This window comes from Pseudonocardia sp. UM4_GMWB1 (genome assembly GCF_017312155.1).
Classification (GTDB): Bacteria; Actinomycetota; Actinomycetes; order Mycobacteriales; family Pseudonocardiaceae; genus Pseudonocardia; species Pseudonocardia alni.
On the sequence record NZ_QJPN01000001.1, the window covers coordinates 4,783,204 to 4,896,273 of the forward strand.

The 113,070-nt window shown below is 74.5% G+C and carries 116 protein-coding genes (2 of these 116 cut by a window edge); 31 read left to right on the forward strand and 85 right to left on the reverse strand.

Annotation, left to right across the window (positions count from 1 at the left end):
- Window positions 1-161, forward strand: partial view of a DEAD/DEAH box helicase gene (locus DMP15_RS22340; RefSeq protein WP_435827784.1) — the final stretch only. The gene continues 1,633 nt to the left of window position 1, outside the view; 161 of the gene's 1,794 nt are visible here — the last part of the coding sequence; the start codon falls outside the window, past its left edge; the stop codon is at window positions 159-161.
- Between the two features lie 45 nt (window positions 162-206).
- Here the strand turns inward: DMP15_RS22340 and DMP15_RS22345 are convergent, their stop codons facing one another.
- Window positions 207-635, reverse strand: a complete 429-nt coding sequence (locus DMP15_RS22345; RefSeq protein ID WP_073578144.1) for a LapA family protein — start codon at window positions 633-635, stop codon at window positions 207-209.
- A gap of 344 nt (window positions 636-979) precedes the next feature.
- Window positions 980-1,444 carry a GNAT family N-acetyltransferase gene (locus tag DMP15_RS22350; protein WP_073578145.1) on the reverse strand — a complete coding sequence of 155 codons (465 nt, stop codon included), beginning with the start codon at window positions 1,442-1,444 and terminating at the stop codon, window positions 980-982.
- Window positions 1,445-1,498: 54 nt separating this feature from the next.
- Between DMP15_RS22350 and DMP15_RS22355 the strand changes: the two genes are divergently transcribed.
- Window positions 1,499-2,890, forward strand: a complete 1,392-nt coding sequence (locus DMP15_RS22355) for a mycothione reductase (RefSeq protein ID WP_337826404.1) — start codon at window positions 1,499-1,501, stop codon at window positions 2,888-2,890.
- A 3-nt stretch (window positions 2,891-2,893) separates the two neighbouring features.
- Here DMP15_RS22355 and DMP15_RS22360 read toward each other — a convergent pair whose 3' ends face one another.
- Entirely contained in the window at window positions 2,894-3,703 is an 810-nt protein-coding gene (locus DMP15_RS22360) for a lysophospholipid acyltransferase family protein (RefSeq protein WP_167379122.1), read from the reverse strand.
- A gap of 352 nt (window positions 3,704-4,055) precedes the next feature.
- Between DMP15_RS22360 and DMP15_RS22365 the strand changes: the two genes are divergently transcribed.
- Genes DMP15_RS22365 through DMP15_RS22395 form a run of 7 tightly spaced genes read left to right on the forward strand, consistent with a single transcriptional unit; the run spans window position 4,056 to window position 10,856 of the window.
- Entirely contained in the window at window positions 4,056-4,784 is a 729-nt protein-coding gene (locus DMP15_RS22365; RefSeq protein WP_073578147.1) for an alpha/beta hydrolase, read from the forward strand.
- Window positions 4,781-6,100, forward strand: coding sequence for an NAD(P)/FAD-dependent oxidoreductase (locus tag DMP15_RS22370; protein WP_073578148.1), 1,320 nt, complete (start codon window positions 4,781-4,783; stop codon window positions 6,098-6,100). Before DMP15_RS22365 ends, DMP15_RS22370 begins: the two co-directional genes overlap by 4 nt.
- A complete protein-coding gene (locus DMP15_RS22375; protein ID WP_100880004.1) occupies window positions 6,097-6,873 on the forward strand; it encodes a DUF1365 domain-containing protein in 777 nt (258 codons plus the stop codon). Before DMP15_RS22370 ends, DMP15_RS22375 begins: the two co-directional genes overlap by 4 nt.
- Complete coding sequence (locus DMP15_RS22380; protein ID WP_083659087.1) at window positions 6,870-8,177, forward strand: SAM-dependent methyltransferase; 1,308 nt, start codon at window positions 6,870-6,872, stop codon at window positions 8,175-8,177. The genes DMP15_RS22375 and DMP15_RS22380 overlap by 4 nt, the downstream gene beginning before the upstream one ends.
- 11 nt (window positions 8,178-8,188) lie before the next feature.
- The gene (locus DMP15_RS22385) at window positions 8,189-9,553 is read left to right on the forward strand and encodes an SAM-dependent methyltransferase (protein WP_073578150.1); all 1,365 of its coding nucleotides are present in this window, start codon (window positions 8,189-8,191) and stop codon (window positions 9,551-9,553) included.
- Window positions 9,550-10,359 carry a DUF1295 domain-containing protein gene (locus DMP15_RS22390; RefSeq protein ID WP_073578151.1) on the forward strand — a complete coding sequence of 270 codons (810 nt, stop codon included), beginning with the start codon at window positions 9,550-9,552 and terminating at the stop codon, window positions 10,357-10,359. Before DMP15_RS22385 ends, DMP15_RS22390 begins: the two co-directional genes overlap by 4 nt.
- 32 nt (window positions 10,360-10,391) lie before the next feature.
- Window positions 10,392-10,856, forward strand: coding sequence for a peroxiredoxin (locus DMP15_RS22395; RefSeq protein WP_073578152.1), 465 nt, complete (start codon window positions 10,392-10,394; stop codon window positions 10,854-10,856).
- A 24-nt stretch (window positions 10,857-10,880) separates the two neighbouring features.
- Here the strand turns inward: DMP15_RS22395 and map are convergent, their stop codons facing one another.
- The 10 genes from map to dxr all read right to left on the reverse strand — a co-directional run bounded on the left by map (window position 10,881) and on the right by dxr (window position 20,429).
- Window positions 10,881-11,738, reverse strand: coding sequence for a type I methionyl aminopeptidase (gene map / locus DMP15_RS22400; RefSeq protein ID WP_073578284.1), 858 nt, complete (start codon window positions 11,736-11,738; stop codon window positions 10,881-10,883).
- Between the two features lie 25 nt (window positions 11,739-11,763).
- On the reverse strand, window positions 11,764-12,147 hold the full coding sequence (locus DMP15_RS22405; RefSeq protein ID WP_083659088.1) for a DUF3054 domain-containing protein: 384 nt from the start codon (window positions 12,145-12,147) through the stop codon (window positions 11,764-11,766).
- A 57-nt stretch (window positions 12,148-12,204) separates the two neighbouring features.
- Window positions 12,205-14,037, reverse strand: a complete 1,833-nt coding sequence (locus tag DMP15_RS22410) for a penicillin-binding transpeptidase domain-containing protein (protein WP_337826405.1) — start codon at window positions 14,035-14,037, stop codon at window positions 12,205-12,207.
- A gap of 52 nt (window positions 14,038-14,089) precedes the next feature.
- Entirely contained in the window at window positions 14,090-14,536 is a 447-nt protein-coding gene (locus DMP15_RS22415) for a MarR family winged helix-turn-helix transcriptional regulator (protein ID WP_073578154.1), read from the reverse strand.
- 39 nt (window positions 14,537-14,575) lie between these two features.
- Entirely contained in the window at window positions 14,576-15,286 is a 711-nt protein-coding gene (locus DMP15_RS22420; RefSeq protein ID WP_073578286.1) for a CPBP family intramembrane glutamic endopeptidase, read from the reverse strand.
- A gap of 101 nt (window positions 15,287-15,387) precedes the next feature.
- Complete coding sequence (locus tag DMP15_RS22425) at window positions 15,388-16,221, reverse strand: GNAT family N-acetyltransferase (protein WP_073578155.1); 834 nt, start codon at window positions 16,219-16,221, stop codon at window positions 15,388-15,390.
- 45 nt (window positions 16,222-16,266) lie between these two features.
- The gene (gene ispG, locus DMP15_RS22430) at window positions 16,267-17,424 is read right to left on the reverse strand and encodes a flavodoxin-dependent (E)-4-hydroxy-3-methylbut-2-enyl-diphosphate synthase (protein WP_174565920.1); all 1,158 of its coding nucleotides are present in this window, start codon (window positions 17,422-17,424) and stop codon (window positions 16,267-16,269) included.
- Between the two features lie 55 nt (window positions 17,425-17,479).
- Complete coding sequence (locus DMP15_RS22435; RefSeq protein ID WP_073578157.1) at window positions 17,480-17,971, reverse strand: phosphatase domain-containing protein; 492 nt, start codon at window positions 17,969-17,971, stop codon at window positions 17,480-17,482.
- Entirely contained in the window at window positions 17,968-19,287 is a 1,320-nt protein-coding gene (locus DMP15_RS22440) for a M50 family metallopeptidase (RefSeq protein WP_073578158.1), read from the reverse strand. The genes DMP15_RS22435 and DMP15_RS22440 overlap by 4 nt, the downstream gene beginning before the upstream one ends.
- Window positions 19,284-20,429 (reverse strand): 1-deoxy-D-xylulose-5-phosphate reductoisomerase, encoded by a 1,146-nt coding sequence (gene dxr, locus DMP15_RS22445; RefSeq protein ID WP_073578159.1) that lies wholly within the window; start codon window positions 20,427-20,429, stop codon window positions 19,284-19,286. The genes DMP15_RS22440 and dxr overlap by 4 nt, the downstream gene beginning before the upstream one ends.
- Before the next feature lie 73 nt (window positions 20,430-20,502).
- On the opposite strand from dxr, the gene DMP15_RS22450 reads away from it, so the two are divergent.
- From DMP15_RS22450 to DMP15_RS22460, 3 genes are read left to right on the forward strand one after another with little or no spacing between them, the layout of a single operon-like run.
- Window positions 20,503-20,790, forward strand: a complete 288-nt coding sequence (locus DMP15_RS22450) for a DUF2631 domain-containing protein (protein ID WP_157818502.1) — start codon at window positions 20,503-20,505, stop codon at window positions 20,788-20,790.
- Between the two features lie 9 nt (window positions 20,791-20,799).
- Window positions 20,800-21,780 (forward strand): non-homologous end-joining DNA ligase, encoded by a 981-nt coding sequence (gene ligD / locus DMP15_RS22455; RefSeq protein WP_073578161.1) that lies wholly within the window; start codon window positions 20,800-20,802, stop codon window positions 21,778-21,780.
- An 11-nt stretch (window positions 21,781-21,791) separates the two neighbouring features.
- Entirely contained in the window at window positions 21,792-21,968 is a 177-nt protein-coding gene (locus DMP15_RS22460) for a hypothetical protein (protein ID WP_161152324.1), read from the forward strand.
- On the opposite strand, the gene mug is transcribed toward DMP15_RS22460, so the two are convergent.
- Window positions 21,965-22,549, reverse strand: a complete 585-nt coding sequence (gene mug, locus DMP15_RS22465; protein WP_161152323.1) for a G/U mismatch-specific DNA glycosylase — start codon at window positions 22,547-22,549, stop codon at window positions 21,965-21,967. The two genes, DMP15_RS22460 and mug, sit on opposite strands and share 4 nt — an antisense overlap.
- Before the next feature lie 89 nt (window positions 22,550-22,638).
- Between mug and DMP15_RS22470 the strand changes: the two genes are divergently transcribed.
- Both DMP15_RS22470 and DMP15_RS22475 read left to right on the forward strand, forming a co-directional pair.
- Window positions 22,639-23,703, forward strand: a complete 1,065-nt coding sequence (locus tag DMP15_RS22470; protein ID WP_073578163.1) for an ATP-dependent DNA ligase — start codon at window positions 22,639-22,641, stop codon at window positions 23,701-23,703.
- Between the two features lie 125 nt (window positions 23,704-23,828).
- On the forward strand, window positions 23,829-24,695 hold the full coding sequence (locus DMP15_RS22475; protein ID WP_337826406.1) for a type IV toxin-antitoxin system AbiEi family antitoxin domain-containing protein: 867 nt from the start codon (window positions 23,829-23,831) through the stop codon (window positions 24,693-24,695).
- Window positions 24,696-24,753: 58 nt separating this feature from the next.
- On the opposite strand, the gene DMP15_RS22480 is transcribed toward DMP15_RS22475, so the two are convergent.
- Window positions 24,754-25,746 carry a LacI family DNA-binding transcriptional regulator gene (locus DMP15_RS22480; RefSeq protein WP_308292808.1) on the reverse strand — a complete coding sequence of 331 codons (993 nt, stop codon included), beginning with the start codon at window positions 25,744-25,746 and terminating at the stop codon, window positions 24,754-24,756.
- Window positions 25,747-25,905: 159 nt separating this feature from the next.
- Between DMP15_RS22480 and DMP15_RS22485 the strand changes: the two genes are divergently transcribed.
- From DMP15_RS22485 to DMP15_RS22500, 4 genes are read left to right on the forward strand one after another with little or no spacing between them, the layout of a single operon-like run.
- Entirely contained in the window at window positions 25,906-27,303 is a 1,398-nt protein-coding gene (locus DMP15_RS22485; protein WP_337826407.1) for an ABC transporter substrate-binding protein, read from the forward strand.
- Window positions 27,300-28,238, forward strand: a complete 939-nt coding sequence (locus DMP15_RS22490) for a carbohydrate ABC transporter permease (protein WP_379673832.1) — start codon at window positions 27,300-27,302, stop codon at window positions 28,236-28,238. Before DMP15_RS22485 ends, DMP15_RS22490 begins: the two co-directional genes overlap by 4 nt.
- On the forward strand, window positions 28,238-29,104 hold the full coding sequence (locus DMP15_RS22495; RefSeq protein WP_073578166.1) for a carbohydrate ABC transporter permease: 867 nt from the start codon (window positions 28,238-28,240) through the stop codon (window positions 29,102-29,104). The genes DMP15_RS22490 and DMP15_RS22495 overlap by 1 nt, the downstream gene beginning before the upstream one ends.
- A gap of 30 nt (window positions 29,105-29,134) precedes the next feature.
- Entirely contained in the window at window positions 29,135-30,259 is a 1,125-nt protein-coding gene (locus DMP15_RS22500; RefSeq protein WP_073578167.1) for an ABC transporter ATP-binding protein, read from the forward strand.
- 87 nt (window positions 30,260-30,346) lie between these two features.
- Here the strand turns inward: DMP15_RS22500 and rlmN are convergent, their stop codons facing one another.
- A complete protein-coding gene (rlmN, locus tag DMP15_RS22505) occupies window positions 30,347-31,456 on the reverse strand; it encodes a 23S rRNA (adenine(2503)-C(2))-methyltransferase RlmN (protein ID WP_161152318.1) in 1,110 nt (369 codons plus the stop codon).
- A gap of 31 nt (window positions 31,457-31,487) precedes the next feature.
- Window positions 31,488-32,066, reverse strand: a complete 579-nt coding sequence (locus DMP15_RS22510) for a hypothetical protein (RefSeq protein ID WP_161152317.1) — start codon at window positions 32,064-32,066, stop codon at window positions 31,488-31,490.
- Window positions 32,067-32,238: 172 nt separating this feature from the next.
- Here DMP15_RS22510 and DMP15_RS22515 point away from each other — a divergent pair, with 172 nt between their 5' ends.
- Complete coding sequence (locus DMP15_RS22515) at window positions 32,239-32,718, forward strand: Rieske (2Fe-2S) protein (protein ID WP_161152316.1); 480 nt, start codon at window positions 32,239-32,241, stop codon at window positions 32,716-32,718.
- Between the two features lie 22 nt (window positions 32,719-32,740).
- Here the strand turns inward: DMP15_RS22515 and DMP15_RS22520 are convergent, their stop codons facing one another.
- The 5 genes from DMP15_RS22520 to rpsB all read right to left on the reverse strand — a co-directional run bounded on the left by DMP15_RS22520 (window position 32,741) and on the right by rpsB (window position 36,854).
- Window positions 32,741-33,493 (reverse strand): class I SAM-dependent methyltransferase, encoded by a 753-nt coding sequence (locus DMP15_RS22520; protein ID WP_073578169.1) that lies wholly within the window; start codon window positions 33,491-33,493, stop codon window positions 32,741-32,743.
- A complete protein-coding gene (locus DMP15_RS22525) occupies window positions 33,490-34,416 on the reverse strand; it encodes a phosphatidate cytidylyltransferase (protein WP_379673834.1) in 927 nt (308 codons plus the stop codon). The genes DMP15_RS22520 and DMP15_RS22525 overlap by 4 nt, the downstream gene beginning before the upstream one ends.
- A gap of 5 nt (window positions 34,417-34,421) precedes the next feature.
- Window positions 34,422-34,979: a ribosome recycling factor gene (gene frr / locus DMP15_RS22530; protein ID WP_020622047.1), complete on the reverse strand. Its 558-nt coding sequence runs from the start codon at window positions 34,977-34,979 to the stop codon at window positions 34,422-34,424.
- Between the two features lie 101 nt (window positions 34,980-35,080).
- Window positions 35,081-35,896 (reverse strand): translation elongation factor Ts, encoded by an 816-nt coding sequence (gene tsf / locus DMP15_RS22535; protein ID WP_073578170.1) that lies wholly within the window; start codon window positions 35,894-35,896, stop codon window positions 35,081-35,083.
- Between the two features lie 94 nt (window positions 35,897-35,990).
- On the reverse strand, window positions 35,991-36,854 hold the full coding sequence (rpsB, locus tag DMP15_RS22540) for a 30S ribosomal protein S2 (RefSeq protein WP_161152314.1): 864 nt from the start codon (window positions 36,852-36,854) through the stop codon (window positions 35,991-35,993).
- Between the two features lie 771 nt (window positions 36,855-37,625).
- Here rpsB and DMP15_RS22545 point away from each other — a divergent pair.
- Complete coding sequence (locus DMP15_RS22545; protein WP_337826408.1) at window positions 37,626-38,072, forward strand: M23 family metallopeptidase; 447 nt, start codon at window positions 37,626-37,628, stop codon at window positions 38,070-38,072.
- Here DMP15_RS22545 and DMP15_RS22550 read toward each other — a convergent pair.
- The 10 genes from DMP15_RS22550 to trmD form a co-directional block, all read right to left on the reverse strand.
- Entirely contained in the window at window positions 38,029-39,072 is a 1,044-nt protein-coding gene (locus DMP15_RS22550; RefSeq protein WP_073578172.1) for a FliA/WhiG family RNA polymerase sigma factor, read from the reverse strand. The genes DMP15_RS22545 and DMP15_RS22550 overlap by 44 nt on opposite strands.
- Entirely contained in the window at window positions 39,047-40,120 is a 1,074-nt protein-coding gene (locus tag DMP15_RS22555; RefSeq protein WP_337826409.1) for a tyrosine-type recombinase/integrase, read from the reverse strand. Before DMP15_RS22555 ends, DMP15_RS22550 begins: the two co-directional genes overlap by 26 nt.
- Window positions 40,121-40,151: 31 nt before the next feature.
- Complete coding sequence (locus DMP15_RS22560; protein ID WP_337826410.1) at window positions 40,152-41,333, reverse strand: DNA-processing protein DprA; 1,182 nt, start codon at window positions 41,331-41,333, stop codon at window positions 40,152-40,154.
- A complete protein-coding gene (locus DMP15_RS22565; protein ID WP_337826411.1) occupies window positions 41,330-42,844 on the reverse strand; it encodes a YifB family Mg chelatase-like AAA ATPase in 1,515 nt (504 codons plus the stop codon). Before DMP15_RS22565 ends, DMP15_RS22560 begins: the two co-directional genes overlap by 4 nt.
- Window positions 42,844-43,206 carry a YraN family protein gene (locus DMP15_RS22570; RefSeq protein ID WP_337826412.1) on the reverse strand — a complete coding sequence of 121 codons (363 nt, stop codon included), beginning with the start codon at window positions 43,204-43,206 and terminating at the stop codon, window positions 42,844-42,846. The genes DMP15_RS22565 and DMP15_RS22570 overlap by 1 nt, the downstream gene beginning before the upstream one ends.
- Window positions 43,207-43,340: 134 nt before the next feature.
- Complete coding sequence (locus tag DMP15_RS22575; RefSeq protein ID WP_020627284.1) at window positions 43,341-43,664, reverse strand: DUF2469 domain-containing protein; 324 nt, start codon at window positions 43,662-43,664, stop codon at window positions 43,341-43,343.
- The gene (locus DMP15_RS22580; protein WP_083659125.1) at window positions 43,661-44,431 is read right to left on the reverse strand and encodes a ribonuclease HII; all 771 of its coding nucleotides are present in this window, start codon (window positions 44,429-44,431) and stop codon (window positions 43,661-43,663) included. The genes DMP15_RS22575 and DMP15_RS22580 overlap by 4 nt, the downstream gene beginning before the upstream one ends.
- A 92-nt stretch (window positions 44,432-44,523) precedes the next feature.
- On the reverse strand, window positions 44,524-46,815 hold the full coding sequence (gene lepB, locus DMP15_RS22585; protein WP_337826413.1) for a signal peptidase I: 2,292 nt from the start codon (window positions 46,813-46,815) through the stop codon (window positions 44,524-44,526).
- Between the two features lie 42 nt (window positions 46,816-46,857).
- A complete protein-coding gene (gene rplS / locus DMP15_RS22590; protein WP_060714490.1) occupies window positions 46,858-47,214 on the reverse strand; it encodes a 50S ribosomal protein L19 in 357 nt (118 codons plus the stop codon).
- A gap of 395 nt (window positions 47,215-47,609) precedes the next feature.
- Complete coding sequence (trmD, locus tag DMP15_RS22595; RefSeq protein ID WP_337826414.1) at window positions 47,610-48,386, reverse strand: tRNA (guanosine(37)-N1)-methyltransferase TrmD; 777 nt, start codon at window positions 48,384-48,386, stop codon at window positions 47,610-47,612.
- Window positions 48,387-48,437: 51 nt separating this feature from the next.
- Between trmD and DMP15_RS22600 the strand changes: the two genes are divergently transcribed.
- Window positions 48,438-49,196, forward strand: coding sequence for an MgtC/SapB family protein (locus tag DMP15_RS22600; protein WP_337826415.1), 759 nt, complete (start codon window positions 48,438-48,440; stop codon window positions 49,194-49,196).
- 19 nt (window positions 49,197-49,215) lie between these two features.
- Here the strand turns inward: DMP15_RS22600 and DMP15_RS22605 are convergent, their stop codons facing one another.
- The 18 genes from DMP15_RS22605 to DMP15_RS22690 form a co-directional block, all read right to left on the reverse strand.
- Window positions 49,216-49,761 (reverse strand): Clp protease N-terminal domain-containing protein, encoded by a 546-nt coding sequence (locus tag DMP15_RS22605; RefSeq protein ID WP_073578176.1) that lies wholly within the window; start codon window positions 49,759-49,761, stop codon window positions 49,216-49,218.
- A 13-nt stretch (window positions 49,762-49,774) separates the two neighbouring features.
- Window positions 49,775-49,990 (reverse strand): helix-turn-helix domain-containing protein, encoded by a 216-nt coding sequence (locus DMP15_RS22610; RefSeq protein WP_073578177.1) that lies wholly within the window; start codon window positions 49,988-49,990, stop codon window positions 49,775-49,777.
- A 94-nt stretch (window positions 49,991-50,084) separates the two neighbouring features.
- Entirely contained in the window at window positions 50,085-50,636 is a 552-nt protein-coding gene (gene rimM, locus DMP15_RS22615; protein ID WP_073578178.1) for a ribosome maturation factor RimM, read from the reverse strand.
- Window positions 50,633-50,863 carry an RNA-binding protein gene (locus tag DMP15_RS22620; RefSeq protein WP_149663515.1) on the reverse strand — a complete coding sequence of 77 codons (231 nt, stop codon included), beginning with the start codon at window positions 50,861-50,863 and terminating at the stop codon, window positions 50,633-50,635. Before DMP15_RS22620 ends, rimM begins: the two co-directional genes overlap by 4 nt.
- A 5-nt stretch (window positions 50,864-50,868) precedes the next feature.
- Window positions 50,869-51,372 carry a 30S ribosomal protein S16 gene (rpsP, locus tag DMP15_RS22625; protein WP_073578179.1) on the reverse strand — a complete coding sequence of 168 codons (504 nt, stop codon included), beginning with the start codon at window positions 51,370-51,372 and terminating at the stop codon, window positions 50,869-50,871.
- A 147-nt stretch (window positions 51,373-51,519) separates the two neighbouring features.
- The gene (locus DMP15_RS22630) at window positions 51,520-52,536 is read right to left on the reverse strand and encodes a CPBP family intramembrane glutamic endopeptidase (protein WP_337826416.1); all 1,017 of its coding nucleotides are present in this window, start codon (window positions 52,534-52,536) and stop codon (window positions 51,520-51,522) included.
- Window positions 52,533-53,651, reverse strand: coding sequence for an amidohydrolase family protein (locus DMP15_RS22635; protein ID WP_073578180.1), 1,119 nt, complete (start codon window positions 53,649-53,651; stop codon window positions 52,533-52,535). The genes DMP15_RS22630 and DMP15_RS22635 overlap by 4 nt, the downstream gene beginning before the upstream one ends.
- 15 nt (window positions 53,652-53,666) lie before the next feature.
- On the reverse strand, window positions 53,667-55,235 hold the full coding sequence (ffh, locus tag DMP15_RS22640) for a signal recognition particle protein (RefSeq protein WP_073578181.1): 1,569 nt from the start codon (window positions 55,233-55,235) through the stop codon (window positions 53,667-53,669).
- Between the two features lie 10 nt (window positions 55,236-55,245).
- Window positions 55,246-55,929, reverse strand: a complete 684-nt coding sequence (locus tag DMP15_RS22645; RefSeq protein ID WP_161152516.1) for an AAA family ATPase — start codon at window positions 55,927-55,929, stop codon at window positions 55,246-55,248.
- Between the two features lie 217 nt (window positions 55,930-56,146).
- Window positions 56,147-56,485, reverse strand: a complete 339-nt coding sequence (locus DMP15_RS22650) for a P-II family nitrogen regulator (RefSeq protein ID WP_062401005.1) — start codon at window positions 56,483-56,485, stop codon at window positions 56,147-56,149.
- Entirely contained in the window at window positions 56,482-57,774 is a 1,293-nt protein-coding gene (locus DMP15_RS22655) for an ammonium transporter (protein ID WP_217266943.1), read from the reverse strand. The genes DMP15_RS22650 and DMP15_RS22655 overlap by 4 nt, the downstream gene beginning before the upstream one ends.
- Window positions 57,775-57,873: 99 nt before the next feature.
- Window positions 57,874-60,273, reverse strand: a complete 2,400-nt coding sequence (locus DMP15_RS22660) for a [protein-PII] uridylyltransferase (protein WP_337826417.1) — start codon at window positions 60,271-60,273, stop codon at window positions 57,874-57,876.
- A gap of 138 nt (window positions 60,274-60,411) precedes the next feature.
- The gene (locus tag DMP15_RS22665) at window positions 60,412-60,750 is read right to left on the reverse strand and encodes a P-II family nitrogen regulator (RefSeq protein WP_062401001.1); all 339 of its coding nucleotides are present in this window, start codon (window positions 60,748-60,750) and stop codon (window positions 60,412-60,414) included.
- 3 nt (window positions 60,751-60,753) lie between these two features.
- Entirely contained in the window at window positions 60,754-62,013 is a 1,260-nt protein-coding gene (locus DMP15_RS22670; RefSeq protein WP_237454072.1) for an ammonium transporter, read from the reverse strand.
- A gap of 289 nt (window positions 62,014-62,302) precedes the next feature.
- On the reverse strand, window positions 62,303-64,039 hold the full coding sequence (gene ftsY, locus DMP15_RS22675; RefSeq protein WP_337826418.1) for a signal recognition particle-docking protein FtsY: 1,737 nt from the start codon (window positions 64,037-64,039) through the stop codon (window positions 62,303-62,305).
- Window positions 64,040-64,095: 56 nt separating this feature from the next.
- Window positions 64,096-67,701, reverse strand: a complete 3,606-nt coding sequence (gene smc / locus DMP15_RS22680) for a chromosome segregation protein SMC (RefSeq protein ID WP_337826419.1) — start codon at window positions 67,699-67,701, stop codon at window positions 64,096-64,098.
- Window positions 67,702-67,780: 79 nt separating this feature from the next.
- Window positions 67,781-68,197, reverse strand: coding sequence for a VOC family protein (locus tag DMP15_RS22685; RefSeq protein ID WP_161151592.1), 417 nt, complete (start codon window positions 68,195-68,197; stop codon window positions 67,781-67,783).
- Between the two features lie 61 nt (window positions 68,198-68,258).
- Complete coding sequence (locus DMP15_RS22690; RefSeq protein WP_100879977.1) at window positions 68,259-68,549, reverse strand: acylphosphatase; 291 nt, start codon at window positions 68,547-68,549, stop codon at window positions 68,259-68,261.
- Between the two features lie 22 nt (window positions 68,550-68,571).
- Between DMP15_RS22690 and DMP15_RS22695 the strand changes: the two genes are divergently transcribed.
- Window positions 68,572-69,363: a CAP domain-containing protein gene (locus tag DMP15_RS22695; RefSeq protein WP_337826420.1), complete on the forward strand. Its 792-nt coding sequence runs from the start codon at window positions 68,572-68,574 to the stop codon at window positions 69,361-69,363.
- 7 nt (window positions 69,364-69,370) lie between these two features.
- Here the strand turns inward: DMP15_RS22695 and DMP15_RS22700 are convergent, their stop codons facing one another.
- The 6 genes from DMP15_RS22700 to kdpF all read right to left on the reverse strand — a co-directional run bounded on the left by DMP15_RS22700 (window position 69,371) and on the right by kdpF (window position 77,225).
- Window positions 69,371-70,084: a response regulator gene (locus tag DMP15_RS22700; RefSeq protein ID WP_301549160.1), complete on the reverse strand. Its 714-nt coding sequence runs from the start codon at window positions 70,082-70,084 to the stop codon at window positions 69,371-69,373.
- A complete protein-coding gene (locus tag DMP15_RS22705; protein ID WP_073578188.1) occupies window positions 70,081-72,585 on the reverse strand; it encodes a sensor histidine kinase in 2,505 nt (834 codons plus the stop codon). The genes DMP15_RS22700 and DMP15_RS22705 overlap by 4 nt, the downstream gene beginning before the upstream one ends.
- 20 nt (window positions 72,586-72,605) lie before the next feature.
- Window positions 72,606-73,217: a potassium-transporting ATPase subunit C gene (locus tag DMP15_RS22710; protein WP_073578189.1), complete on the reverse strand. Its 612-nt coding sequence runs from the start codon at window positions 73,215-73,217 to the stop codon at window positions 72,606-72,608.
- A complete protein-coding gene (gene kdpB / locus DMP15_RS22715) occupies window positions 73,217-75,319 on the reverse strand; it encodes a potassium-transporting ATPase subunit KdpB (protein ID WP_073578190.1) in 2,103 nt (700 codons plus the stop codon). The genes DMP15_RS22710 and kdpB overlap by 1 nt, the downstream gene beginning before the upstream one ends.
- Window positions 75,320-75,468: 149 nt before the next feature.
- A complete protein-coding gene (kdpA, locus tag DMP15_RS22720) occupies window positions 75,469-77,139 on the reverse strand; it encodes a potassium-transporting ATPase subunit KdpA (protein ID WP_337826421.1) in 1,671 nt (556 codons plus the stop codon).
- Window positions 77,139-77,225: a K(+)-transporting ATPase subunit F gene (kdpF, locus tag DMP15_RS22725; RefSeq protein ID WP_062400985.1), complete on the reverse strand. Its 87-nt coding sequence runs from the start codon at window positions 77,223-77,225 to the stop codon at window positions 77,139-77,141. Before kdpF ends, kdpA begins: the two co-directional genes overlap by 1 nt.
- A gap of 512 nt (window positions 77,226-77,737) precedes the next feature.
- Between kdpF and DMP15_RS22730 the strand changes: the two genes are divergently transcribed.
- Window positions 77,738-78,784 carry a magnesium and cobalt transport protein CorA gene (locus DMP15_RS22730; protein WP_073578192.1) on the forward strand — a complete coding sequence of 349 codons (1,047 nt, stop codon included), beginning with the start codon at window positions 77,738-77,740 and terminating at the stop codon, window positions 78,782-78,784.
- Between the two features lie 40 nt (window positions 78,785-78,824).
- Here the strand turns inward: DMP15_RS22730 and DMP15_RS22735 are convergent, their stop codons facing one another.
- Window positions 78,825-80,012, reverse strand: a complete 1,188-nt coding sequence (locus DMP15_RS22735; RefSeq protein ID WP_073578193.1) for an HAAS signaling domain-containing protein — start codon at window positions 80,010-80,012, stop codon at window positions 78,825-78,827.
- Window positions 80,009-80,326, reverse strand: coding sequence for a PadR family transcriptional regulator (locus tag DMP15_RS22740; RefSeq protein WP_073578194.1), 318 nt, complete (start codon window positions 80,324-80,326; stop codon window positions 80,009-80,011). The genes DMP15_RS22735 and DMP15_RS22740 overlap by 4 nt, the downstream gene beginning before the upstream one ends.
- Before the next feature lie 203 nt (window positions 80,327-80,529).
- Here DMP15_RS22740 and lysA point away from each other — a divergent pair, with 203 nt between their 5' ends.
- Window positions 80,530-81,864, forward strand: coding sequence for a diaminopimelate decarboxylase (lysA, locus tag DMP15_RS22745; protein ID WP_073578195.1), 1,335 nt, complete (start codon window positions 80,530-80,532; stop codon window positions 81,862-81,864).
- 12 nt (window positions 81,865-81,876) lie between these two features.
- On the opposite strand, the gene mutM is transcribed toward lysA, so the two are convergent.
- The 6 genes from mutM to DMP15_RS22775 all read right to left on the reverse strand — a co-directional run bounded on the left by mutM (window position 81,877) and on the right by DMP15_RS22775 (window position 86,327).
- The gene (mutM, locus tag DMP15_RS22750) at window positions 81,877-82,755 is read right to left on the reverse strand and encodes a bifunctional DNA-formamidopyrimidine glycosylase/DNA-(apurinic or apyrimidinic site) lyase (RefSeq protein WP_073578196.1); all 879 of its coding nucleotides are present in this window, start codon (window positions 82,753-82,755) and stop codon (window positions 81,877-81,879) included.
- Window positions 82,756-82,761: 6 nt separating this feature from the next.
- Window positions 82,762-83,511, reverse strand: a complete 750-nt coding sequence (rnc, locus tag DMP15_RS22755) for a ribonuclease III (RefSeq protein WP_073578197.1) — start codon at window positions 83,509-83,511, stop codon at window positions 82,762-82,764.
- 8 nt (window positions 83,512-83,519) lie between these two features.
- The gene (gene rpmF / locus DMP15_RS22760; protein WP_020626225.1) at window positions 83,520-83,702 is read right to left on the reverse strand and encodes a 50S ribosomal protein L32; all 183 of its coding nucleotides are present in this window, start codon (window positions 83,700-83,702) and stop codon (window positions 83,520-83,522) included.
- A 70-nt stretch (window positions 83,703-83,772) separates the two neighbouring features.
- Window positions 83,773-84,348, reverse strand: a complete 576-nt coding sequence (locus tag DMP15_RS22765) for a YceD family protein (RefSeq protein ID WP_062400972.1) — start codon at window positions 84,346-84,348, stop codon at window positions 83,773-83,775.
- Between the two features lie 26 nt (window positions 84,349-84,374).
- A complete protein-coding gene (locus tag DMP15_RS22770) occupies window positions 84,375-85,454 on the reverse strand; it encodes a MinD/ParA family ATP-binding protein (RefSeq protein ID WP_337826422.1) in 1,080 nt (359 codons plus the stop codon).
- A 105-nt stretch (window positions 85,455-85,559) separates the two neighbouring features.
- Entirely contained in the window at window positions 85,560-86,327 is a 768-nt protein-coding gene (locus DMP15_RS22775; protein WP_337826423.1) for an AraC family transcriptional regulator, read from the reverse strand.
- Between the two features lie 61 nt (window positions 86,328-86,388).
- Between DMP15_RS22775 and DMP15_RS22780 the strand changes: the two genes are divergently transcribed.
- Window positions 86,389-86,886: a VOC family protein gene (locus DMP15_RS22780; protein WP_253068164.1), complete on the forward strand. Its 498-nt coding sequence runs from the start codon at window positions 86,389-86,391 to the stop codon at window positions 86,884-86,886.
- A gap of 191 nt (window positions 86,887-87,077) precedes the next feature.
- Window positions 87,078-88,277, forward strand: coding sequence for an MFS transporter (locus DMP15_RS22785; RefSeq protein ID WP_337826424.1), 1,200 nt, complete (start codon window positions 87,078-87,080; stop codon window positions 88,275-88,277).
- A 45-nt stretch (window positions 88,278-88,322) separates the two neighbouring features.
- Here the strand turns inward: DMP15_RS22785 and DMP15_RS22790 are convergent, their stop codons facing one another.
- The 7 genes from DMP15_RS22790 to DMP15_RS22820 are packed head-to-tail and all read right to left on the reverse strand — an operon-like array spanning window position 88,323 to window position 93,894.
- The gene (locus tag DMP15_RS22790) at window positions 88,323-89,075 is read right to left on the reverse strand and encodes a DivIVA domain-containing protein (protein ID WP_073578200.1); all 753 of its coding nucleotides are present in this window, start codon (window positions 89,073-89,075) and stop codon (window positions 88,323-88,325) included.
- A gap of 59 nt (window positions 89,076-89,134) precedes the next feature.
- Complete coding sequence (gene coaD, locus DMP15_RS22795; protein ID WP_073578201.1) at window positions 89,135-89,617, reverse strand: pantetheine-phosphate adenylyltransferase; 483 nt, start codon at window positions 89,615-89,617, stop codon at window positions 89,135-89,137.
- 30 nt (window positions 89,618-89,647) lie between these two features.
- Entirely contained in the window at window positions 89,648-90,382 is a 735-nt protein-coding gene (locus DMP15_RS22800; RefSeq protein WP_337826425.1) for a GntR family transcriptional regulator, read from the reverse strand.
- A 20-nt stretch (window positions 90,383-90,402) separates the two neighbouring features.
- Window positions 90,403-91,182, reverse strand: coding sequence for a glucosamine-6-phosphate deaminase (locus DMP15_RS22805; protein ID WP_337826426.1), 780 nt, complete (start codon window positions 91,180-91,182; stop codon window positions 90,403-90,405).
- Window positions 91,182-92,342, reverse strand: a complete 1,161-nt coding sequence (locus tag DMP15_RS22810; protein WP_100879964.1) for an N-acetylglucosamine-6-phosphate deacetylase — start codon at window positions 92,340-92,342, stop codon at window positions 91,182-91,184. The genes DMP15_RS22805 and DMP15_RS22810 overlap by 1 nt, the downstream gene beginning before the upstream one ends.
- The gene (locus tag DMP15_RS22815; RefSeq protein WP_062404348.1) at window positions 92,342-92,608 is read right to left on the reverse strand and encodes an HPr family phosphocarrier protein; all 267 of its coding nucleotides are present in this window, start codon (window positions 92,606-92,608) and stop codon (window positions 92,342-92,344) included. The genes DMP15_RS22810 and DMP15_RS22815 overlap by 1 nt, the downstream gene beginning before the upstream one ends.
- 26 nt (window positions 92,609-92,634) lie before the next feature.
- Window positions 92,635-93,894, reverse strand: a complete 1,260-nt coding sequence (locus tag DMP15_RS22820) for a PTS transporter subunit EIIC (RefSeq protein WP_073578204.1) — start codon at window positions 93,892-93,894, stop codon at window positions 92,635-92,637.
- Window positions 93,895-94,061: 167 nt separating this feature from the next.
- Between DMP15_RS22820 and DMP15_RS22825 the strand changes: the two genes are divergently transcribed.
- The 3 genes from DMP15_RS22825 to DMP15_RS22835 are packed head-to-tail and all read left to right on the forward strand — an operon-like array spanning window position 94,062 to window position 95,403.
- On the forward strand, window positions 94,062-94,292 hold the full coding sequence (locus DMP15_RS22825) for a glucose PTS transporter subunit EIIB (protein ID WP_073578205.1): 231 nt from the start codon (window positions 94,062-94,064) through the stop codon (window positions 94,290-94,292).
- Entirely contained in the window at window positions 94,289-94,738 is a 450-nt protein-coding gene (locus DMP15_RS22830) for a PTS sugar transporter subunit IIA (RefSeq protein ID WP_073578206.1), read from the forward strand. The genes DMP15_RS22825 and DMP15_RS22830 overlap by 4 nt, the downstream gene beginning before the upstream one ends.
- Window positions 94,735-95,403, forward strand: coding sequence for an HAD family hydrolase (locus DMP15_RS22835; protein ID WP_073578207.1), 669 nt, complete (start codon window positions 94,735-94,737; stop codon window positions 95,401-95,403). Before DMP15_RS22830 ends, DMP15_RS22835 begins: the two co-directional genes overlap by 4 nt.
- Before the next feature lie 7 nt (window positions 95,404-95,410).
- Here DMP15_RS22835 and rsmD read toward each other — a convergent pair whose 3' ends face one another.
- Together rsmD and DMP15_RS22845 are read right to left on the reverse strand one after the other, a co-directional pair.
- Entirely contained in the window at window positions 95,411-95,965 is a 555-nt protein-coding gene (gene rsmD, locus DMP15_RS22840) for a 16S rRNA (guanine(966)-N(2))-methyltransferase RsmD (RefSeq protein WP_073578208.1), read from the reverse strand.
- A gap of 21 nt (window positions 95,966-95,986) precedes the next feature.
- Window positions 95,987-99,367: a pyruvate carboxylase gene (locus tag DMP15_RS22845; protein WP_073578209.1), complete on the reverse strand. Its 3,381-nt coding sequence runs from the start codon at window positions 99,365-99,367 to the stop codon at window positions 95,987-95,989.
- A gap of 273 nt (window positions 99,368-99,640) precedes the next feature.
- Between DMP15_RS22845 and DMP15_RS22850 the strand changes: the two genes are divergently transcribed.
- Window positions 99,641-100,288, forward strand: coding sequence for a hypothetical protein (locus tag DMP15_RS22850; RefSeq protein ID WP_100879963.1), 648 nt, complete (start codon window positions 99,641-99,643; stop codon window positions 100,286-100,288).
- Between the two features lie 4 nt (window positions 100,289-100,292).
- Here DMP15_RS22850 and recG read toward each other — a convergent pair whose 3' ends face one another.
- Together recG and DMP15_RS22860 are read right to left on the reverse strand one after the other, a co-directional pair.
- Window positions 100,293-102,458 carry an ATP-dependent DNA helicase RecG gene (gene recG, locus DMP15_RS22855; protein ID WP_073578211.1) on the reverse strand — a complete coding sequence of 722 codons (2,166 nt, stop codon included), beginning with the start codon at window positions 102,456-102,458 and terminating at the stop codon, window positions 100,293-100,295.
- On the reverse strand, window positions 102,459-104,231 hold the full coding sequence (locus tag DMP15_RS22860) for a DAK2 domain-containing protein (protein WP_073578212.1): 1,773 nt from the start codon (window positions 104,229-104,231) through the stop codon (window positions 102,459-102,461).
- Between the two features lie 157 nt (window positions 104,232-104,388).
- On the opposite strand from DMP15_RS22860, the gene rpmB reads away from it, so the two are divergent.
- Window positions 104,389-104,580, forward strand: a complete 192-nt coding sequence (gene rpmB / locus DMP15_RS22865) for a 50S ribosomal protein L28 (RefSeq protein ID WP_020627372.1) — start codon at window positions 104,389-104,391, stop codon at window positions 104,578-104,580.
- A 72-nt stretch (window positions 104,581-104,652) separates the two neighbouring features.
- On the opposite strand, the gene DMP15_RS22870 is transcribed toward rpmB, so the two are convergent.
- From DMP15_RS22870 to mbhE, 10 genes are all read right to left on the reverse strand, one after another.
- A complete protein-coding gene (locus tag DMP15_RS22870) occupies window positions 104,653-105,258 on the reverse strand; it encodes a DUF1707 SHOCT-like domain-containing protein (protein ID WP_253067690.1) in 606 nt (201 codons plus the stop codon).
- Window positions 105,259-105,268: 10 nt separating this feature from the next.
- Window positions 105,269-105,949 carry a uracil-DNA glycosylase gene (locus DMP15_RS22875; protein WP_073578213.1) on the reverse strand — a complete coding sequence of 227 codons (681 nt, stop codon included), beginning with the start codon at window positions 105,947-105,949 and terminating at the stop codon, window positions 105,269-105,271.
- Complete coding sequence (locus DMP15_RS22880) at window positions 105,946-106,470, reverse strand: gamma carbonic anhydrase family protein (protein WP_073578214.1); 525 nt, start codon at window positions 106,468-106,470, stop codon at window positions 105,946-105,948. The genes DMP15_RS22875 and DMP15_RS22880 overlap by 4 nt, the downstream gene beginning before the upstream one ends.
- Before the next feature lie 79 nt (window positions 106,471-106,549).
- Window positions 106,550-107,008: a monovalent cation/H(+) antiporter subunit G gene (gene mnhG / locus DMP15_RS22885; protein ID WP_308292828.1), complete on the reverse strand. Its 459-nt coding sequence runs from the start codon at window positions 107,006-107,008 to the stop codon at window positions 106,550-106,552.
- Window positions 106,990-107,256: a monovalent cation/H+ antiporter complex subunit F gene (locus tag DMP15_RS22890; protein WP_073578216.1), complete on the reverse strand. Its 267-nt coding sequence runs from the start codon at window positions 107,254-107,256 to the stop codon at window positions 106,990-106,992. Before DMP15_RS22890 ends, mnhG begins: the two co-directional genes overlap by 19 nt.
- A complete protein-coding gene (locus DMP15_RS22895; RefSeq protein WP_337826427.1) occupies window positions 107,253-108,047 on the reverse strand; it encodes a Na+/H+ antiporter subunit E in 795 nt (264 codons plus the stop codon). Before DMP15_RS22895 ends, DMP15_RS22890 begins: the two co-directional genes overlap by 4 nt.
- Window positions 108,044-109,639, reverse strand: coding sequence for a Na+/H+ antiporter subunit D (locus DMP15_RS22900; protein WP_202417703.1), 1,596 nt, complete (start codon window positions 109,637-109,639; stop codon window positions 108,044-108,046). The genes DMP15_RS22895 and DMP15_RS22900 overlap by 4 nt, the downstream gene beginning before the upstream one ends.
- Window positions 109,640-109,680: 41 nt before the next feature.
- Window positions 109,681-110,139, reverse strand: a complete 459-nt coding sequence (locus tag DMP15_RS22905; protein ID WP_062400925.1) for a Na(+)/H(+) antiporter subunit C — start codon at window positions 110,137-110,139, stop codon at window positions 109,681-109,683.
- Complete coding sequence (locus DMP15_RS22910; protein ID WP_073578217.1) at window positions 110,136-110,720, reverse strand: MnhB domain-containing protein; 585 nt, start codon at window positions 110,718-110,720, stop codon at window positions 110,136-110,138. The genes DMP15_RS22905 and DMP15_RS22910 overlap by 4 nt, the downstream gene beginning before the upstream one ends.
- On the reverse strand, window positions 110,717-113,070 hold the 3' portion of the coding sequence (gene mbhE, locus DMP15_RS22915; RefSeq protein ID WP_443217665.1) for a hydrogen gas-evolving membrane-bound hydrogenase subunit E. 25 nt of this gene lie beyond the right edge of the window; 2,354 of the gene's 2,379 nt are visible here — the last part of the coding sequence; its start codon lies off the right edge, out of view; it ends in the stop codon at window positions 110,717-110,719. Before mbhE ends, DMP15_RS22910 begins: the two co-directional genes overlap by 4 nt.

The following is a 113,070-nucleotide window of genomic DNA, read 5'->3' on the forward strand; positions in this document are numbered from 1 at the left end:
CGACGGTCCGCCCGGGGCACCCGGACCTGGTCCGCGTGACCGGCTCGCGGGAGCCGTCCGGCGAGCCGATCGTCGTCGCCAAGCCGCCGAAGCCGACACCCCGCCGCCGCCCGGCCGCGGGCGGGACCGCGCGCACCGACCGGCCGCGCCGACGGCGCTGACCTCCCCCGGGTCGCGGCCGGCGCCCCGGCCGCGACCCGTGTGGGTCAGCCTCGCCGCGCCTGCCGCCGCAGCTGCAGGATCCGGCCCGTCCCGGGCACGGCGACCAGCAGGATCCCGGCGATCGCGGCGAACAGCAGCGCCACCCCGGTGGGCAGCGTCCCGGTCAGCCACAGGAAGTTGATCGCGACCGGCTCGGTGTTCTGCAGGATGAACACCAGCAGGAAGATCAGCACGACCGCCGAGAGGATCAGCGCGGCCCACAGCCCGCCGGTGCGGGTGTGCGGGATCGCGCGCTTCTCGGTAGTGGCCTCGGAGTCCGGGCCGCCGCCCTCCACCGGCACCGCCACGGTCGGCTGATCGGCCGTGGGGTCGGGTGTGCGCAGCGCCGGATGGGTCGCCGGGTCCGCCGTCGGGTCCTCCGGTCCGACCCGCCCCCAGGCCGGGGAGTCGCCGCCCCGTCGGTCGTCGCTCATCCGTTCCGCCTTCCTCTCCCAGCGTGTCCGCTCGTGCACCCTCTGGGTCCGGGCACGCGCGGGAGTATCGCGCACTCGGCGTCCCGGCGACGACGACGCGCGGGGCACGCCCGTCGTCCGGTCGTGCCCCACCGGCCGAGGACCTGCCGTCGGGCCGGCAGCGACGCCGAACCCCGCGAGGACCGCACGTGGACCACGCCGAAGCCGTCCGGATCTTCTTCGCCGCCGCACCGGACGGGGTCGGGCCGGCCGGCGCGGTGACCGGCGGCGCGCCGGCCCGCCGGCTGCGCGACGCGCTCGAACCGGTCGCGGTGCACGCAGGCGGGCCGCGGGCCGAGCCCCGCTCAGGAGCGGCGGCGCTCCATCGGGACGTGCGGGATGCCGTCCTCGACGAACCGCTCCCCCGCCGGCACGAATCCGTGCCGCGCGTAGAACGGCTCCTGGACCTCCTGGGCGTCGAGCACGCAGGGGCGGTCCCCGACCTCGGCGAGCACCGAGTCCATCAGCCGGTGCCCCAGCCCACGTCCGCGCGCGTCGGCGCGGGTGCAGACCCGGCCGATCCGCAGCACCCCGCCGGGATCGGCCAGCAGCCGCAGGGTCGCGACGACCGTGCCGCCGTCGGCCAGCCAGTGGTGCCGGGTGCGCGGTTCGAGGTCGCGCCCGTCGAGCTCCTGGTAGGGGCACCCCTGCTCGACGACGAAGATCGCGGTGCGCAGCGCGAGCAGCGCGTACAGGGTGGCCGGGTCGAGGTCGGCGGCCCAGGCGCGGTGCAGGGTCGGGGTCGCCGCGGCCGGTGTGGGAACGGTCATCCGCAGAGGGGTACCAGAGCGTCGCGGGCCCGCGGAAGCGGTTAGCCTCGCGACGTGGCCCACCATGATCTGGTCGTCATCGGCACCGGTTCCGGAAACACCTTCATCGACGAACGCTTCGCCGATCTCGACGTCGCGATCGTCGAGCACGGGGTGTTCGGCGGGACCTGTCTGAACGTCGGCTGCATCCCGACCAAGATGTACGTCTACGCCGCGGACGTCGCCGAGACCATCCGGCACGCGCACACCTACGGCGTCGACGGCACCGTCGACAAGATCCGCTGGGCCGACATCCGGGACCGGGTGTTCGGCCGGATCGACCCGATCTCCGACGGTGGGCGCTCCTACCGGGTCGACCGCAGCCCCAACGTCACCGTGTACTTCGGGCACGCCCGCTTCACCGGCGAGCGCGAACTGGGCGTCGAGCGCACCGACGGCTCCGGCACCGACACCGTCACCGGCGACCGGATCGTCATCGCCGCCGGGTCGCGGCCGAGCATCCCGCCGCTGGTCCGCGACGCCGGTGTGCCGTTCGAGACCTCCGACACCGTGATGCGGATCGACGACGTCCCGCGCCGGCTCGCGATCCTCGGCGGCGGCTACATCGCGTCCGAGTTCGCGCACGTGTTCTCCGCGCTCGGCGCCGAGGTCACCGTGATCGCCCGCGGACCGAAGCTGCTGCGCCACCTCGACGACACGCTGTCCGACCGGTTCACCGAGGTCGCCACCGCCCGCTGGGACTGCCGGCTGGGCCGTCAGGTCACCGCGCTGTCCGGCGACGGCAGCGGCGGCCCCGGCGAGGTGGAGATCACCCTCGACGACGGCTCCACCGTCGTCGCCGACACGCTGCTCGTCGCCACCGGCCGGATGCCCAACGGCGACCGGATGGACCTGGACCGGGGCGGCGTGACCGTGCACGCCGACGGCCGGGTCGCCGTCGACGAGTACCAGCGCAGCGTCTCCGCCGCGGGCGTGTGGGCTCTGGGCGACGTGAGTTCGCCCCACCAGCTCAAGCACGTGGCCAACCACGAGGCCAAGATCGTCGGGCACAACCTGGCGCACCCGGACGACCTGAGCGCCACCAACCACGACGTCGTCCCGGCCGCGGTGTTCACCGAGCCGCAGATCGCCTCGGTCGGCATGACCGAGACCGAGGCCCGCGACGCCGGGTTCGACATCGCGGTCAAGGTGCAGAACGTCGGCGACGTCGCCTACGGCTGGGCGATGGAGGACCGCACCGGCATCTGCAAGCTGGTCGCGGAGAAGGGCACCGGACGGCTGCTGGGCGCGCACCTGCTCGGGCCGCAGGCGTCGACGCTGGTCCAGCAGCTGATCCAGGCGATGGTGTTCGGCCAGACGGTCTCCGAGATCGCGACCGGGCAGCACTGGATCCACCCGGCGCTGCCCGAGGTCATCGAGAACGCCCTGCTGGGGCTGGAGATCTGAGGCTCAGCCGGCGGCGCGCTCGGCCGGGTCGAGCGGGTCGCCGGGCGCCTCCGGGCGCGGCCGCGCCTCCGGGTCGTACGGCGTCGCCGGGCGGGTCTCCTCGCGCAGCTCCTCGAGCAGCCCGGTCACCGCGTCCATGATCTTCGCGGTGGCCGCGTCGAGGGTGGTCTTCGTGAGCGGCTTCCCGGCGAACTCCGAGAGGTCCACCGGCGGGCCGAGCGCGACCGTGACCCGCTTGCGCGGGAACGGCGTCGGCTTCCCGTCGGCGGGCAGGAAGTCCTGGGTGCCCCAGTTCGCCATCGGGATCACCGGGGCGCCGGAGCGCAGCGCGATCCGGGCGACGCCGTTCTTCGGCTTCATCGGCCAGTGCCCGGGGTCGCGGGTGTAGGTGCCCTCCGGGTAGATCGCGACGATCTCCCCGCGCTCCAGGGCGTCGATCGAGCCGGTGAACGACTCCGCCGCCCGCTTCGACGACCGGTACACCGGGATGTGCCCGCCGTGCCCGAGTACCCACTTCACCACCGGCACCGACCACAGCTCACCCTTGGCCAGGAACCGCGGGATCCGGCCGTGCGCCGTGCCGAAGGCGATGTCGAAGATCGGGTCGGAGAACGAGACGTGGTTGCCGACCAGCAGGGCGCCGCCGGCGCGCGGCAGGTGCTCCGCGCCGCGCCAGCCCAGCCGGGTCCCGAAGACGACGAACGGCCAGATCACCGCGATCGCGAGCCCGAACCAGAAGCCCGACCCGCGACGCCGGCGTCGCACCGTCGCCACGACCTTCTGCCACACCGTCAGCTCCGGTGGCACGCCCATCGTCGTCGTCCTCTCCCCGCCCGTCCGTCCGCAGCGCCCGGTCCCGGGCGCACGACCATCTTCGCCCCTCACGACGACCGGGTGTGCCCGTGGTCCTACCCACCCCGGCCGTGACCACCGGGGGTGACACAGACCTCACCCGTTCGAGCGATCCCCGCGCGCCGAGATGTCTCGACGAGCAAGGTACTGCGGACCCGATCTAGGGTCGACGGGTACGCACCGGTCGCGGACCGTGTCCGGGCCGACCCGATGTGAGGACGGTCCCACCGACCGGCCACCACCGGGCCGCCGGACGAACACGCGCCGAGACCGTCCCGGTGCCCCGTGCACCCCGTCCCCTGCGAGGCGCCCCGTGCCCGATCCGAGTCCGTGGCTGGAGAAGGCCGGCGACCGACACCCCGAACCGGCCGGTGTCGTGCTGGTCGCCCACGGCGGGAAGTCGCACTCCACGGCGCCCGCCCGGCGCGGGCTGGCACTGCTGCGCATGCTGCCGTTCGCGCACTCCCTGGAGCGCGGCGGGCGCGCCCATCGGACCGAGGTGGGCTCGGGCGTCGCGGTGCACCTGCTGCGCTACCGGCTGAAGGGCTGGAACGGCCCGGCCATGGACGCCTACCGCGACGCCGAGTGGGCCGTCCACGAGCTCGCGCGCCGCTACCCGGGACGCCCGGTCGTGCTCGTCGGGCACTCGATGGGTGCCCGCGCGGTGCTGCGGGCGGCGGGCGCCCCCGGCGTCGTCGCGGTGTGCGGGCTCGCCCCCTGGCTGGAGGGCTCCGACCCGGTCGACCAGCTCGCCGGGCGGTCGGTGCTGATCGCCCACGGTGACCGGGAGCGGATGACCGACCCCGCGGCGTCCTACGCCTACGCCCTGCGCGCCCGGTCGGTGACCGACCGGGTCGCCCGCTTCGACGTGCTCGGCGACGGCCACGCCATGCTCCGCCGCGCCGGTGACTGGACCTCCCTGGTGCGACGTTTCGCACTCGGCGAGCTCGGGGCCGAACCCCGTGACCCGGTCATCGCGAACGCCATGGCGGAACCCGCCCCGGCCGGGCTGCGGGTCGCCCTCGAAGGAGTTGACAGGTGAGTGCACCGCAGGCGCGTCCGACCGTCGCCGTGGTCGGCAGCGGGGTGTCCGGTCTGACGGCCGCCTACCTGCTGTCCCGCAGCCACGACGTGACGCTGTACGAGGCCGACGCCCGCCCCGGCGGGCACGCCCACACCCACGAGCTGGCGTCGTCGGACGGCGGGACCACCCACGTCGACTCCGGGTTCATCGTCCACAACGACCGCACCTACCCGAACCTGCTGCGCCTGTTCGGCGAGCTGGGGGTGTCCACCCAGGACTCCGACATGTCGATGTCGGTGCGCTGCGACGGCTGCGGGCTGGAGTACGCCGGTGCCCGCAAGCTGGGTGGTCTGTTCCCGCAGGCCTCCAACGTGGCCCGGCCGGCCTACCTGCGGATGCTCGGCGAGGTCGTGCGGTTCCACCGGCACGCACGCCGGGTTCTCGCGTACGAGGAGCGGGCGGCGGCGCCGGATCTCACCACGCTCGGGGCGTTCCTCGCGATCGGCGGCTACTCCCGCTACTTCGTGCAGCACTTCATGATCCCGGTGGTGTCCTGCGTGTGGTCGGCGGGCGCGGCGCTCTCGCTGGACTACCCGGCGCGCTACCTGTTCACCTTCCTCGACCACCACGGCATGCTCGGGATCGGCGGCTCTCCGCAGTGGCGGACCGTCACCGGCGGGTCCCGCTCCTATGTGGACCGTGTCGTCAAGCAGCTCCCGGCGGTGCGCACCGCGACGCCGGTCCGCTCGGTCCTGCGCTCGACCGCGGGCGTCGAGGTCCGGGACGACGCCGACGCCGTCGCCGCGTTCGACCACGTCGTGCTCGCGACCCATCCCGACCAGGCGCTGGCGGTCCTCGGCGACGGCGCCACCGCCGACGAGCGGGCCGTGCTGGGGGCGTTCACCTACTCCCGCAACGAGACCTGGCTGCACCACGACACCTCGCTGCTGCCGCGCCGACCCGGCGCCCGGGCGTCCTGGAACTATCTCAAGCCCGCCTGCGCGGACGCCACGGGCGGGCCGGGCGGATCCGAGGGCACCGCGGCCCCGGTCCTGGTCAGCTACGACATGAACCGGCTGATGCGCCTCACCGACCCCGACGACTGGGTGGTCACGCTGAACGGCGCCGGGCGGATCGACCCGGACGCCGTCGTCGCGCGGATGACCTACGAGCACCCGGTGTACACGCCGGACTCGGTGGCCGCCCAGCGCCGCCTGCCGGAGCTGAACACCCCGGTCACCGCCTACGCCGGTGCCTACCACGGCTGGGGCTTCCACGAGGACGGCTGCGCCTCGGGCGTGCGCGCCGCCCGCGCGCTCGGGGTGAGCTGGTGAGCACCCCGGCGCTCTACGACGCCGAGGTCCGTCACGCCCGCCGGCGCGACCTGGAGACGGCGTTCTCGCACCCGATCTACTACTGGCTCGTCGACCTGGACGCGCTGCCGCGGCTGCCGTTCTGGCTGCGCCCGTTCGCGCGCTTCGACGCCCGCGACCACCTCGGGGACCCGGAGCGCGGGATCCGGGAGAACGTCGACACCTACCTGGCCGCGCACGGCATCGACCTGGCCGGGGGCCGGGTCCTGATGCTCGCCCACGCCCGGGTGCTCGGCTACGTGTTCAACCCGATCTCGGTGTTCTGGTGCCACCGCGCCGACGGCACCCTCGCCTGCGTGGTCGCGGAGGTGCACAACACCTACGGCGAGCGGCACTGCTACCTGCTGCACCCCGACCCGTCGGGCCGGGCGGGCGTGGACAAGGAGTTCTACGTCTCGCCGTTCCTCACGGTCGACGGCCACTACACGATGCGCCTGCCCGAGCCCGACGACCGGCTCGGCATCGCGATCACGCTGCACCAGGACGGTGCGCCCGCGTTCGTCGCCACCCTGGCGGGGATCCGCAGGCCCGCGACCACCCGGCAGGTGGCGCGCACGGTGCTGCGCCGCCCGCTCGTCACCCAGCGGACCGCGGCGCTGATCCGGCGGCACGGCATCGCGCTGTGGACGAAGCTGCCGGTCGTGCCGAAACCGGCCCGGCCACCACAGAACCGCGCAGGCCTCCCCGACGAACACTCCACACAGGATCAGCACCAGGAAGGGGTCACGCGATGACCATGCAGCACGACGGGATCGCCGTGCCCACCTCCGGTGGCGCGCGCGGCACCCGGCCCCGCACGCACGCCGTGCCCCGCCCCAACGAGGGTGTGTGGCCCGGTCTGGCGACACCGCCCGTGGCTCCGGCCAAGGCCCGGATCGCGGAGTCGCTGTTCCGCAACGCGGTCCGGTCGCTGCCGGTGCGTGTGGTGTTCCCCGGCGGGGAGCGGCTCGGTGCGGGCGGCCCGACCTCGCCGGTCATGCGCATCGAGCGCCCGTCGGCGTTCTTCCACCGGCTCGGCGCGAACTCCAAGATCGGTTTCGGCGAGTCGTACATGGTCGGCGACTGGACGACCACCGACCTGCCCGGGCTGCTCACCCCGTTCGCCGCCCGGCTGTCGACGCTGGTGCCGCCCGCCCTGCAGCGGCTGGGCCGCCGGTTCGCCGAGGCCCGCCGGCCCACCGCCGAGGTCAACTCGGTCGAGGGGTCGCGGGAGAACATCCACCGCCACTACGACCTGTCCAACGAGCTGTTCTCGCTGTTCCTCGACGACACCATGTCCTACTCCGCCGGCTGGTTCGCCGACGGTTCCGACGACCTCGTCCTCGCCCAGGAACGCAAGATCGACGGCATCCTGGACATGGCGGGCGTCGAGGCCGGGATGCACGTGCTGGAGATCGGCACCGGCTGGGGCGGGCTCGCGACGCGGGCCGCGCAGCGCGGCGCCCGGGTCACCACGCTGACGATCTCGCAGGAGCAGAAGACCCTCGCCGAGGCGCGGCTCGCCGAGGCGGGCGTGGCCGACCGGGTGCAGGTGCTGCTGCGCGACTACCGCGAGGCCCAGGGCTCCTACGACGCCGTCGTGTCGGTCGAGATGATCGAGGCCGTCGGCGTCGAGTACTGGCCGACGTACTTCGCCGCACTGGACCGGCTGCTCAAGCCGGGCGGGCGGGTCGGCCTGCAATCGATCACGATGCCGCACGACCGGATGATGGTCGCCCGCAACGACTACACCTGGATCCACAAGTACGTCTTCCCCGGCGGGATCATCCCGTCGGTCGAGGCCATCGAGGACAACCTCGCCCGGCACACCGGCGGGCTGCACGTCGCCGAGCGCCGGAGCCTGGGCTACGACTACGCCCGCACCCTGGGCCACTGGCGCACCCGCTTCCTCGCTCGGTGGGACGAGGTCGAGGCGCTCGGCTTCGACGAGACGTTCCGGCGGATGTGGGAGTTCTACCTCGGCTACTGCGAGGCCGGGTTCCGCGTCGGCTACCTCGACGTCGTCCAGTTCTCGCTGCAGCGCCGCCCGTCCTTCTGAGAGGTGCCCCCATGACCACCACCCCCGCGGAGCGCCTCACCTCGCTCCTGGAGGACGTCCTCGGCGCCCCGCTCCCGGTGCGGCTCCGCGCCTGGGACGGCAGCGAGGCCGGTCGGACCGGCACCCCCGCCGACCCGAACCCACCGACGGTGATCGTGAACCGCCGCCGGGCCCTGCGCCGGCTGCTGTGGGCGCCGGGTGAGCTCGGCCTGGCCCGCGCGTTCGTCTCCGGTGACCTGTCCGTCGACGGTGACGTCGCCGACGGGCTGTCCCGGTTCTGGGCGCTCGCGAAGCCGGGGACCGGTTCGGCGACGCTCGACCTGCGTCAGAAGCTGGGTGCGCTGGGCACCGCGGCCCGGCTCGGTGCCGTCGGCACCCCGCCGCGGCCGCCGGCGTCGGAGGCCCGGCTGGGCGGGCGGCGGCACAGCCGCCGCCGCGACCGCGACGCGATCAGCCACCACTACGACCTGTCGAACGAGTTCTACGCCTTCCTGCTCGACCCGCAGATGGCGTACTCGTGCGGCTACTGGACCCGCGACGAGGGCCCCGACTACACCCTGGTCGACGCCCAGCGCGACAAGCTGGACCTGATCTGCCGCAAGCTCGGCCTGGCGCCGGGGATGCGGCTGCTCGACGTCGGCTGCGGGTGGGCCTCGCTGCTCGTGCACGCGGCCGAGCACTACGGCGTGCACGCCACCGGCGTCACGCTCTCGGCCCAGCAGCGCGACTACGGCGTCGAGCGGGTCCGCCGTGCCGGGCTGTCCGAGCGGGTGGAGATCCGGTTGCAGGACTACCGCGAGATCTCCGAGCAGCCCTTCGACGCCGTGTCCTCCATCGAGATGGGCGAGCACGTCGGGCAGGAGAACTACGGCGTCTACGCCGCACAGCTGCACCGCATGCTGCGCCCGCACGGACGCCTGCTGCTGCAGCAGATGTCGCGCGGGTCGGTCGGGTCGAACACCGCACCCGGCGGCGGCGCGTTCATGGAGGCCTACGTCGCGCCGGACATGTACATGCGCCCGCTCGGTGAGACCCTCGGGTTCCTGGAGCAGGCCGGGCACGAGATCGTCGACGTGCACTCGCTGCGCGAGCACTACGTGTGGACGGTCCGGCCCTGGTTGGAGACGCTGCAGGCGCACCGCGACACCGCGGTCCGGATGATCGGCGAGGAGCAGTGGCGGATCTGGCTGCTGTACCTGGCCGGTGCCGCGCTGGCGTTCGAGGAGAACCGGATGGGCGTGCACCAGATCCTCACCGTCCGCCCCGGCGTCGACGGCACCTCCGGGCTCCCGCGCAGCCGCACCGGGATCCTGGGGCTCGACCCGGCCGTCGGGTCCGCCCCGGCGGGCGCGCCGTCGCCGGCCGCGACAGCATGACCGGAGTGAACCCGTTCCCCTGGGCGGCGTGGGCCGTCAACCTCGGCGTCACCGCCGTCGCCGTCGCCGTGCTCATGGCCCTCGCGTACGCGATCGGGGTGCGGCGCGGCCGGCACGACGGCGTCGACGTCGTCTGGGGGCTCGGGTTCGTGTGGGTCGCACTCGTCACCGCGGTGACCGCGACGGCCCTCGACCCGACCGGCGACGGCTGGCGGCGCGCCCTGGTGGTCGTGCTCGTCGCGGTGTGGGGCGGGCGACTGGCCCGCCACATCGCGCGGCGCAACCACGGCAAGCCCGAGGACCGGCGCTACGTCGACCTGCGCGAGCGCGGCTCGATCGGCCGGCGCGTCTACCTCACCCAGGGCGCGGTGATGTGGGTCGTCTCGCTCCCCGTGCAGGTCGCCCAGTACGGCACCGCGACCACCGGATGGCTGGTCGCCGTCACCGTGGTCGGCGTGCTCGTCTGGGCGGTCGGGTTCACCTTCGAGTCCGTCGGCGACGCCCAGCTGGCCCGGTTCACCGCCGACCCCGCGAACCGCGGCGAGGTGATGGACCGCGGCCTGTGGCGGTTCACCCGCCACCCCAACTACTTCGGCGACGCGTGTGTCTGGTGGGGCCTGGGCATCCTCGCCCTGCACCACCCGGCCGGGCTGATCGGCCTCGTCGGGGTCGCCGTGATCACGGCGAACCTGATGAAGGGCACCGGCGCGGCGCTGCTGGAACGCGACATCGCCGACCGGCGCCCCGGCTACGCCGACTACGTCCGCCGCACCAGCGGGTTCCTCCCGCTGCCCCCACGTTCCTGACCCACCCCGCACCCGCGACCCGAGGAGACACCATGGCCGTCGGCGACACCGCCACCGACTTCGAGCTGCCCGACGAGGCCGGCGCACCGCGTCGGCTGTCCGACCTGCTGGCCGCGGGGCCCGTCGTCCTGTTCTTCTACCCGGCCGCGATGACCGGTGGCTGCACCGCCGAGGCCTGCCACTTCCGGGACCTCGCGGCCGAGTTCGCCGAGGTCGGGGCGCAGCCGGTCGGGATCTCCTCGGACCGGCCGGACAAGCAGAACATGTTCGCCGCCGCGAACGGCCTCGGGTTCCCGCTGCTGTCCGACGCCGACCACACCGTCGCGAAGTCCTTCGGTGCCTACCGCGCCTGGCTCCCGGGGAACTTCCACACCCGCCGCAGGACGTTCGTGATCGGCCCGGACCGCGCCGTCCTCGCCGAGATCGGGTCCGAGACCGACATGAACAAGCACGCCGACGAGGCGCTGGCCCTGCTGCGCGAACGCGCCGCCGCCTGACCTCCCACGCCGGGCGGACCCGCCTCAGGGCAGGGTCAGGATCTCCGCGCCGTCGTCGGTCACCACGATGGTGTGCTCGAACTGCGCGACCCACGACTTGTCCTTGGTGACGACCGTCCAGTCGTCGTCCCAGGTGTCGTAGTCGATACCGCCGAGGGTGATCATCGGCTCGATGGTGAAGGTCATCCCCGGCTCGAGGACGGTGTGCACGTCGGGCTGGTCGTAGTGCAGCACGACCAGCCCGGAGTGGAACTCGTGGGCGATGCCGTGGCCGGTGAAGTCGCGGACCACGCCGTAGCCGAAGCGCTTGGCGTAGGACTCGATGACCCGGCCGACGACGTTCAGCTCACGCCCGGGGCGGACGGCCTTGATGGCGCGCATCGTGGCCTCGCGGGTGCGTTCGACGAGCAGCCGCGCCTCCTCCGACACGTCACCGGCGAGGAAGGTCGCGTTGGTGTCGCCGTGCACCCCGCCGACGAACGCGGTGACGTCGACGTTGAGCACGTCGCCGTCGTCGATCACGGTCGTGTCCGGGATGCCGTGGCAGATGACCTCGTTGAGGCTGGTGCAGCAGGACTTGGGGAAGCCGCGGTAGCCCAGCGTCGAGGGGTACGCGTCGTGGTCGACGAGGAACTCGTGGACCACGCGGTCGATCTCGTCGGTGGTGATGCCGGGGCGGACGGTCTCCCCCGCGAGCTGCAGCGCCTGGGCCGCGATCTTCCCGGCGTGGCGCATCAGCTCGATCGTCTCGGGCGTCTGGATGTCGCCGCGGCGGCTGCGTGCCGGGGCCGGCTTGCCGACGTACTCCGGACGCGGGATGTGCGACGGCACCTCGCGGCTTGGGGTCGGCGTACCGGGGACGAGCAGCGTGCGGGTCGACATGACCCCCATCGTACGTCCGGGGCCCTCAGCGGGTCGGGGTGCGCGGGGCCCGCATCCGCGCGACGGCGGCGGAGATCCCCCGCCAGCCCAGCAGCAGCACCGCCAGCGAGATCGTCGCGACGACGGCGAACGACAGCGGCAGCCGCCCCAGGAACCCCAGCCGCAGCACGAGCCCGACGACCACGGCCCCGGCGAGCACGACCGCCCCGGCGCGCAGCGACGCCGGCGCCGACCGCACCCACGGCGTCGCCCGGGCCACCGCGACCCCCAGCGCGAACGGCAGCGCGGTGCCGAGCAGGCCGAGCACGCTGTCGGCCTCGGCGTGGCTCAGCCTCCCGAGGGCGGCGAACACCACGACGGCGACGAGGTCGGCCACGAACGCCAGGGCGGGGATCCGGCTGGGGTGCACGACGACCAGGGTAGGGCGCCCGGCGCCACGCCGTCCCGCCGCCGCCCGGCCGGTCGCTCAGCGCGGGACGCCCGCCAGGAAGCGCGCCGTCATCTGCACCGCGGGCCCGGACGACCCGCCGTCGACGATGAGGGTGGCGAAGGCCAGGTCACCGCGGTAGCCGGTGAACCAGCCGTGCGAGCGGTTGCCGCCGTCGGGGCCCGCGTACTCGGCGGTGCCGGTCTTGCCGTACACCTCGCCCTGCCCGGCGGCGGCCCGCGCCGTCCCGGAGGTGACGACGGCCCGCATCATCGGGCGCAGCTGGTCGAGCACCGCGCGGTCCGGGGTGCCCGGCGCGACGGCGGCCTCGGTCGTCGCCCCGCGGATCAGCGACGGCGTGACGGGCGCGCCGTGCTGGACCGTCGCCGACACCAGCGCCATGCCGAACGGGGAGGCGAGGACGTCGCCCTGGCCGAAGCCGTCGCTGGCCCGCTGCAGGTCGTCGGTGGCGGGTGAGACGGTGCCGGTGATCGTCGTCATCCCGGGGATCTTCCAGTCCGCGCCGAAGCCGAGCGCCTTCCCGGCGTCCGGGAGGCCGCCGGGGGGCAGGCCGAGGGCGAGCCGGGAGAACGTGGTGTTGCAGGACTGCGCGAACGCCTCGGTCAGCGGCACGGTGCCGAGTACGAAGGAGTCCTCGTTGGGGATGGTGCGCCCGTCGATGACGGTGGTGCCGGGGCACTCGACCGGGGACTGCGGGGTGAGGTTCTCCGCCGGCATCGCCCCGTACGCGGTGACGATCTTGAAGGTGGAGCCGGGCGGGTAGCGGCCGGTCAGGGCCAGCGCGCCGTCGCGGTCGGCGGCCGCGTTCTGCGCCACCGCGAGCACCGCCCCGGTGGACGGCCGGATCGCGACGATCATGGCCTGCCTGGAGTCGGCGTCGACGGCGGCCTGCGCCGCGTCCTGCACGGTGCGGTCCAGCTCCAGGGTGACCGGCTTCCCCGGCCCAGCGGGCTGCCCGGCCACCGAGCGGACGGTCTCGCCGCGGGCGCCGACGACGTCGACCGACCAGCCGGGCGTCCCGCCGGCGGCCTTCTCGATGTCGGCGCGGGCGCCCTGCATCAGCTGCCCCGCGAAGCCCTGGTCGGGCGGCAGCAGGCGCGTCGAGGACACGAACCGGACGCCGGGCAGGTCGTAGATCCGGTCGCGGACCCGCTGGTAGTCGGGCTCCCGCAGCACGACGACGGTGTAGGCCTGCCCGTCCGGCACGGCGTTCGCGCCCGCGGTGATGCTCGACGCCGTGATCGCGGGGTCGATCGTGCCCAGTGCGGAGCCGAGCCCACCCGCGGCCTGCCCGACCTGCGCCTTGTCCAGGGTGACGGTGACGACCGGGGTGGGCGCGAGCAGCGTGGCCCCGCCGGCGTCGAGGACGGGCGCCGGGGCGGCGGTCACGGTGCGGGTCACCGGGCGCTGGCCGTCGATGAGCCCCGGCGCGAACGCGGCGGGCGACCAGTCGACCGCCCAGCCGGTGTCGTTGCCCGCGGCGTCGTCGGCGGCGACGAGCGGCAGGTCCAGGGTGTAGTTCCAGGCCCGGCCCTGCCCCAGGTCCCAGGCGACCTCCACCGTCGACGTCGCGCGGTCGCCGTCGGTGCGGGTGCCGGTCACCCGGGCGGTCATGCCGGCCGGGGCGAGATCGTCGCGGGACTTCTGCAGGTAGGCGCCCGCCGTCTCCGCGTCCGTGGTGTAGACGGCCGCGCCCGGCGCGTCCCCCGCGGCCCAGGCCGTGACATACCGCTCGGCGGTCGTCCCGGCACCTCCCCAGGGGCGCAGCAGCGCCACCACGACACCCACCGCGACGAGCACGACGATCGCGGCGGCCAGGACCAGGGGGCGCTTCCGCAGGGTGGCGATCACGATCAGCGAGTATGCCGCGCCCGGTGTGAGGCCCGGGTGTCCGGGCGCCCCGTCAGTCCTCCGCCGCGGCCAGCGTCTCCCGCACGGTGCGCAGCATCGCGGTCAGCTCCGCGGTCCGGCCCGCGTCGAGGCCGATCGCCTCCGGTGCGGAGAAACCCTGCACCAGCGGCCGGGCCCGCTCCAGCGCGGCACGGCCGTCGTCGGTGAGCTCCAGACCGGCCCGCCGGCCACGGCCGCCAGGCCCGTCGCGGCGAACGAGGCCGCGGGCGACGAGGTCGGTGACCAGCTCCCCCACGCTCTGCGGGCGCAGCAGGACGATCCGGGCGAGCTCGGCCTGCGACGGCGGCGGCCCGCCCGTCCGTTCGCGGTCGGCGAGCTCGGCGAGCACGCCGAAGCCGGTCGCGGTCAGGCCGGCCCGGGCGAACACCCGGTGGAATCCCCGGGCGACGACGTGGGCCGTCCGGATGAGCTCCCAGAGCGGCACGTCCTCGTCGGGCACGGACCGGACGCTATCAGGCGCCTGGTATCTGCCCGTCGCTCACAGCACCCCGGCGAACGCCAGCGCGACGACCTGGGCCATGGCGTTGTGCACCAGGTGCGTGACCACCCCCGGCCACACCGAGCCGCTGCGTCGTCGCAGCTCACCCGCGACCAGCCCGACGACCAGCGCCGTCAGGAACACCACATTCAGCCCGTGCGCCAGCGCGAACACCACGGCGCTGCCCAGCACACCGACGACGGCGCCGTAGCGCAGCAGCGCCGAGGTGACCACCCCGCGGAACAGCAGCTCCTCCCCCAGCGGTGTCAGCACCGCGAGGAACAGCAGCGACAGCGCCACCGACCAGGCCCCGCCGCTGCCCGCGTCGGCGTAGGCGCCCTGGATGTTCTCCGGCTCGATCCCGAGCGCGACCATCCCGACCACCAGCAGCCGGCTGACGACGAACGCCAGCACCGCCCCGGCGGCGCCGAGCAGCAGCCAGCGCACGGTCGTCGCCCGCACGCCGAACTCCGGCAGCGGGCGACGCCGGACCGCGACGGCCGCGGCGAACCCGGCGATGCCCGCGATCCCCGACAGCGCCGCGAGGAACAGGCCCCCGGCGAGCGGACCGGGGTCGAGGGTCCGCAGCACCAGCGGTCCGCCCCCGTAGGCGACGGCGGCCAGCACGACCAGGCCGACGACGACCTCCACCCACCCCGGGCGCGGACCGGTCCCGGTGACGACCGGCGACGCGGAGCTGGAACGGGACACGACGACCTCCCTGCTCGTGGTGGCGCGGCGGATGTCCGCAGCCACGGCCGAGTCGACACCGTGCCGTTGCGGCACGGTCAAGCACCGCGACCCGATCGTGCTCAGAACAGGACGGTGGCGAACCGTGCGACCTGCACGAACCCGACCCGCTGGTACGCGGACCGGGCCGGTGCGTTGAAGGCGTTGACGTACAGGCTGGCGCGGCGGCCCATCCCGGCGAGCGCGACCGCGACCGCCGACGTCCCGGCCGTGCCGAGCCCGTGCCCGCGCCAGGCCGGGTCCACCCAGACCCCCTGGATCTGGCCGACGGTGCGCGACAGGGCGCCGATCTCGGCCTTGAACACGACCTCACCGTCGTGGAACCGGGCGAACGCCCGCCCGGACGTGATCAGCTCGGCGACCCGGGCCCGGTAGCCCGCCCCGCCGTCGCCCTCGCGGGGGTCGACGCCGACCTCCTCGGTGAACATCGCGACGGCGGCCGGCAGGTAGCGGTCGAGTTCGGAGATCCGGACCGGACGCACCCGGGCGTCGGGCGCGATCATCGGCGGCCGTTCGAGGGTCATCAGCGGCTGGTCGGGCCGGACCTCGCGGGCCGGGCCCCAGCCCGGTGCGAGGTCCTCCCACAGCGGCAGGACGAGTTCGGCCCGCCCCACCAGCGACGAGCACACCCGTCCGGCCCGGCGGGCCCGGTCGGCGAAGGCACGCAGCGCCGCCCGGTCACCGCGCAACGGCACCAGGTTCGCCCCGGAGAAGCACAGACCGTCCGCCGGGGCCCCGTGGGACCACAGCTCACCACCCAGCCGCCACGGGTCGAGGCCGACCGCCTCGATACGGGAGGCGACCATGCACGCGGCGACCGGGTCGGCGTCGAGCACGTCGTGCACCCCGGAGCGGTGACGATCGTCGAGAAGCCGTGCTCCGGCCACCCTCAGCACGGGTTCATGATGCCACGCCGACGCCCGTCCGGTACCGGCACTCGCTCAGCCGACGGTCACCTGCGGTTCACCCGTCACACCGTCCACGCTCTCGCCCATCTCCTCGGCGAGCCGCATGGCCTCCTCGATCAGCGTCTCCACGATCTTGTGCTCGGGGACGGTCTTGATGACCTCGCCCTTGACGAAGATCTGGCCCTTGCCGTTGCCGGAGGCGACGCCGAGGTCGGCCTCGCGGGCCTCGCCGGGACCGTTGACGACGCAGCCCATGACGGCCACGCGCAGCGGGACCTCCATGCCGGTCAGCCCGGCGGTGACCTCGTCGGCGAGGGTGTAGACGTCGACCTGGGCCCGACCGCAGGACGGGCAGGACACGATCTCCAGCTTGCGGGGGCGCAGGTTCAGCGACTCCAGGATCTGCTGGCCGACCTTGATCTCCTCGACCGGCGGCGCGGACAGCGAGACCCGGATGGTGTCGCCGATGCCCTGGCGCAGCAGCGCCCCGAACGCCACGGCCGACTTGATCGTGCCCTGGAACGCGGGCCCGGCCTCGGTGACGCCCAGGTGCAGCGGGTAGTCGCACTGCTCGGCGAGCAGCTCGTAGGCCCGCACCATGACGACCGGGTCGTTGTGTTTGACCGAGATCTTGATGTCGTGGAAGTCGTGCTCGGCGAACAGGCCCGCCTCCCACATGGCCGACTCGGCGAGCGCCTCGGGCGTCGCCTTGCCGTACTTCTCCATCAGGCGCTTGTCGAGCGAGCCCGCGTTGACGCCGATCCGGATCGGCGTGCCGTGGTCCTTCGCGGCCTGCGCGATCTCCTTGACCTGGTCGTCGAACTTGCGGATGTTGCCCGGGTTCACCCGCACCGCGGCACAGCCGGCCTCGATCGCGGCGAACACGTACTTGGGCTGGAAGTGGATGTCGGCGATCACCGGGATCTGCGACTTCTGCGCGATCGCGGGCAGTGCCTCGGCGTCGTCGGCGGACGGGCAGGCGACGCGCACGATGTCGCAGCCTGCCGCGGTCAGCTCGGCGATCTGCTGGAGGGTCGCGTTGACGTCGGAGGTCAGGGTGGTCGTCATGGACTGGACGGAGATCGGGTGGTCGGATCCGACACCGACCGGGCCGACCTGCAGCTGCCGCGTCCTGCGGCGCGGGGCCAGGGTCGGCGCGGGCGCGGACGGCATACCCAGGGAGACGCTCACGACCTCCACTATCCCACCGCGCCGCAGGACCCGCCGTACCCGGTGAGCAGGGGCACTACGTGCGGCCCTGGTTCTCCTGCGCGTCCTGCAGCGTCGAGCTGTGCGGCAGCCAGGTCGCCAGCTCCACCGGCCAGCCGTCCTCGGTCAGCACCCGCACGACGGCGGGGTCGTCGTCGAGGATCATCGCGATCTCCCGCTCGCGGGCGAGCAGCCGCAGGACCTCGCGCTTGACGTAGCGGGCGGGGCGGTGGTCGTCGTCGGGGCGCATGAACAGCGGCCCGGTCGGCAGGCCGAAGCCCCTCAGCCAGGTCTCGGTCAGCCTGCGGTTCCGCTCGGGGCGGCCGGTCAGGTAGACGACGTCGTGCTCGTCCTGGGCCGCGCGCAGCCGGTCCGCGCCCTCGTCGAGCAGCGGGTCGGCGTGCGCGGCGGCGAAGAACTTCTCCCACCGGTGCACGTCGAGGTAGTGCAGCCGGTGCGAGACGTCGGCGAGGACGCCGTCGATGTCGAAGACCGCCAGCGGGCGTGCGCCCTCGGGTGCTGCGCTCACCCGAACAGCCGCACCGGGTTGACGATGTCGGCGATCGCGACCATGACCGAGAACCCCAGGAAGACGATCACGAAGACGTAGGCGACGGGCAGGAGCTTGGCCGCGTCGACCGGCCCGGGGTCGGGGCGTCCGAGCAGCTTCGCTGTGTTGCGCTTGATCGCCTCCCAGATCGCCGGGACGATCTGGCCGCCGTCCAGCGGCGGGACCGGGAGCAGGTTGAGCAGGAACAGCGACAGGTTCACCGCGGCGAGCATGTTCAGGAACAACGCCACGTCCTGCTGCCAGGGCACGTCCTGCTGAGCGAGGATCTCGCCGCCGATCCGGGAGACGCCGACGACGCCCATCGGGCTGTCCTGCCCGCGCTCCTCGCCGAGGAACGCGGCGCCGAACAGCGCCGGGATACGCGCCGGGATCGCGACGACGGCCTCTGCGGTGCGGGCCACCCCGTCGCCGATCTGCGCGACGGTCTCCCCCGCTGTCAGCGGCTGGTAGCTGGTGTTGAGCAGGACCCCCAGGTAGCCCGCGGTCACGGTGGCCTGCGGGTCCGAGGAGTTCCGGTCCGGCAGGGTGTTGGGGATGACGTCCACGGTCAGCGGGATCCGCCGGTCGCCGCGCTCCACAACGATCGGGGTCGGCCCCGACGACGCGCGGATCGCGTCCTGCACCGCCATGCCGTCGTCCGGCCCGAACTGCTGCCCGCCGACCTCGACGATGCGGTCGTCGGGCTGGACACCCGCGGCCAGCGCGGGCGCCAGCGGCGCCCCGGTCGGGCACTTCTCCGGGGCCTGGCCCTGCACCGCCACTGCCGGGAGCACGCACTCCTCGAGCGCGGCGATCTGGGTGGTCGGCGCGACCATGCCGACGCCCATGAACGTCACGAAGAACAGCGCGATCGCCAGGATCAGGTTCATGAACGGCCCGGCGAACATGACGATGATCCGCTTCCACGGCGACCGGGTCCAGAACTGCCGGTCCGCGTCCTGCGGGAGCACGTCGGCCTGCGACTGGCGCCGCGCGTCGTCCATCAGCCCCTGGAAGGGACCGGTGCGACGGCTGCGGCCCAGCGTCCCGCCCTTCGCGGGGGGCAGCATCCCGATCATCCGGACATAGCCGCCCAGCGGGATCATCTTGATGCCGTACTCGGTCTCGCCGCGGCGGACCGACCACAGGGTGCGACCGAAGCCGACCATGAACTCCGGGACCTTGATCCCGAACCAGCGGGCCGTGGTGAAGTGCCCGAGCTCGTGCCAGGCGATCGACAGCAGCAGCCCGAGGAAGAAGATCGCGATACCGACGACCGTCCAGACGATGGTCACGTTCCCGCCTTCTCGCGCGCGTGGGCGCGGGCCCAGGTCTCGGCAGCCAGCACGTCGTCCACGGTAGCCGGGTCACCCGTCCAGGCGTCGGCCGCCTCCAGCACCCCGCCGAGGAGGTCGGTGACGTCGGTGTAGCCGATCGCCCCGGCGACGAACGCCTCGACGAGCTCCTCGTTGGCCGCGTTGAGCACCGCGGGCAGGCAGCCGCCCGTGGTCCCGGCGGCGCGGGCCAGCCGCACGCCGGGGAACGCGTCGTCGTCGAGGGGTTCGAAGGTCCAGCTCTGCGCGGTGTCCCAGCGGCACGGCGCCGAGGCGCCGGCGATGCGGTCCGGCCAGCCGAGCGCCAGCGCGATGGGCAGCCGCATGTCCGGCGGCGACGCCTGGGCGATCGTCGAGCCATCGGTGAAGGTGACCATCGAGTGCACGATCGACTGCGGGTGCACGGTGACGTCGATGCGGTCGTAGGGCACCCCGAACAGCAGGTGCGCCTCGATCACCTCGAGGCCCTTGTTCACCAGCGTCGCCGAGTTGATCGTGATGACCGGGCCCATGTCCCAGGTCGGGTGCTTCAGTGCCTGCTCGACGGTCACGTCCCGCAGCGACGCGCGCGACCGGCCGCGGAACGGGCCGCCCGAGGCGGTGAGGACCAGCCGGTCGACCTCGGACTCCCGTCCACCGCGCAGGCACTGCGCGAGCGCGGAGTGCTCGGAGTCCACGGGCACGATCTGCCCCGGCGCGGCCGCCGCGGACACCAGCGGGCCGCCCGCGACCAGCGACTCCTTGTTCGCCAGCGCGAGCCGGGCACCGGTGGCGAGCGCGGCCAGGGTCGGGCCGAGGCCGCGGGAGCCGGTGATGCCGTTCAGGACGATGTCGGCGCCGCAGGCGGTGACCAGCTCGGTCGCGGCGTCCGGGCCGTCGAGCACCTCGACGCCGGGCAGCTCCTCCCGCAGCCGCACCGCCGCCGCGGCGGACGCGACTGCGACCCGCCCGACGCGGTGCGTGCGGACCTGGGACACCAGCAGGTCCACGTCCGATCCGCCCGCGGCCAGCCCGGACACCGTGAACCCGCCGGCGCGGGTGATCACGTCCAGGGCCTGGGTGCCGATCGACCCGGTGCTGCCCAACACGACGAGTGACTTCATCACCGCACATCATCCTCGGCCCGCGAGCTGTGCGACGATGACCCCGCACGGAGCCGGAGCAGGAGGACACACGGTGGCCAGCAAGGCAGTGGCGCACAGCGCAACGACCAGCAAGACCCGCGAGATCGCGGTCGCGTCCGGGGTCGACCCGGCCGACGAGCCCTCGGTCGACTGGGGCTGGCACCAGAACTTCTCCAAGGGTCTGCCGATCGCGGCCGCCGTCGCCGGCATCGCGCTGCTGCTGTTCACGATCGGCCACCCGACCAGCTGGACCGAGTTCCTGTTCTCGGCCGTGCCCGCCGTCGTCTGCCTGATCGGTGCGGTCGCGCTCCCGGTCTACCAGCGGCGTCGCCGGCTCTGACCCCGTCGGGTGGCCGCGCGCGGTGCGGGTGAGCCGGTCGAGCTGACGATCGGCGACCGCGTCGTGCGGCTGTCCAGCCCCGACCGCGTCTACTTCCCGGAGCGGGGCGAGACCAAGCGGGACCTCGCCGCGTACTACACCGCCGTCGGCGACGGCGTCGTCCGCGCGCTGCGCGACCGGCCGTGCATGTTGCACCGCTTCCCCACCGGTGTCACCGGGGAGAAGGTGCACCAGAAACGGCTGCCGCGCGGCGCCCCCGGCTGGGTCCGCACCGTCCGCGTGACCTTCCCGCGGTACAACCGCACCGCCGACGAGCTGTGCGTCGCCCACCCGGCCGACGTCGTCTGGGCGGTGCAGATGTCCACCGTCGAGTTCCACCCCTGGAACTCCCGCGCCGCCGACGTCGAGTCCCCCGACGAGTGGCGCATCGACCTGGACCCGATGCCCGACGCGTCCTGGGCCGATGTCCGCCGCGTCGCCGGCGTGGTGCACGAGGTGCTCGACGAGCTGGGCGCGACCGGGTTCCCGAAGACCTCCGGCGGCTCCGGACTGCACGTCTACGTGCGCATCCCGCCGGACCACGGGTTCGCCGACGTCCGCCGCGCCGCGCACGCGTTCGCCCGCGAGGTGGAGCGTCGCTGCGACCGCGTCGACCTGTCCTGGTGGCGCAAGGACCGCGACCCGTCGACGGTCTTCGTCGACTACAACCAGAACGCCCGCGACCACACGATCGCCTGCGCCTACTCGGTGCGCGGCACCCCCGATGCGCGGGTGTCGGCCCCGGTGGCCTGGGACGAGATCGACGACTGCGAGCCCCGGGACTTCACGATCGCCACCGTCCCGGCCCGCTACGCCGAGCTGGGCGACCTGCACGCCGGCATCGACGAGACCGAGTTCGGCATCGAGCCGCTGCTGGAGTGGGCCGACCGCGACGAGCGCGACGGTGCGGAGACGCCCGATCTGCCCGATCTCGACGGAGACGGCCGCTAGGCTCGGCGCCCATGGACGACGGGCCACGCAAGGACAGGTTGAACCGCCTCGGGTACGGGATCGGCGGTGGTCTCGCCGTCGGCTCCGCCGTGTGGGTGCTGTCCGGCACGTGGTGGTGGCTGCTGGTCTTCCTCGCCGTCGGCCTTGCGCTCGGGCTGTTCCTGCGCGCGACGACCCCGGAGTCCTAGCAGTACACCTGGCCCGGCCCCTGCTCCCGGGCACGGGCCCGCAGCCGCGCGAACTCGGCGACCATCGCCGCGCGCGACCAGTGCGCGTTGAGCCCCGAGGGGTTCGGCAGCACCCAGATCCCGGCCGTCCCCAGCCGGTCGGGCTGCTCCCCCACCGCCGCGTCGCGCCGCCCGAACGCGGTCCGGTACGCCCCGATCCCGACGACGGCCAGCCAGCCCGGCTCCCGCGCCGCGACCAGCGCGCGCAGCCGCTCCCCACCGGCGACGACCTCGTCGTCGGACAGCTCGTCGGCCCGCGCGGTGGCCCGGGGCGCCATGTTCGTGATGCCGAGCCCGAGCCGCGCCAGCTCGCCCTGCTCGGCCGGTGCCAGCAGGCGCGGGGTGAACCCGGACCCGTGCAGCACCGGCCAGAACCGGTTGCCGGGGCGGGCGAAGTGGTGCCCGGTCGCCGCCGACACCAGACCCGGGTTGATGCCGCAGAACAGGACCCGCAGCGGCGGGTCGCCGGGCCCGGGCAGGACGTCGTCGATCGTCGCGTCCCGCGCCCGCTCCAGCGCCTCCCGGTCGGGCAGTCGTCCCACACCGATCAGTCTGGCGCACCCGGCCGGTCCCCCCTCGGACGGGCGAGCCGGGATGCTCGCGCCGACGATCGGGAGGAGACTCGTCCGCCGTGGACCTGCCCGTGATGCCCCCGGTGAAGCCGATGCTGGCCAAGCCCGCCCCGTCGATCCCCGAGGGCAGGCTCTACGAGCCCAAGTGGGACGGCTTCCGCTCGATCGTCTTCCGCGACGGCGACGAGGTGGAGATCGGCTCCCGCAACGAGAAGCCGATGACCCGCTACTTCCCCGAGGTCGTCGAGGCGGTGAAGGCGCACTTCCCCCCGCGCGCGGTCGTCGACGGGGAGCTCGTCGTCGCCTCCGGGAACGCACTGGACTTCGAGGCGCTCCAGCAGCGGATCCACCCCGCGGCCAGCCGGGTGACGCTGCTCTCGACCGAGACGCCGGCGTCGTTCGTGGCCTTCGACCTGCTGGCGCTCGGCGACGACGACCTCACCGCGCGCCCGTTCGCCGAGCGCCGCGCGCTGCTGGAGGAGGCGTTCGCCGGCGTCGCGCCGCCGGTACACCTCACCCCCGTCACCGACGACACCGCCACCGCACGCCGCTGGTTCGAGAAGTTCGAGGGCGCCGGGCTCGACGGGCTCATCGCGAAGGACCCGGCCGGGACCTACCAGCCCGACAAGCGCGTCATGACCAAGGTGAAGCACGAGCGGACCGCGGACTGCGTCGTCGCCGGTTACCGGGTGCACAAGTCCGGCCCGGACGCCGTCGGGTCGCTGCTGCTGGGCCTGCACGACGCCCGCGGGGTACTGGTGTCGGTCGGGGTCGTCGGGGCGTTCCCGATGGCGCGGCGCCGCGAGCTCATGACCGAGCTGCAGCCGCTGGTCACCGACTTCGACGACCACCCGTGGGCCTGGGCGAAGCAGCTGGAGGGCGAGCGGACACCGCGCAAGTCCGAGACGAGCCGGTGGAACGCCGGCAAGGACCTGTCCTTCGTCCCGCTGCGCCCGGAGCGGGTGGTCGAGGTCCGCTACGACTACATGGAGGGCGCACGGTTCCGCCACACCACCCAGTTCGTGCGGTGGCGCCCGGACCGCGATCCTGCCTCGTGCACCTACGAGCAGCTGGAGCGCCCGGTGAACTTCGACCTCGCGGAGGTGCTCGCCGGGCGCGGGTGATCCTTCTCCGTGGAACCCGCACCGCCCTGCGGGGGACCCCGGACTCCCCGGAGAAGGATCACGACTGCGAACGGCTCCCCCGCGTTCGCCCGTGGCGCGCGCGGCTCCCGGCCAGGGTGCGCCGCATGGACCTGGACACGGTGCTGCGCGGCCAGGACGGGGTGTTCTCCCGAGGGCAGGCGCTGGCGTGCGGGATCTCGGCGAGGGCACTGCACGCCCGGGTCATCCGCGGCGCCCTGGTGATCGTCGCACCGGGGGTGTATCGGGCGTCGTCGCACCGGCCCACCGCATGGGGACGGGTGGTGGCCGCCGCGTTGTGGGCCGGGCCGGGCGCCGTCGTCGACGGGCCCGCAGCGGCGTTCCTGCACCGGATGTCGGTGCCCACCACCGCGTTCCCGGTCGTGGGGGTGACCGTGCCCGCGCCCGCGCGGCGCACACCACCGGACGGGATCCGGGTCCGCCGGCGCACCCTGGACGCGGCGGACCGCACGGAACGGCGCGGTGTCGCCGTCACGGCACCGGCCCTGACCGCGCTGGAGACGGCCGTCGCCCTCACCGACGGCACCACCTTCCTCGACCGGGTGCTGCAGCGGGGGTTGCCCTTCCCCGAGCTGCTCGCCGCGTTCCAGCGCGGCGTCGGCGCCCACGGCTGGGCCCGGGCCCGCGAGCTCGTCGTCGAGGCCGCCGACCGGGCCGACTCGCGGGCCGAGCGGCGCCTCGTCGCGCACCTGCGACGGGCGGGGCTCACCGGGTTCGTCCTCGGGTGGCCCTTCGGTCCGTGGCGGGTGGACGTCGCGTTCGTGGCGGAACGGCTCGCGGTGGAGATCGACGGCTGGGCGTTCCACTCGGACCCGGCCCGCTTCCGGGCCGACCGGCGCAAGCAGAACGCACTGGTCGCCGCGGGATGGACGGTGCTGCGGTTCACCTGGCAGGACGTCCGGGACCGGCCGGGCGACACGGTGGGCCGGATCCGGTCGGCGGCGCTGCGGTGATCCTTCTCCGTGGAGCCCGGGGCACCTTGCGGGACATCGCACGCTCCGCAGTGAAGGATCATGGTCGGCAGCCGCAGGACTCCCGGTGCACGAAGGTCGTCGGCAGCCGCAGCGAGCGCCGTTCCGCGTCGGGCTCTGCCATGCGCCGCAGCAGCAGCCGGACCGCCTCCCGCCCGATCTCGGCGAAGGGCTGCGCGACGACGGTCAGGCGCGGGCTGAACGCGTCGGCCCACGGGAAGTCGTCGAACGCGGCCAGCGCCAGGTCCCCGGGGATGCTCAGCCCCAGGTCGTGGGCCGCCTGGACGGCGCCGATCGTCATCGCGTTGTTGCCCGTGACCAGTGCGGCAGGCCGTCCGGGCGAGGCCAGCAGTTCGCGCACCGCGACGCGGGCGGGCTCGCTGTCCGAACGCCCCTCCACCACCGGTCCTGGCGGGAGGCCGGCCCGGCGCATCCCGAGGCGGTAGCCCTCCAGGCGCTCGACGGTCGTCGACAAACCGGGGAGGCCCATCACGAAGCCGATCCGGTCGTGCCCCGCCCCGGCGAGGTGGGTCACCAGCCCCGCGACGGGCTCCACGTTCTCCGAGCCGACCTCGTCCAGCCGCCCGTCCAGCATCCGGTCGACCAGTACCGTCGGCACGTTCTGCGCGGCGAGCGCCTCCAGGGTCGCGGTGGACCCCCCCGAGGGGGCGAACAGCACTCCGTCCACCCGGCTACGGAGCTGCGCGACGGCCGTCGCCTCGTAGCCCGGGTCGTCGTGCGGGTCGGCGAGCAGCAGGGTGTGCCCGGCCGCGGCGGACTCGTCCTCGATCGCGTGCAGCAGCTCGCCCAGGTACGGGTTGGAGATCGCCGACAGCGCGAGCCCGACGGTCCGGGTGCGCGCGGTCGCGAGCGAGCGTGCGGCGGCGTTGGGCGTGTAGTGCACCTGCGCCATCGCGGCCAGCACCTGCTCGCGGGTGGTCTCCCGAACGGGCCGGGTGCCGTTCAGGACGTGGGACACGGTCGCGGTGGAGACCCCGGCGAGCCGGGCGACCTCGGCCATGGTCGCGATCACGCACCTCCGAGGCGGGTCACGGGTTGGCGACAGCGTACAGGCAACCGGTTGCGCAAGCGGTTGCTCCACGCATACCGTGCACCGGTCATACCGGACGGACGTGTCCCGGACCACACCGTTGCACACCCGTCGGAGCCCTCGACGACGAGGAGAGTGTCCGTGCGCCCGAGAACCAGGTCGCGTCCCGCCGTCCTCACCGCACTGCTGGCGGTCATCGGTCTCGCCCTCACCGGCTGCGCCGGTGCCGGCACGTTCGGCCTGCCCGAGGGTACGCGGATCGTGACGATCGCGATCGTGTCCAACCCGCAGATGGAGGACGCGATCGAGCTGAGCCCGCGGTTCGAGGCCGAGAACCCCGGCATCACCGTGCGCTTCGTGAGCCTGTCGGAGAACGAGGCCCGCGCCAAGATCACCGCATCGGTCGCCACCGGCGGCGACGAGTTCGACGCGGTGATGATCTCGAACTACGAGACCCCGCAGTGGGCCCGCAACGGCTGGCTGGTCGACCTCGACCCGCTGATGGACGCCACTCCCGGCTACGACCGGGACGACTTCACCCCGACCATCCGCGGCGCGCTCTCCGGCCCGGACGGACACATGTACTCGGTGCCGTTCTACGGCGAGTCGGCGTTCCTGATGTACCGCAAGGACCTGTTCGAGCAGGCAGGCCTGACCATGCCCGCGAAGCCGACCTGGGACCAGGTGGCGCAGTTCGCCGACCGTCTCACCGACCGCGAACAGGGCCGCGGCGGCATCTGCCTGCGCGGCAAGCCCGGCTGGGGCGAGGTCATGGCCCCGGTCGACGCGATGATCAACTCCTACGGCGGCCGCTGGTTCGACCAGGACTGGAACGCCCAGCTGACCTCACCCGAGGTGCGGAAGGCGGTCAACTTCTACGTCGACCTGGTCCGCCGCGACGGCCAGGCCGGTGCCGCGGGCTCCGGCTTCTCCGAGTGCGGCAACCAGTTCAGCCAGGGCAACACCGCGATGTGGTTCGACGCCACCGTCGCCGCGGGCCTGCTGGAGAACCCGGACGAGTCCAACGTCGTCGGGAAGGTCGGCTACGCCCCGGCACCCACCGGCGTCGACGGGCTGTCCTCGGGCTGGCTGTACTCGTGGGCGCTGGCCATCCCCCGCACCACCGCGGACAAGAGCCCGGAGCAGGTCGAGGCGACCTGGAAGTTCCTGTCCTGGATGACCTCGAAGCCGTACCAGAAGATGGTCGGCGAGGAACTCGGCTGGACCTCCGTCCCGCCCGGCGCACGCCAGTCGACCTACGAGATCCCCGAGTACGTCGCCGCCTCGCAGGCCTACGCGCCGCAGACCATCGCGGCGATCAACGCCGCGAACCAGGACCGGCCGACCCGCGACCCCGTCCCGTACACCGGGCTGCAGTTCGTCGGGATCCCCGAGTTCCAGGACCTGGGGACCCGGGTCAGCCAGCAGATCTCCGCGGCCATCGCCGGGCAGCAGACCGCTGACGAGGCCCTCGACCAAGCCCAGCAGTACGCCGAGACCGTCAGCGAGTCCTACCAGCATAGCGGGGGCGACCGGTGACGACCACAGAGGCACCACCGCAGGCGGCACCGGAACGGCAGACCTCACCGGCCGCGGAGCGTCGCGACGGCTGGATCCGCCGGGCACCGCTGCTGCCCGCGCTGATCTTCACGATCATCGTCACGCAGCTGCCGTTCCTGGTGACGATCTGGTACTCGCTGCAGTCCTGGAACCTGGTGCGCCCCGGCAGCCAGCGCTTCGTCGGGCTGGAGAACTACGCGACGGTGTTCACCGACTCGCAGTTCCGCGGCGTCGCGCTGAACTCGATCCTGCTCACCCTGGGCGCGGTCGCGATCGCGATGGTGCTCGGGCTGCTGATCGCGCTGCTGCTCAACCGCGCGTTCGTCGGCCGCGGCATCGTCCGGACGCTGATCATCACGCCGTTCCTGATCACCCCGGTCGCCGGTGCGCTGCTGTGGAAGTCGGTGCTGTTCGACCCCACCTACGGCTTGGTGAACTTCCTGCTCTCGCCGTTCGGCGCCGGGCAGACCGACTGGGTGTCCACCTTCCCGCGGGCCGCGGTGATCGTCGCGCTGGTGTGGCAGTGGACGCCGTTCATGATGCTGCTGATCCTCGCCGGGCTCGGCTCCCAGCCGCAGGAGGTCCTCGAGGCCGCCCGGATGGACGGGGCGACCGGGTTCGCGGTGTTCCGCGAGGTGACGCTGCCGCACCTGCAGCGGTTCATCGAGCTCGGTGTCGTGCTCGGCGCGATCTACCTGGTCAACACGTTCGACACGATCTACATGATGACCCAGGGCGGTCCGGGTACGGCGTCGGCGAACCTGCCGTTCTACATCTACCAGCGGGCGTTCCTGGGCTTCGACATCGGCGAGTCCGCCGCGATGGGCGTGGTCACCGTGGTGGCGACGATCATCGTCGCCACCCTGGCGCTGCGCCTGATCTTCCGCAGCTTCTCCGCCGCCGAGGAGGCGTGATGACCGCAGTCGCCGAACGGACCTCCACCCCCGCGACGACGACGCCGCGGAAGGCCCCGCGCGGGGCCGGGCCGCTGCTGAGCGTGCTGGCCTGGATCGTCGGGCTCGGGTTCTTCTTCCCCGTGCTGTGGATGGTGATGACCGCCTTCAAGACCGAGGCGCAGGCCGTCACGATCCCGCCGACGGTGTTCTTCGTCCCCACGTTCGACAACTTCGCCGAGGTGTTCGGCGGCGGGGTCGGGCCCTACCTGCTCAACTCGCTGTTCGCGACGGTCGCCTCGACGGTCCTGGTGCTCCTGCTGGGCACCCCGGCCGCGTTCGCGCTGTCGCTGCGGCCGGTGAAGAAGACCCAGGACGTGCTGTTCTTCTTCATCTCGACCAAGATGCTGCCGGTCGTCGCGGCGATCGTGCCGATCTACGTCGTCGTGAACTATCTGGGCGCCCTGGACAACATCTGGACGCTCGTCGTGCTCTACACGGCGATGAACCTGCCGATCGCGGTGTGGATGATGCGGTCGTTCTTCCTGGAGGTCCCCAAGGAACTCCTGGAGGCCGCGAGCATGGACGGGGCGTCGCTCTGGCGCTCGCTGCGCGAGGTCGTGCTGCCGATCATCTCGCCCGGCATGGCCGCCACCGCGCTGATCTGCATGATCTTCGCCTGGAACGAGTTCTTCTTCGCGGTGAACCTGACCGCCTCGCGGGCCGCGACCGTGCCCGTGTACCTCGTCGGGTTCATCACCTCCGAGGGCCTGTACTTCGCCAGTCTCTGCGCGGCGGCCACCGTGGCCGCGCTGCCCGTCGTCATCGCCGGCTGGATCGCCCAGAACAAGCTGGTCCAGGGCCTGTCCTTCGGGGCCGTCAAGTGATCGTGTTCGTGAACAGGATGGGAGCCCGCCGTGGCTGACGTGGTGTTCGACCAGGCATCTCGGATCTACACCCCCGGAGCCAAGCCGGCCGTCGACCGGCTGGACCTGACGATCGAGGACGGCGAGTTCGTCGTGCTCGTCGGGCCGTCCGGATCGGGCAAGTCGACGGCGCTGCGGATGCTCGCGGGCCTCGAGGAGATCGACAGCGGCTCGATCCGGATCGACGGCGAGAACATGGTCGGGGTCGCCTCCCGCGACCGGGACATCGCCATGGTGTTCCAGAACTACGCGCTCTACCCGAACAAGACCGTCGGGGAGAACATGGCGTTCCCGCTGAAGATGGCCGGGATCGACAAGGCCGAGCGGGCGGTCAAGGTCAAGGAGGCCGCCGAGATCCTCGGTCTGACCGACTACCTCGACCGCAAGCCGCGCGCCCTGTCCGGCGGCCAGCGTCAGCGCGTCGCGATGGGCCGGGCGATCGTGCGCGAGCCGCGGGTCTTCCTGATGGACGAGCCACTGTCGAACCTCGACGCGAAGATGCGGGTGCAGACCCGCACCGAGATCGCGGCACTGCAGCGACGTCTGGGCGTCACCACCGTCTACGTCACCCACGACCAGGTCGAGGCCATGACGATGGGCGACCGCGTCGCGCTGCTCGCCGACGGGAAGCTGCAGCAGTTCGCCAGCCCGGCCGACCTGTACGACCGGCCGCAGAACGCGTTCGTCGCCGGGTTCATCGGTTCGCCGGCGATGAACCTGTTCACCGCGAAGGTGACCGAGCGCGGGGTGACCCTCGCCGGGCGGGAGGTCGCGCTGCCCCAGGACGTCCGGTCGACGATCGGGGCGCACCAGCTCACCGAGGTGACCCTGGGCATCCGTCCCGAGCAGTGGACGGTCTCCCCCGACGGCGGCGAGGGCATCCCGGCCCGGGTCGACGTCGTCGAGGAGCTCGGGTCCGACGCCTACCTCTACGGCACCCTGGCCGAGTCCTCCGGCGACCTGTCGGCGACGGCGTCGCTCACCGGCTCGCGCGACGACGCCGTCGTCGTGCGGACCGCGGGGCGCACCGGGGCGCGGCGCGGGGACCGGGTCGCACTGACGCCGTCGGCCGAGGGGCTGCACCTGTTCCACCCGGAGAGCGGCGACCGGCTCTGAGCTGGTCCGCCCGGCGACGCGAGGGGGTCGCCGGGCGGGTCGGCCCGGACGCGACGCGGCGAGCTGCCGAGGGGATCGCCGGGCGGGTCAGCCCGGATGCGACGCGGCGAGCTGTCCGCAGGCCGCGTCGATCTCCTGGCCGCGGGTGTCGCGGACGGTGCAGGCGACGCCGGCCGCGCGCACCCGGCGCACGAACTCGTCCTCGACGGGCTTCGGCGAGGCGTCCCACTCGCTGCCCGGCGTCGGGTTCAGCGGGATGAGGTTGACGTGCACCCGGGACGTGCCGATGTGCTGCCGCAGGACCTTCGCCAGCATGTCGGCGCGCCACGGCTGGTCGTTCACGTCGCGGATCAGCGCGTACTCGATGGAGACGCGGCGGCCGGTCGTGGTGGCGTAGCGCCGGCCCGCGTCGAGGACCTCGGCCACCTTCCACCGGTTGTTGACCGGGACGAGGGTGTCGCGCAGCTCGTCGTCCGGGCAGTGCAGCGAGATGGCCAGGGTGACCGGGATCCCCTCCTCGCGGAGCCGGTCGATCGCCGGGACGAGCCCGACGGTGGACACGGTGACCCCGCGCGCGGAGATGCCCAGCCCGTCCGGGGCCGGCTCGGTGATCCGGCGGACGGCGGCGACGACCCGCTTGTAGTTGGCGAGCGGCTCGCCCATCCCCATGAACACGACGTTCGACAGCCGGGTCGGCTCGTCCAGCACGCCGTCGCGGGCCTGGGCGGCGGCGCGGCGGACCTGGTCGACGATCTCGGCGGTCGACAGGTTGCGCTGCAGGCCGCCCTGGCCGGTGGCGCAGAACGGGCACGCCATCCCGCAGCCGGCCTGGCTGGAGATGCAGACCGTGGCCCGGTCGGGGTAGCGCATCAGCACGCTCTCGGCGAGCACGCCGTCGTGGCCGCGCCACAGCGTCTTGCGGGTGGCGCCGCCGTCGCAGGCCTTCTCGGTCAGCGGCGTGACCAGCGGCGGGAGCAGCGGGCGCAGCTTCTCCCGGACGTCACCGCCGAGGTCGCTCATGGTGTCGAGGTCGTCGGTGAGACGACCGAACCAGTGGCGGGCCAACTGGTCGAGGCGGAACCGCGGTACGCCGAGTTCCTGCGCGACGGCGGCACGGTCGGCCGGGTCGACGTCGGCGAGGTGGCGGGGCGGAGTACCGCGGCGGGGTGCGTCGAAGACGAGCGGGAGGCTGGACATGGCACCTCCAGTGTGCCAGCCCGGCCGCGGGTCAGCGGATCCCGGGGATCCGCACGTTGTAGCGCCGGGACAGGTCCTCCAGGATCCCGAGCCTGCGCGCGGCCGCGAGCCACAGCACGATCCCGGCGCAGAGCCCGGTGACCGGCACCGCGGACCCGGTCCCCTGCCCCTGGTAGGTCAGGGCCAGGAAGGCGCCGAACGCGGCGAGGAGCAGCACCAGGCCGCCGGTCGCGACGAGGCTGCGCTCCTCCAGCACGGTGGAGGCCTGGATCAGCAGCACCCCGACGAGGGCGGCGGACAGGGCGGTGGCCAGCTCGCCGTAGTCGACCAGGGACAGCAGCGACGGCAGCAGCACGACCCCGGCGACGCCGATCACGATCAGCCGCTGCATCCGCCGCTTCCGCTCGGGGTGCAGGGTCACCGCCATCGCCGCGTTGCGCCGGCGCACGATCCACAGGTACGCGGTCAGGAAGATCCCGAGCGCGACGAGGACGGTGGCGAACCCGTTCCCGAGACCGCCCGCACCGACCACCCAGGCCAGCAGGCCCAGGACGATCTCCAGGCTCGGCACGGGAACGCCCAGCGACGGCTGGCGCATCGTGTACGGCATGCACCCACGGTAGCGAGAGCGGCCCGGGACACGGCGCAGGTGTGGCGGAACGACACACCCGCCCCACCTCGAACCGGACATCATGGGAGGCTCGTCACGTGCCCGGGTCCCCGAACCCCGGGCCGCCACCACCACACCGCCGGGCCCCCGCCCGGCCTCCCCCAGGAGAGCCATGACCCTCCCCACGACGTCCTCCACCGCGCCCGATCCCGCCCCGCGCGCCGGAGGGCCCGCACTCGGCCGCCGCGCGATGATCGCCGGTGCCGGCGTGGCCGCGATCGGCGCGGTCGCCGCCTGCGGTGGCGGCGGTTCCACCACCGCAGGCGGCGGGCAGGCCCAGACCGGGGACGCCCCGCAGGGCTCCCCCGGCACCGTCCTCGGCCCGGCGTCCGCGGTGCCGGTCGGCGGCGGCGCGATCTACGCCGACGCGCAGGTCGTCGTCACCCAGCCGCAGCAGGGGACGTTCACCGGGCTGTCCGCGATCTGCCCGCACCAGGGCTGCACCGTCAGCCAGGTCACCGACGGTCAGATCGTCTGCCCGTGTCACAACAGCCGCTTCTCCCTCGACGGCGCCGTCGTCGACGGGCCGGCCCAGCGGCCGCTCGACCCGCGGCAGGTCACCGTCGCGGACGGGTCGATCACCCTGGCCTGAGGCCGCTCCCGGCGCCGCGGACTCAGGGCGGCAGGACGAGGCCGTCGGCGCGGCGCCGGGTGTGGAGCCGGTAGCCCACGCGCACGGTGCGGTCGGCGACGTCGTCGATCGCCCGGCGCGCGGTGCGGGCGGAGAACTCGATGCGCAGAACCTCCTCCAGGTCCGCGCGGGTGTCGAACCGCCAGGTCGAGACGACCCGGCGCAGCGCGAAGCCGTGGGCGGCGAAGAACCGGTCGACCGCGGGCGGGTCGTAGCGGGGCAGGTCGGCACGCAGCCACGTCCCGTACGGCCGCACCGTGAAATCCAGGTCGACGACGGCGAGCACCCCGCCCGGGCGCAGTACCCGCTCGGCCTCGGCGAGCCCCGGTTCACAGCCCGGCCCGAAGAAGTACGCGGTGCGGGCATGGACCAGGTCCGCGCAGGCGTCGGGCAGCGGGAGCCGCTCGGCGCCCGCGGTGTGCAGGGTGATGCGGTCGTCTCCGGCGACCCGCCGTCGTGCCCGTTCGACCAGCGGCGGGTGCGGCTCGACACCGGTGACGGTGGCGGCCTGCTCGGCGAAACGCGGCAGGTGGAAGCCGTCCCCGCAGCCGACGTCGACGACGTCGGCCCCCGCCCAGCCGCCGGTCCCGTCCCACAGCGCGGCCCAGAGCTCGCCGTCGGCGTCCTGGGCACGGTTCTCGGTCTCGTAGACCTCGGGCCAGTTCCAGATGTTCGGGCTGGGGATGGCCGGGCCGGGCTTCGGCCGGCCGCCGAACCCCTGGTAGGTGCGCTTCACGCGATCGGGACGACGATCCCGAGGATCGCCCAGGCGACGAACGCGGTCGGCAGCAGCGAGTCCAGGCGGTCCATCAGACCGCCGTGCCCGGGCAGCAGGTGCCCCATGTCCTTGACGCCGATGTCGCGCTTCACCAGCGACTCGACGAGGTCGCCCAGCGTCGCGGTGGCGACCAGCAGCGCCCCGACGACCGAGCCCCAGTACCAGGCCGTGCCGAGCAGCAGCGCGGCGCAGAGCGAGCCGACGAGCATGCCGGCGACCATCGAGCCCGCGAAGCCCTCCCAGGACTTCTTCGGGCTGATCGTGGGGGCCATCGGGTGCCGGCCCGCGACGACGCCCGCCGCGTACCCGCCGACGTCGGAGGCGACCACGCAGAGCAGGAATGTGAGGACCCGGCCCACGCCGTCCGGGGCGACGGTCAACTGCACGGCGAAGGCCACGAGCAGCGGGACGTAGACGGCCACGAACAGCGACGCGCTGATGTCGCGCACGAAGTGGGCGGCGCCGCTGCGCATCCGCCACAGCAGGCAGCCCAGCACGGTCGCGGCGAGGGCGATCGCGGCGCCCCGCAGGCCGAACGGCCAGGACAGCCAGACGACGGCCTGGCCGCCGACCAGCAGGACGGGCAGCGACACCCGGATGTCGGCGCCGCGACGCAGCGCACCCGCGAGTTCCCAGGTGCCGACCGCGGTGACGCCGGCCAGGACCAGCACGAAGCCCTGCCGCTCGATCAGCAGGCTCACCAGAATGACGACGCCGAGCCCGACGCCGACGGCGATCGCGGCCACCAGGTTGCGCCCGATCCGGGAGCGCTTGTAGCCCCTCTGCCCACGGACCGGCTTCGGCTCGACCGGCACGCCGGCCGGACCGTCACCGGGGAGGTCGGAGGTCACGGGGACGGCGGCGTCGGAGGAGGAGGGCACCGGGCTCAGACCTCGAGGAGCTCGGATTCCTTGTTCTTGACCAGCTCGTCGATCTGCGCGACGTAGCGGTCCGTGACGCCCTGCAGCTCCTTCTCGGCGCGGGCGACCTCGTCCTCGCCGGCCTCACCGTCACGCTGGATGCGGTGCAGCTCGTCCATCGCCTTGCGGCGCAGGCCGCGGAGCACGACGCGCGCGTCCTCGCCCTTGCCGCGGGCGACCTTGACCATGTCCCGGCGCCGCTCCTCGGAGAGCTGCGGGATGATCACGCGGATGATCTGACCGTCGTTGGACGGGTTGACCCCGAGGTCCGAGTCGGCGATCGCCTTCTCGAGCTGCTTGAGCTGGCTGGCGTCGTAGGGCTTGATGACCGCCATCCGCGCCTCGGGGATCGACACCGAGGCGAGCTGGTTCAGCGGGGTCCACGCGCCGTAGTAGTCCACGACGATCCGGGAGAACATGTTCGGAGTGGCCCGGCCGGTTCGCACCGACGCCAGATCGTCACGGGCGACCGTGACGGCCTTCTCCATCTTCTCCTCGACGTCGAAGAGGGTTTCCTCGATCACGGTTGCATCCCCCGGCCTGGTCGTACTCGCTGGCGGTCACGATCCTCTCACCCTCCGCCCGGGCGGTGCGCGGAGCACCACCCGGGCGGGGGTGGGACGGATCAGTTCTGGCCGACCTCGAAGCGCACGAAGTCGTTGATGGTCAGACCCGCCTCGTCGGCGACGGCCTTGACCGACTTCTTCGGGTCGACGACGGAGGCCTGCTCCAGGAGCACGACGTCCTTGTAGTAGCCGTTGACCCGGCCCTCGACGATGCGGGGCAGGACCTGCTCGGGCTTGCCCTCCTCGCGGGCGGTCGCCTCCGCGATCTTCTTCTCGTTCTCGACGATCTCGGCGGGGACCTGCTCGCGGGTCAGGTACTCCGGCCGGGCCGCCGCGACCTGCATCGCGAGGCCGCGGGCGGCCTCGGCGTCGCCGCCCTCGTAGGCGAGCAGGACGCCGATCTGCGGGGGCAGGTCGGTGGCGCGCTTGTGCAGGTAGACGGCCGCCTGGCCGTCGACCCGGGCGTAGCGCTTCAGCTCGAACTTCTCGCCGATGCGGGCGGACAGGGCCTGCACGGCCTCACCCACGGTGCCGTCCTCGAGCTTGGTCTCGCGCAGCGCGTCGAGGTCGGCCGGCTTCTCGGCGACCGCGGCGGCCAGGATCTTCTCGGCCAGCGCGATGAAGTCGTCGGACTTGGCGACGAAGTCGGTCTCGCAGTCCAGCTCGACCAGGGTGCCGCCGTCGGCGACGACCAGGCCGTTGGCGGTGGCGCGCTCGGCGCGCTTGCCGACGTCCTTCGCGCCCTTGATGCGGAGCAGCTCGACGGCCTTGTCGAAGTCGCCGTCGGACTCCTCGAGCGCCTTCTTGCAGTCCATCATCCCGGAGCCGGTGAGCTCACGGAGCCGCTTGACGTCGGCGGCGGTGTAGTTCGCCATCGGGTGTCTCTCGTCCTCTGGGTCGTGACGGGAAGGGGGTCACCGGGTCGCACCCGGCGGGCCCGCGGTGTGCGGGCCCGCCGGGTGCGCGCACTCAGTTCTGGGTGCCGTTGCTGGTGGACGCGGGGGCGGTCGCGACCGCCGCACCGTCGCCACCCGCGGCGGAGAGGCTGGCACCGTCGGAGCCGACCTCGTTGCCCGCCAGGACGTCCTGCTCCCACTCCGGGAGCGGCTGCTCCGTGGCGGCCTCGCCACCCTCGCCCCGGCGCTGGCCACGAGAGACCAGTCCGTCGGCGGCGGCCTTGGCGATGACCTTGGTCAGCAGCGCGGCCGAGCGGATCGCGTCGTCGTTGCCCGGGATCGGGAAGTCGACCTCGTCCGGGTCGCAGTTGGTGTCCAGGATGGAGACGACCGGGATCTTGAGCTTCCGGGCCTCGCCGACGGCGATGTGCTCCTTCTTGGTGTCCACGATCCAGACGGCGGACGGGACCTTGGACATGTCGCGAATACCGCCGAGGGTCTTCTCGAGCTTGTCCTTCTCCCGGGTCAGCGTGAGGATCTCGCGCTTGGAGCGGCCCTCGAAGCCACCGTTCTGCTCCATCGCCTCGAGCTCCTTGAGGCGCTGCAGGCGACGGTGGACGGTCTGGAAGTTGGTGAGCATGCCACCCAGCCAGCGCTGGTTCACGTACGGCATGTTGACCCGGGCCGCCTCTTCGGCGATGGCCTCCTGGGCCTGCTTCTTGGTGCCGACGAACATGATCGTCCCACCGTGCGCGACGGTCTCGCGCACGAACTCGTAGGCGCGGTCGATGTACGACAGCGTCTGCTGGAGGTCGATGATGTAGATGCCGTTGCGCTCGGTGAGGATGTAGCGCTTCATCTTCGGGTTCCAGCGACGGGTCTGGTGCCCGAAGTGCACGCCGCTGTCGAGCAGCTGCTTCATGGTGACGACGGCCATGGCCTGCGTTCACCTCTCGGTCGGGCGCGGCGGATGCCGCGCAGGCGGTTCGTGGGCCCACCGGTCGGCGGACCACCCTGGCGCCCGCGGCGGAGCCGGACCCGCCCCCCGGGTCGCACGTGCGTGCGACGTCAGATGGCAGGACCGCCCGGCCTCCGCTCCCGACGCCGTACCCTGGGGGAACGGCGCGACGGGCGAGCGGGCGCGCGAAGTCACCACGACGGACGTGGTGCGGCCTCCAGTGTACGCCGGGGCCTTCGGGCCGATCGCGGCGGAGCCCGGTTCCGGCGGCGGTTGTCCACAACCGGCCGGTACGTCCACAGGACGACGGTCCACCCCGGCGACGAGCGGTCGTCGCCGCAGGCTGGACGGGTGCCTCTCCCCTCGCCGCCCGCTCCCCCGCCCCGGGGCCCGTGTCACGCGTCCCTGCCGGGATGGCGGGCCGGCCTACGGGCGGGGGCGGTGCTGCTCGCCGTGGTGGTGACCGGAGTGGCGCTCGTGCCGCCGGGGGCGGCGGTCGCCGCACCGGTGGTCCCTTCAGCGGTGGTCCCTTCAGCGGCGGTCGCGGCGTCGGAGACCGTCGTCCCGACCACGGAGCCACCTCCCGGGGCCGACGGCATCCCGCCTCCGCCCGGCCACGGGCCCGCTCCGGGCGGGCCCCCGGACGGAGCGGGCCCGGCGCCCACGCCGCCGCGGCCGCCCGGAGCGGGGATCCCGGCCCCGGGGGCGGACTACGCGTGGCCGCTGCTCCCGCCACCGGCGGTCACCGCGGTGTTCCGCAAGCCCGCGTTCCGCTACGGCCGCGGGCACCGCGGCGCCGACCTCGGCGGCTCCCCCGGGCAGGCGGTGCTCGTCGCACGGGAGGGGGTGGTGGTGTTCGCCGGGCGGATCGCCGGGCGCGGCGTCGTCTCCGTCGACCACCCCGACGGGTTGCGGAGCACCTACGAGCCGGTGACCGCCGCTGTCGTCGCCGGGACGCGGCTCGCCGGGGGCGACCCGGTGGGGACGCTGGAACCCGGGCACATCGGGTGCCCGATCGCGGCCTGCTTGCACTGGGGCGTGCGCCGGGAGCGGCTCGACCACCTGGACCCACTGGTCCTGCTGCGGCCTCCCCGGGTGCGGCTGCTCCCCTGGGAGGGGGCGCCGGAGACCGCGGAGGACGCTCCGGACCGGGTCAGCCCGCCAGCGCCGGCTGCATCGACGCCCGCAGCCGGGTGATCACCCGGGCGTGGAGCTGGCAGACCCGGGACTCGGTGACCCCGAGGACCCCGCCGATCTCGGCCAGCGTCCGGTTCTCGACGTAGTAGAGACGCACGACCAGCCGGTCCCGCTCCCCCAGCAGCCCGATCGCGGCACGCAGCTCCGCCCCGGTCTCCCTCCGGACCGCCGCGGTCACCGGGTCCACCGAGTCGTCGGCCGGGAGCGTCCACAGCGGCGAGCCCGCCGGGCCGCCCGCGCCGAGGTCCTCGGCGCTGACCAGGTACATCGGCCGCCGGGCCTGACGGAGGTCGCGCACCGCGACGCCCAGCTCCGCGGCGAGTTCGCCGTCGGTCGCGGGGCGCCCGGAGCGGAACTGCACCGCCTCACGGGCCCGTTCGACCTCGCGGCTGCGCGCCCGCACGGTGCGGGGCACCCAGTCCTGGGAACGCAGCTCGTCGAGCATGGCGCCCCGGACCCGCTGGGCCGCGTAGGCCTCGAACCGGATCCCGCGGCCGGGGTCGAACCGGTCGACGGCCTCCATCAGACCGAACGTCCCGGACTGCAGCAGGTCGGCGAGCTCGATCGACGACGGCAACCGCACCGCCAGCTTCGTCCCCACACCGCGTACGAGCGGGGCGTGGTGCTCGACCAGGCATCGTCGCGCGGCGGGGGCGCGGGTGGCGAGGAACTCGCGCCACAGCGGCACGACAGCCGGCTCGACGGTCTCGTTCAGGTGATCCGGTGCGCCGTCGGGCGTGTCGCGGGGCGCCCGGCCCGTCGCCGGGACGAGTGCGATGCACGCCGGGGCCACGCCCGCCGACGGTCGTCCGGTGGTGACGTCGCGGGGGCCGCGGCGCGGGTGCCCGGGTGGGTCGGGGACCGGTACGAGGACGGCCGCGCGGGGCATGTCGGCGCCTGCGGCCCTCCGGTCGAGGGCCGTGGCCAGGGCGGTGGGGAACGCGTCGGGACGGCGGGGCGTCGTGGGGGACGCCTCAGGCCCGAGGGTGCGCCTGGTCATGAACCACCTTCAACCGGTCGACGGTCACATGCGTGTAGAGCTGTGTCGTCGACAGCGTAGCGTGACCGAGCAACTCCTGTACGTAACGAAGGTCTGCTCCGCCCTCGAGCAGATGGGTCGCCGCGGCGTGCCGCAGACCGTGCGGTCCGACGTCGGGGACGCCCGGTACCGCCCGGATCGCGCGGTGCACGACGGTCCGTGCGACGCGCGGGTCCAGCCGCCCGCCCCGCACGCCCAGCAGCAGCGCCGGCGGCGACGACGGGGTCGCCAGCGCCGGTCGGCCGTGGTCGAGCCAGCGGCGCAGGGAGCGCGCGGCGGGGACCCCGAACACGACGGTCCGTTCCCGGTCGCCCTTGCCCCGGACCCGCAGCGTACGGGTGGACTCGTCGACCGCCCCGACGTCCAGCCCGCACAGCTCCGCGACCCGGATCCCGGTCGCGTAGAGCAGTTCGAGGACCAGCAGGTCGCGCAGCGCCTCCGGGGCGTCCTCCGCCGCGCCGGACGTCACGGCGGCCAGTACCGCCGCGGTCTCCGCCGCGGCAGGCACCTCCGGCAGGACGGTGCCCGCGCGCGGCGACCCGAGCCGGGCGGCCGGATCGTGGTCGAGCCGCCCGGTGCGCACCGCCCAGGCGCAGAACGTGCGGGCCGCGGCGGTGCGCCGGGCGACGGTGGCCTGCCCGGCGCCTGCGGCGTGCGTCGCGCCGAGCCGCCGGCGCAGGTGGTCCAGGTCGAGCGCACCGAGGCCGGGGAGCCCGCGGAGCAGGTCGGTGAGGTCCGAGCGGTAGCCGCGGACGGTGTGCGGCGAACGGTTCCGCTCGTGGCGCAGGTGCCCGGTGAACTCCTCGAGCGCGGTGGCGACGTCCGGCGCGAGCCCGTCACCCCCTGCTGCCCCGTCACCCCCTGCAGCCCCGCCACCCCCTGCGGACCCGGCGCTCCCTGCGGACCCGGCGCCCGCGGCAGGGGCGCCCGCCGGGCCCACGGCCGGTCCGTCGACCGCACCGGGGACCGGTCCGGTGGTCGCGGGACCGGAGGACTCTGTGCGCGCCATGTCCGGACGGTCCGCCGCCACGGGGCCCCGGTCAAGGACCCGCCCGGCGTGCCGGACGCTGCCACAGCCCCTGGTGGTACTCGGCGAGCCCACGGTCCTCCAGCTCGGTCAGCGCCGCGCGCAGCTCGTCGGGTCCGACGCCCGCGGCCTCCCCGATCCGTCCCGGCGGCCACGCGGCCCGGGCGGGCAGCGCGTCATGGACCGCCAGCACCCGCGGGTCGAGCCCGTCGGTCGGGCGGGACTCCCCCTGCGGCGGCAGGGCGAGGTCCACACCCAGCCGGCCGACGACCTCCAGGACATCCTCGGGCCGCCCGACGAGGCCCGCCTGGTGGGAGCGGACCAGCTCGTGGCAGCCGACCGACATCCCCGAGGTCACCGGGCCCGGCACCGCCATCAGCGGGCGCCCGAGCGCGGTCGCGTCGGCGGCGGTGCGCTTCGTCCCGCTGCGTGCCCCGGCCTCGACGACGAGGGTCCCGACACCGAGTGCGGCCAGCAGCCGGTTGCGGACGAGGAACCGCAGCCGCCCGGGGATCGTGCCGGGCGGGTACTCGGTGAGCACCAGACCGGTCGCGGCGATCCGTTCCAGGAGACCGGTGTGCGCGGCCGGATAGACGCGGTCCGGGCCGCAGGCCAGCACCGCGACCGTCGCGCCGTCGACGGCGAGCGCGCCGCGGTGCGCGGCCGCGTCGATCCCGAACGCGGCGCCGGAGAGGACCGCGACGCCGCGCCGGGCCAGCGTCGCGGAGAAGTCCGCGGCCACGTTCAGCCCGTACGGGGTCGCGGCACGCGACCCGACGACGGTGACCGACCGGTCGGCGAGCGTCGCGATCTCCCCCGGCCCGCGGGCCCACAGCGCGATCGGGGGCGCGAGGTCGGCCCGCGGGGCCTCGGCGAACGACCGGAACGGCCACGACGGCCAGCCCGGGTCCTCCGGCACGAGCAGCCGGGCCCCGGCGGCCGCGGCCGCCTCCAGGTCGGCGCCGGAGCGGTCGGTGCCCCGGCGGGCCGCCGCGGCGCGCAGCAGCTCGTCGGGGACGGCTCCGCGACGCAGCCGGTCGGCCGCCTCGACCGGCCCGTACCGGTCGACCAGGGCGACGAGGTGCCGGTTCGGGGGTTCGACGCAGCGCAGCAGGTAGGCGCGGGCGCGCAGGACCTCCTCGGGCACCGTGCCGGCGTCGGTACCCGGGCGGACGGCCGGGACCGGGGCGCTCACGCGGCACCCCGCTCGCGGAAGTACAGCGCCGCGTCGACCAGGCCTCGGTCGGGCCGTTCGGACCCGGCGAGGTCGCTGAGCGTCCACGCGACCCGCAGCGCGCGGTCCGCGCCGCGGGCGCTGAGATCCCCGGCCCGCAGCCGGGCCTCCAGCGGTGCGATCACCCGGGCGGGCAGTGGGAAGCGGGTCCGCAGGGCGGGGCCGGGTACCTCGGCGTTGCACCGCCACCCGTGCTCCGACCAGCGCGCGACGGCGGCGGCGCGGGCGTCGAGCACCCGGCGGCGGACGGTCGCGGTGTCCTCGCCCCGCTGCTCGGTCACCCGCAACGCGGTCACCGGCTCCATCGCCACCCGCAGGTCGACCCGGTCGAGCAGCGGGCCGGACAGCCGGGACATGTAGCGTCGGCGGACGTCGGGGCGGCAGGTGCAGTCGCGGTCGATCGGCGGTGCGCACGGGCACGGGTTCGCCGCGAGGACGAGCTGGAACCGGGCCGGGTAGCGCACGGTGCCGTCGGCGCGGGACAGCCGGACCTCACCCTCCTCCAGCGGGGTGCGCAGCCCGTCGAGGACCGAGGCGGGCCAGTGCGGGCACTCGTCGAGGAAGAGCACCCCGCGGTGGGCCAGCGACACCGCACCGGGCCGGGCGACGCCGCTGCCCCCGCCGAGCAGCGCCGCGGTCGACGCCGAGTGGTGCGGCGCCACGAACGGCGCACACGTACTGAGTGCCCCGCTGTCGCCGAGCCGGCCGGCCACCGAGCGGATCGCGGCGAGCTGCAGCGCCTCGGCGCGATCGAGCGCGGGCAGCAGCCCCACCACGCGCTGGGCCAGCATCGTCTTGCCGGTGCCGGGTGGGCCGACCATCAGCAGGTGGTGCCCGCCGGCGGCGGCGATCTCCAGGGCCCGCCGGGCGTCGTGCTGGCCGAGCACGTCGGCCAGCTCGGGCGCCGCGACGGCCCGGGCCGCCTCCTGCGCGCCGTCGTGCCGGTGCAGCAGCCGGTTGCCCGACGCCCAGTCCAGGACGTCGCCGAGGCTGTCGGCACCGAACGCCTCGATCCCGTCGACCAGCGCGGCCTCGGCGAGCGCGGCACGGGGCACGACGGCGCGGACCATCCCGGCGTCGCGCGCGGCGAGCAGACAGGGCAGCACGCCGAGCACCGGTCGCAGCCTGCCGTCGAGGGCGAGCTCGCCGAGCAGCGCGGTGCCGCGCAGCCGGTCGGGTGGCACCGCATCCGCGGCGACGAGGACACCCAGGGCCAGTGCGAGGTCGAACCGGCTGCCGGTCTTGCGCAGGGTCGCCGGGGAGAGGGCGAGCACGATCCGCTCGTTGGGCCAGGTGCGGCCGGAGTGCACGATCGCGGACCGGACCCGGTCCTTGGACTCGTTGAGGGCGGCGTCGGGCAGGCCCACGAGGTGCACCCCGGGCATCCCGCCGCCGATGACCGCCTCGATCTCGACGGGGACGCCGTCGACGCCGTGCAGCGCCACCGACCAGATCCGTGCCGGGGGCCGCATCAGAACGCCGCCGGGTAGTGGGTGAGCGTGACCGGCCGGCCGGGCCGGATCAGGACCGCCACGACGTCGAACCTGATCTCGACCCAGCTCACCCGGTGGGCGGCCATGAACGCCTTCGCCAGCAGCCGGATCCGGCGTGTCTTGCGGCGGGTCACCGCCTCGGCGGGCTCGCCGTACCGGAGCCCGGAACGGGTCTTGACCTCGCAGAACACCAGCCGTTGCTGCGGGTCGACCGCGACGATGTCGATCTCGCCGTGCGCGCACCGCCAGTTGCGGCTGAGCACGACCATCCCGTGTGCCCGCTCGAGGTACTCGGCGGCGGTGTCCTCACCGCGACGGCCGAGCTCGTCCTTCGCTGCCATGGGTCCACGATCGGGCCGGGTGGGCCGCCCGCGGGGGTGGATCGGCCGGCTGTGGACGGATCCGCCGGTTGGGGATGGGCACCGCCGGCCGCGCCGCCGGAGCGGCGGGTCCGTCGGTGGGGTCTGCTACGCGCTCAGCCCGGGAACTGGTCGTCGTCGGGGAGTCGCAGGTCAGGGGTGTCGAGCTCCTCGATGTTGACGTCCTTGAACGTCACCACCCGCACGTTCTTGACGAACCGCGCCGGGCGGTACATGTCCCACACCCACGCGTCGGACATGCGGACCTCGAAGTAGACCTCGCCGTCGGCGTTGCGTGGGGCGACGTCGACGGAGTTGGCCAGGTAGAACCGACGCTCCGTCTCCACGACGTAGGAGAACTGGGCGACGATGTCGCGGTACTCCTTGTAGAGCGTGAGCTCCATCTCGGTCTCGTACTTCTCGAGATCCTCGGCGCTCACCGGCCCGCTCCTCCTGTGACGATCTCCAACGGCTCCCACGCCCCGACCGTGTCCTCCGGGTCTCCGGGGTCGGGTTCCTGCTCGGGGAGTGCCCCATTGTGGACCAGCCCCGCCGGGACCTCGCGCCCGGCCACCGCGGCGACGTTCGCGAAGGAGAACCGGTGCTCCGGACAGGGCCCGTGTGCGCGCAGCGCGGCCTCGTGGTCCGGGGTGCTGTAGCCCTTGTGCACGGCGAAGCCGTAGCGGTCGTGCTCGGCGTCGAGCGCGGTCATGATGCGGTCCCGGGTGACCTTGGCCAGCACGGACGCCGCCGCGACGCAGGACGCCACCCGGTCCCCCTTCGGCACGGCGAGGGCGGGGCGGCCGAAGCCGCGGACCGGGAAGCCGTCGGTCAGGACGTAGCCGGGCCGGACCGCGCCCAGCGCGGCCACCGCGCGGCGCATGCCCTCGATGTTGGCCACGTGCACCCCGCGGCGGTCGACCTCGGCCGCCGGGATCACGACGACGGCGTGGTCCAGCGCCCGGGCGCGGATGCGGTCGTACCAGTGGTCGCGGGCGGCCGGGGTCAGCAGCTTGGAGTCGGTCAACCCGTCGAGGGCCTTCGCGTCCGCGGGCCGCAGCACCGCCGCGGCGACGACCAGCGGTCCGGCACTCGCACCGCGACCGGCCTCGTCGACGCCGGCGACCGGGCCGAGCCCGTGGCGCTGCAGGACCGTCTGCAGGGTCCAGGTGCCGCCGTCGCGGACGACGGCGCGCGGCGGACGCAGCCCGTCGGGCAGGACCCGTACGGGACGTCGGCGGGCACGCGGCCGTCCGGTGGGACGGGCGCGGCTGGGCGGAACCGGCACGGTGCTCCCGGTCAGGCTCTCCGGCGCCACCCGTGCGGGGGGCGCGTCGCGGGCAGGAAACGCTCGGCCTCGGCACGGGCGAGCAGAGCCCGTCGCCGGCCGGCCGCGAGCGGCAGGGTCCCCAGGATGCCCAGCGCCAGCGGCACCCCGCCGGGCAGCCCCGGGAGCCCGGCCGCCTCGGCGGTGGTCTGCGGGTCGACCGCGCTGACCCAGCCGAACCGGTCGAAGGGCAGCACGATCAGCCGGACCTTGCCGATGATGTTGGCCTCGGGGATGGGGCCGTGCCCGGCCGCCCGGGAGTCCGCGGAGTTGTTCCGCGAGTCGCCCATCATCCAGTACTGGCCCTCGGGGACCGTGATCGGGCCGAACGGGATCTGCCGGGCCGGGCCCGCCTCGGGCAGGTAGTAGATGTAGGGCTCCTCCAGCGGCTGCCCGTCGACGACGACCTGGTTCAGCGCGTCGCAGCAGGAGACGGTCTGGCCGCCGACGGCGATCACCCGCTTGACGAAGTCCTTCTCGTCGGGCGGGGCGATGCCGACCAGCGAGCCGAGCGACTGCAGACCCTTGAGCAGCGGGTTCTCGCTGCCCTCGCCGCTGTAGGTCTCGCTGGCCCAGCCGTCGGTGCCGCGGAACACGACGATGTCGCCCGGGGTGATGTCGGTGAAGTTGTAGGTGACCTTGTCGACGAGCACGCGGTCGTTGTTGCAGCCGGTGCAGCCGTGCAGCGTCGTCTCCATCGAGCCCGACGGGATGACGTAGACCTTCGCGAGGAAGGTCTGGATGAGGACCGTCAGCAGGATGGCGACCCCGGCCAGGAGCAGGATCTCCTTCCAGAACGCCGTCTTGGGCTTCTCGTCGCCCGCCGCGGCCGTGGCGGAGCCGCGGCCGGTCAGGGCGGCGATCCGGCCGCCGACGCCGACGGGGCCGCTGCGGCGCGCGGCGCGGCCACCGGTGGCGCGCTCCGGCTCGTCCGACGCGTCCTGCGGGTCGGCGGGGACGTCGTCGGGGTCCTCTGCCGGTTCCGCCGGGGCGACGGCCGGGCGACGCCGGCGCGGGGGTCGCGCCGGCGCGTCGGCGCCGGGGTACGGGCCCGCGGCGGTCCCGGCGTCGACGTCGACGTCGTCGCCGACCGGGGCGGCGGCCGCGCGGGTGCGCCGCGGGTCGGCCTCCGGAGGCACCCGGCGACGCGTGGTCGCGGCGGCGTCGGGGTCCGGCGGGGCCGGGCGACGGGTGGTCGGGGCCCCGTCGGCGTCCGGTGGGACGGGACGGCGGGTCGTCGGTGCGGCACCGTCGACGGGCGGGCCGACGGGCCGGCGACCGGGGGCACCACCGCCGGGGCGGGGCTCCGGGCGGGCGCCGTCGGAGTACTCGGCGGACCGGCCGCGGCCGGCCGGCCGGCCGGGGGCGCGACCGCGCGGGTCGGGGCGGCCGGGGCCCCCGGGCGCGTACCCGTCGGGCCCGTGGCCCTCGGGCGCACGACCGTCCGCCGGGTAGCCGTCGACGCCGTGGCCGCGGGGGGCGTGGCCGTCGGGGGCGCCGGGCGCGGGGACGGACGGGCCGAAGCCGGGGGCGGCGGGGGGCCGGCCGTTGCGCCGGGGCGCATCGGGGCCGCGGAAGGGCGGTGCGGCGGACGGATCGAACCCGGCGGACGGGGCCGCGGACGGGTCGACCCCGGAGGCCCGGCGACCGGGTCCGCCGTCGGGGGCGGGCTGGTCGGGGCCCGGGCGGACGCCGTGACGACCGGTGCCCTCGGGGCGCCCGGCCGGCGGCGCCGGACGACGGGGGCCCGGGGCCTGCTCCGGGCGGCTGCCGGGCGGCGGCCACGGCCTGCCGTTCGGTGCGGCGCCGGGCTCGGAGGCGTCGGGCCGGTTGAGCCGGGCCGCGTAGCGGGCCCGCAGCGTGTCCGGGCCCTCGGTGGCCGGGGCGGGCCGCTCCTCGGGGAGCGGGCCGCCCGCGTCGACGCCGTGTCGCCCGGAACGTCCGGCGGCGAGCTCGTCGAAACCGTTGCGGTAGCGACGCCCGCGGGGACGGGCCTCGTCGGCGCCGTCCTCCGGGCCCGCGTGCCGGGTACGGACCCCGCGCGGTGCGCCCTCGGGCTCACCGTCCGCGAAGCCGTCCCGGGCCGGCACCCCGTGCTGCAGCGCGGTCCCGAGCAGCCACTGCTGCTCGTCGCCGCCCGGTTCACCACCGGCGGGCGGCGGGTCCTCGGGGGCCCGCCGCCGACCGGGGCGCTCGGGAACATCGCTGCCGCGATACCGCCGGGGGCGGGCCCGGCGGTCGTCGGGGAGCTCGGGGAAGGCCACGCGTCGAGATTACGTCACCGGTCCGTCACGACAGGGTGACGGTCAGGACGCGGTGGTCTCCCGACGCTCCTTGATCTTCGCGGCCTTGCCGCGGAGGTCGCGGAGGTAGTACAGCTTCGCCCGGCGGACGTCACCGCGGGTGGCGACCTCGATCTTCTCGATGTTCGGCGTGTGCACCGGGAAGGTGCGCTCGACGCCGACGCCGAACGAGATCTTGCGGACGGTGAAGGTCTCGCGGGCACCCGAGCCGTGGCGGCGGATGACGACGCCCTGGAAGATCTGAGTACGGGTGCGGTTGCCCTCGATGACCTTCACGTGCACCTTGAGGGTGTCCCCGGGCCGGAAGTTCGGGATGTCGGAGCGCAGGGTCTCCGCGTCCAGTGCGTCCAGGGTGTTCATGTCGACGGTCCGTCCTCGTGTGTCGTTCGTGCGGGTCGTGCGGTGCCGGTCCCGGGTCGATCCGGGATCGCGCCCGGGCCACGGGGCGTGTGCCGTACGGCGACCACGCTCCTCACGTGGCGGGCTCGGCACGGCCGGCACCACCGGCGGGACCGGGGGCACACGTGACCGTCACCGGGCACCACACGCGGCGCTGGCAACCCGTCCATAGTGCCAGACGGGCAGATCGCTCCGGACACCCGGTGGTGCGAGGGCCCCGGAGCGGCTCAGCGGGCCCGGTCGTACCGGACGGACCGGGCACCGCCGGTCGCCGGTGGGGGCCCGCCGGGCGACGGCGGAACGGTCCCCCGCGCCGGCCCCGGAGCCGGGCCGGCGCCGCCCACCGGCGGGAACGCTCAGGCGGTGGGGGGGTCGGCGTCGTCGTCGGGGCGCCCGGCGGCGAGTGCGGCGCGGTCGGCGGCGTCCAGGGCGTCCGGCCCGAGCGCGTCGAGCAGGTCGGGACGCCGGTCCCGGGTCCGTTCCAGGGCCCGGTCGCGCCGCCAGCGGGCGATCGCGGCGTGGTTGCCGCCGCGGAGCACGTCCGGCACGGCCAGCTCCCGCCACACCTCGGGACGGGTGTAGGACGGGCCCTCCAGCAGCCCGTCGGAGAAGGAGTCCTCGGCGGCCGAGCGCGGGTTGCCCAGCACCCCGGGCAGCAGCCGGGCGACGGCTTCGACCATCACGAGCACGGCGACCTCCCCGCCGACGAGCACGTAGTCGCCGATCGACACCTCGTCGACGGTGATGCCGCGGGCCCGGGCGTCGAGCAGCACACGCTCGTCGATGCCCTCGTAGCGGCCGCAGGCGAACACCAGCCGCTCCTCGGCAGCCCAGGCGTGCGCGGTGGCCTGGGTGAACGGCCGTCCGGCCGGGGTCGGGACGACCAGCCGGGCGGGCAGGTCGGGGGTGGCCAGCACGTCGTCGAGGGCCTCGCCCCACACCTGGGGGCGCATCACCATGCCCGGCCCGCCGCCGTACGGGGAGTCGTCGACGGCCTGGTGCACGTCGTGGGTCCAGTCCCGCAGGTCGTGCACCGCGACCTCGAGCAGCCCGCGGTCGATCGCCCGCCCCAGCAGTGCCTCGCGCAACGGCTGCAGGTAGGACGGGAAGATGGTGACGACGTCGATCCGCACGGCGCGGATCGTCGCAGGCGCCCGTCCCCCCGTGCAGAAGGAGGTCGTGCGATGCCGGAATCCTGGGCCGAGCCACTCTGGTCGACGGCGGCGCAGTGGAGCCTGCTGCCGCCGGTGCTGCTCGCCCTGCTGCTGACGACGGCGATCGGCCTGGAACGCGAGGCCGGCGCGAAGAGCGCCGGTCTGCGCACGCACGTGCTGGTCGGCGTCGGCGCGGCGGTGTTCATGGTCATCTCGAAGTACGGCTTCGCCGACCTGCTCGCGACCGAGCACGTCGCGCTGGACCCGTCCCGGATCGCGGCCCAGATCGTGTCGGGGATCGGGTTCATCGGTGCCGGGCTGATCTTCGTCCGGCAGGACGTCGTGCGCGGGCTCACCACCGCGGCCACGATCTGGCTGGCCGCCGCGGTCGGGACGGCGTGCGGTGCGGGCCTCGCCCCGCTGGCCGTCCTGACGACGGCGGCACACTTCCTGGTGACCCGGGGCTTGCAGCCGGTCGCGCGGGTGGTGCGGCGGCACCGTCGTCGCCCGCCGGTGCTGCGGATCCGCTACGACGACGGCTACGGCGTCCTGCGCAGGGTCCTGGAGCGCTGCACCGCGGCCGGATTCTCGGTGGCAGGGGTGGCCGTGCACCGCGGCTCGGTGGCCGCCGACGGCGTCCGGGTCGCGGCGCTGACCCTGCGTCTCGACGGCCGGGGGGACCTGCCCGGCCTGGCCGCCGCGCTGTCGGAGACCGACGGGGTGCGCTCGGCGGAGACCCGGGTGGACCCGACCGAGGACCCGGACGACCCCGACCGCGCCGACGACTGAGCCGACGACCGGGCCCGGCTCAGCCCGCCCGGCGGGGCCGCCGTCGCTCGACGGCGCGCCGGGTCCCGTACAGCGTCGTCCCGCACCGGTCGAGCAGCTGCGAGGCCGCGGTGTCCGGGTGCAGCAGCCCGAGCAGGACGTGCTCGGTACCGATCGACCGGTCACCGAGCCGGATCGCCTCGCGCAGCGCCAGCTCGAGGGCCTTCTTCGAGGACCGCTCGAACGGGATGTGCCCGGCCCGCCACCCTCTGCGCCGCGGTCGGTCGAGCGCGCCGGGCCCGAAGCCCGCCTCCACCGCGCTCCGGACGGCGTCGAGGTCGATGCCCAGGATGGCGAGGGCGTCGGCGTCGCGACCGGGTGCGCCGTCCGCCCGGTCGAGCTCCTCGATGACGGTGCGGGCGTCGATCCCGGCCGCGGCGAGGAGCTCCTCCCCCGGTGTACCGGGGGTGCGCAGGACCCCGAGCAGGAGGTGCTCCGTCCCGATCCGCCCCGCGCGCCTCGTCCGTGCGATCTCCTGGGCCAGGACGACCACCCTGCGGGCCTCGCCGGTGAACCGTTCGAACACGTGCGTCTCCCGTCTACAGGCCGAGCCTGCGGTACTTCTTGTGCACCGCCTGCCGGCTGATCCGCAGTGCGTCGGCGATCTGCTGCCAGGACCATCCCTGGTCGCGGGCGTTGGTGACCTGCAGCTCCTCCAGTGAGTCCTGCAGGTCGCGCAGTGCCACCACCGCCCGCAGCCCCACGGCCGGGTCCGTGCTGGACGCCGCCGCGGCCACCGCCGTCGCATCACTCATAACCGTCAACATAGATTGACACCGCGAGGATGTCAACTCTGGTTGACACTGCGACCACGAGAACGGCCCGGCACCACGGGGTGCCGGGCCGGGATCAGTCCTGCGGGTCGAGCAGCCCGTCGGGCGGGTCGAGGACCACGCGTCCGCCCGCCACGTCGACGGTGGGCACGATCGCCCCGACGAACGGGACGAGTGCCTCGTGCCCGGCCGGCCGCCGGACGACCAGCAGGGACCCGCCGGGGCCGTGGACGACGTCGGTGACGGTGCCCGCCTCGGTCCCGTCGACCAGCTCGGCCCGCAGACCGGTCAGCTGGTGGACGTGGAACTCCTCCGGGTCCTCCGGCTCGGCGAGCGCGGAGGTCGGCAGCCGGAGCTGGACCCCGCGCAGGGCCTCGGCGGCGTCGCGGTCGGCCACGCCCTCGAAGAGCACGAGCCAGCGGCCCGAGTGGGCGCGCGCACCGGTGACGGTGAGCGGCCCGGGGCCCGCCGCGCGGGGCCGGTGGCCCTGCAGGACGGCACCGGGCGCGAACCGCTCCGCCGGTGCGTCGGTGCGGGGCTCGACGACGACCTCGCCGCGCAGACCGTGCACACGTACGACGACGCCGACCAGGACCTGGCCGGCGTCGTCGGGTGCGGAGCTCGTCACCGGTCGGTGTCGACGACGTCGACGCGCACGCCGCGACCGCCCACACCACCGATGACGTTGCGCAGGGCGGTGGCGGTGCGGCCACCCCGGCCGATCACCTTGCCGAGATCGTCGGGGTGCACCCGGACCTCGAGGATCCGACCGCGACGCCCGGTGACCAGGTCCACCCGGACGTCGTCGGGGTGGTCGACGATGCCGCGCACGAGGTGCTCGAGCGCGTCCGCCATGAGAGTCACGACTGGGTCGACTCGGTGGCCGGCTCGGCCGCGTCCTTGGTCGCGTCGGCGACGTCGTCGCTCTTCGTCGCGGCCTCGGCCGGGGCGGCGTCAGCGGTCTTGCCGACGCGGTCGCCACCCTTCTTCTTCGGAGTGGTGGCCGCGGTGGTCGGCTCCTCGTTCGCCGCCGCCAGCGCCTCGTTGAAGCGGGCCAGCTTGTCGGCCTTCTCGGCCTGCGGCTTCAGGGTGCCCTCGGTGCCCGGCAGGCCCTTGAACTTCTGCCAGTCGCCGGTGATCTCGAGCAGGTTCTGCACCGACTCGGTCGGCTGCGCGCCGACACCCAGCCAGTACTGCGCACGGTCCGAGTCGATCTCGATCAGGCTCGGCTCGTTCTTCGGGTGGTACTTGCCGATCGTCTCGATGGCCCGGCCGTTGCGGCGCGTACGGGAGTCCGCGACGACGACGCGGTAGTACGGCTGACGGATCTTGCCCAGACGCATCAGCTTGATCTTGACGGCCACGCTGTGGTGCTCCTCGCGAATGTCGATTCGTGCTGCGATGAGTCAGCCGGCCTCGCGTGGGGTTACGGGCTCGCTCACTCGTAGGTGTCGGCCGTGGCAGGTAGAGGGCCGGCCACGGACCCGATCGGCCATTCTGCCAGACGTCGTTCAGACCGCGGGAAAGGCCCCGACCAGCATGAGGGCCAGGGCCAGCCCGGGCAGGAAGTTGTTGACCGCGTGCGCCACGATCCCGGCGGTGACGCGGCCGGTCAGCAGCCGTGCGACCCCCAGCGGCAGGGCGACGACGAACAGCAGCGGCGCGCGCAGGAACTCGAGGTGGGCCAGCGCGAACACCGCCGTGGTCAGCACGAACACGACCCATCGGTTGCCGACCCAGTGCGCGATGGCGTTCCACAGCAGGCCGCGGTAGACGATCTCCTCGCAGACCGGGGCGACCACCACGACGCCGACCATCACGGCCAGCGCGACCGGCCACGTCGTGCGGATGCCCTCGAAGGCGACGCCGACCGAGGTCGTCAGGTCCGGGCCGACCAGGTAGAGGTAGGCCAGCGCGGCCGGGATCGTCACGAACAGCCCGGCGACGCCGATCAGCAGCCCGATGCCGACGTCCTCCCAGCGGAACCGCAGGCCCAGGTCGGCCAGCGGCCCGCTGCCGAACACCCGGGTCCAGACGACACAGGTGAGCGCGGCCAGGATCGTCGGGACGACGATCGCGAGCAGGACCTCCTGCGCGGAGTCGACCTCCCCCAGGCCCAGCGCCAGCAGGAACGACGAGCCGAGGAACACGATCTCGACGACCAGGAAGGCGAGCAGCCCGCGGAACGGTCGCGGCGGGGGCGGCGACGGCTCGATCCCGAACAGCCCGCGCCGCGGCGGCGGACCGTACGGCGCGCCCGGTCCGTAGGGCGCCGGACCACCCGGGCCGTACTGCCCGGGTGCACCCGGGGTGCCGTACTGCCCGGGCCCGGCGGGGCCGTACTGCCCGGGCCCGGCAGGGCCGTACTGCCCGGGCCCGGCAGGGCCGTACTGCGCAGGCCCGCCCGGCCACCCCGCGGGCGGCCACCCGGCGGGCGGCGGACCGGCGGCGTCGGACGGGGTGGAGCCGGCCGGGTCGTCGGCGGAGGCTCCGGGCGGTCCCGGCGGCGACCCGGGCGAACTGCTCATGCCCCCGTTGATACCCGACGTCCGCGGATCAGGACCACCGACGGGGCCCGCAGCACGCCGAGATCCCCCCGCGGGTCGCGGTCGTACACGACCAGGTCGGCCGGCGCACCGGGCACCGGACCCGCCGGGCGGCCCAGCCAGGACCGCGCGGCCCAGCTCGCGGCGCCGATCGGGTCCGGGTGCCCGGCGCGGGCCAGCTCGGCGATCTCGTCGGCGATCCGGCCGTGCCGGATGCCGCCGCCGGCGTCGGTGCCCGCGTAGACCGGGACCCCGGCCTCGATCGCGCGTCCGACGGTCTCCCAGGCGTGGGCGTGCAGGTCGCGCATGTGGCCGGCGTAGCGGGGGTAGCGCGTCGCCTTCTCCGCGATCCCGGGGAAGGTCTCGACGTTGATCAGGGTCGGCACCAGGGCGGTGCCACGGGCGGCCATCTCCTCGATGAGCTCGTCGGAGAGCCCGGTGCCGTGCTCGATGCAGTCGATCCCGGCCCGGATCAGCCCGGGCAGCGCCTCGGTGCCGAAGACGTGCGCGGTGACGCGGGCGCCGGCCCCGTGCGCCGCGTCGATGGCCTCGGCGAGCACCTCGTCCGGCCAGAGCGGGGCGAGGTCGGCGTCGTCGGGGCCCGCCGCGCGGTCGATCCAGTCCCCCACGAGCTTCACCCAGCCGTCGCCGCGGGCGGCCTGGGCCCGGACCTCGTCGACGAGCAGGCGCGGGTCGTCGAGCTCGGCGGCGAGCCCGGGGATGTAGCGCTTCGGGCGGGCGACGTGCCGCCCGGCCCGGATGATCTCGGGCAGGTCCTCGCGGGCCTGCAGCGGCGAGGTGTCGACCGGGGACCCGCAGTCGCGCAGCAGCAGGGTGCCCGCGTCGCGGTCGGCGCGGGCCTGCGCCGCGCACTCCTCCAGGTCGGTGACCGGGCCGTCCGGGCCGAGCCCGACGTGGCAGTGCGCGTCGACCAGGCCGGGGACGATCCAGCCGTCGGTGACCAGGTCCTCCGCCCCGGGCAGCGGCTCCGGGCTGACCCGCCCGGAGCCGTCGACGTACAGGTCGGCGCCCGCGGCACCGTCGGGGCCCAGCAGCGTTCCGCGGAGCCGCCACCCCGCGGCCGGAAGATCGGTCATGGGTGGCGACCCTAGCTACTTCTTCTTGCCGAAGTTCAGCTTCGACGGGTCGAACCCGGGCGGCAGCTGGTCGAGGTTGCCCAGTCCGGGCGGGAGCTGCTGCAGGCTCGGCGGCAGGTTCGACAGGTCCGGCGCCCCGGCCGCGGCACGGTTCGCGGGGTTGCCGCTGCGCCGGCCCTTCTTGGCCTGCCGGGCCTTGCGCGGGTTCTTCGGGACCTTCTTGGTCGCGCTGCGCCCGCCGCCGCCGAAGCCGAACTGGCCGGCCATCTGCTTCATCATCTTGCGGGCCTCGAAGAAGCGGTTGACCAGGTCGTTCACATCGGAGACCGACACGCCGGACCCGCTCGCGATGCGCTGGCGGCGCGACGCGTTGATGATCTTCGGGTCCTCCCGCTCGGCGGGGGTCATACCGCGGATGATCGCCTGCAGGCGGTCGATCTGACGGTCGTCGACCTGCTCGAGCGCGGCCTTCGCCTGCCCGGAGTTCATCCCCGGGAGCATGTTCAGGATGTTGCCGATCGGCCCCATCTTGCGCAGCTGCAGCATCTGCTGGAGGAAGTCCTCCAGGGACAACTCACCGGAGCTGATCTTCGCGGCAGCGGCCGCGGACTGCTCGGCGTCGAAGACCTGCTCGGCCTGCTCGATGAGGGTGAGCAGGTCGCCCATCCCGAGGATGCGCGAGGACATCCGGTCGGGGTGGAAGACGTCGAAGTCCTCGAGCTTCTCGCCGTTCGAGGCGAAGAGGATCGGCTGGCCGGTGACCTCGCGGACGCTCAGCGCGGCACCACCGCGGGCGTCGCCGTCGAGCTTGGTGAGCACGACACCGGTGAAGCCGACGCCGTCGCGGAACGCCTCGGCCGTGGCCACGGCGTCCTGACCGATCATCGCGTCGACGACGAACAGGACCTCGTCGGGCTGCACCGCGTCCCGGATGTCGGACGCCTGGCGCATCAGCTCCTCGTCGACGCCGAGACGGCCCGCGGTGTCGACGACGACCACGTCGTACTGCTTGTCGCGGGCGTGCGCGATGCCGTCGCGGGCGACGCCGACCGGGTCGCCGGGGCCCTCGGGGAGCTCACCGGAGCCGGTGGCGCCGGGATGCGGTGCGTAGGTCGGGACGCCGGCGCGCTCACCGACGATCTGCAGCTGGTTGACCGCGTTGGGACGCTGCAGGTCGCAGGCCACGAGCAGCGGGGTGTGCCCCTGCCCCCGGAGCCAGCGCGCGAGCTTGCCGGCCAGGGTCGTCTTACCGGCACCCTGCAGACCCGCCAGCATGATGACCGTCGGCGGTTCCTTGGCCAGGTGCAGCCGCCGCGTCTCGCCGCCGAGGATCGCGACGAGCTCCTCGTTGACGATCTTGACGACCTGCTGGGCCGGGTTCAGGGCCTGGGAGACCTCCGTCCCCTTGGCCCGGTCCTTGATGCGCGTGATGAACCCGCGCACCACCGGCAGGGCGACGTCCGCCTCCAGCAGCGCGATCCGGATCTCGCGCGCGGTGGCGTCGATGTCGGCGTCGGAGAGCCGGCCCTTGCCGCGCAGGTCGCGCAGCGTGGATCCGAGCCGCTCGGAGAGGGAGTCGAACACCCTTACCAGCCTACTTGGCCAGCGCCAGTCCCCCACGGGCACCGGAGCGATCGGTGCGACGGACCGAGGACCAGCCGGTCTCGGTGCCCGCCCGCAGGGCGTCGGCGGTGTCGCGGGCGCGCCGCGCGTGCGCCGCGAACGGGCGCGAACGGACCACCCGTCCGCGTGCGTGCTGGCCATCGAGTGCCTGGTCGGGGGCGGTGTCGAGCCACAGCAGGTGCGGTGCGCGGCCGCCGAGACGGGCCAGCGCGCGGATCGCGGCGCGCACCCGGGGCGCGGTCGCGGGCAGGTGGACCACGACGGTGTCCGCGGGGCCGAGGGCCGCGGTGACCACCGACGCCCGGTGGGTCAGGTGGGTCAGCCACCGGTAGGCCGGGTACGGCGTCGCGGCCGGGAGCAGCCGCGCGAGCACGGCCCGGGTGGTCTTGGAGTCGAGGACCCGGGTACCCGCCGGGGCGTCGAGCCCGGCGAGCAGCGTGCTCTTGCCCGCCCCCGGCAGGCCCGCGACCAGCAGCAGCGACCGCCCCGGCAGGACGACGACCAGCGGCGCCGCCGGGCCGTCGTCGGACGGAGGGCCGGGGCGAACGGGCACGCCGGTGCCGTCGGTATCGGCGCGGCGATGCTCGGTGGGGCGGTGCTCGGTGTCGCGGGTCGGCGGGACGGCGCCGGTCGGCACGGCACGGGCGGTGGTCATGTGTGGTGAAACGGTCCGGTCGCCCGGATCGTTCCGATCACCCGGTGTGTCCGGCCCGCCGCGGACCGTCCCCGGCCCGGTCCGCCAGGCCGCGAGACGCACGTTCCCGCCCTCCGCGGGGCGCGAACGTGCTGATCAACGCCCCGGTGCGGGTGGGGCGGGCGCGGGGTGGGCCGGGGCGGCGGGGCCGGTGATGATCACCCGGTCGGCCGCAGGGCTACAGGGCGTCGGTGCCGCGCTCCCCGGTGCGGACGCGGACGACGTTCTCCACCGGGACGACCCAGACCTTGCCGTCGCCGATCCGGCCGGTGTGCGCGGCGTCGACGACCGCCTGCACGACCCGGTCGGCCTGCTCGTCGTCGACGACGACCTCGACCTTGACCTTCGGGACGAAGTCGACGGAGTACTCCGCGCCCCGGTAGACCTCGGTGTGGCCCTTCTGGCGGCCGAAGCCCTGGACCTCGGTCACCGTGAGTCCCAGCACGCCGAGACGCTCCAGCGCCTCCTTCACCTCGCCCAGGACGAACGGCTTGACGATCGCGGTCACCAGCTTCATCGGTCCCCCTCCTCGGTGATCCGCCCGGCCGGCCCGCGGCCCGCCGTGCGCATCGTGCTGAACTCGTACGCGGTCTCGGCGTGCTCGGACTCGTCGATGCCGCCGTGCTCGTCGTCGGGGGCGGCGCGGAAGCCGATCGTCCGCGACACCACCCAGGCGATCAGCGCCGTCATCCCGAACGCCCAGACCGCCGCGACCAGCACCGACAGCGCCTGCCTGCCGAGCTGGGCGGGGCCGCCGCCGTAGAACAGGCCGTCGGCGCCCGCCGGGTTGACCGCGTCGGTCGCGACCAGACCCAGCATCAGCATGCCGATGACCCCGCCGATCCCGTGGATCGCGACGACGTCGAGCGAGTCGTCGTAACCGAACCGGTACTTCAGCCGGATCGCGAGCTGACACAGCAGCCCGGCGAGCACGCCGATCGCCAGCGCACCCCAGGTGTCGACGTAGCCGCAGGCCGGGGTGATCGCGACCAGCCCGGCGACGGCGGCCGAGGCGGCCCCGAGGCTGGTCGGACGGCCGTCGAGCCGGTCCTCCAGGACCAGCCACGCGACGACGGCGGCGGACGCGGCGGTCATCGTGGTGACGAAGGCGTTGGCCGCGGTGGCCCCGGCGGCGAGCGCGGACCCGGCGTTGAACCCGAACCAGCCGAACCACAGCAGGCCCGCCCCGAGCAGCACCAGCGGCAGGTTGTGCGGGCGCATCGGCTCGCGCGGCCAGCCGCGGCGGGCGCCGAGGACCAGCGCGAGCGCGAGCGCCGAGGCGCCGGAGTTCACCTCGACCGCGGCGCCGCCCGCGAAGTCGAGGGCGCCGACGGTGTTGACCAGCCAGCCGCCACGCTGCGACACCGCTCCGTCGACGGCGAAGGTCCAGTGCGCGAGCGGGATGTAGACCACGACCACCCAGACCGCGACGAACAGCGTCCAGGCCCGGAACCGGGCACGGTCGGCGACGGCGCCGGACACCAGTGCCCCGGTGATCACGGCGAACATCAGCTGGAACATCGCGAACGCCTGCACCGGCACGTCGCCGACCAGCGCGTCCGGGTCGGTGATCCCGGCCAGCTCGAACCCGCCGATCAGACCCCCGTGCGAGTCACCGAAGGCCAGCGAGAACCCGAACACGACCCAGACGAGCCCGATCACGCCGAGGCAGACGATGCTCATCATCATCATGTTGAGCACGCTCTTGGCGCGGACCATGCCGCCGTAGAACAGCGCCAGCCCCGGGGTCATGAGCATGACCAGGGCGGCACTGCCGAGCAGATAGGCGGTGTTCCCGGTGTCCACGTCGACACTCCTCGTCGCACGCTGCACCGGGCGGGCCCGCACCGGCGACGAGCATGATCGTCGCCGGGCGGCCGCTGTTGCAAGGCGACACGACCTGCGTCACGTCGTCGGTCGGGCCTCCCCGCGCCCGGCGGCCACCGTGAGGACCGCCTTCTCGATCTCGCTGCGGGCCGACCGGTCCGGGGACCCGCCGATGCCGAAGGAGTCGACGACCGAGGCGCCCAGGGTCTCGACCCGCGCCCAGACGAGGTCGACCCCGGTCCGTTCGAGGGCGGCGGTGACGTGGTGGAGCAGCCCGATGCGGTCGGTGCCGCGCAGCTCCAGCACGACCGCGCCGGTGGCCTCGTCGTCGAACCACAGCACCCGCGGCGGGGCGGTCCGTTCCACCTCCGGCGTCGACGGCGCGTAGTCGCGTTCCTTGCGGGCCAGCGCCTGCACCAGGTCCAGCGACCCGGCGCGCACCCGCACCAGGTCGGAGCGGACCAGCGCCGGGTCGGGCAGGCCGCCGAACCGCGGGGTCACCGCGAACGTCTCGACCGCGACCCCGTCGGACACGTTCACGTCGGCGGTGTGCACCTGCAACGAGTGCAGGGCGAGCACCCCGGCGACGGCCGACAGCACCCCGCGCCCGTCGGGCAGCGCGACGGTGACCGACGCGACGTCGTCGTCGCCTGCGAAGCGGACCTGCGGCTCCCCCGCCGCCGTGACGGCGCCGACCATCTCCCGGTGGGCCGGGTCCGGCGGGCCGGGCTCGACGAACGGGCGGCCGTCGAGCGCGGACAGGCAGCGCCCGGCCAGCCCCTGGATCAGGGTGCGCCGCCACGGGCTCCAGACGCCGGGCCCGGTGCCGAGCGAGTCGGCCTCGGCCAGCGCGCCGAGCAGCTCGAGGAGCAGCGCCACGTCGGCGTCGCCCCGGCCGGTCGGTGCGACCGCCTCGCGCAGCGTCTCGAGCACCCGCGACACCGTCGCCGGGTCCTCCGGGTCGCGACGGGTCGCGGTGTGGGGCAGCAACAGGTGGTGGCGCACCATCGCCGCGAGCAGCACGAGATCGCCCTCGCGCAGCCCGAGCCGCTCGCCGATCTGGCGGACCAGCGACTCGCCCACCACCGAGTGGTCACCGCCGCGGCCCTTGCCGATGTCGTGCAGCAGCGCGCCGACCAGCAGCAGGTCCGGGCGCGCGACCCGGGTGGTGAGCCGGGCGGCCTCGGCACAGACCTCGACGAGGTGGCGGTCGACCGTCCAGACGTGCGTGCGGTCCCGCGGCGGCAGGTCGCGGACAGCGCCCCACTCGGGGAACAGCCGCCCCCACAGCCCCGTGCGGTCCAGCGACTCGACCACCGCGACGGCGGCCTTGCCGGTCCCGAGCAGGGCGAGCAGCTCGGCCAGCGCCGTCCGCGGCCAGGGTGCGCGCAGCTCCGGGGCGGTGTCGGCGAGCCGGGACAGAGTGCCCGCGGAGATCGGCAGCCCGGTGCGGGCTGCGGTGGCGGCGACCCGCAGGACCAGGGCCGGGTCCTTCGCCGCGGACGCGTCGCGGGCGAGCCCGACCTCCCCCGCGTGCTCGACGACGCCGGAGTCCAGCGGTCTGCGCACCGGCGGGCGGCGGAGCGCGGCGAGCCCCCGGCGAGGCAGCGCGTTGCGGGCCTGGCGCAGCCCGACCTCGGCCGCGAAGGCGACCGCGCGGGCCGCACCCGACAGGGCGCGGGCCAGGTCGAAACGGTCCCCGACCTCGAGGATCGTGGCGATGTCGTCGGCCTCCTGGGCGCGCAGGACGTCGCGGGCCCGGCCGGAGAGCCGGTGCAGCTCGGTGCGCACGTCCAGCAGCAGCGCACGGGCGGCGACGACGTCGGGCCCCGGCCGGTCGACGAGCTGGGCGGTGGCCAGGGCGTCGAGCAGCTGCACGTCCCGCAGGCCGCCGTGGCCGTTCTTCAGGTCCGGCTCGATGCGGTGGGCGACGTCGCCGTTGCGCCGCCAGCGGTCGGTGGTGGTGTCGACGATCTCGTCGAAGCGGCTGCGCATCCCGGCCCGCCAGGCCGCACGGACGGCGTCGCGGACCTTGCCGGTGAGCGTCGCGTCCCCCGCGACGTGCCGCAGCTCCAGCAGCCCGAGGGCCGCCCGCAGGTCGGTCGCCGCGATCTGCACGGCCTGTCCGGGGGTGCGCACCGAGTGGTCGAGCCCGATCCCGGCGTCCCAGAGCGGGTACCAGAGCTTCTCCGCGAGCGCGTCGACGTCGGTCCGGCCGTCGTACAGGAGCACGAGGTCGAGGTCGGACCAGGGGCACAGCTCGCGCCGGCCGAGCGCACCGACGGCCGCCAGCGCCGTCCCGCTGCCCTCACCGCCGACCCCGAGTGCCGCGCACCGGGAGGAGAGCCAGAAGTCGTGCAGGTCGACCAGCGCGGCCCGCAACGCCTCCGGGCCGTGGTGGTGCCGGCCGTTGGATTCCAGGAGGACCGATTTCGCCTTGACCAGGTCCGCCGCTTCGCCCGACCCGAGGACCGTCATCGCCCCGCGCCACCCGCTTCCTGTTCGTTCGAGTAGTGGACCGCTTACATGCCGTGATGTCCGATTCGAGTCCGGACGGCGGACGGCCCGCCGCACTCCGGGAAGGGAGCGCGACGGGCCGTCGCGAGGGACCGTCGGTCAGATGGCGTCGGCGCCGCGTTCTCCGGTCCGGACGCGGACCACGGTCTCGACCGGGGTCACCCAGACCTTGCCGTCACCGATCTTGCCGGTGCGGGCGGCCTCGACGACCGCGTCGACGACCTTGTCCTGCAGCGCGTCGTCGACCACGACCTCGACGCGGACCTTCGGCACGAAGTCGACCGAGTACTCCGCGCCCCGGTAGACCTCGGTGTGGCCCTTCTGGCGGCCGTAGCCCTGGACCTCGCTGATGGTCAGACCGAGCACGCCGATCTGCTCCAGGGCGCCCTTGACGTCCTCCAGGACGAACGGCTTGACGATGGCGGTCACGAGCTTCACGGGTCAGACCTCCTGCTTCGCGACGGGGGTGGCCTTCGCCTCGGTGGCGGGCTTCGGCGAGGAGCCGAGACCGCTGCCGCCGCGCAGGCCGGAGAACTCGTAGCCGGTCTCGGCGTGCTCCGCCTCGTCGATGCCGGCCTGCTCGGCCTCGTCCTCGACGCGCAGGCCCAGGGTGGCCTTGACGATGAAGGCGATGATCGCGGTCACGATGCCGCAGTAGACCAGCGTGGCGAGCGCGGCCACGGCCTGGCGCCAGAGCTGGTCGACGCCGCCGCCGTAGAACAGACCGTTGGTCTCGTCGGGGGCGATGTCGGTGGCGAAGAACCCGATGGCCAGGGTGCCCCAGAGGCCGGCGACGAGGTGGACGCCGACGACGTCGAACGAGTCGTCGTAGCCGAGCTTGTACTTCCAGCCGACCGCGTAGGCCGACAGTGCACCGGCGAGGACACCGATGGCGAGTGCGCCCAGCGGGGAGACCGAGGCGCAGGCCGGGGTGATCGCGACCAGACCCGCGACGATGCCGGAGGCGGCGCCGAGCGAGGTGGCCTTGCCGTAGCGGATCTTCTCGATCAGCAGCCAGCCGAGGATGGCGGCGGCCGTGGCGGCGATGGTGTTGGTGAAGGCGTAGGCGGCGGCCCAGTCGGCGGCACCGGACGACCCGGCGTTGAAGCCGAACCAGCCGAACCAGAGCAGACCGGCGCCGAGCATGACCATGGTCAGGTTGTGCGGGCGCATGGCCTCACGCGGCCAGCCGCGGCGCTTGCCCAGGATGATGCAGAGGACCAGGGCGGCCATACCGGCGTTGATGTGGACGGCGGTACCACCGGCGAAGTCGAGTGCGCCCAGCGAGGTGGCGATCCAGCCCTGCTCCAGGTCGAAGACCCAGTGCGCGATCGGGAAGTAGACCAGGACGGCCCACAGGCCGGAGAAGAGCATCCACGCGCCGAACTTCATGCGGTCGGCGGCGGCACCGGCGATCAGCGCGACCGTCAGGATCGCGAACATCGCCTGGAAGCTGACGAAGGCCAGCTGCGGCAGCGTCTCGGCGGCCTGGTCGTTCGCCAGGATCGCGGTGAGGCCGAAGTAGGCGAACGGGTCTCCCAGCAGGCCGCCGCCGAGGTCCGGGCCGAAGGTCATCGAATAGCCGAACAGGATCCAGAGGACACCGACGAGGCCCAGCGAGCTGAAGCACATCATCATCATGTTCAGCACGCTCTTGGACCGGGCCTGGCCGCCGTAGAACAGCGCGACCCCCGGTGTCATGAGCAGTACGAGCGCGGCGCTCGCCAGGATCCAGGCGGTGTCGCCGCCGTTGAGGGCCTCTGCAGGCACTGTTCCTCCCATGTCCGTCCATCTGGCTGACTGGGGAGGAAGAATGGTGATCGCGTGTTTCGCATTCGGCGCCTGTCCGTTTCGTAACGGTTAACAGGCAGCCGCGCCGGATGACGGTTGGGTTACCCAACCGGATCCGGAGGATCGAAGGTCATCCGGATGGTCCGGTTCGTGACATGACGCACGGTGCGGGCCGTCCGCGACGGCCCGCACCGTGACCTCAGTCGAGCAGTGCCTCGACGAACGCGGTGGGCTCGAACGGGGCCAGGTCGTCGGGGCCCTCACCGAGCCCGACGAGCTTGACCGGCACCCCCAGCTCGCGCTGCACGCGGAACACGATGCCGCCCTTGGCGGTGCCGTCGAGCTTGGTGAGCACCACCCCGGTGACGTCCACGACCTCACCGAACACCCGCGCCTGGGTCAGCCCGTTCTGGCCGGTGGTGGCGTCGAGGACGAGCAGGACCTCGTCGACCCGGGCCTGCTTCTCGACGACGCGCTTGACCTTGCCCAGCTCGTCCATCAGGCCGGTCTTGGTGTGCAGCCGGCCCGCGGTGTCGAGCAGGACGGCGTCCACCCCGTCGTCGGTGCCGCGCTTGACGGCGTCGAAGGCGACCGAGGCCGGGTCGGCGCCCTCGGGCCCGCGGACGACACCCGCACCGGAGCGCTCGCCCCAGGTGACGAGCTGCTCGGCGGCGGCGGCCCGGAAGGTGTCGGCCGCGCCGAGTGTCACCCGGTGCCCACCCGCGACCAGCACCCGGGCGAGCTTGCCGGTGGTGGTGGTCTTGCCGGTGCCGTTGACGCCGACGACCAGCAGCACCGCGGGCCGCCCGTCGTGCGGCAGCGCGTGTACCGAGCGGTCCTGGCCGGTGCCGAGGGCCTCGACGAGCACGTCGCGCAGTGCGGCGCGGGCCTGCTCGGCGGTGCGGACGCCGCGGGTCGCGATCTGCTCGCGCAGCTTCTCGACGATCTCGGCGGTCGTCTCGGGGCCGAGGTCGGCCTGCAGCAGAGTGGCCTCGATGTCCTCCCAGGACTCCTCGTCCAGGTCACCGGCGCCGAGCAGGCCCAGCAGGCTCTGTCCGAGCCCGGAGCGCGAGCGGGACAGCCGCCCGCGCAGCCGGCCGATCCGGCCCTCGGCCGGGGCGATGTCCTCGGTGGGCGCGCCCGGGGCGACCGGCGCCTGCGGGTCCGCCGCCCCCGGACGCGCGACCGGCTCGGTCGGGGCGCTCGGTGCGACCTCCGGGCGCGCGACCGGCTCGGTCGGGGCACTCGCGGCGGCCTCCGGGCGCGCGACCGGCTCGGTCGGGGCACTCGCGGCGGGTGGGGCCGGGACCTGCTCGGTGGTGCCCCCGTCGGGCGTCGCCACGGTCCCGGCAGCCCCGGAGGAGCCCTCGGGGCGGCGGAGCTGGCGGGTGGCCGGGTCCTTGCTGGCCTCGGCCGTGTCGATGACGCGGGCGTCCGGGGTGCCGGTGACGGTCCCGGTCTGCTCGGTGGGGACGGTCGGGCTGCTGGGCGGCGCGGTCGACGGGACCGGCGGGGCGGTGCTGACCGGGATGCCCCCGGGCGGGGTGCGGGCCTCGGTCGCCCCGTCGACGACGGGGGTACCGCCGGGCGGGGTCCGGACCTCGTCGGCGGTCGGTGCGTCGGCGGCCTCGGCGGGCGGCGCCGGCGCGGCCGGGGTGGCGGGGGTCGGTGTGGCGGCGGTCGGGGCGTCGTCGCCGGGGGCGCGCGGCCGCTCGGGCGCGGTGGCCGTCCCGGAGGAGAACGCGAACCCGCCCCCGGCCTGGTAGCTGCCGCCGGTGCGCGGTGGCTCGTCCGTACCGGTCCCGAGCTCGCGCTGCTGCTCGTCGGACCGCAGGCTGATGCGCCGTCGGCGGGCGATCACCAGCCCGGCGACGACGGCGATCAGCAACACCGCCACGACGATCGCGACGACGATCCAGAGGGTCTGCGTGGTCACGACGCCACCCTGCCACGCCCGGCCGACCCGCCGTGCAGGACGGGCCGGTCAGCCGGTCAGGAGGCGGGGCGCAGGCGCTGGGAGATGACCTGGGTGATGCCGTCGCCGCGCATCGAGACACCGTAGAGGGCGTCGGCGACCTCCATCGTCGGCTTCTGATGGGTGATGACGATGAGCTGGCTGGTGGTGCGCAGCTCCTCCATCAGCGAGATGAGCCGGCGCAGGTTGACGTCGTCGAGGGCGGCCTCGATCTCGTCGAGGACGTAGAACGGCGAGGGCCGGGCCCGGAAGATCGCGACGAGCAGCGCCATCGCGGTCAGTGAGCGCTCCCCGCCGGACAGCAGCGAGAGCCGCTTGACCTTCTTGCCCGGCGGGCGGGCCTCGACCTCGATGCCGGTGGTGAGCATGTCGTCGGGGTCGGTGAGCACGAGCCTGCCGTCGCCTCCGGGGAACAGCGTCGCGAACACGGTCTCGAACTCGGCGGCGACGTCGTGGTAGGCGGTGGTGAAGACCTCGAGGATCTTGTCGTCGACCTCGCGGACGACGGTGAGCAGGTCACGCCGGGTGTTCTTCAGGTCCTCGAGCTGGGTGGACAGGAACTTGTAGCGCTCCTCCAGCGCCGCGAACTCCTCCAGCGCGAGCGGGTTGACCTTGCCGAGCAGCGACAGGTCCTTCTCGGCCCGCTTGAGGCGGCGCTCCTGGGTGGGCCGGTCGAACGGGACCGGCGGCGGCGCGGAGACCTGCTCGCCGCGCTCGCGTGCGGCCTCGTACTCGGCGGTCTCGGCGGCCGACGGCGGCACCGGGACCTCGGGCCCGTACTCGGCGACAAGGTCGTCGACGCCGATGCCGTGGTCACCCAGGATCTTCTCGGTCAGCTGCTCCAGGCGCATCCGGGTCTGCTGGCGCACCATCTCGTCGCGGTGGACGGCGTCGGTGAGCTTCTCCAGCAGCGCGGTGAGCTTCGTCGTGGTGTCGCGGGCCTCGGTGTGGGCCCGCTCGCGTTCGGCGCGGGCGGCCTGGATCTCGTCGCGCTCGGCGGCCGCGGCGGCCAGGGAGCGTTCGATCCGCCCGGCGGCGACGTGCCCGGCGTCGACGACGAGCCGGGCGACCTCGGAAGCCCGCTCCCGTTCCGCGGCCGCGGCGGCGGCCCGGGACCGGGCGAGGCGCTCACCGTGCGCCTGGCGGCGCAGGGTCTCGGCGCGCCCGGCGATGGCGCGGGCCCGCTCCTCGGCGGTGCGCAGCGCGAGACGGCACTCGACCTCCTCGGAGCGGACCTGTTCGACCCGCTCGGCGGCCTCGTCACGCAGCTCGGTGTCGGGCTCGTCGTCGACCGGGGCGTCGGAGGCCAGCGACAGCTGGTGCTCGGCGGCCTCCAGCTCGATCAGTGAGTCCGACCGCCGCCGTTCGACGGTGTCGCGGCGGTCGCGCAGCCGCTCGGCCTCGGCGCGGGCGGAGGTGACGACCTGTTCGAGCCGCCCGAGCTGGGCGGCGGCGGCCGAGCGGCGCCGGTCGGCGTCGGCGACGGCGGCGCGGGCCGCGGTCAGGTCGGCCCCGCGGGCGGTCTCCTCGGCGCGGGCCCCCTCGCAGGTGGGGCGCAGCGACTCCAGCTCGGCGTTGACGGCGTCGCGGGCGGTGACCGCGTCGTCGACGGCGGCCTGCAGCTGCAGCGCGCCCTCCCCTGCGCCGGTGCCGCCGCGGACGGCGTGCGCGGTGAGCAGGTCCCCCTCGGTCGTGACCGCGGTCAGCCCCGGCCGGGCCCCGACGGCGGTGGCCGCCGCGTCCAGGCCGTCGACGACGACCACCCCGGCCAGCAGCTCCCCCAGCGCCGGGGCGAGCGCGGGCGGGGCGGTGACGAGCGCGGCCGCCCAGCGCCCGGCGGGCGGGGCGCCCTCGGGGACCGGGACCGGCACCCGCCCGGCGGAGCGGTCGGCCCCCGCGGCCCCGGCGCCGACGAGCAGCGCGGCCCGGCCCGCGTCACCACGGCGCAGGGACCGCAGCGCCTCGGCCGCGGACACCATGGAGGCGACGGCGACGCCCTCGGCGAGCTCGCCCAGCGCCGCGGCGACCGCGGCCCGCCCGGACGGCTCGACCTCGACGAGCTCGGCGACGGCGCCGAGCACCCCGTCGTCGCCGGAGTCGAGCAGGGCGCCGGTGCCGTCACGGCGGACCAGGCCGACCTGTAGGGCGTCGACCCGGGCGCGCCAGTGCGCGCGGCGCTGCTCGGCGTCGCGTTCGGCGGCGACCAGCTCGGCGACCCGCTCGGCCGCGCTGCGGTGCGCGGCGTCGGCCTGCTCGACCCGGGCGGCGAGCGCGTCGGCGTCCGCGTCGTCCCCGGACACGCCGAGGGACTCCCGCGCGGTCTCCAGCTCGGCCTCGGCCTCGGCGGTGCGGGCGCCCGCCTCGGCGAGCGCCTCGGACAGCCGCTCGATCTCCTCCGCGGTCGCGGCGACGCCGGAGCGCAGCGCGTCGGCCTTCCCGGCGAGGGTGGCGATCCCGGCACGGCGGTCGGCGATGGCGCGCACGGCGGCCAGGTGCTCGCGCTCGGCGGCGGCGAGGGTCCGCTCGCGCTCGGCCTTCTCGGTGACGGCCTCGTCGAGCAGGCGCCGGGCGTCGGCGACGGCGGCGACCAGCTCGTCCTCCTGCTCGGCGACCGCGTCGGCCTCGGCCTCGGTCTCGTCCGGGTCGCGGCCGGGGGTGCGCCCCGCCTCGGCCGAGGAGGTGAGGTGGCGGACGCGTTCCTCGGCGAGGCGCACGGTGCCGCGCAGCCGCTCGGCCAGCGCGGAGAGCTGGTACCAGGTGTCCTGGGCGACCTGCAGCCGCGGCGCGTCCGCGGCGAGCGCGGTCTCCAGCTCGTCCTGGCGCTCGCGGGCGACGTCGAGCTGCTCCTCGACCTCGGCGCGGCGGCGCCGCGCCTGCTCCTGGGACGCCTCCTCACGCCGGGTCTCCTCGGACAGGGTCACGTAGTCGTCGGCGGCGAGGCGGAGCCGGGCGTCGCGCAGCTCGGTCTGCACGGCCTGGGCGCGGCGGGCGATCTCGGCCTGGCGGCCCAGCGGCTTGAGCTGGCGGCGCAGCTCGGCGGTGAGGTCGGTGAGCCGGGTGAGGTTGGCCTGCATCGCGTCGAGCTTGCGGAGCGCCTTCTCCTTGCGCTTGCGGTGCTTGAGGACCCCGGCGGCCTCCTCGATGTAGGAGCGGCGGTCCTCCGGCTTGGACTGCAGCACCCCGTCGAGCTGGCCCTGCCCGACGATGACGTGCATCTCCCGGCCGATGCCCGAGTCGCTGAGCAGCTCCTGCACGTCGAGCAGCCGGGCGCGGGAGCCGTTGATCTCGTACTCGCCGGCGCCGTCGCGGAACATCCGGCGGGTCACCGAGACCTCGGAGTAGTCGATCGGCAGGGCGCCGTCGGAGTTGTCGATGGTAAGGGTGACCTCGGCGCGGCCCAGCGCCGCCCGGCCGGACGTGCCGGCGAAGATCACGTCCTCCATCTTGCCGCCGCGCAGCGCCTTGGCGCCCTGCTCGCCGAGCACCCAGCTGATCGCGTCGACGACATTGGACTTGCCCGAGCCGTTCGGCCCGACGACGCAGGTGATCCCGGGCTCCAGGCGCAGCGTGGTGGCCGAGGCGAAGGACTTGAAGCCCTTCATCGTCAGCGTCTTGAGGTGCACGGGCGGGGATCTCCAGGGGCGCGGGGGCGACCAGGGTAGCCGGGCGGGCCGCCGTGCCCGACGGCCCGCCCGCGCACCCTCAGCCGGTGGGGGCGGAGGCGTTGACCAGCCAGCGGACGCCGAAGCGGTCGGTGAGCTGGCCGAACTCGTCGCCCCACATCTGCTTCTCCATCGCGACGTCGACGACGCCGCCCTCGGCGAGCCCGGCGAAGAAGCCACGCAGCTTCTCCGGGTCGTCGCCGGACAGGCTGACCGAGATGCCCGACGGGGCCCCGGTGGGGTGCCGCGGGTCGCCGTCGGAGGCCATGAGCGCGAAGCCGTCGGGGGTGCCGAGGTAGGCGTGCATGACGCCGTCCGGCGGCGGGACGGGGCCCTCGGCGCCCATGTCACCGAAGGTCATGATCTGCAGCTCGCCGCCCAGCACGGAGCGGTAGAACTCCATCGCCTCCCGCGCACGGTGGTCGAAGTGCAGGTACGGGGTCATCTGGACGGGCATCGGGACCTCCGGGGTCGGTGTGGGCACAGGTGTAGACCCCCGCACCGACAGAACTGAGCGGTCAGGCCTCGATGAACCCGGAGAATGCTCCGGACGGCTCAGCCCACTGCTCCGACACCGACGTCACCCGCCCCGGGGTGTCCCCGCCGCGCAGCAGCTCCAGCAGACGGTCGCAGGCGGCGCGGTCACCCTCCGCGGTCACCGCGACCCGGCCGTCGGACAGGTTGCGGGCCTGGCCGACGAGGCCGAGCTCGAGCGCCCGCGACCGCGTCCACCAGCGGAAACCGACGCCCTGCACCTGCCCCTGGACCCATGCGATCAGCCGAACGGTCGAATCCGTGTTGCCACTCACAGTGCTGGTACGTTACGCGGCCGTGACCCGACGACGCACACCGCGTGCCGCGAGCGCCGTGCTCGGCGGGGTGGGGGCCGGCGCCGTGCTGGCCATGGCCGCCCCGCTCGCCGCACCGGCGCTCACGGCAGTGGGCTCGCCCGACGCCGAACGGCCCGGTGGACCGGTCTCCGACACCCAGCCGCTCCGGGCGGTCGGCGCCGCCTACGCGACGACCGCCCCGGCCGGTGACGGCGCCCCGGTCGACGGCGCCGAGCTCGTCCGCGGTGCGCTCGCCGCCGCCCCGGCCGACCCGGGCTCCTCCGCCCGGACCGCGCTCGACGCGCTCTCCGCGCACGAGGCGGCCACCGCCGCGGCCGCCACCGCCGAGCCCGTCACCGGCCGCACCTCCGGGCCGGCCCCCGCGGCCCGTCCGGCGGTCCCGTCGGCGAGGGGCGCCGTGGCCGGGCTGTCCGGCGAGCTCGCCCGGGTCGTGGAGCTGACCAACGCCGAGCGGGCCGCCGCGGGCTGCGGTGCGCTGCGGGCCGACCCGCGGATCAGCGCGGCCGCCCAGGGCCACAGCGAGGACATGGCCGCCCAGGGCTACTTCGCCCACGACAGCCGCGACGGCCGGGACTTCACCGACCGCATCACCGCGGCGGGCTACGACTCCCCCGGCGCGGAGAACATCGCGATGGGCCAGCCGGACGCGGCGACCGTCGTGCAGGACTGGATGGAGTCCCCCGGGCACCGGAAGAACATCCTGGACTGCTCGCTGACCACGATCGGCATCGGGCTGGCCGACGGGTACTGGACCCAGGACTTCGGCCGCTGAGGCCGGCTCAGCCGTCGAACCGGTACCCCATCCCCGCCTCGGTGATCAGGTACTTCGGCCGTGACGGCACCGGCTCCAGCTTGCGCCGCAGCTGGGCGAGGTAGACCCGCAGGTAGTGGGTCTCGGTGCCGTACTGCGGACCCCAGACCTCGCGCAGCAGCCGCTTCTGCTCGACGAGCTTGCCGCGGTGGCGCACCAGCAGCTCCAGGATCCCCCACTCGGTCGGGGTCAGGTGCACCTCGGCGCCGTCGGCGCGCGCGACCGTCTTGGCAGCGAGGTCGACGGTGAAGTCCGCGGTGGTGACCACGGCCTCGCCGTCGACGGTCGACACGGCGGCGCGGCGCACCGCGGCCCGCAGCCGGGCCAGCAGCTCGGACATCCCGAACGGCTTGGTGACGTAGTCGTCGGCGCCGGCGTCGAGCGCCCGGACCTTGTCGGTGGAGTCGGTGCGCGCGGACAGCACGATCACCGGCACCGTGCTCCACCCGCGCAGCCCCTCGACGACCTCGGTGCCGTCGAGGTCGGGCAGCCCCAGGTCGAGGACGACGACGTCCGGATGCCCGTCCGCGGCCGCCCGCAGCGCGGCCGAGCCGTCGGCGGCGACGAGCACCGTGTAGCCGTGCGCGGTGAGGTTGATCCGCAGGGCCCGGAGGATCTGCGGGTCGTCGTCGACGACGAGCACCCGCACCCCGTTCGCTGCGCCGCGCGCGGGCGCGTTCACGACGCCACCACGACGGCCGCGGCGGGCAGCGACACGACGACGGTGAGGCCCCCGCCGGGCGTGTCCTCGGCGGTGAGCTCGCCGTCCATCACCGCGGTCAGCCCGCGGGCCACCGACAGTCCCAGCCCGAGCCCGGCCACGGCGTCGCGGTCGCCGAGCCGCTGGAACGCCGCGAACAGCGCGTCCCGCTCGCGGGGGGCCACCCCGCGGCCGTGGTCGACCACCCGCAGCTCCACCCGGTCGCCGTAGGCGCTGGCCCGCAGCGCGACCTCGGACCCGCCGCCGTGGCGCAGGGCGTTGTCCACGACGTTGGCGACGACCCGGTCCAGGAGCCCGGCGTCGGCGAGCACGTCGGGCACGTCCTCGCCGATCTCCAACCGGACCCGGTCGGCGCCCTCCAGGCCGAGCAGCGCGGTCGCGGCGACCTCGTCGTAGCCGACCGGGGCGAGCAGCGGGGTCACCGCGCCCGCGGCGAGCCGCGAGGAGTCGAGCAGGTTGTCCACCAGCGCGGTGAGCCGGTCCGCGGACTCCTCGACGGTGGCGAGCAGCTCGGCGCGGTCGGCGTCGTCGAGGGGCAGGTGCTCGTCGCGCAGGCTGCCCGCGGCCGCCTTGATCGAGGTCAACGGGCTACGGAGGTCGTGCCCGACGGCCGACAGCAGCGCCCCGCGGGTCTCGTTGGCCGCCGCGCGCCGCTCGGCGTCGGCGGCGCCGGCCTCGGCGCGCTGCCCGCGCAGCGCCAGCAGCGCCTGCCCGCCGACGACCTCCAGCAGCCTGCGATCCGCGGCGGGCAGGGTGCGGCCGGTCCCGACCAGGTGCAGCCCCTCGGCGACGACGACGTCGACGTCGGCCTGGTCGGGCCGCGCGCAGTCCCCGGCGTCGCCGGTGCAGGCGACCCGGCGCCACACCCGGTCCTCGCCGCGTTCGAGCAGCGCGACCGACCGCAGCGCCCACGTCTCGCGGACCTTGTCCAGCAGCCGCGGCAGCGGGTCGGAGCGGGTCAGCACGGTCCGCGCGAACGACGCCAGCAGCGCCGCCTCCGCCCGGGCCCGCGCGGCCTGCTCCGCGCGCCGCGCCGCCCGGTCGACGACCAGCGCGACGAGCACCCCGACCAGCAGCATCGTCGCGACGGTGAGGACGTTGCCCGGGTCGGCGATGACCAGGGAGTACAGCGGCAGGGAGAGGAAGAAGTTCAGCAGCAGCCCGCCGAGCAGGGCGGCGAGCAGGGCCGGGCCGAGCCCGCCGGCGAGAGCGGCGAGCACGGTGGCGAGGAAGTAGAGGACGACGTCGGTGGACAGGTCCACCCACGGTGACAGGACGACGCCCAGCACCGTCGCGACGGCCGGGCCCGCGACGGCGACGGCCCAGCCGAGCGCCTGGCGGGACGCGGGCAGAGCGGTGCGCAGTCGCGGCAGGCGCAGCGCGCGACCGGCCTCACGGTGGGTGACCATGTGCACGTCGATCGGCCCGGACTCCTGCACGACGCGCGCGCCGATGCCCGGGTCGAACACCCGCGCCAGGCGCGAGCGCCGCGACGTGCCGAGCACCACCTGGGTGGCGTTGGTGCCGCGGGCGAAGTCGAGCAGGGCGTCCCCGACCGACTCGCCGACGACGGTGTGGAACGACGCACCGACGCCCTCGGCCATCCGGCGCACCCGGTCGGCGGCGCCGACCTGGCCGCCGGACAGGCCGTCGCCGCGCAGCACGTGCACGGCCATCAGGTCCGCGCCGCCGGACCGTTTCGCGATCCGCGCCGCGCGCCGCAGCACCGTCTCCGACTCCCGTCCACCGGTCAGCGCGACGACGACGCGCTCGCGGGTCTCCCAGATCTCGTCCACCTGCTTCTCGCTGCGGTAGCGGCGCAGCGCGGTGTCCACCTCGTCGGCGATCCACAGCAGGGCCAGCTCGCGCAGCGCGACCAGGTTGGGGACCCGGAAGTAGTGGGCGAGGGCGGCGTCGATCCTCTCCGCGGCGTAGATGTTGCCGTGGGCGAGTCTGCGGCGCAGCGCCTCCGGGGTGATGTCGACGATCTCGATCTGCTCGGCGGCGCGCACGACGTCGTCGGGCACGGTCTCCTGCTGGCGGGCCCCGGTGATCGTCGCGACGACGTCGCCGAGCGACTCCAGGTGCTGCACGTTGACGGTGGAGATGACGTCGATGCCTGCGGCGAGCAGCTCCTGCACGTCCTGCCAGCGCTTGGCGTTGCGCGAGCCGGGCGCGTTGGTGTGGGCCAGCTCGTCGACCAGCGCGACCTGCGGGCGGCGCGCCAGGACGGCGTCGAGGTCCATCTCCTCCAGCCGGGTGCCGTGGTGCTCCACGGCCCGGCGCGGGACGACCTCCAGCCCGTCGAGCAGCGCGGCGGTGCGGTCGCGGCCGTGGGTCTCCGCGACACCGACGACGACGTCGGTGCCGCGCCCGAGGCGGCGGTGGGCCTCGCCGAGCATGGCGAAGGTCTTGCCGACCCCGGGCGCGGCGCCGAGATGGATGCGGAGCTCACCCCTCATCCGGCCATTGTCGGCGCTGCTCACCCGCGCGCGTCCCGCACGGACAGGTTCAGTTCGGTGACGTTCACCCGCGGCTCCCCGAGGAACCCGAGGGTGCGCCCGGACGTCGCGGCGGCGACGAGCTCGCCGACGCGCGCGACGGGCAGCCCGGTGACCCGCGCGACGCGGGGCACCTGCAGGGCCGCGTACTCCGGGCTGATGTCCGGGTCGAGCCCGGACGCCGACGCGGTCACCGCGTCGGCCGGGACCGCCTGCGGCGCGACGCCCTCGCGGGCGGCGATCACCGCGCGGCGCTGCTGCACGGCGGCCAGCAGCCCGTCGTCGAAGCCGCCCTTGTTCGACCCGCCGGAGGTGGCGGTGTCGGCCGGGCCGAGACCGTCCTCGGCCTCCGCCGACGCCGCGGGCCGGGTGTGGAAGAACGGGTCGGCGGCCGGGTCGGGCGCGACCGGGTCGATCCCGATCAGCGACGACCCGGTGCCGCCCGGCAGCACCGAGCCCTCGGCCCGGGCCTCCAGGCCCGGGATCCGGGCGACGCCCCAGATCGCGAGCGGGTAGACGATCCCGCACAGGACCGTCATGACGAGGAGCACGCGCAGACCGGTGGCGGTCTGGCGGCGCAGGGTGGTGAGCATCAGATCCCCGGGACGAGACGGACGAGCAGGTCGATGAACGCGATCCCGGCGAACGGGGTGACGACCCCGCCGAGGCCGTAGACGAGCAGGTTGCGGCGCAGCAGCGACGCCGCCGACGACGGCCGGTACCGCACCCCGCGCAGGGCGAGCGGGATCAGCGCGACGATGACCAGCGCGTTGAAGACGACCGCGGAGAGGATCGCGGACTCGGGCGTCGCCAGGCCCATCACGTTGAGCAGTCCCAGCGACGGGTAGAGCGCGACGAACATCGCGGGCAGGATCGCGAAGTACTTCGCGAGGTCGTTGGCGACGGAGAACGTCGTCAGCGCACCGCGGGTGATGAGCAGCTGCTTGCCGATCTCGACGATCTCGATCAGCTTGGTCGGGTCGGAGTCCAGGTCGACCATGTTCCCGGCCTCCTTAGCGGCGGAGGTGCCGGTGTTCATGGCGACGCCGACGTCGGCCTGGGCGAGCGCGGGCGCATCGTTGGTGCCGTCGCCGGTCATCGCCACCAGCCGGCCGCCCTCCTGCTCACGGCGGATGTAGGCGAGCTTGTCCTCCGGCGTGGCCTCGGCGATGTGGTCGTCGACGCCGGCCTGCGCGGCGATCGCCGCGGCGGTGCGCGGGTTGTCGCCGGTGACCATCACCGTGCGGATACCCATCGCGCGCAGCTCGGCGAAGCGCTCGGCCATGCCGGGCTTGACGACGTCGGACAGCTCGATGACGCCGAGCACGCGGGCACCGCGCCCGTCCGGGGCGTCGGCGGCCGCGACGACCAGCGGGGTCCCCCCGTCGTCGGACACGGTCTCGACGATGCGGTCGACCTCGGCCCGGTCGGCGGCCTGCGCCCACTCCAGGACAGCGGCCGCGGCGCCCTTGCGGACGACCTCGCCGTCGAGGTCGATACCCGACATCCGGGTCTGCGCGGTGAACGGCACGAACTCCGCGACGGCCTCCGCGGCGTCGGCCTCGGGGGCGAGCCCGTGCTCGGACGCGCAGAGCTCGACGATGCTGCGGCCCTCGGGCGTCTGGTCGGCCAGGCTCGACAGCCGGGCCGCGCGGGCGAGCTCGTCGGTCCCGGTGCCGCCCACGCCGTGCAGCGCGGTGGCGCGACGGTTGCCGAAGGTGATGGTGCCGGTCTTGTCGAGCAGCAGCGTGTCGACGTCACCGGCGGCCTCGACGGCGCGGCCGGAGGTGGCGAGCACGTTGCGCTGCACCAGCCGGTCCATGCCGGCGATGCCGATCGCGGACAGCAGCGCGCCGATGGTGGTCGGGATCAGGCAGACCAGCAGCGCGGTCAGCACGAGCAGCGGGACCTGCGTGCCGGCGTAGGCGCTCATCGGGGCGATCGCGACGACCGCGAGCAGGAAGATGATCGTCAGGGCCGAGAGCAGGATCGTCAGGGCGATCTCGTTCGGCGTCTTCTGCCGGGCCGCGCCCTCGACGAGCGCGATCATCCGGTCGACGAAGGACTCCCCGGGCCGGGTGGTGATGCGCACGACGATCCGGTCCGACAGCACCGTGGTGCCGCCGGTGACGGCGCAGCGGTCGCCGCCGGCCTCCCTGATGACGGGCGCGGACTCGCCGGTGATCGCGGACTCGTCGACCGAGGCGATGCCGTGGACGACGTCGCCGTCGCCGGGGATCGTCTCCCCCGCCTCGACGACGACGAGGTCGCCGAGGCGCAGCTGCGCGCAGGGGACCTGCTCCTCGGCGGCGTCGCGGTCGGCGGGAGCGTCGGTGACCAGCCTGCGGGCGACGGTGTCGCGCTGGGTTGCCCGCAGCGAGGCGGCCTGGGCCTTGCCGCGCCCCTCCGCGACGGCCTCGGCGAGGTTGGCGAACAGCACGGTGAACCACAGCCAGACCGCGACGAGCACCGCGAACACGCTGGGGTCGACGACGGCGAGCACGGTGACCAGCACCGACCCGACCCAGACGACGAACATCACCGGGTTGCGGGCCTGCACGCGCGGGTCGAGCTTCCGCAGGGCCTCGGGCAGCGCGGCCAGCAGCTGCCCCGGGGCGAAGGCCCCCGCGGCGACGGGCGCGGGCGCCGGGTCGGACGCCTGCGGCCCGGTGGGCCGCTCGTGGGACACGGACACGGTCTCCTCCGGTCGAGGGGTCCCCCCACCGCCGTCTGCTCCGAGGGTCACTTTCGTAGCGCTGTAAGCCACGAAGGTTCCCCTGGGGGCACCGCCGGAGGCGGGCGACGGGGTCGGAGTGGGGGCGGGGGGCGGGGTGGGGCGCCGGCTCACGACAGGGCCTCGGCGATCGGGCCGAGCGCCAGCGCCGGGAAGAACGTCAGCGCCGAGACCAGCAGCACGGTGCCCCCGACGAGCCCGGCGAACAGCAGGCCGTCGGTCGGGAGCGTCCCCGCCCCGGCCGGGACGCGGCGCTGGCGGGCCAGGGCACCCGCCAGCGCGAGGACGGCGAGGATCGGCACGAAACGCCCGAAGAGCATCGCCATCCCCAGCCCGGCCTGGAAGAAGTCGCTGGTCACGGTGATCCCGGCGAACGCCGAGCCGTTGTTGTTGGCGGCCGAGGCCCAGGCGTAGAGGACCTCGGAGAAGCCGTGCGCCCCGTCGTTGTTCAGGGCGTCGGCGGTGCCCGGCAGGGCGATCGCCAGACCGGCCCCCAGCAGCACGAACGCCGGCATAACCAGGATCGACACCGCGGCGTAGGTGATCTCGCGGCGGCCGAGCTTCTTGCCGAGGTACTCCGGGGTCCGGCCGACCATCAGTCCGGCGAGGAACACCGCGATGACGGCGAGCACGAGCAGGCCGTAGAGGCCCGCTCCGACCCCGCCGGGGGCGACCTCGCCGAGCAGCATGTTCAGCAGCGTCACGCCGCCGGCGGCGCCGGAGTAGCTGTCGTGCATCGAGTTGACCGCGCCGGTGGACGTCCCGGTCGTCGACACCGCGAACAGGACCGAGCCGGGGATGCCGAAGCGCACCTCCTTGCCCTCCAGCGCACCACCTGCGGCGAGCGCGGCGGGGCCGTTGGGGTGGGTCTCGGCGAGCCAGGCGGCGGCGAGCATGAGCGCCCACAGGCCGCCCATGACCGACAGCAGGACGACGCCCTGGCGGACCCGGCCGACCATGACCCCGAAGGTCCGGGTCAGCGCGACCGGGATCACCAGCAGCAGGAAGATCTCCAGCAGGTTCGCGACCGGGCCCGGGTTCTCGAACGGGTGCGCGGAGTTCGCGTTGAAGATCCCGCCGCCGTTGGTGCCGAGCTCCTTGATCGCCTCCTGCGACGCGGCCGGGGCCAGCGGGAGGGTGTGCACCGAGCCGTCCACAGTGGTGATCTCCACCCCGGAGCGCAGAGACTGCACGACGCCGGTCGCGACGAGGGCGACGGCGGCGACGACGGCGACCGGCAGCAGGATCCGGGTGACGCCGCGGGTGAGGTCGACCCAGAAGTTGCCGATGCGGCCGTCGTCGTCGCCGCGGGAGACGAACCCGCGGACCAGCGCGACCGCGACCGCCATGCCGACGGCGGCGGACACGACGTTCTGCACGGTCAGGCCGGCCATCTGCACGGTGTGGCCGAGCACCTGCTCGGGCACGTAGGACTGCCAGTTCGTGTTGGTCACGAACGACACCGCGGTGTTGAACGCCATCGCGGGCGACACCGAGGAGGCGCCGTCGGTGCCGCGGCCGAACCCGAGCGGGAGGAAGGCCTGCAGCCGCTGCATCAGGTAGAGCAGCGCGATCGAGACGAACGAGAATCCCAGCACACCCGCGGCGTAGGTCGTCCAGCGCTGCGGGGACGCGGCGTCGATCCGGCAGACCCGGTAGACGAACCGCTCGACCCGCCAGTGCCGGGTGTCGGTGTAGACCCGCCCCATCCAGTCGCCCAGCGGCTTCCAGGTCACGGCGAGCAGCGCCACCAGCGCCGCCGCCTGCGCGAGCCCCGCCATCAGAACCGCTCCGGCCGGAGCAGCGCGATCACCAGGTAGACCAGCAGGGCCAGGGCGAGCACACCCCCGGCGATGTTCGCGATCACAGCTTCTCCATCCCGCGCAGGGTGAGCGCGAGGACGGCGAAGGACGCCACCAGCAACGTGGTGCAGGCCAGGTCGGCCACGGGACTCTCCTCGGTCGTGCCCACCCGCCGGCATGTCCGGCGGGCTGCGGGGATCGTGCGCCGCACCGGGGGTCGCGCCCGCGGCGATGACGGCGGATTGACGCCCACCGGGTCGCGCGTTGACGCGTTCTTGACGCCCGGTGGTGGCCATCACGTCCCCCGGACGGGCGGTCGATCTCAGGAACCCGTCACCACACGCGCGTGACGACGCCAACACCGCGTCAGGGGCCGGGCCGATCCGCTGCCGGGGGCGCACGCTCCCGCGCATGCTGCAGCGCCGCCCCGCTCGTCCGGTCCCGCCGCCCCTGCCGGGCTGCCGGCGACCGCGCTGGTCGCCCACCTCGTCCCGGCGGTTGCGCGGCACAGCGCTGGTTACCCTGCTCGGTGACGGTCCGGGCACCCGCCCGGCCGGCCCGGCGGGGAGGTCTGTGCATGTCGGTGATCGACAACGCGGTCTACGTCGACGGCAAGCGGGCGGCGGCGCCCGACTCCGTCGACAGCGCGGTCGAGGCGCTGCACGGCTGCCGTGCCGACCACGGCGGGGACGCACCCGCGTTCTGCTGGATCGGCATGCTGCGGCCGGGCGTCGACGAGATCCACCAGGTCGCGGCGGAGTTCGGGCTGCACGCGCTGGCGATCGAGGACACCGTCAACGCCCACCAGCGCCCCAAGCTGGAGCGCTACGGCAGCACCGAGTTCGTGGTGCTGCGCCCGGCCCGCTACGTCGACTCCGACGAGGTCGTCGAGATCGGCGAGGTGCACCTGTTCCTCGGCCCGGACTTCGTCATCACCGTCCGGCACGCCGCCGAGCCGCAGCTCGGCGAGGTCCGCGACCGGCTGGAGGGCGACCCGGACCTGCTCTCGCACGGACCGATGGCGGTGCTCTACGCGGTGCTGGACCGGGTCGTCGACGACTACTTCCCCGTCCTCGACGGTCTGCAGGACGACATCGACGAGATCGAGGTGCAGGTCTTCCGCGGCGACCCGAACGTGTCACGGCGCATCTACCAGCTGACCCGGCAGGTCATCGCGTTCCAGCGGGCCGTCGAGCCGCTTCAGGAGATCTTCGTCGAGCTGCGGGCCCGGTTCGCCAAGTCCGGCGACGCCCCGGACCTGGAGCTGCGCCGGGCGATGCGCGACGTGATCGACCACGCCACGCGGGTGCGGGAGCGCGTCGAGGGGTTCCGCGACCTGCTCGGCAACATCCTGACGGTCAACTCGACCCTGGTCGCGCAGCGGCAGAACGAGGAGATGACCCGGCTCACCGAGGCGGGCTTCGCGCAGAACGAGCAGATGAAGCGGGTGTCGTCGTGGGCGGCGATCCTGTTCGCGCCGACCCTGATCGCCGGCATCTACGGCATGAACTTCGACGAGATGCCGGAGCTGCACTGGGCGCTGGGCTACCCGATGGCCATCGGGCTGATGCTGCTGCTCGGACTGGGGCTGTACCTGGCGTTCAAGCACAACGACTGGCTCTGAGGGCCGGGCGCCCACCCCCCGTGGACGCCCGGCCCCCGGCTCAGCTGCCGGCTCCGGGCGTGGCCGGTGCCGGGGTCGCCGGCGCCGCGGTCGGCGACGCCTGCGTACTCGGACGGGCCGCCGTGGTCTGCGGGATCGTCACGACCAGCGGCGGCGGGGGCACGGTCACGCACTCCCCCGACGACGGGTCGGTCGTGCGCACACCCTGCGGGTACGGCCCGGGCGCCGGGGCGGTCGAGGTGACCGCGGAGCCGTCGGTGGGGCAGTAGCCGTCGTCGACGGCGAGCGGGCGGCCGTTCTCGTCGAACAGAAAGACCCCGGTCAGCGGCCTGCCCTTCGCGTCGAAGGGCCGCACGTCGGACACCGTGTTCCCGTCGAGGGTCAGGCCCGGCGGCGGCGAGTACGACGACACGTCGGTGGTGCGGTCCTGCCCCTGGGCCGGCACCCCGGCCACCAGCAGGCCCGCGGCCAGTGCGTTCAGCGGCACCACGGCCCACAGCAGCCGGCGATCGGCCGCACTGCGGCGGCCGAGCAGCACCGACAGCGGCACCGCGGCGACGGCCAGGACGACGGTGATCAGCAGCCCGGCGGACCCGCCCCCGCCGAACACCCATCCGACGAGCCCGGCCGCGACCAGCCCGCGCAGCACCCACCAGCCGGGCTGGAGGGTCAGGACGAACCCGCCGATCCCGCCGTCGGCCCGGGCCCGGGCGATCCGCTCCCGCAGCGCCACCACCGACGGCAGCGCCGCGACCGACGGTTGCCCCGGCCCGTCGGACCACACGGCGAGCACCCCGGCCACGGCGGCCAGGGCCGCGAGGAACATCGGGAACGACGCCGACGGCCCGACCTGCCACACGGCGGGACCCGCGAGGACCATCAGGCCGGTGGCGCAGAGGAGCGCGGCCACCGCGAACCACGCCCCGCCCGTGCGGGGGCGTTCGGCGGGCGCCTGCGGGGCCGGATAGCCCGCGGCCGCGCGCAGCTCCGCCGCGTAGGCCTCCGGTGTGCCGAGGCGCTCGCGGACCGCGGCCCGGTCGAAGCCGGGGCCCAGCTCGTCGGAGAGGTCGGCGAGGTGGCCCCGCGCGTCCTCGACGATCTCCTCGACCTCCGCCGGGGGCAGGTCGGACAGCGCTTCCCGCAGCCCGAGCAGGTACTCGATGCCGACCGGGTCGCCGATCCGGGTCGTGGCGGCGCCGTCGGGGCCGCCGGTGCCGTCGGTGCTCACGTGCCCACCAGGCCTTCCATCGTGGTGGCGAACGTGCGCCACCGGTCGGTCGTCTCCTGCAGCCGGGTCCGGCCCGGCCCGTTGATCGCGTAGTACTTGCGGTGCGGCCCCTCCTCGCTGGGGACGACGTAGGAGGTCAGCAGGCCCGCACCGTAGAGCCGGCGCAGCGTGCCGTAGACCGACGCGTCCCCCACCTCGCTGAGCCCGGCCGCGCGCAGCGCGCGGACGACCTCGTAGCCGTACCCGTCCTCGCGGTCGAGCACGGCGAGCACCGCGAGGTCGAGCACTCCCTTGAGCAGCTGACTGGTGTCCATCGCACCTCCTTGCGCACCGAAGAGTACTACGCAGTGCGCAGTAGTGCGCGCACCACTGCACCCGGTGCGTGTCAAGGTGCCGCCAGTGGTGGCACCGGCCGCGTCAGGGCGGCGTAGCGGGAGCGGGCACGGACGCGCCCGCAGGGTGACAACGGAGGGGCACGGCGCCCGCACCGGGCGCCCGCCACCAAGGAGTCATCCCGGTGACCCTCGCCGACCTGCTCCCCTCCCTCCGCCCGACGCTGGCCGCCCGCCTCGAGCCGGGCCTGTGGCCGGTCACGACCCGCACGACCTCCGACGGCACCCTGCAGATCGGCGGGGTCGACCTCGCCGGACTCGCCGCCCGCTTCGGCACCCCGGTGCAGGTGCTCGACACCGCCGACGTCCGCGCCCGCTGCCGCGCCTACCGGGCCGCGCTGCCCGACGCCGAGATCGTCTACGCCGGCAAGGCGTTCCTCTGCCGCGGGATGGCCCGCCTGGTCGCCGACGAGGGCTGTTCGGTCGACGCCTGCTCCGGCGGTGAGGTCGCGGTGGCCGCGGCCGGGGGGCTGCCCGGCGACCGGATCGTGCTGCACGGCACCGTCAAGACCGACGAGGACCTCAAGGCGGCGTTCACCGCGGGCGTCGGGCGGATCGTGCTGGACTCGGCGGCGGAGGTCGACCGGATCGCCGCGCTCGCGCCGCACCGGCAGAAGGTGCTGCTGCGGATCAGCCCGGACGTCGACGCCGGCACCCACCCGGGGCTCACGACCGGCACCGCGTCGTCGTGGTTCGGGATGCCGCCCGCCGAGGCGTGCGAGGTCGCCGGACGGGTGCTGGCCCGCCCCGAGCTGGAGCTGGCCGGGCTGCACTGCCACCTCGGCTCGCAGGTGCCGTCGGTGTCGCGCTACGAGCGGGCCGCGGTCCGGATGGTGGGGGTGATCGCGGCGCTGCGTGCGCGGTACGGGATCAGCGTCGCCGAGCTGGACCTGGGCGGCGGGCACGCGGTCGGCTACGCCGAGGGCGAGCCGTGCCTGGACCCGGCGCTCTTCGGCCGGGCCGTGCGGGGCACCCTGGCCCGGGCCTGTGCGGCGCACGGGATCGACGAGCCGCGGCTGCTGGTCGAGCCGGGGCGCGCGGTCGTCGCCCGGGCCGGGGTGACGCTCTACCGGGTCGGCGCGGTGCAGCGCTGCGGCGACGGCCGCACCACCGTGCTGGTCGACGGCGGCATGAGCGACGACCCGCGCCCCGCCCTCTACGGCGCCCGCTACCCGGTCCGGCTCGTCGGGCGCGCCACCCGGGCGCCGCTGGAGACGGTCCGCGTGGCGGGGCGGCACTGCGAGTCCTCCGACGTGATCGCCGACGGCGTCCGGCTGCCCGCCGACGTCGCGCCCGGGGACCTGCTGGCGGTGCCGGTGTCCGGCGCGTACCACGCGTCGATGGCCTCGACCTACAACCAGGTCCCGCGCCCGCCGGTGGTCGCCGTCGCCGCGGGGGCGTCGCTGCCGCTGCTGCGCCGCGACACCCCGGAGGACCTGCTGCGACGCGACTGCTCCTGACCCCCGCGCCGCTCAGCGACGCGGCCGCGGCGCCGGCTGGCACCGCGGGCAGGTGAACGACGAGCGGTTCATGAACGCGTCCCGGCGGATCGGGGTGCCGCAGCGACGGCACGCCCGGTCCGCCTGGCCGTAGACGTTCAGGGAGCGGTCGAAGTAGCCCGAGGCGCCGTTGACGTTGACGTACAGCGCGTCGAAGGAGGTCCCGCCCTGGGCGAGCGCCTCGTGCATGACGGTCGTCGCGGCGTCGAGGACGGCGTGACCCTGGGCCCGGGTGAGTTTCTCGGTGGGCCGGGCGCCGTGGAGCCGGGCCCGCCAGAGCGCCTCGTCGGCGTAGATGTTGCCGATCCCGGAGACGACGGTCTGGTCGAGAAGCGCCCGCTTGACCTCGGTGCGACGGCGACGCAGCGCCGCGACGGCGTCGTCGGCCGAGAACGCCGGGTCCATCGGGTCGCGCGCGATGTGCGCGACCGACTCGGGCACCAGGCCGCCGCCCGCGGCCGCGGCGAGCGGGTGCACCGACAGCCCGCCGAAGGTGCGCTGGTCGACGAAGCGGAGCTCGGGGCCGTCGTCGTCGAACCGGACACGGACCCGCAGGTGCTTCTCGCCGGGCGCGTCCGGGGGCTCCACGAGCATCTGCCCGGACATCCCCAGGTGCGCGAGCAGTGCGTCGTCGCCGGGGCCCGCGGTGTCCAGCTCCAGCCAGAGGTACTTGCCGCGCCGCGCCGCCGCGGACAGCGTGCGACCGGTCAGCCGGCCGGTGAAGTCGTCCGCGCCGGTCGGATGCCGGCGTACCGCGCGCGGATGCAGCACCTCGACGCGGGCGATCCGCCGGTCCAGCACGTGGTCGGCGAGGCCGCGGCGGACGACCTCGACCTCGGGCAGTTCCGGCATCGACGGCTACCGCCCGGAGCCGGCACTCTCGTCGGACAGCGCGTGCCAGGCGATCTCGGCCGCCTTCTGCTCGGCCTCCTTCTTGGTGCGCCCCTCACCGCTGCCGAGGTCACGACCCCCGACGACGGCCGTCGCGGTGAACACCTTCAGGTGGTCCGGGCCCTCCTCGTCGATCCGGTACTCGGGCACGCCGTGCCCGCCGGCGGCGGTGAGCTCCTGCAGGCTGGTCTTCCAGTCCAGGCCCGCACCGAGCAGCGGGGCACTGTGCAGCAGGTCCGCGAACAGCCGGTGGATCAGCTCGCGGGACGGCTCGAGGCCGTGCGCGAGATACACCGCGCCGAGCAGCGCCTCGGTGGCGTCGGCCAGGATGCTGGCCTTCGACCGGCCACCGGTCAGCTCCTCACCGCGCCCCAGGTACAGGTACGCGCCGAGACCGTGCGGCCCGTCGTCCGGCGTCGGCAGCGCCACCGCGACGGTGGCGAGCGCGTGCATGTTGACCACGCTCGCGCGCAGCTTCGCCAGCTGCCCCTCGGGCAGGTCCGGGTGGTCCCGGTAGAGCCGCTCGGTGATCACGATCGACAGCACTGAGTCGCCCAGGAACTCCAGGCGCTCGTTGGTCGGCAGTCCGCCGTGCTCGTAGGCGTAGGACCGGTGGGTCAGCGCCAGCGTGAGCAGCGCCTCGTCCAGGTCCACACCGAGTGCGGACAGCAGAGGTGACCGGTCCGTCACCGGACCGGTCACGCTCTTGTCGCCCACTGCTGCGATCAGGCCGGGCTGGTGACCTGACGGCCGTCGTACTGCCCACAGGTCGGGCAGGCGATGTGCTGCAGCTTCGGCTCACGGCAGGCGCGGTTCGAGCAGGCGACCAGGGTCGGCGCAGTGGCCTTCCACTGCGACCGGCGCGCACGCGTGTTCGACCGCGACATCCGGCGCTTGGGAACGGCCATGATGACACTCCTCGGTACTTCGAACGATCAGGTCTGCCCACCGGGGAGCGGGCTCACGAGGAGCCGCCGCTCAGTCGGTGGAGGGCAGGCGCTCACGGAGCGCCGCCCAACGAGGATCCAGTGTCTCATGCCCGTGATCCGACGGGAGATCGGCCCACCTCTCGCCGCACTCGACGCACAGACCGGGGCAGTCCTCGCGGCACAGCGGCGCCATCGGGAGCTCGGTGACGATCGCGTCGCGCACGGTCTGGGTGAGGTCGATGCGCTCGTCGACCAGGCGCGGGATCTCGTCGGCGTCGGTGGTCTCCTCGGTGACCGAGTCCGGGTAGGCGAACAGCTCGCCGATCCGGACCTGCACGTCCTCACCGATCGGCTCCAGGCAGCGCGAGCACTCCCCCGCCAGCCGGGCGTCGGCCGTGCCGGAGACGTAGACGCCCTCGGTCACCGACTCCAGGGACACGTCGAGCTCGACGTCGGACCCGCCGGGGACGGTGATCACCCCGGTCAGGCCGATCTCGGCGTCGCCCGACGGCGCGGGGACCGTACGGGCCACGGTGCGCTGGTTGCCGGGGCGGCGGGCCAGCTCGCGGGTGGAGAGGACCCAGGGGTTGTCGTCGGGACGGTTCTGGCTGCGCGCGGTGTTCATCTCGCGGACCAGCGTACGCGGCCCGTTCAGTCGCGTCGTCGCACGTCGAACGCGTCGGCGACCAGGGCGCTCAGCTCCAGGAACGCGTCCGCGGTCGCCGGGCGGAGCCGGGCCGGGTCGACCCGGCCGCCGGTGGCCAGGTGCGGGTCGTGCGGGACCTCGACGACGCCGCGCACCCGCTGGGCGAAGTGCTCGCGGATCCGGGCGGCGTCGACCTCGGCGCTGCGCCGGTCGCAGGACAGCACGACCACCGCGTCGCGGACGAGGTCGCCGTGGCCGTGCGCGACCAGCCAGTCCAGCGTCTTGCTGGCCCGGCCCGCGCCGTCGACGGTCGGGGCCCCGACCACGACGACCGAGTCGGCGCGCGCGAGGGTGCCCTGCATCGTGGAGTGCACCATCCCGGTGCCGGAATCGGTGATGATGATGTTGAAGAAGCGGCCCAGGAGGTCGACCACGCGCTCGTACTCGTCGCGGGAGAACGCCTCGCCCGAGGCGGGGTCCTGCTCCGAGGCCAGGACCTGCAGGCGCCCGGCGAGGCTCGTGTAGCGGGACACGTCGGTCCAGGTGCCGACCGAGTCCAGATCGTTCAGCAGCTCGCGGACGGTGATCCGGGAGTCGCCGGTGAGGCGGTCGGCGAGCGTGCCGGCGTCGGGGTTGGCGTCGAGGACGACGGCCCGGTCCCCGCGGTGCTCGGCCAGCGCCTGTCCGAGGCAGGCCGCGACCGTGGTCTTGCCGACGCCGCCCTTCACCGACATGACCGCCACCCGGTGCGCCCCGGCCAGCGGCGCGCGGACCCGGGCCAGCAGCCCGGAGCGGAGCTCCTCGGCGTCGCTCGGGCCGGGGTTCACACGGCCGCCGGTGACGTCGTAGAGCGCGCGCCGCCAGCCGGTGCGCGGCCGGTCGGGCCGCGCGCGCAGCACGGTGTCCTCACGCAGGTCCGCCGCGGCCGCCCCGGGGTTCCCGCGCGGGGCCTCGGAACGTGGGAGCTCGGGACGCGGGACCTCGGCAGCCGGGGGCTGCGCCGGGTTCGTCACAGGGGGTCCTTCCAGCCGGTGCCCGTAGCGTGCCCACCAGGTCGTCGGGTCGGGTTCGGGCCGGCGTGCCATGCGCGGGAGGGTAGTACGGCGGGTGACCTGGATTCCTGCGTCCGGCGTATCCGACCACAGCAACTGCGCGTGGTGAAGCACCTTCTGTCGCAGCAGTACCCGTGATCACCCGGCCGCGCGGGCCGCCTGCCGGGTCGCGCCGGGCGTCTCGCCGAGCACCGCCCGGTAGCGACGGGTGAAGTGGGCCTGGTCGGCGTAGCCGAGATCGGCGGCCAGCCCGGCCAGTGCGGTGCCCGGGTCGGTCCGGAGCACCGCGGCGGCGTGCTGCAGGCGACGGCACTCGATCAGCCACAGCGGGGTCAGTCCGATGTGGCCGCGGACCAGGCGTTCCAGCGTCCGCGGTGCGACACCGACGAGCTCGGCGAGCTGGTCGGCGCGCAGGACGTCGGCGCGGGACTCGGCCAACGCGCAGGCCCGGTTGACCAGGCGCCCGGCGTCGGTGACCCGGTCCGCCAGCGGGGCGAGCCAGTCCCGCACCGTCGCGGCCGGGTCGCCGCCCGCCACGGCCGCGGTGAGCTCCGCCACCGGCGCGCCGCGGACCTCCTCGGCGGTCTCGCGCAGCGCGGCGGGTGCGGTGGCCGTGAACAGGGGGGTCGCGCCGGGCCGCAGCAGGACACCGACGACCCAGGACCGCCCGGCCAGCTCCCGGACGTCGACGCCGGTGCGCGGCCCGTGCAGCGTCGCGGTGACCGGGTCGGTGACGAGGTTGAACGCCGGGTACTGCAGCACCCGCTGGCGCACCGTGCGCCCCGGCGGGACGTCCCAGCGGGCGGTCCACACCCACCGGACGAGGTCGTCGAGCCCGATGGGCGCCCGGTCGAGCGTGACCTCGGGGGCACCCGGGTTCAGGTGTCCGCGCGACTCGACGGTCATCGACCAACCCCCTGTCGGCAATGTTCAATCCGCGCCGTCGCGGGGCGGGGAGAGTCGTCGTATGGAGCTCACGAGCAGCGTCACCGGCGCCCACACCACCGACGGCCGTCCGCACGGGGTCACCTCGCTCACCCCGCACCTGGTGGCATCGCCCGCCCGCGCGGCGATCGAACTCTACTGCGCCGCCTTCGGGGCCCGGGTGCTCTCGGTCACCGAGATGGGCGGGATGGTCGGGCACGCCGAGCTGGAGCTGGCGGCCGGCCGGTTCACCGTCTCCGACGCGATGCCCGACCACGGCCTCGTCGCCGCCCCGGCGGGCGACCACCCGGTGTCGCTGTCGCTCGCGGTGTACGTACCCGACGTGGACGCGGCCGTCGCGACGCTGGTGGAGGCCGGGTCGACGGTGCGCGAGCCGGTCTCGACATTCGTGTCCGGGGACCGGTTCGGCTCGGTCGTCGACCCGTACGGGGTGCGGTGGGCGGTGATGACCCGGGTGGAGGACCTGTCGCCGGAGGAGAGCGGGCGCCGGGTCGAGGAGTGGGCAGCGCAGCAGGGCTGAGGACGCGGCGGCCCGGTCGGCGCCGGCGGCGGTGGACGTCGGGGACGGGGCCGGCCGGGGTCGCGCTGCGGGGGCCGGTCGTCGGACGGTGTGCCGACGCCCCTGTGCTCCTGGACATCGTTGCGGAGCGCCTAGTCTCGGACGGTGATCTTCACTGCTCTGCTGTCCGTCGTCCCGGCGACCTGAGACCGGTGTTCCGGTCCCGATCGTTCCCGCCGGCCTTCGCGACGGCATCGGTGTCCTTCGTGGTGGTCTGCGCCGCGGCCGGGGTGCCGGCACCGCTCTACGTCGTCTACCAGCGGTCCTACGGCATCTCGACGGTCGCGCTCACCGGCGCGTTCGCCGTCTACGTCGTGCCGCTGCTGGTCGCCCTGCTGTGCTGCGGCAGCCTGTCCGACCACGTGGGCCGGCGCCGGGTGGCGGTGCCCGCGCTGATCGTCGGCGCGGTGGCGTGCCTGGTCCTCGCCACCGTCGACTCGTCCGCGCCGTTGATCATCGGGCGCGCGGTCCAGGGGGTGTCGGTGGGGCTCGCGCTGGCCGCGCTCGGCGGCTACGTCGTCGACCTGGCGCCTCCGGCGCGTCCCGGGCTGGCCGGGGCGATCACGAGCGGCGCGCCGCCGGGCGGCATCGCGCTCGGCGCGCTCGCCTCCGGAGCCGCGGTGCAGCTCGCGCCGGACGGCGCACCCGTCTGGTCCTTCGTCGTCGCAGCGGGACTGCTCGTCGTGGCCGCCGCGGCGCTCGCCCTGCTGCCGGAGACCGCGGCCCGGCGGCCCGGGGCGCTGCGGTCGCTGCGGCCGGAGGTCCGGGTACCCCGCGCCGCGCGCCCGCTGTTCCCGATGGTGTGTGTCGTCGTCGCGGCGACCTACGTCCTCGGCGGGTTCACCCAGGCGCTGGCCCCGTCGCTCGCGGCCTCCGTACTGGGCCGCGACGACCTGTTCAGCGGCGCCCTGGCCGTCGCCGTCTACCACCTCGCGGGACCGGCGGCGGGGCTCGCGGCCGCCCGGCTGCCCGCCGCACGCGCGCTGGCCGGCGGGGCCCTCGTGCTGGCGGCCGGCACCGCCGGGTTCGTCGGCGCGATCGCCCTCGGGAGCTTCGCCGCCTACCTCGCCGCCGCGGTCGCGGCCGGGGCCGGGTTCGGCGTCGCGTTCGCCGGCGCGATCCGGGTCCTGCTCGACCGGAGCCCGGAGGGCACGCGCGCCGGCACCCTCGCCGCGGTCTACCTGTACTGCTACCTCGCCGCCGCCGTGGCGAGCCTGCTGGCGGGGGCCGCGGTCGACGTGTGGGGCCTGGCGCCGGTGGCGTCGGTCCTGTGCGGTGTGGTCGTGGTGATGTCGGTCGTGGGCGCCGCCGGGGCCGCGCTCCGGCTCCGCGGCTCGGTGGACCCGGGGTGAGCGCCGCGTCGGCGCCCGGCCGGGACTGCCCGAGCCGCCGCGCCGTCAGTCGATGAGGTCCATCCCGGTGCCGGTGCGGCCCTGCTCCGGGGGCCGTGCGCCGCCGTAGTTCGGGCCGTACTGGCCGCGCCAGATCTGGCTGCGCCCGCGCCCGACGACGCCGAGCGCGTTGTTCAGGGTGGTCTCCAGCTCGCCCAGGGTGGTGTCGACGTAGTCGTCGCACTCCCGGCGCAGCCGGTCGGCCTCGGCGTGCGCGCCGTCGACGATCCGGCCGGCCTCGGCGTGCGCGGAACGGACGACCTCGGTCTGGGACACCAGCCGGGTCTGCTCGTTCTGCCCGTCGGCGATGAGCCGGTCGTGCGCGGCCCGGCCGGCGTGGCTCATCCGCTCGGCCTCGTCCCGGGCCCGGTCGGTGACCTCGGCGTACTGGCGGCGGCCCTCGGCGACCGCGCGCTCCGCCTCGTGGCGGGCCTCGGCCAGGGTGCGCCCGGCCTCCTCCTGCGCCTCGGCGACGAGCCGCTCGGCCTCGGTGCGCGCGTTCTGCAGCGTCTCCTCGGCCTCGGCGTTCGCCGCGGTCCGGGTCTCCTCCGCCTCGCGCTCGGCCTCGGACACGACGTCGTCGCGCCGGTCGAGCACGTCCTGGGCGTCGTCCATCTCGCCCGGGATCGCCTCGCGGACGTCGTCGAGGAGCTCCAGCACGTCGCCGCGCGGGACCACGCAGTTCGACGTCATCGGGACGCTGCGCGCCTCCTCGACGATCGTCACCAGCGCGTCCAGCGACTCGAAGACCCGGTACACGAGACGGATCCTCTCACCGTCGCGGGCGCGGACCCGTTATTGGGCGCCGCTCCCGCGTGTCAGGCGAGCCGGTCCAGCAGCCGGGTGTGCACGCTCGGCGGGAGGAACGCGGTGACGTCGCCGCCGCCGCGGGCGACCTCCTTGACCAGCGAGCTCGACACGTAGACCTGACCGGGCGCACCGGGCAGGAACAGCGTCTCGACCCCGGTCAGGTGCCGGTTCATGTGCGCCATCGGGAGCTCGTAGTCGTAGTCCGTCGCCCCGCGCAGACCCTTGACCATCGCCTGGGCGCCGCGCTCGCGGCAGTAGTCGACGACCAGACCCTGGAACGACTCGACCCGCACGCCCGGCAGGTCCGCGGTGATCTCGGTGAGCATCGCGACGCGCTCGTCGACGGAGAACAGCCCCTCCTTGCGGGGGTTCACCAGGATCGCGACGAACACCTCGTCGAACAGCGCCGCGGTGCGGGCGATGACGTCGAGGTGACCGACCGTCGGCGGGTCGTAGGAACCGGGGCAGACGGCGCGACGGACCTCGGGCATGGCCGGAACCTATCAGCCGGTGATCACCGGTCAGGCCCAGCTGCGGTCCAGCGACATGTGCAGCTCGTAGCGGTCACCGCGGTAGCGCGACACGGTGTACTCGACCGGCCGGTCGCCGGAGCTGGAGGTCCGGTCGAACACCAGGATCGGGCGCCCGGCGGGGATCCCGAGCAGGACCGCCGAGGCCTCGTCGGCCTGGTGGGCGGCGACGGTCTGCTCGGCGCGGTCGATGGGGAGCCGGTAGTGCTCCTGCAGGATCCCGTAGACCGAGCCGCTGAGGTCGTGGACGTCGAGGTCGGGGACCTGTTCGGCGTCGTACCAGGCGTCGTCGATCGACATCGGCACCCCGTCGGCGACCCGCAGCCGCCGCAGGTGCCAGCACAGGCCGTCGGGCCCCTGGCCGAGCGCGCGGACGGCCTCCGGCGGTCCGGTGGTGAGCGCGACCTCGAGGACGACCGTGGTCGGGGTCAGCCCGAGCCTGCGCATGTCGTCGTGGAAGGACGCGAGGTGCAGCCGGGAGCGCGCGGTGCGGGCGGCGACGTAGGTGCCCTTGCCACGGACCCGGGTCAGCAGCCCGTCGCGCTCCAGCTCGCCGACGGCGGCCCGCACCGTCACCCGGCTCACGCCGTGGTCCAGGCACAGCCTGCGCTCGCTGGGGAAGGCGTCGCCCGGTGCGAAGTCCCGCGCGATCGTCTCCGCGAGCAGGATGCGGAGCTGTTCGTGCTTGGGCACGACCCCGTCGCCGATCCGGACCTCGCCGTTCATGGTGCTGTCCACCGTAGCCACTACCGCCCCCGTCCCGGTGCGCCGACCTGTCCGGTCACGACGGGCCCGGACAGGTCCCCGGCGGCCGCCCGGTCGAGCACGAGCGTGCAGCGCGGGTGGTCGCGCAGCACGGTCGCGGGCACGTCGGTCGTGACCGGTCCGGACACCGTCGCCGCCACGGCCGCGCGCTTGCCCTCCCCGGTCGCGACGAGCACGATCCGCCGGGCCTCCATGATCGTGGCCGGTCCCTGGGTGAGCACCCGGTGCGGCACGTCCGCGGGACGGTCGAAGAAGCGGGCGTTGTCGGCGCGGGTCCGCTCGGTCAGCGTCGCGACCCGGGTGCGCGAGCCGAACGCCGAGCCGGGCTCGTTGAACCCGATGTGCCCGTTGCCGCCGATACCGAGGATCTGCAGGTCCACCGGGCCGCACGCGGCGAGCAGCCGTTCGTAGTCCGCCGCGGCCTCGGCCGGGTCCGCGCGGGTGCCGTCCGGGGCGTGCACCGCGGCCGGGTCGATGTCGAGATGGTCGGTGAGCTCGCGGCGGATGACCTCGCGGTAGGACTGCGGGTGCCCGGCGGGCAGGCCCAGGTACTCGTCGAGCAGGAAGGCGCGGGCCCCGGCGAAGGACAGCCCCTTGTCGCGGTGACGGCGGACCAGCTCGGCGTAGGCGGGCAGCGGGGAGCTGCCGGTGGCGAGCCCGAGGGTCGGCGGCCGGCCGGTGCCGCGGGCCAGGACGTCGGCGACGGCGTCGGCGACCGCCCGCCCGCAGGCCCGCGGGTCGTCGAGGACCACGATCTCCATCACGCACCCCCGTCGGTGACGGGCAGGCCGGCGCGCAGCACCTGCTGCGGCCGCAGGTCCGCGTCGGTGACGAGCACGTCGGCGCGGTGGCCCGGGGCCAGCGACCCGACCTCGCCGTCGAGCCCGAGGAGCCGGGCCGGGGTGCGGGTCGCGGCGAGCACCGCGTCCTGCAGCCGCACCCCCGCGTCGCGCACCGTGGCGCGCACGACGTCGACCAGGCACGCGGTGCCGCCCGCGATGGGCCCGTCCGGGATCCGGGCGACGCCGTCGTCGACCCGGACCTGCATCGTGCCCAGGTGGTAACGGCCGTCGGGCATCCCGGCGGCGGCCATCGCGTCGGTGACCAGCGCGACCCGGTCCGGCCCGACCAGGTCGAACACCGCGGCGACGGTGTCGGGCGACAGGTGCACCCCGTCCGCGACGAGCTCCACGACGAGCTCGCCCCGGGCGGCCGCGGCCAGGCACGCCGCGACCGGCCCGGGCGCCCGGTGGTGCATCGGGGGCATCGCGTTGAACAGGTGGGTGGCGCTCATCGGCGCGCCGCCCGCCCGTGCGATCCCGGTCGCGGTGGTGCGGGCGTCGGCGTCGGTGTGGCCGATGCTCGGCAGCACCCCGTGCGTGGCGAGCACCGCGAGCAGGTCCGCCGCGTGCGCGGTCTCCGGCGCGTAGGTCACCGACGCGACGGCCCCGTCCGCCTTGGTGAGCAGCTCGTCGAGCAGCGCGGGGTCGCCCGGGAGGATCGCGCGCGGGTCGTGCGCGCCGCACCGCGCGGCGGCCAGGAACGGGCCCTCCAGGTGGATCCCGGCGAGGTCCCCGGCGACGACGAGCGGGCGCAGCGTCGCGATCCGCTCCGCCAGCACGGTCGGCGGGGCGGAGACCAGCGAGGCGACCGTCGTCGTCGTGCCGTGGGCGCGGTGGTGGGCGACGGCGGCCGCCGCCCCCGTCGCCGTCGCGTCCGGGAAGCCGTGCCCGGCGCCGCCGTGGTCGTGCACGTCGACCAGCCCGGGCAGCAGCAGCGACGACGACGCGGGCGGGAGCGGACCGTCGTACGCCGCGGCCGGGAGGACCGCGACGATCCGGTCCCCCGCGACCGCGACGACCGAGTCCGGGAGCAGCCGGCCGTCGGTGACGACGGTGCCGCGCAGCACGCGGTCACGCATCACGCGTCGTGGTCCGTCTCGAGCAGCGTCACGAGGCCGTCCAGCGCAGCAGGGGCGCCGTCGCCGTCGGCCCGCAGCACGACCTCGTCGCCGAAGACGACGCCGAGGGTCATGAGCCCGAGGACGCTGCGCGCGTCGACCGGGTCCTTCCCGTCGGTCGCGACGGTGACGGGCAGCCCGGTGGCGGCGGCGGCGCGGGCGAACAGCGCAGCCGGGCGGGCGTGCAGCCCCACCCGGGACGCGACGACGGCGGTGCGGGTGTGCACGGTGCTCTCCTGCTCCTCGGCGGCGGTCACCGGTCGGCCTTGCCCGCGGTGCCGGTGGTCTCGGTGGTGTCGGTGCCGGTGGTACCGGTGGCCTCGTCGTCCTCCCGGCCGGGGGTGCGCAGGTTCCAGCGACGGATCACGAAGCGGAACAGCACGTAGTAGACGACGGCGTAGGCGAGCCCGATCGGGATCAGCCACAGTGGCCGGGTGGACTGGCCGAAGTTGAGGACGTAGTCGATGGCGCCTGCGGAGAAGCTGAACCCGCTGTGGATGTCGAGCGCGTTCACCAGCGCCAGCGAGGTGCCGGTGAGCACCGCGTGGATCAGGTACAGCGGCCACGCCACGTAGACGAAGGCGTACTCGAGCGGCTCGGTGATGCCGGTGACGAACGAGGTCAGCGCGACCGAGACCATGATCCCGCCGACGACCTTGCGCCGCTCCGGACGGGCCTCGTGCCAGATCGCCATCGCCGCGGCGGGCAGCGCGAACATCATGATCGGGAAGAAGCCTGTCATGAAGGTGCCCGCGGTCGGGTCGCCCGCGAAGAACCGGGACAGGTCGCCGTGCACGCCGTTGAAGTCGCCGACCAGGAACCAGACGACCGAGTTGATGATGTGGTGCAGCCCGACCGGCAGCAGCAGCCGGTTGACCAGGCCGAAGACCCCGCCGCCGACGACGGCGTTCTCCCCGACCGCGTTGCCCAGCCCGGTCAGCCCGGCGTTGAACACCGGGTAGACCAGGCTCAGCACCGACGCGATCACCATCATCGACACGGCGGTGAGGATCGGGACCAGCCGGCGGCCGTTGAAGAAGCCGAGGAAGGTCGGCAGCGTCGTGCGGTGGAAGCGCTGCCACAGCAGTGCCGCGACCAGGCCCGCGACGATGCCGCCCAGCACCCCGAAGTCGATCGTGGCCTGCTCGCCCTTCGAGTCGAGCACCCCGGGCAGCAGCACCGGGGACAGCGCGGTGAACACGCCGTCCATCACGAGGTAGCCGACGAGGGCGGCCAGCGCGGTGGACCCGTCGGAGCGGCGCGCCCAGCCGATCGCGATGCCGAGCGCGAAGATCATCGGGAGGTGGTCGAACAGCGCGCCGCCTGCCGCGGCGAGCACGGCCGCGGGCTGCTTCAGCGCCTCGACGCCGCCGAGCAGGTCGTCCTGCCCGAGGCGCAGCAGCAGGCCGGCCGCGGGCAGGACGGCGATCGGGAGCATCAGGCTCCGGCCGAGACGCTGCAGGCCGGCCAGCCCGGCCCGTCGTCGTACCGGTTCCGCTGTGGAGGTGCTCATGGGCTCGCACTCCTCGTGAGGGTGTCGGCGACCGGGGCCGGTGCGCGGGCGTTGTGGAGCCGTCGCGTCAGCCGGTACGGTCTGGTTATAACCAGTGAGGGTGCGGGCTGGACGACACCCTGTCAAGACACTGGTCATAACCAGTTGCGACCAGAGGGAGACCTCCTATGAGCAGGGCCGACGACATCGTGGCGGGGCTGGGCGGGTCCGCGAACATCACCGACATCGAGGCGTGCATCACCCGGCTCCGGACCGAGGTCGGCGACCCCGGCCTGGTCGACGACGCGGCGTTGAAGGCCGCCGGGGCGCACGGTGTGGTCCGGTCCGGGACCGTCGTGCAGGTCGTGATCGGGCCGGAGGCGGAGAACCTCTGCGACGACGTCCGGGACCTGCTGTGACGTCCGTCGTCGCGCCGGTCGACGGCGCGGTGGTCGGCCCCGCGGGGGTGCCCGACCCGGTCTTCCGCGACGAGCTGCTCGGCGGCGGGACGGCCGTCGAGCCGCCCGCGGACGCCACCGAGGCGGTCGTGCTGGCCCCGGTCGCCGGCACCGTCGCGGCGCTGCACCCGCACGCCTTCGTGATCACCGCCGACGGTGGCCCCGGGATCCTGGTCCACGTCGGCATCGACACGGTCTCGCTCGGCGGGGCCGGGTTCACCACGCACGTCGCGAAGGGCGACGCGGTCGAGCGGGGCGCGCCGGTGCTGACCGTGGACCTCGCCGCCGTGCGGGCGGCCGGCCTCGCGCCGACCTGCCCGGTCGTCGTGCTGGACTCCCCCGCCGGCTCGGTGAGCGCCCCCACCGGGCACACGGTCCGCGCCGGCGACGAGCTGTTCCGCCTGTGACGGGCACCGTTCCCGACGGCGCCCCGGTCGTGTTCGACCTCGACGGCACCCTCGTGCGCAGCGAGCACGTGCACCGCCGGACCTGGGCCCGGTTCTTCGCCGAGTGGGACGCCGAGGTCGACGACGAGACCTACCGGCACCGGTTCATGGGCCGCCGCGCGGCCGACACGCTGCGCGAGGTCGACGGGCCGTGGCGCGACGCGGACCCCGACGAGCTCGCCGCGCAGCTGGCCGGGCACGGCTCCGCCCTCGCCGACGACGTCGACGTCGTCCCCGGCGCTCCCGCGCTGCTCCGGTCGCTGGCCGGGCGCGGGCACCGGCTCGCGGTGGTGACGAGCGCCCGCCGCGGCTGGGCCGACCGGGTGCTGGGCGAGGTGCTCGATGCGGCACCGCTGGTCGAGCTCGTCGTCACCGCCGAGGACGTCGTGCGCGGCAAGCCGGACCCGGAGGGCTACCTCACCGCGTGCCGTCGCCTCGACGCCGACCCGGCCGGCTGCGTCGCGTTCGAGGACTCCGTTGCCGGGGTGTCCTCGCTGGTCGCGGCCGGGATGGGCACCATCGTCGGGGTCCGGACGACGGCCGGGGACGCGGAGCTGACCGCCGCCGGGGCACACCGGACGGTGCCGGACCTGACGCCCGGCCGGCTGCTGGGCCCGGCGGCCTGATCCGGGCTCAGCTCCCGAGCGAGCCGTGGTGCAGGACGGTGTCGCCGTAGCGGCGGGACCGGCCCGCGGTGAACCCGGCGGGCCAGCCGAACTCCCCCGACGACTTCGCCCGCTCGACGACGACCGCCGCACCGGGCGCGAGCCAGCCGTGGGTGGTGGCGGCGGTCAGCCAGCCCGCGACCTCGTCGTCGGGCACCGCGTAGGGCGGGTCGACGAACACGACGTCGAACGCCCGCGGCGCGGGCCCGGCCAGCACCGTCCCGGCCCGCCCGGTGACGACCGACCCGCCGAGCCCGACCGCGGCCAGGTTGCGCCGCAGCACCCCCGCGGCCCGCTTGTCCGACTCGATGAACACCGCGTCGGTCGCGCCCCGGGACAGCGCCTCCAGCCCGAGCGCGCCCGACCCGGCGCACACGTCCAGCACGGCGGCACCGCCGAGACCCGGATCGTGGTCGAGCGCGGAGAACAGCGCCTCACGGACCCGGTCGGAGGTCGGCCGGGTCCCCGACGGCGGCACGGCGAGCCGTCGTCCGCCCGCCGTGCCCGCGATCAGCCTGGTCATGGCTCCATGGTGCCGTGCGGCTCAGTCCAGCTCGACCAGCAGGTCCCCGCCCTCGACCTGGGTGACCGTGCCGATCGCGAGCCGCTTGACGGTGCCGGCCCGGTGCGCGGTGATCGACGCCTCCATCTTCATGGCCTCGATGGTGGCGACGGTCTGGCCGTCGTCGACGGTGTCGCCCTCGGCGACCTGCAACGTCACGACACCGGCGAACGGGGCGGCGACGTGCGCGTCGTCGTCCTTGTCCGCCTTCTCCGCGGCCTTCACCTCGGTGGCGACCGACTCGTCGCGCACCGCCACCGGGCGCAGCTGCCCGTTGAGCGTGGTCAGCAGGGTGCGGTAGCCGCGCTCGTCGGGCTCGGAGACTGCCTCCAGCTCGATGATCAGGGTGACGCCGGGCTCCAGGTCCACGGTGTGCTCGAGGTCCTCCTCCAGCCCGTAGAAGAAGTCCTTCGACGACAGCACCGCGGTGTTGCCGTACTGCTCGCGGTGGGTGTCGAAGTCCTTGGTCGGGCCGGGGAACAGCAGCCGGTTCAGCGTGCGGCGACGCTCGTCCCGCAGCCCGCGACGGTCCTCGATGGACAGCTCCGCCTTCTCCGCCTCGGGGCTGCGGCCCTCCAGCGCGCGGGTCCGGAACGGCTCCGGCCAGCCCGCGGGCGGCGAGCCCAGCTCACCGCGCAGGAACCCGATCACCGAGTCCGGGATGTCGAAGCCCGCCGGGTCCTTCTCGAAGTCCGCGGCGTCCACCCCTGCCCCGACCAGGTGCAGGGCCAGGTCGCCGACGACCTTCGACGACGGCGTCACCTTCACCAGCCGGCCGAGCATCCGGTCCGCGGCGGCGTAGCAGTCCTCGATCAGCTCGAACCGGTCGCCCAGGCCGAGCGCGATCGCCTGCTGGCGCAGGTTCGACAGCTGCCCGCCGGGGATCTCGTGGTGGTAGACCCGTCCGGTGGGGCTGGCGAGGCCGGACTCGAACGGCGCGTAGACCTTCCGCACCGCCTCCCAGTACGGCTCCATGTCCCCGACCGCGGTCAGGCTCAGCCCGGTCGCGCGGTCGGTGTGGTCGGTGGCCGCGACCAGCGCCGACAGCGACGGCTGGCTGGTCGTGCCGGCCATCGAGGCGACCGCGCCGTCGACGGCGTCGACCCCGGCGTCGATCGCCGCGACCAGCGTCGCGAGCTGGCCGCCCGCGGTGTCGTGGGTGTGCAGGTGCACGGGGAGGTCGAACCGCTCCCGCAGCGCCGTGACCAGCTTCTTCGCCGCGGGCGGGCGCAGCAGGCCGGCCATGTCCTTGATCGCCAGGACGTGCGCGCCCGCGTCGACGATCTCCTCGGCCAGGCGCAGGTAGTAGTCCAGGGTGTAGAGCTTCTCGCCCGGGTCCGACAGGTCCGCGGTGTAGCAGAGCGCGACCTCGGCCAGCGCCGTGCCGGTGTTCCGGACGGCGTCGATGGCCGGGCGCATCTGGGAGACGTCGTTGAGGGCGTCGAAGATCCGGAAGATGTCCATGCCGGTGTCCGCCGCCTCCTGCACGAAGGCGTCGGTCACCTCCGTCGGGTAGGGCGTGTAGCCGACGGTGTTGCGCCCGCGCAGCAGCATCTGGGTGCAGATGTTCGGCGCCGCGGCCTTGAGCGCGGCGAGCCGGTCCCACGGGTCCTCGGCCAGGAAGCGCAGCGCGACGTCGTAGGTCGCGCCGCCCCAGCACTCCAGCGACAGCAGCTCGGGCATGGTCCGCGCGACGTAGGGCGCGACCGCGACCAGGTCCCGGGTCCGGATCCGGGTCGCCAGCAGCGACTGGTGGGCGTCGCGGAACGTCGTGTCGGTGACCGCGACCGCGGTCTGCTCACGCAGCCGGCGCGCGAAGCCCTCGGGCCCGAGCTCGCGCAACAGCTGCGCCGAGCCGTCCGGCGCGGGCGTCTCCAGGTCGACGCCGGCGGGCAGCTTGTCGACCGGCTCCACGACCAGCGGCCGGTCGCCGTTCGGCTTGTTGACCGTGACCTCGCCCAGGTACTGCAGGATGCGCGAGCCGCGGTCGGCCGACGGGCGGGCCTTGAGCAGGTGCGGGCGCTCCTCGATGAAGCTGGTGGTGACCCGGCCCTGCTTGAAGTCCTCGTCCTCCAGCACGGCGGCGAGGAACGGCAGGTTCGTCGCCACGCCACGGATCCGGAACTCGGCCAGCGCGCGACGGGCGCGCCGGGCGGCGTTGGCGAAGTCGTGGCCGTGACAGGTCAGCTTGACCAGCATCGAGTCGAAGTGCGCGGAGACCTCGGCACCGACGTGCACGGTGCCGCCGTCCAGCCGCACGCCCGGGCCGCCCGGGGAGCGGTAGACCGACAGCGTGCCGACGTCGGGCCGGAACTCGTTGGCCGGGTCCTCGGTGGTGATGCGGGTCTGCATCGCCGCACCGGTGAGGGTGATGTCGTCCTGGGTCAGCCGCAGCTCGGGCAGCGTCATGCCCGAGGCGATCCGCAGCTGGGCGATGACCAGGTCGCGGTCGGTGACCTGCTCGGTGACGGTGTGCTCGACCTGGATGCGCGGGTTCATCTCGATGAAGTGGTGCTTGCCGCGCTCGTCGAGCAGGAACTCCACGGTCCCCGCGTTGACGTAGCCGATCGTCCGCGCGAAGTTCACCGCGTCGGCGCAGATCCGGTCCCGCAGCCCCGGGTCCAGGTTCGGGGCCGGGGCGATCTCGACGACCTTCTGGTGGCGGCGCTGCACCGAGCAGTCGCGCTCGAACAGGTGCACGACGTTGCCGTCGGCGTCGGCCAGGATCTGGACCTCGATGTGCCGCGGGTTGACCACGGCCTGCTCCAGGAACACGGTGCCGTCGCCGAACGCGGACTCCGCCTCCCGGCTCGCGGCCTCGATCGCGTCACGCAGGTCGCCGGGCTCGGTGACCCGGCGCATCCCGCGTCCACCACCCCCGGCGACCGCCTTGACGAAGATCGGGAAGTCGATGTCCTCGGCCGCCGCGAGCAGCTCCTCGACGTCCGAGGACGGCTCGGAGGACTCCAGTACCGGCACGCCCGCCTCCCGGGCGGCGGCGACGGCGCGGAACTTGTTGCCCGTCAGGTGCAGGACCTCTGTCGGCGGCCCGACGAAGGTGATGCCCTCCTCGGCGCAGGCGCGGGCCAGATCGGGGTTCTCCGACATGAAGCCGTAGCCGGGGTAGACCGCGTCCGCGCCGGCCTTCTTCGCCGCCCGGATGACCTCCTCCACCGACAGGTAGGCGCGGACCGGATGCCCCGGCTCCCCGATCTGGTAGGACTCGTCGGCCTTCGCGCGGTGCAGCGAGTTGCGGTCCTCGTACGGGAACACCGCCACCGTCGAGACACCCAGCTCGAACGCGGCCCGGAACGCCCGGATGGCGATCTCGCCCCGGTTGGCCACCAGCACCTTGCGGAACATCGTTCTCCTCATCACGATCGGCGACGACGCCCGTGGCGGCGGGGGTTCCCGCGCGACGGACGCGTGATCCTGACACGACCGGCCAGGTCCCGACCACTGCTCGGGACAGGGTGCCCACACAGCGGGACGTCGTCCGGTCCCGCCGTGCCGGTGGTGCCCGGTGGCGTGGCACGACGTGCCGTCGCGGGGCCGGTGCGTGGCGAGATCCGGACACCTCGGGCACCGTGGGGCGGGTACCGGCCCCGTCGGCCGGCGCGGCGGGGAGGTGGTGGCGTGGTGGCCGTGGTGTTCCAGCTGCTGTCGTTCGCGCTGCTGGTGATGGCCGTGGTCGGCGCCTACCGGCGGCTGCGCGCCGACCGCGGCCCCGGTCCCGGCCCCGCCCCGGAACCGAGCGCACGTCCCGTGCTGTCGTCCGAGGCCGTTGCCGCGGAGCAGGCGTGGCGACGCGCGCGGGCGGAGTTCCAGCGGCTGCGCGCGGAGTTCGCCGCGCACGAGGCCGACCCGCTGGCCGTGCTGCGCCGCCCCGCGCTGTCGGACACCACGGTGGCGGCCACCGCCCGGTTCGTCGACGCGTTCGCCGAGGCCCAGGCGCTGGACACCGACGGCTACCCGGGCGAGCCGCACGCCGGGACCCACGTGCGCGCCGTCGACGCCGCCCGCCGCGCCTGGACCGCCGCGGTCGACGCCGCCGACCGGATCCGGCTCGCCGGGCTGGACCCCGGGGAGCGGCGCACCGTCGAGCGGGTGGTGAAGCTGCTGACCACCGCGCGGGACTCCGACTCCGAACCCGAGCGGCTCGCCGCCTACGGCCGCGCCCGCGTCGAGCTGGACCGGCTGGAACGGTCCGGACGGGTACACCTGCCCCGCCCGGCCCGCGCCCGGCTGGACGCCGCGGCCCGGGGCGAGCTCCCCGGGCCGTGACCGGTCAGGACTTGTCCAGGTAGGCGGCCCGCTCCTCGTCGCCGAGGGTCTCCCCCACCAGGTCCCGCAGCCGCGGGTGGCCGGCCAGGCCCGGGTCGTCGGCGACCAGGTGCCGGGCGTACACCTGGGCCTTCTCGATGACCTCGCCGTGGCGCAGCAGCGACAGCAGCTTGAGCCCCGAGCGGGAGCCGGACTGGCTCGACCCGAGCACGTCGCCCTCGCGGCGCAGCTCCAGGTCGAGGCGGGCCAGCTCGAAGCCGTCGGTGGTCCCGGCGATCGCGTCGAGCCGTTCGCGGGCGGCGGTCGCGGCGGGCATGTCGGTGACCAGCAGGCACAGGCCGGGTGCGCTGCCCCGGCCGACCCGGCCGCGCAGCTGGTGCAGCTGGGACAGGCCGAAGCGGTCCGCGTCGAGCAGCACGATCCCGGTCGCGTTCGGCACGTCGACGCCGACCTCGATCACCGTGGTCGCGACGAGCACGTCGAGCTCGGCGCGTTCGAAGGCCCGCATCACGGTGTCCTTCTCCTCCGGCGGGAGCTTGCCGTGCAGGATCCCGACCCGCAGCCCGGCCAGCTTCTCCTCGATCAGCGGGGCGATGTCGAGCACCGCGAGCGGGGCGCGCCGCTCCTCGCCGCCGTCGTCGTCCGGCGGGGGCTCCTCGGCGTCCTCCTTCTCCGTCCCGCCGACCCGGGGGCACACGACGTAGCACTGGTGGCCCGCCTCGACCTCCTCGCGGATCCGCTGCCACACCCGCTCGATCCACGACGGGTGCTCGGCCAGCGGCACGACCGTCGTCGCGACCGGGGAGCGGCCCTTCGGCAACCCCTTCAGCTCGGACACCGCCAGGTCCCCGTAGACGGTCATGGCCACGGTGCGCGGGATCGGCGTGGCCGTCATGACCAGCATGTGCGGGGCCTTCTCGCCGCGGGCGCGCAGCGCGTCGCGCTGCTCCACCCCGAACCGGTGCTGCTCGTCGACCACGACCAGCCCCAGCTCGGCGAACCCGACGGTGTCCTGGATCAGCGCGTGGGTCCCGACGACGATCCCCGCCGCCCCGGACTGCGCGTCGAGCAGCGCCTGCCGCTTGGCCTTCGCCCCCATCGACCCGGTCAGCAGTGTCACCGCGGTCGCGTCCTCCCCCGCGCCGAGCTCGCCGCCGCGACCGAGCGCGCCGAGCATCGCGCGCAGCGAGCGGGCGTGCTGGGCGGCGAGGACCTCGGTGGGGGCCAGCATCGCGGCCTGGGTGCCCGCGTCGACGGCCTGCAGCATCGCCCGCAGCGCGACGATCGTCTTGCCCGCGCCGACGTCGCCCTGCACGAGGCGGTTCATCGGGTACTCGCGGGCGAGGTCCGCGGCGACCTGCTCGCCGACCTCCTGCTGGCCCTCGGTCAGCGGGAACGGGAGGCCCGCGTCGAACGCGGCGAGCAGGCCGTCGTCGCGGCGCGGGCACACCGGGGCAGGCCGCGCGACGGCGGCCTCCCGCCGGAGCGCGAGCGCCAGCTGCACACCGAGCGCCTCGTCCCACACCAGACGGTGCCGGGCGGCGAACAGGTCGGCCTCGGTCTCCGGCACGTGGATGCGCCGCAGCGCCCGCCCCAGCTCGGGCAGCTTCTCCCGCTCGCGCAGCGACTCGGGCAGCGGGTCGGTCGGGTCGTCGATCTGCTCCAGGACCTGGCGCACCGAGCGCGCGATGGCCTGCGAGGTCACCTTCGCGTTCGCCGGGTAGACCGACAGGAACGGGCGCAGCGAGTCGCTCTCCTCGATCTCCTCGAACTGCGGGTGGGTCAGCTGCAGCCGGTTGTTGAACACCCCGACCTTGCCGGAGAAGACGCCGACGACGCCCTGCTTGATGAAGCCCTGCAGCTTCCAGCCGTTGAAGAAGGTGGCGTCGAGCTCGCCGCCCTTCTCGTCCCGGATGACGGCCTTGAGCATCTTCCCGCGCCGGTTGCGCATCTCCCGCAGCTCGGCGCGCGCCACCGCCGCGACGACGGTGACGTGCTCGCCCGCGACCAGCCCGGCGATCTCGGTGAGCCGGCCGCGGTCGACGTAGCGCCGCGGGTAGTGCCGCAGCAGGTCCCCGACGGTCTCCAGCCCGAGCGGGGCCAGCGCGTCGGCGGCCTTGCGCCCGAGCGGCCCGTCGAGCCTGCTGTCGAGGTCGAACCCGTCGTCCATCTACTCCACTCCCAGCACCAGCGGGTAGTCGCCCTGCTCCCCCCGGTGCACCACGACGTCGACCTCCGGGTGGGTGCGGCGCAGGTCCTCGGCGAACCGCTCCCCGAGCTCGTCGGGGGCGGCCGAGCCGAGCAGCACGGTCACCAGCTCCCCACCCGGAGTGAGCATGCGGTGAGCCAACCACAGGGCACCGACAGCGAGATCCGGGGCGATCAGCACGACCTCGCCGTCGGAGATCCCGAGGATCTCCCCCGGGCGGCAGGGACCGGCCCAGGTGAGCGCCTCGGCCTCCGCGACGGCCAGCCCACCGGTCCGGGTGGCGGCCGCGGCCTCGGCCATCGCGACGACGTCGTCCGGGGCGCGACGGGCCGGGTCGTGCACCGCGAGCGCGGCCAGGCCCTGCAGCACCGAGCTCGCCGGGATCACCACCACGTCGATGCCCTCGAACCGCACCCGCTCGGCCGCGGTCTCGGTGACCGTGCGCCGGTGCGTCGCGCACGGCAGCACCACGACGTGCTCGGCGCCGGTCGCGCGGATCGCGGCCAGGACCTCGTCGACGGTCGGGTCCGGGTCGGCGACCAGCACGTTCCCGCCCGCGGCCCGGGCCAGCGCCCCGGCCCCGCTGCTCTCGATCATCAGCAGGACCGCGCGGTCCCGGGTCGGCGGCGCCGGCGGCAACGCCTCGATCCGGATCCCCGACGGGCGCCCGACCGCCAGTCCCGCCTCGACCGCGGGCCCGGCCTCGGTGGTGTGCACGTGCACCATCACCCCGCCACCGCCGTCCCCGGCGAGACCGACCGAGTCCCCGAGCCCGGCGAGCCGGGCACGCAGCGTCTCCAGCGCGGCCGGGTCGGGCCCGGGCAGCCAGTAGGTGACCTCGTAGACCGGCTGGGGCACCCACGGCACGAGTTCGCCGTCGGCGGTGACCGTCGAGGCCGGACCGGGCGTCCCCACCTGCGACGACGGCGGCGGCCCCGGATCACCGCCCGCCGCGGCGACCAGCGCGTCCAGCACGACGACCAGGCCCAGTCCGCCCGCGTCGACGACCCCGGCCCGCACCAGCTCGGGCGGGCGCCCGGTGGCCCGGGCCAGCGCGGCCCGGGCCGCGTCCGCGGCCACCCGGGCGGCCTCGGCGAGCGCACCGGTCGTGTCGAGGCCCCCGCCGTCGGGGTCGGCGCGGCCGGACGGGTCGGCGTGGCCGGACGGGTCGGGCAGGTCGGCGACCCGGGTGAGCTCCGCACCGGCGGAGGACGGCCCGGTGGCCGCCCCGGCCGCCACCCGCGCCGCCACGGCCGCGGCGGCGGCGTCGAGCACGGTGAGCGCGGTCCCCGGGCGCGGCGCGGACACCGCGACGGCCGCCAGCGCCGCGGCCCGCCGCAGCGCCCCGGCGAGCAGCTCACCGGCCGGGGTGTTCGGCCGTCGTGCGGCCGCGGCCTCCAGTTCCTCGGCCAGGCCCCGGAACAGCTGGGACAGGATCAGGCCGGAGTTCCCGCGGGCCCCGCGCACCGCGGCCGCGGCCAGGACCGCCGCGGCACGCACCGGCCGGACGTCCTCGGCGCCGGGGTCCGCGGCGGGGGCGTCGGCGGCCGGGGAGTCCCCGTCCAACGGGGCCGAGGCCGCCGCACGGGCGGTCAGCAGCAGGTTCGACCCGGTGTCGTGGTCGGCGACCGGGAAGACGTTGATGCGGTCGATCTCGGCCCGGCCGGCGGTGAGCCGCTCGGCGGCGGCGTCGATCCAGCGGCGCAGCAGCGCGGGGTCGAACGGCGAGGCCACGGGCCCCACACTAGGTGCGCGGAGGCCTCCGGTGCCGCGGGACGGCCCCGCGCGCCGGTCACCACACGGGCGTGGCTAGAATTGAAGGCCGAGCCTCGGCACGTCCGTGCCGAGAATCTGTTCGTGAATCTGTTCGTCAACCCGAGGAGTGTCCGACGTGGCTGCCGTCTGCGACGTCTGTGGCAAGGGTCCGGGCTTCGGCATGTCCGTCTCGCACTCGCACCGCCGCACCCACCGCCGCTGGAACCCCAACATCCAGACGGTGCGCGCCGCGATCAACGGCGGCAACCGCCGTCGGATCAACGCCTGCACCTCCTGCCTGAAGGCGGGCAAGGTGACCCGCGTCTGAGTGCGCGAGACCCGAACCACGATCGAGGCCCGGTCCCCTGGGGACCGGGCCTTCGTCGTTCCCGGGGCCGGCTCAGCCGACCACGGAGCGCCACCAGCTGCGGCGTACCCCGCGCACGGTGACCGACCCCATGCCGACCTTGCCGTGCACCACGAGGTGCGGCCCGGCCGCCCCGGGCGTCGAGGGCACCCGGGTCTTCACCTCGCCCCAGGACGCCTTCGTGCCGTCGACGTCGGCGGTGCCGCCCTCGGGCAGGACCAGCACGACCTCGCCCATCCCGAGTGCGACCTCGACGTCGATCCGCGGCGGCAGCGACCGCACCTCGGACAGGTCGAGGTGGATGGTCCCCATCGACGACGACAGGTGCAGCGCCGCGGGAACCTGCCAGTCCCCGGTGCGCTTGATCGTCCCCGCCGCGGTCGTCAGCCGCACCCGCTCCGACGGCGCGGGCGGACGGGCGGGGACGGGCGCCAGAGCGGTGACCGACGGCGGCAGCCCGCCCGGCAGGTCCGCCAGCGGCGGCTCCAGGTCCCGGGCGACGCGCGCGGCGTAGACCGCGTCGAGCCGTTCCTCCAGCTCGCTCAACGTGATGCGGCCCTCGCCGACCGCGTCGTGCAGCCGGCGGGCCGCCGCCTCGCGGTCGGCGTCCGATATGCGCATGTCCCCCGGGTCGTCCACCCGGTCCAGCCTAGGGCAGCTTCCAGTCGACGGGTTCCCCGCCGATCTCCTCCAGCAGGTCGTTGGCCCGGGTGAAGGGCCGCGACCCGAAGAAGCCGCGGTCGGCCGACATCGGCGACGGGTGGGCCGACTCGATCGTCGGCACGTCCTCCAGCAGCGGAGCGAGGTTGCGGGCGTCGCGGCCCCAGAGGATCGCGACCATCGGCTCGGCGTCGCGGGCCACCAGGGCGCGGATCGCCTGCTCGGTGACCTCCTCCCAGCCCTTGTTGCGGTGCGAGGCCGGCTCCCCGGGGGCGACGGTCAGGCACCGGTTGAGCAGCAGCACGCCCTGCTCGGTCCACGGGGTCAGGTCGCCGGAGGTGGGCGCCGGGTGCCCGAGGTCCTCGGCGTACTCGCGGAAGATGTTCTGCAGCGAGCGCGGCAGCGGGCGGGTCTCGGGGGCGACGGAGAACGACAGCCCGACCGCGTGGCCGGGGGTCGGGTACGGGTCCTGTCCGACGAGCAGCACCCGGACCTCGTCGAAGGGCTGCTGGAACGCGCGCAGCACGTTCGCCCCGGCGGGCAGGTAACGGCGGCCCGCGGCGATCTCGGCGCGCAGGAACTCGCCCATCGCGGTGATCGTCTCGGCGACCGGTTCCAGGGCCTGGGCCCACCCGGCCTCGACGACCTCGTTCAGCGGCTTGGCCATCAGCCCTCCAGCCGGCGCAGCTGCGACGCGAAGCGGCGGCCCCGGTCGACGTAGGACTCCACGGCGTACCGCCAGCGGTCGGCGGGCACCTCGTAGCCGTCGCGGACGCGGGCGGGCACGCCCAGCGCCATCCGGTACGCGGGCACGTCGGCCTTCGGCGACACCACCGCGCCGGCGGCGACGACCGCGCCCTCGCCGATCGTCGAGCCGTTCAGCACCACCGAGCCCGACGAGATGAGCGCCCGGTTGCCGATGGTGGCCGCCTCGATGTGCACGTTGTGCCCGACGGTCACCTCGTCCCCGATGATCGTCGGCTGCTCCAGGGTGGTGTGGATGATCGACCCGTCCTGGATGCTGCTGCGGGCACCGACCTCGATCCGGCCGTCGTCGCCGCGCAGCACCGCGGTGGGCCAGACGGTGGACTCCGGGCCCAGCGTCACGTTGCCGATCACGACGGCGTCCGGATGGACGTAGGCGGTCGGGTGGATGTCCGGTTCGGCGTCACCGAGCGCGTACAGAGGCACACCGCGAGGGTACGAAGCGCCCGCGGACCGCCACGCCGGGGGCCCCGAACCGTGTGCGTCGCCCCCCGGGGCGGCCGTCCTACCGCTCCGGTGCCCGGTCGACCCCGTCGACGCTGCGCGAGGACGGACCCGGCTCCGGCGACGACGGCTGAACCGTCCGCACCTCCCGGGCGCGCGCGTCGGCGTCGATGTCCTCCCCCAGGTCGTCGACGACGAGTGCGTCCCGGTCGATCGCGCCGCTGCGGTAGGCCGAGCGACCGACCACCTGCGAGATGACCGGCGCCGTCAGCACCTGGAACAGCACCACCAGGATCAGCGTCGAGGAGTTCTCGAACTCCAGGTTCACCGCGACGCCCAGCAGGATCAGCAGCAGACCCAGGGTCTGCGGCTTGGTGGTGGCCTGCAGCCGGGCGGGCAGGTCCGGCAGCCGGACCAGCCCGAGCGCGCCGAGCAGGCAGGACAGCCCGCCGGCGAGCATCAGCGCGGCGGAGACCACGTCGAGCACGTCGTGCACGCCCATCAGCGGTGCCGCTCCCATCGTTCGACCAGGCGGGCCGCCGTCGCCGAGCCGACCAGCGCGATCAGCGCGACCGCGGCCAGCAGCGGGATGTTCGACCCGTCGGAGTAGATCGCCGCGTACACCGCGGCCGCCGCCACGATCAGCACGACGAACACGTCCAGGGCCGCGATGCGGTCCAGCGTGGTGGGGCCCGTCAGGAGCCGCCACATCGTCAGCGCCGCCGCGGCGGTCAGCATGATCAGTACCAGCGTGTGGACGACGGTCACCGGTCGTTCCTCCCCGCGTCCTCGGCGGTGACCGCGGCGGCGCACCGATCCCGGTCCTCCTGGCTGCCGACGGCGTCGATGACCCGCATCTGCAGCCGCATCATGTCCCGGCGAGTCCGTTCGACGGCGCCGGGTCGGTGCAGGCCGAGTGCGTAGACGTACCAGCGGTGCCGGGCGCGGTCGATCTGCAGCGTGAAGCTGCCCGGGGACAGCGCGCAGGCCGCGACGATCGTCGTCGCGGTGCGGTCCGAGCCGGTGCACAGCGGCAGCCCGACGATCCCGGACCGGGCGCGCGGCCCGTGCCGCAGCGTCACCATGCTGACCCGGATGCCGGAGACGACCAGGTCCGAGACCAGGAACCCCAGCAGCCGCAGCAGCTTCCACGGACGGATCGGGAGCGGCTCGGGCAGTAGCGGCAGCGGGAAGACCGCCGTGACCGCGGCACCGACGAGCAGCCCGCCCACGATCGCAGCCGGGGAGAGACTCCCCCACAGCAGCACCCACACCAGCGCCAGCGCGAGCACCTGCGGGACCCGCCTGCGCACGCTCCCGCCCCGGGAGCTCCCACCCGTCGGCTCGGCGACGGAGTCGGGGGCCGGCGGGGGCACCCGGGCGGGGGTGGGGACGTGGTCGGGCGGGTCGCCGACCTCGGCCGCTCCCATCTCGGCCTCCCGGCGAGCCTCCGGTGAGGACAGCACCCGGTCCTCGCGGTCGTCGCCGTCGGGGCGGTCCTGCGGGTCCGGGCCGTCGGCCGTGCCCGCGCCACCGCGGCTCGGGGTCTGCTCGCTCACGGGGTCACCTCCGGGGTGTCGCCGGCCGCGGTCCGCACGGTCGTGTTCCCGTCGACGTCGCCGGGCCGGCCGTCGGCGCTGATGGTCCCACCGCTGCCGGGGTCGGCGCCCGGCCCGAGGACGGCGTCGGTGTAGCCGGTCCGGTCGTGCAGGTCCACCCCGGCCCGGGCGGTCACCCCGGACAGCGGGCCGGCGAACAGGGCGATCGCGACGCTGACCACGACCAGCGCGGACGCGCCGACGTACATGCCGCGGGCGCTGCGCGCGGTCCCGACGACGAGCTCGTCGTTCGGGTCGTCGTCGGCGAGGGGCTCCTTGGGGGCGCCCCAGAACACCCGCACCCAGACCCGGGCGACGGCGTAGAGGGTCAGCAGGCTCGCCAGCACGACGACGGCGGCGACCAGCGCCCCGGCGGGGCCCGCGCCCGCACCGGCCTGCAGCAGCGCGAGCTTCGCGACGAACCCCGAGGTGGGTGGCAGCCCGGCGAGGGTGATCGCGGGGATCGCGAACAGCACGGCCAGGTGCGGTGCCCGCTGGGCCAGCCCACCCATCTGGGAGATCGACACCGTCCCGGTCCGCCGGGTGATGAGCCCGCTGACCAGGAACAACGTCGCCTGGACCGTGATGTGGTGGACGACGTAGAGCCCGGTCCCGGCGATGCCGTCGGGGGTGTGCAGGGCGAGCCCGAACACCATGAACCCGATGTGGCTGACCAGCAGGAACGACAGCAGCCGGTTGAGGTCGTCCTGGGCGACGGCGCCGAGTGCCCCGACCACCATCGTGACGGCGGCGATCACCAGCAGCAGCGTCGACGGGCTGTCCTGCGGGAACACCAGCGTCTGGGTGCGCAGCAGCGCGTAGATGCCGACCTTGGTGAGCAGGCCCGCGAACAGCGCGGTGACCGGGGCGGGCGCGTTCGGGTAGCTGTCGGGCAGCCAGAAGTGCAGCGGCACGATCGCCGCCTTGATGCCGAACACCACGATCAGCACCAGGGCCAGGACCGCGCGCAGGCCCTCCGGCAGCGCACCCATCCGCCCGGCGAGGTCGGCCAGGTTGACCGTGCCGGTGGCGGCGTAGACGAGCCCCACCGCGGTGAGGAACAGCAGCGACGAGGTCAGCGACACGATCACGTAGGTCATGCCGGACCGGATCCGCGACGCCGACGTCCGCCGGGTGATGAGCACGTAGCTCGACGCCAGCATGATCTCGAACGCGACGAACAGGGTGAACAGGTCGCCGGTCAGGTAGGCCAGCGACACCCCCGTCGACAGCAGCAGGAAGATCGGGTGGAAGGTGGTGCTGGCGGTCTCCCGGCCGTAGTCGGAGATCCGCTGGTCGATCGCGTAGACGAGCACCGCGAGGGTCACCACCGTCGAGATGAGCAGCAGCAGCGCCGACATCCGGTCGGCGACGAGCACGATGCCCATCGGGGCCGACCAGCCGCCGAGCTCGGCGACGACCGGGCCGTTCGCGTCGGCCGCGACCAGCAGCACGGCGGCGACGACGCACACCAGCGTCAGGGTCACCACGCCGATGACCCGCTGGGCCGAGGCGCGGCGGCTGACGACGACGCTGGTCGCGGCACCGAGCATGGGCAGCAGCACCGGCAGCGTGACCAGGGCCTGTAGCGGGGTCACCGGCGGCCCTCCTCGAGCTCGTGGGAGTCGGCGGTGTCCTCGGGCTCGGCGTCGGTCTCGTCCGCGGTGCCCTCCTCCATCGCGCCCTTGGGCTTCTGCCGGTCGGCGATGCGGCGGTCCTCCACGTCGTCCTGCACCTCGTCGTGCCCGACGAGCACCCAGGAGCGGTAGCCCAGGGCCAGCAGCAGCGTGGTGAGGGCGAAGGTGATGACGATGGCGGTCAACGCCAGCGCCTGCGGGAGCGGGTCGGTGATCTGCTCGGGCAGCACCGCGTCGAGGATCGGGGCGCGGCCGGGCGGGCCGCCGGAGACCTGCAGCAGCAGGTTCGCGCCGTGCCCGAGCACCACGATGCCGATCAGGATGCGCATGAGCGATCGCTGCATCAGCAGGTAGAACCCGACCGAGTACAGCACCGCGAGCACGATCGCCATGCTCAGGTTGATCGTGGTGTTCATCCGCGGCCACCTCCGCCCGGGACGTCCTCGCCGGCCTCGCGGGCGTCGCGGGCGATGCCGGAGCCGAGCGAGCGCAGCAGGTCGAGCACCACGCCGATGATCAGCAGGTAGACGCCGACGTCGAGCAGCAGGCTGGTCACGATGTCGAGGTAGCCGAACGGGCCGAAGGTGATGGTCCACTTGACCGAGGCGAGCACCGGATCTCCCCAGGCGACCGGGGCCAGTGCGGTGAGCACCGCGACGATCAGCCCGGTGCCGACCAGCACGGGCGGGCGGATCCGGAACCGGGAGCCCAGGTTGTCGTCGCCGCCCGCGATGTGGCGCAGCACGAACGCGAGCCCGGCGACCAGGCCGCCGGAGAACCCGCCGCCGGGGCCGTAGTGGCCCTCCAGCAGCAGGAACACCGAGAACACCAGCACCACGGGGAACAGCAGCCGGGCCGCGGCCTCCAGCACGAGGGTCCGCTCGCGGACGTCCGGGCAGGCGCCGGGGAGCATCCACCGCCCGCTGGGCTGGTCCATCCGGGCCCAGCTCTCGGCGTCCCCCGGCGGGGGTGCGGGCTTCTCCTGCGAGGCCGTCATCCGAGCACCTCCTGCTCGTGCTTCGGCGATCCCGAGCCGCTGCGCACGACCGTGCCGCCCTTCTTCTTGTCGTAACGGGTCGCGAGCACCAGGCTCGCGGTGCCGGCGGCACAGATCAGCAGCACGGTGATCTCACCGACCGTGTCGAGCGCGCGGAAGTCCACCAGGATCGCGCTGATCAGGTTGGTCGCACCGGCCTCCGGCGCGCCGGCGATGAACGGCCCGGTGGTGGCGGGCGGCAGCGTGCGGGCCCCGGAGAGCACCACGGCCATCCCCGCGACGAGCAGTCCGCCGACCGCGGCGACCGCGGCCTTGGGGGCGCGGACGCGGCGCTCGCTGTCCGGCTCGTCGAAGTGGGCGGGCAGGCGTCGCAGCACGAAGACGAACGCCACCAGGGTGAGCGTCTCGACCAGGAACTGGGCGAGCGCCAGGTCGGGGGCACCGTCGATGACGAACAGGCCGCCGATGCCGTAGCCGACGGCGCCGACCAGCAGCACCGCGGTGAACCGGCGGTGCGCCAGGCACAGCGCGATCGCCGCGACGATCACCATCAGCCCGACCGGGACCTGCATGATCGAGTGGTACGGCGCCTGGTCGGTCGGGAACGTGCCGGTCACGGCGAGGACCGGGCCGGGCAGCGCGATCAGTGTCGCGAGGATGCAGCCGAGGTAGACCGGCAGCGAGCCGATCTGCAGCCGGCCGGTGACCGTGATCGCCGAGCGCTCCAGCCCGGTCACGACGGCCTCGTACCCCCGCTGGGCGGACACGTGTGGCACCGAGAGGTGCCCGGTCAGGGTCTGTCCGTAGCGGTGCAGGAGGAGCCCGCCGGCCAGCGCGACGCCGGTGAACAGCAGCGGCAGCCCGGGAGTGTGCCACAGGGCCAGCTCGTAGCGGGCGGCGTAGGCGTCGCCGAGCGGGGGCAGCGACGCGGCGTAGGAGGCGGCGAGCTGCTGGACCAGCGGCGCGGCGAACCCGGCCGCGATCCCGGTCAGCGCGCACAGCCACGCCGGGCCGGACAGGCCGAGCGGGACCGGGTCGCCGCCGGTGGGGTGCAGCCCCTTGGTGGAGAACGCGCCCCACAGGAACCGTGCGGTGTAGGCGACGGTCAGCAGCGAGCCCGCGACCAGTCCGATCGCCGCGATCCAGCCGCGGACGCCGCCCTCGAGCACGAACGCCTCGAACGCGGCCTCCTTGCCGACGAAGCCGAGCATCGGCGGGAGCCCCGCCATCGACAGCCCGGCGAGCGTGGCGACGACGGCCAGCCCGCGCCGGCGGCGCCCGAGACCGCACAGCTCCCGCAGGTCACGGGTGCCGCAGGCCTTGTCGATAGCCCCGACCACCATGAACAGCGGCGCCTTGAACAGGCCGTGCGCCAGCAGCATCGCGATGCCGGCGAGCCCGGCCACCCGCGAGCCGGACCCGAACAGCACCATGAGGAACCCGAGCTGGGAGACGGTGCCGAAGGCCAGCAGCCGCTTGAGGTCGGTCTGGCGCATCGCGCGCCAGCCGCCCAGCACCATCGTCGCGAGGCCGAGCACCATGACCGGCGCCCACCACACGGGGTGCACCGAGAACGCGGGCCCGAGCCGCGCGACGAGCACGACCCCGGCCTTCACCATCGACGCCGCGTGCAGGTACGCCGAGATCGGCGTCGGGGCGGCCATCGCGTACGGGAGCCAGGGGTGGAACGGCAGCTGCGCGGACTTGGTCAGCGCGCCCAGCAGGATCAGCACGAGCGACACCGACAGCGCGAGCGGGCTGTCGGGGGCGAGCGTCCCGGAGGTCGCGGCCGCGGTGATCTCCGGGATCGAGTACGTGCCGGCCAGCTGGCCCAGCAGCACGATCCCGAGCAGCATCGCCAGCCCGCCGAACACGGTCACGACGAGCGCCTGGACCGCGGCGCGGCGGTTCTCCCGGTACTGGCCGCCCTGCCCGACGAGCAGGAACGACGTCAGCGACGTCAGTTCCCAGAACACGTAGAGGGTCAGCAGGTCGTCGGCCAGGACCAGGCCGAGCATCATCCCGGCGAAGGCGACCAGCAGCGCCGCGGAGCGGGCCGCGTCGGTGGAGCGCGGTCCGAAGTACCAGGCCGCGTAGATCATGATCAGCGCTCCGACGCCGGAGACGAGCACGATCATCGCGATCGCGAGCGCGTCCATCCGCAGGCTCAGCGTCAGCCCCAGCTCGGGCGCCCACTCGACGCGGTCGGTCACCCCGCCGGAGAGTGCGGTCGAGGCCTGCGTCATCGCCCACACGAGGGTGGCGGCGAGCAGGGCGGCGCCGGCGCCGAACGCCAGCCGCCGGTGGTACCGGGCGAGCGCGGGCAGGCACAGCGCCAGGACGAGATGGG

Coding starts and splice junctions, on each gene's coding strand:
- DMP15_RS22570 (WP_337826412.1), bottom strand. CDS start 43,206: ATGGCAGCGAAGGACGAGCTCGGCCGTCGCGGTGAGGACACCGCCGCC.
- DMP15_RS22475 (WP_337826406.1), top strand. CDS start 23,829: ATGGACCTGGACACGGTGCTGCGCGGCCAGGACGGGGTGTTCTCCCGA.
- DMP15_RS22650 (WP_062401005.1), bottom strand. CDS start 56,485: ATGAAGCTGGTGACCGCGATCGTCAAGCCGTTCGTCCTGGGCGAGGTG.
- DMP15_RS22600 (WP_337826415.1), top strand. CDS start 48,438: ATGCCGGAATCCTGGGCCGAGCCACTCTGGTCGACGGCGGCGCAGTGG.
- rlmN (WP_161152318.1), bottom strand. CDS start 31,456: ATGTCCAGCCTCCCGCTCGTCTTCGACGCACCCCGCCGCGGTACTCCG.
- DMP15_RS22770 (WP_337826422.1), bottom strand. CDS start 85,454: ATGGCACGCCGGCCCGAACCCGACCCGACGACCTGGTGGGCACGCTAC.
- DMP15_RS22660 (WP_337826417.1), bottom strand. CDS start 60,273: ATGACGGTCCTCGGGTCGGGCGAAGCGGCGGACCTGGTCAAGGCGAAA.
- kdpA (WP_337826421.1), bottom strand. CDS start 77,139: ATGGCGGGGCTCGCGCAGGCGGCGGCGCTGGTGGCGCTGCTCGCCGTG.
- rpmF (WP_020626225.1), bottom strand. CDS start 83,702: ATGGCCGTTCCCAAGCGCCGGATGTCGCGGTCGAACACGCGTGCGCGC.
- tsf (WP_073578170.1), bottom strand. CDS start 35,896: ATGGCGAACTACACCGCCGCCGACGTCAAGCGGCTCCGTGAGCTCACC.
- DMP15_RS22775 (WP_337826423.1), bottom strand. CDS start 86,327: ATGACCGTCGAGTCGCGCGGACACCTGAACCCGGGTGCCCCCGAGGTC.
- DMP15_RS22645 (WP_161152516.1), bottom strand. CDS start 55,929: ATGACCACCGCCCGTGCCGTGCCGACCGGCGCCGTCCCGCCGACCCGC.
- DMP15_RS22515 (WP_161152316.1), top strand. CDS start 32,239: ATGACCCTCCCCACGACGTCCTCCACCGCGCCCGATCCCGCCCCGCGC.
- DMP15_RS22905 (WP_062400925.1), bottom strand. CDS start 110,139: ATGAACACCACGATCAACCTGAGCATGGCGATCGTGCTCGCGGTGCTG.
- DMP15_RS22810 (WP_100879964.1), bottom strand. CDS start 92,342: ATGCGTGACCGCGTGCTGCGCGGCACCGTCGTCACCGACGGCCGGCTG.
- recG (WP_073578211.1), bottom strand. CDS start 102,458: ATGGACGACGGGTTCGACCTCGACAGCAGGCTCGACGGGCCGCTCGGG.
- DMP15_RS22610 (WP_073578177.1), bottom strand. CDS start 49,990: ATGAGTGATGCGACGGCGGTGGCCGCGGCGGCGTCCAGCACGGACCCG.
- DMP15_RS22740 (WP_073578194.1), bottom strand. CDS start 80,326: ATGGACACCAGTCAGCTGCTCAAGGGAGTGCTCGACCTCGCGGTGCTC.
- rpsB (WP_161152314.1), bottom strand. CDS start 36,854: ATGGCCGTCGTCACCATGAAGCAGCTGCTCGACAGCGGCGTGCACTTC.
- DMP15_RS22380 (WP_083659087.1), top strand. CDS start 6,870: ATGACCATGCAGCACGACGGGATCGCCGTGCCCACCTCCGGTGGCGCG.
- DMP15_RS22495 (WP_073578166.1), top strand. CDS start 28,238: ATGACCGCAGTCGCCGAACGGACCTCCACCCCCGCGACGACGACGCCG.
- DMP15_RS22620 (WP_149663515.1), bottom strand. CDS start 50,863: ATGGCGGACGCGCTCGAGCACCTCGTGCGCGGCATCGTCGACCACCCC.
- DMP15_RS22670 (WP_237454072.1), bottom strand. CDS start 62,013: ATGACACCGGGGGTCGCGCTGTTCTACGGCGGCCAGGCCCGGTCCAAG.
- DMP15_RS22765 (WP_062400972.1), bottom strand. CDS start 84,348: ATGAACACCGCGCGCAGCCAGAACCGTCCCGACGACAACCCCTGGGTC.
- mnhG (WP_308292828.1), bottom strand. CDS start 107,008: ATGGGAGCGGCACCGCTGATGGGCGTGCACGACGTGCTCGACGTGGTC.
- DMP15_RS22390 (WP_073578151.1), top strand. CDS start 9,550: ATGACCGGAGTGAACCCGTTCCCCTGGGCGGCGTGGGCCGTCAACCTC.
- DMP15_RS22550 (WP_073578172.1), bottom strand. CDS start 39,072: ATGACCAGGCGCACCCTCGGGCCTGAGGCGTCCCCCACGACGCCCCGC.
- DMP15_RS22910 (WP_073578217.1), bottom strand. CDS start 110,720: ATGACGGCCTCGCAGGAGAAGCCCGCACCCCCGCCGGGGGACGCCGAG.
- DMP15_RS22820 (WP_073578204.1), bottom strand. CDS start 93,894: ATGAGCACCTCCACAGCGGAACCGGTACGACGACGGGCCGGGCTGGCC.
- DMP15_RS22345 (WP_073578144.1), bottom strand. CDS start 635: ATGAGCGACGACCGACGGGGCGGCGACTCCCCGGCCTGGGGGCGGGTC.
- DMP15_RS22900 (WP_202417703.1), bottom strand. CDS start 109,639: ATGCTCGGTGCCGCGACCAGCGTCGTCGTCAGCCGCCGCGCCTCGGCC.
- mutM (WP_073578196.1), bottom strand. CDS start 82,755: ATGCCGGAACTGCCCGAGGTCGAGGTCGTCCGCCGCGGCCTCGCCGAC.
- DMP15_RS22730 (WP_073578192.1), top strand. CDS start 77,738: ATGTCGGTGATCGACAACGCGGTCTACGTCGACGGCAAGCGGGCGGCG.
- DMP15_RS22510 (WP_161152317.1), bottom strand. CDS start 32,066: ATGCCGTACACGATGCGCCAGCCGTCGCTGGGCGTTCCCGTGCCGAGC.
- DMP15_RS22360 (WP_167379122.1), bottom strand. CDS start 3,703: ATGGGCGTGCCACCGGAGCTGACGGTGTGGCAGAAGGTCGTGGCGACG.
- rsmD (WP_073578208.1), bottom strand. CDS start 95,965: ATGACCAGGCTGATCGCGGGCACGGCGGGCGGACGACGGCTCGCCGTG.
- dxr (WP_073578159.1), bottom strand. CDS start 20,429: ATGAAGTCACTCGTCGTGTTGGGCAGCACCGGGTCGATCGGCACCCAG.
- DMP15_RS22710 (WP_073578189.1), bottom strand. CDS start 73,217: ATGCTCACCACCCTGCGCCGCCAGACCGCCACCGGTCTGCGCGTGCTC.
- DMP15_RS22385 (WP_073578150.1), top strand. CDS start 8,189: ATGACCACCACCCCCGCGGAGCGCCTCACCTCGCTCCTGGAGGACGTC.
- DMP15_RS22780 (WP_253068164.1), top strand. CDS start 86,389: ATGGAGCTCACGAGCAGCGTCACCGGCGCCCACACCACCGACGGCCGT.
- DMP15_RS22825 (WP_073578205.1), top strand. CDS start 94,062: ATGAGCAGGGCCGACGACATCGTGGCGGGGCTGGGCGGGTCCGCGAAC.
- DMP15_RS22845 (WP_073578209.1), bottom strand. CDS start 99,367: ATGTTCCGCAAGGTGCTGGTGGCCAACCGGGGCGAGATCGCCATCCGG.
- DMP15_RS22685 (WP_161151592.1), bottom strand. CDS start 68,197: ATGCCCGTCCAGATGACCCCGTACCTGCACTTCGACCACCGTGCGCGG.
- coaD (WP_073578201.1), bottom strand. CDS start 89,617: ATGCCCGAGGTCCGTCGCGCCGTCTGCCCCGGTTCCTACGACCCGCCG.
- DMP15_RS22555 (WP_337826409.1), bottom strand. CDS start 40,120: ATGGCGCGCACAGAGTCCTCCGGTCCCGCGACCACCGGACCGGTCCCC.
- DMP15_RS22705 (WP_073578188.1), bottom strand. CDS start 72,585: ATGAGGGGTGAGCTCCGCATCCATCTCGGCGCCGCGCCCGGGGTCGGC.
- DMP15_RS22460 (WP_161152324.1), top strand. CDS start 21,792: ATGGACGACGGGCCACGCAAGGACAGGTTGAACCGCCTCGGGTACGGG.
- DMP15_RS22630 (WP_337826416.1), bottom strand. CDS start 52,536: ATGAGCAGTTCGCCCGGGTCGCCGCCGGGACCGCCCGGAGCCTCCGCC.
- DMP15_RS22635 (WP_073578180.1), bottom strand. CDS start 53,651: ATGACCGATCTTCCGGCCGCGGGGTGGCGGCTCCGCGGAACGCTGCTG.
- map (WP_073578284.1), bottom strand. CDS start 11,738: ATGTCGACCCGCACGCTGCTCGTCCCCGGTACGCCGACCCCAAGCCGC.
- rplS (WP_060714490.1), bottom strand. CDS start 47,214: ATGAACACCCTGGACGCACTGGACGCGGAGACCCTGCGCTCCGACATC.
- DMP15_RS22395 (WP_073578152.1), top strand. CDS start 10,392: ATGGCCGTCGGCGACACCGCCACCGACTTCGAGCTGCCCGACGAGGCC.
- DMP15_RS22805 (WP_337826426.1), bottom strand. CDS start 91,182: ATGGAGATCGTGGTCCTCGACGACCCGCGGGCCTGCGGGCGGGCGGTC.
- DMP15_RS22350 (WP_073578145.1), bottom strand. CDS start 1,444: ATGACCGTTCCCACACCGGCCGCGGCGACCCCGACCCTGCACCGCGCC.
- DMP15_RS22800 (WP_337826425.1), bottom strand. CDS start 90,382: ATGAACGGCGAGGTCCGGATCGGCGACGGGGTCGTGCCCAAGCACGAA.
- DMP15_RS22565 (WP_337826411.1), bottom strand. CDS start 42,844: ATGCGGCCCCCGGCACGGATCTGGTCGGTGGCGCTGCACGGCGTCGAC.